Raw genomic sequence first — 112,964 nt, forward strand, 5'->3', positions numbered from 1 at the left:
GGGTGTTGGGGCGCTGGTGCGGGCGGGGCGGATTCAAAATGGCTGAGATCCGGCGTGATCACAGGCATCGCCAAAATATTGTGCTCTGCCTTGAATGACTGGGAAAAGGTTTTTGCGTTTATGCGCTCCACCTCTGCCACAGGCTGGAACGCGGCGTTGAGTTCCTGCACCGCAAAGGCTCCGTCTGGAAGCTCCCAGACGAAGTAGTGCGTTTTGCTGCGGCTCTCTGTCCAGTCGGCAGAGAATGAGAAGACGCCAGAAAATTTTGAGCGACGCATGAACAAAATGTACATTATTTGCGCCGAATAGCAAGATTCGCTTCTGGCCTTTACGGGGCCGGGTGTTTGGGCTAGCATGACCCCATGCACGAAATGTCCATAGCACAAAGCCTGTTGCAGATGGCTGAGGATGAAATAGCCCGTCAGGGCTGCACTCGTCTGGAAGTTGTGAACGTCACGTACGGCTCGCTTTCAGGTGTTGTGCCCGAGTCGCTGCAATTCTGTTTTGAAGTCATGGTGCAGGGTACCCCGCACGAAGGCGCGCGCCTGGAGCTTACCGAGCTTCCGCTACGGCTGCGCTGCTCCGCCTGCGGTAAAGTTTTTGGCGGGGAGGGGCAGGATGCACTCTGGCTGCCGTGCCCCGATTGCGGCGAGCAGTTCGGGCATGTGGTTGAGCAGGGCAGGGAGCTGTATCTCAACCGTCTGGAAGCCAGCTAACCCCTTTGCCCCTCTGATTCTTCAGGGGGGCTGGTTTGCTCCTTTCACTGCCGTCTTCGCCTTTGTCTTATCTTTCTGGCTCATGACCACGCCGCACCGGCGGCAAGCAAGGAGAATTGAATGCAAATTCCTGTGGTTCGCAATGTATTGGAAGCCAACGAAAAAATGGCCGATAACGTGCGTCGGCTGCTTACAGAAAAGGGAATATTGTCGCTGAATCTCATCAGCTCGCCCGGCGCGGGCAAAACCACCCTGCTGGAACGCACCCTGAGTGATCTGGCCGGAGAATTCCGCATGGCGGTGGTGGAAGGCGACCTACAGACAGATAACGATGCCCGCCGCGTTGCCGCCACAGGCGCGCAGGCCGTGCAGATCAATACAGACGGCGGCTGCCACCTCGACAGCAACATGATCCTTACCTCGCTGGAAAGCCTTGACCTCACCGGCGTGGATATTCTTTTTATTGAAAACGTGGGCAACCTGGTGTGCCCAGTGGAATTTGACTGCGGCGAAGACGCCAAGGTCGCCCTGTTGAGCGTTGCCGAAGGTGACGACAAGCCGGAAAAGTACCCCCTGCTGTTCAACCTTGCCAAGGCAATGGTGCTCAACAAGGTCGACCTGCTGCCCTACGTGGATTTTGACCTTGCGCGCGCCCGCAATTTTGCCACAAAGCTCAATAAGGATCTGGATATCTTTGAGGTTTCCTGCCGCAAAGGCGATGGCCTTGAAGGCTGGTACAACTGGCTGCGGAGCATGCGCGCCGCCAAGAAGGAAGGCAGGCTTTAAACAGCCCCGGCCTGATCGAAAATTCAAGAAGGCATCCCCGGCTTTTGGCTGAGGATGCCTTCTTACGTTCAGGCCGTCCAGCGGACAGGCACTGGAATATTATACCGATAATTTATCTTGATTCTTCGTTTTCCTGATAGGCGGCAACATCCACCACAAGATTTTTTGAAGCCGGGCGCAGGGTGATGGTGAATAGCTGCACGTCGCTGCTCGGGGCATCGGCATCCGCAAGCTTGGGCAGCATTTCTGTAGGCGCGAGCATGATGGTTGCTTCGCCCTTGCTGGCAGACATGAAGTACTCAAGCACCTGCCGCAGCATGTCCTTCTGCTTGTTCAGATCCATGGACGGCATTTGGGTAAAGTTGATATCCAGCCCCGGCAATTCGGCCTGCCAGGGGCTGTATTTTTGCTCGTAAAGGGCGTTCAGCAGTTTGTCCAGGGTTTCCTGGTCCAGCTTGCGGCGCAGTTCCATGTGGTCAAGCACAAGGGGCGTCTTGCTTGAAGGCTTTTCCCCGCGCTGGGCAGGCTCAAGCCGCGCGGCCCAGACCATGCCCGCAAAGCCAAGGCTGGCAAGCACTGCATCGTTATCGTCACGTTGCGGCGTGGCGCTCAGCAGGGTGCAAACGTCCTTCATGGGCATGCCGGGGCGAAAACGGTCAAGCGCGCAGACCGGCCCGGCATCCGGCCCCGGCAGCAGGCTTTGCACTTCGCCCGTCAGGCGTTGCTGCTCGCCCTTGGAAAAAGCGAGTTCCAGCAATGGCTTTTCGCCCATGCGCAGGGTCACGCTTTGCGCCTTGGCCAGCGGCACATCCTTGAAAATCCACAGGGCAAGGCCTGTGTCCACACGCAGGTTGGCGACCGAGCCGGGGTTTTCAATGTCGTCCCGACTAGCGGGGGGCATGTCGAACCGCACAAAATGCATACTGCGGCCGGTCTGAAAGCCCATGCTCAGAATATCCTCGCCTGTGGCGTTAACGATGGTGAGGATTTGCGGTTCAGGGCCGGGTTTTGCTATATGGGCGGCAGAGGCCGCGCCAGCAACGATCGCTCCGGCCAGCACAAGACAGATGGCCGCGTATATGCGAAGAAACCATACATCCTTGATCATGGCGTACTCCATGTTTGCAACTTGTGTCAGCATGATAGCAGAGCGCAGGGCAGGCCCGCAAGCGGCCACGGCAGCTCTGGTTGCAAAAGGCTATATAGATCAATGTTTGCGGTGATCTGTCGTGCGGATTACTGGCGTACTTTACGCCAGCGCCATGCATTGATATGGTTGCCCGCGCCAACGTTCTTTCTGTCCCTCTCTGCGCATGATTATCGCAGCAAACCCCAACATCCGGAGATTCCATGCCTCCTGCTACCCGTCAGCCTTCATCGGACCAGGCAAATGATAAAAAATGCCTGTGCCTGCGCCCTTCATCCTTGCTGGCGGTGGGCTTTCTGGTGGTGGCGGCAGTGGTGCTGGCATACCTTGGCGGGGTTATGAGCGGCAGGGCCTACTGGAAGGCGCACCCGCAACCCATTGCGGTCAGGTCGGGCACGTCTGGGGCAAGCGCCCCTTCATCCGCAACCACGCCGGACGATGATTCGCATGTCGTGGGCGGCGATCAAGGCTCCGGCGCAGATGATGGAGCAAGCGAACCCAAGCAAAAAGTGCTGGCCGCCGAGGAATTGCGTTTTGCCAGAGTGCTGCGCAACGATGCCGCCACGGGCGATGCCCCGCTCAAACCCTTGCCGCCCATGACGCCGGTGCAGCCCAAACCTGCCGGCGTGGCTCAGGCCGGGGTTGCGCCAGCACCGCAAGGGGGCGCACAGGGCGGCGCGGCAGGGCAGCAGGCGGCCCCGGGCGGCATTGCAAGGCCGCAGACATCTGGAATGTACGATTATGTGTTTCAGGTGGGGGCATTCAAGGATGCGGACGCTGTGGACTCTTTGCGTCAGCGTCTGGAGGGCAGGGGAATGCGTACAAAGATGGAGCGCTCGGGCAAACTCTATGTGGTGCTGGTGCTGTTGCGCGGCGATGAGGCCAGGGCCGCAGAGGTGCTGCGTTCCACAGAAGGCATGGGACTGGGCAAGCCCATTCAGCGCAGCCGCAAGCCAGTGCTGCAACAGTAATCTTTTGTCTTTTCCCCCGCCTGTCCGTTGCCGTTTATTGTGCAGCGGGCAGAAAACGGGGTTCAATACTGCCGCGTACGGCATGCCGCAGGGGCAGCATGGCGGGGTTTGATCCTCCGCGCAGCGCGGCCAGCAGGTCTTCTGCGCGGTCAACTTCTCCACTGCACAGCACGGCCATGTATATGCCCGCCTGCGGATCCGCGCCCACAATGCAGGCCGTGTCCACTCCCATTGCGTCTTTTCCTCTGAAAACATACTGGGCATCAGCCCTGCGCACAGGCTCCCGCACTCCGGCGGCGGCGCGCAGCAATCCTGCCACATCCGCCGCATCCGGCGGCCCTGCGGTTTTGCCCACCATGATGCGCACGTGGACGGCTTCTTCCGGCCCGGTGAGCGCAAGCACCCAGGCTCCCGCCAGGGTTGACGGGGCTTCGGCCTGCCAGCCCTGGGGCGCTTCCAGTGAAAACCAGCCGTAGTTCTCGGCCCTTGCGGTCTGCGCTGCTGCCATCAGGGCCAGCCAGATGGCAGCATGCATGACCGCCCAGATTGCAGGGCGCGCTGTGAAATGAAACGTCATATGATCCTTTTGCGCTTCGTGCTTAGTCGTTTAATTCCACCTTGGGGGGCTGCCAGGTTCCTTTGCCCAGCGGCAGCACGGAGAGCCCTTCGGTTTCAGGCCAGTACAGGCGCATTACAAGAAAAATCGGGCCGTCCGGCGCGGGCAGCCAGTTACTCTCGTGCTCTTTGCCAGGGGTATCGCGCTGGATCAGGATGGTAAGCGAGCCATCGGGATTCTTTTTCATGTCCGGCAGCATGGGCGAATTGATCAGGTAGCGGTCAATGGGATTTTTTATGAGCAACTGGGTATTGCCGTCATACATGGTCACAGACCAGAAAGCCTTGGCCGGAGGGTACTGCCCGGCGGGAATGGTCATGCGGTACTTGTGCTTGCTGCCATCCAGCGGGCTGCCGTCTGCCAGGGTTTTGGTCATGGGATATACTGCTTCTTCGGCATCATTGCCGTAAATGCCCGCCTTGGCCCCGGCTGCCCGCAACAGCCAGTCCCCGTTAAAGAACTCCCTGTTGCCGAAGGGAGAACTCATCTTCCAGCCGTTCACGCGAAGCCCCGGCCTTGTGACGGAGGCATCGACCATGCCAGCGCCTTTTTGCAGACCGCGCAGCACTGCTGCCTGTGTATCCTTGGGCAGGGCATCAAATGCAAAGGGTTTGCCTGCAACCACGCCAATACTGGCAAGCTGGGTGCGGATGGAGACTTCTTCCGGCCCGGCTGGCGCAAATTGCAGCGCAAAGGCCAGATAATCAAAAAATTCCGGCTTTACAAAATCCTGCCCGATGTTGGGGAAGGGCGGCATGGGAAGCGCCGGGGGCGGCGTCTGCCCCAAAAAGGCCGAGAGGGGTTTTACGGCGTAGCCTGTCTGGAATTTCAGCACATTTTCAATATCTGCGGGGCTGAACAACTGGGTGCGGAACAGTGCCATGGCAAACTGCGCGTTGGAGCGGAACACGCGCATGCCCGCGGGCGCTGTGCCCTTCCATTCCGGCCCTGCGACAAGATAGCTGCCCCCGCCGTTGCCCGTTGTTCTGCTGCCGATGTAGCCAAAGTTGAAAGTATTGGCGTCTACAAGCTGCACGCTGAAATACCGCCCGTCCGTATCCTTCGGCACGGTAATGACCACCGGTTCGGCCCGCAGATCAAGGCAGGCAAAGGAGTAGGGCGTGTCGCTGTTGGGCGTGATGACCACGGTATCCTTGTAGGTGAACACCCGCGCCCCATTGCGCAGGGCGTTGAAGGGCGCTTTGTACTGCGGGGATTTGGTGTCAACGGAGTATTCATAGGTAACTGCGTAGTGCATCACTATGGGCAGGCCGTAAACAAAACCTTGCGCAGCGATGCTTTCTACCGTAGCGGCATCGGGAAATTCTTTCGGCTGTTGCGCGGCGGGGCTGACCGGGGCGTACAGGATCAAGGTGAGTGCAAGCATCGCTGTAACCCTCATAACCCTGGCGATGCTGAAAACAGGCGAATGGTTTGTCATGATGTCCCCGGTATAGTTAAAGGTCTGAGCGCTGCATTGCAGTTCCGCTCTTTTTGCTTGCACCACAAACCCGCTGAAATCAACTATTCTATTGCATGTGCTGCGCAGCATGGACAAGGCCCCCTCCACTGGCTATTCTGGGTGACAGCGGGGCGCATGGCCCCGGCATAAAACTGTCTGGCGCGGCAACCGCTTGCGGCGATTGCGAGCAGGGAGGAATATGGCTGTCCCCCGTAAGGTTTTGGGCCTTGGCGCGGCTTTGGTTGTGCTGCTGGCTGTTTTTCTGTTGTGGCACTGGCTGCGGCACGATGGCGATCAGCTTGTGCTGTACGGCAATGTGGACATACGGCAGGTTGACCTGAGCTTTCGCGTTAACGGGCGCATTGCAAGTGTGCTTGTTGACGAAGGCGATGCCGTTGCCCCCGGTCAGGCTCTGGCCCGGATTGACGATGATCTGCTGACTCAGCAGCGCGATCAGGCCGCCGCAGAACTTGAAAGGCAGCAGGCCTCCCTGTTGCGTCTTGAGCGCGGCTACCGCGTGGAAGAAATTGCTCAGGCCCGCGCTGCGGTGAGCGGCTCTGCCGCCCTGGCTGAAAACGCGCAGATCAACCTGAACCGCGTGGCGGCCATGCGCGTTTCCAACGCCATTTCGCAAAAAGACCTGGACAACGCCCGCGCCCAGTACAGCGAGGCCAGCGCCAAGCTGCGTTCCAATCAGGACCAGCTGGACATGCTGCTTTCCGGCTACCGGGAAGAGGAAGTGCTGGCGCAAAAAGCGGCTGTGGCCGCTGCCGCCGCAGCCCTCAATCATGCGGAAATCCAGTTGCGCGATGCCGTGCTTGCCGCTCCGCAAAAGGGCATTGTACTCACCCGCGCCCGCGAGGCCGGGGCCATAGTGCAGGCCGGGCAGACCGTGTACACCCTCACCCTTACCGACCCCCTGTGGCTGCGGGCCTATGTGGACGAACCCAATCTGGGGCGCGTCAAACCCGGCATGCCTGTGAAGATTCTGGTGGACGCGGCGCCTGGCAAAAGCTTTTCCGGCACGGTGGGCTTTATTTCGCCCACGGCGGAATTTACCCCCAAGACCGTTGAAACGCGCGAGGTGCGCACGGCTCTGGTCTATCGGCTGCGCGTGCAGGCGCAGGATCCGGAAAACGTCATGCGGCAGGGCATGCCCGTGACCATCATTTTGCAGGATACGCCCGCGCCATGAGCGGCCGCGCCCCCGATGCTCAGGCCGTCTGTCTGGAGGGGCTGGTCATGCGCTTCGGCAAGGGGCGCGAGGCCGTCACCGCTCTGGACGGCGTGAACGCGGTCATCCCCGCCGGGCGCATCACCGGGCTGGTGGGGCCTGACGCGGCGGGCAAAACCACGCTCATGCGCATCATGGCGGGTCTTATGCCGCCAAGCGAGGGGCGCGCAAACCTCTTTGGGCAAAGCCCGGCAGAGCTTATGCGCAGCCAGCCCAACAGCATTGGCTACATGCCGCAGCGCTTTGGCCTGTATGAGGATATTTCCGTCATGGCCAACATGCGGCTGCATGCCAGTCTGCGCGGGCTTGAAGGGGCGGAGCGCGACCGCGTGTTTGAAAAACTGCTGGGATTCACCAGCCTGGCCCCTTTTACCGAGCGCCTTGCGGGCAGATTGTCTGGCGGCATGAAGCAGAAACTGGGCATTGCCTGCGCCTTGCTGGGTTCGCCACGCCTGCTGCTGCTTGACGAACCCGGCGTGGGCGTTGACCCGCAATCGCGCCGCGAACTCTGGCGCATGGTGCAGGATCTGAGTCAGGACGGCATGACGGTTGTGTGGTCCACCGCCTATCTGGACGAGGCCGAGCGCTGCCCCGGCGTGATTATGCTGGACAGCGGACGCGTACTGTTTGCCGGGCCGCCGGAGGAACTCACCGCTCGGGCTGAAGGGCGGGTTTTTCTGCTGCGGGCCGATGTGGGGATGCATAAAAAGGAGCTGGCCCTCTGGACCATGCGCCCCGGCATTGAAGATGCCCTTATCCAGGGCAGCCGCATCCGGCTGGTGCTGGCGGCAAATGCCCCTGACGATCTGCGGCGCGAGGTGTTGGCCCGTGGCGGCGAGGCCGTGTCCCCACGGCTGGAAGACGCCTACATGAGCGCCGTGGGCGGCATCAACCAGAGCCCTTCGCCCTACGGCAAGCTGCACGTGGCCCACAACGGCGGCAACCACTCCGGCATTCAGGGCAGTGATGATGGTAGTATTGGTCTTGCGTCCTCGGCTGCTGCTTCGCCAGATGTAGTTTTGCCTGCTGCTCCCGCTGATTCAGGCCCGACTTTTTCCATCTCGGCCCGCAACCTCACCAAACGCTTTGGCGCATTTGTGGCCGCACGCGATATTTCCTTTGATGTGCGCCCCGGCGAGATTTTTGGTCTGCTCGGGCCCAATGGGGCGGGCAAGTCCACCACCTTCCGCATGCTCTGCGGGCTTTCGCGTCCCACATCCGGCAGTTGCGCCGTAGATGGGGTAGACCTGCTGAGCGCGGGCAGCGAGGCCCGCTCGCGTCTGGGCTACATGGCGCAGAAGTTTTCGCTGTATCCGGATATTCCCGTGCGTGAAAACATCACCATTTTTGCCGAGCTGTACGGCCTGTCCAGGGAGCGGCGCAACGCCCTTTTGCCCGAACTGGCCGAGGCGCTGGAATTGCAGCCCTATCTGCGCAGCCGCACAGGCTCATTGCCGCTGGGGCAAAAGCAGCGGCTGGCTCTACTGTGCGCTACCCTGCATGAGCCGCCCGTGCTGTTTCTTGACGAGCCGACCTCTGGCGTGGACGCGCGCACCCGTAGGGATTTCTGGAAGCACATTTCCGCCATGACCACAGCCGGGGCAGCCGTGCTGGTGACGACCCACTTCATGGAAGAAGCCGAATACTGCGACCGCATCGCGCTGATCTATCGCGGAGCAATGATCAGCATGGGAACGCCGGACGAACTCAAGGCATCCTGTACCGAGGTGGAAGACCCCACGCTGGAAGAAGCCTTTATCGCCAGCATTGAAAAATACGACAGGGAGCATCCGCAGTAGCCGCCTTGCGCGAGTTTTTTGCAAGCCACTGCTGCCGGGATATACAACCAAGAATCAGGCCCTATGCTACGCAACATCTGGTTACGACAGTTATCTGCCCTTGTGGGCAAGGAATTTCAGCAGATCGTGCGCGATCCTTCGTCCTATCTTGTGGCCGGGGTTTTGCCGTTCATTTTTCTGCTGCTCTTTGGCTACGGCATCACGCTGGATGCGGGCGTGCTGCGGCTGGGCGTACTGAATCAGAGCGGGGGGCGGCATTCGCTGAGCCTTGCGGCGGATTTTGCCCATTCCCCGTGGTTTGCCACGCGGCCAGTGGGCAATATGGCCGATGCCGGGCGCATGATGCGCGATTCTGTGGTGCAGGGCATACTGGTGATCCAGCAGGATTTTGACGAGCAGCTTGAGCGGGGCAGCGCCGGGGCCGTACAGGTGCTTGTGGACGGGTCAGAGCCCAATACTGCCCAATACATCCAGAATTACAGCCAGGGGCTGATTATGTCCTGGCAGCGCACGGCCTTACCTGATGGCGTTGCAGCAGCGCTGCCCATCAATATTCAGCCGCGCTTCTGGTACAATCCTGCCGCCAAGAGCGTGCAGTTTCTTGTGCCGGGGGCCATCACGGTCATCATGACCCTTATCGGCACACTGCTGACCTCCCTGGTATTTGCGCGCGAGTGGGAGCGCGGCACCATGGAGGCCATGTTCGCCACGCCCGTGAGCCGCATGCAACTGCTGCTGGGCAAGCTGATTCCGTATTTCTGCATGGGCATGTTCAGTATGGCCCTGTGCGCGGTGGCGGCGGTGACGCTTTTTGCCGTGCCCTTTCGTGGCTCCCTGTGGGTGCTTGTGTTATTGTCGTCCGTATTCATGCTGAGCGCGCTGGGGCAGGGGCTGCTGATTTCCGTAACCCTGCGCGGGCAACTGGTGGCTGCTGAAGCGGGATTGTTCTCCGGCTTTTTGCCCGCATTGCTTCTCTCGGGCTTCGTATTTGACATCAACAGCATGCCGCCCGTGCTTCAGGCCCTGACGCGGCTTTTGCCCGCCAGCTACTTCAATACCTGTTTGCGTACCATCTTTCTGACCGGGGACGTGTGGGGCGTGTTTGGCCCCAGCCTGCTGTTCATGGGGCTGCTGGCCTCGGTATTGCTGGGGCTGGTGTACCGCAATCTTGTCAAAAGGCTGGATGCGTGATGGCAAGAATAACGCTGCCCCGTTTGAACCTGCGGCGCATGGCGACCATTGTGCGCAAGGAACTGCTGGTTCTGCTGTGCAACAAGGTTTCGCGCATGCTTATTATCGTGCCGCCGCTCATGCAGATTGTGGTGTTTGGCTGGGCGGCCACCATGGAAGTGCGCAACGTGGACGTGGCCGTGCTTAATCAGGACAGCGGCAACTGGAGCCGTGAGATCGTGCGCAGGCTACAGGGGTCGCACACCTTCCGCAGCGTGACATTTCTGGATGGCGAGGCGGATATCCGTCCGACTATCGAGCGGCAAAAGGCCCTGTTTGTCATGGTGTTTGATGATGAATTTTCCCGCAGGGTCGATGCGGGGACGCCAGCGCAGATGCAGGTGATACTTGACGGCAGGCGCTCCAATGCGGCGCAGATTGCCTCCTACTATCTTGAAACCATTGTGCGCGGCATTGGGGAATCCACTCCACGGGGGAAAATGGCGCTCGGCGCTGCAACTGACGCAGGCGGCGCACCCAAGCTGGACGTGCGCGTACGCTGCTGGTTCAACCCCAATCTGGAATTTCAGTGGTTCTTTTTGCCCAACCTTATAGGCATGCTGGGCTTTATGCTGGGGCTGGTGGTGACGGGGCTTTCCGTGGCGCGGGAGCGAGAGGTGGGCACCTTTGACCAGTTGCTGGTTTCCCCGGCCACGCCCACGGAGATCGCCCTTGCCAAGCTGGTGCCGGGCTGTCTGGTGGGGCTGGTGCACGGCACAATTTTTCTGCTTATATCCGTATTTGGTTTCGGGGTGCCGTTTACCGGTTCGCTGGTGCTGCTCTATGTGGCCATGCTGGTTTTTGCCATGGCTTCGGGCGGTGTGGGGCTGATGGTCTCGTCGCTTTCGGCCACGCAGCAGCAGGCGTTTCTGGGGGCCTTTACCGTTGGGGTGCCGTGCATTCTTATTTCCGGCGCGGTCACGCCCGTCATCAACATGCCGCCATTTTTGCAATACGCCAGCCAGTTGAACCCCATGCGGCATTTTACCACCATTGTGCAGGGTGTTTTTCTCAAGGATATTACCGTGGCTGCGGCAGCGGTGAGCCTTGGCAAGATTGCCTGCATCAGCGCGGTGGCGGTGGGCGTTGCCGTGTGGATGTTCAAGCGCAAGGCCTGAGCGGGCGGCCTGATGCCCCTCATAGGGGTACGAATCAGGCTGGCCCTGTGCTGATGGCCTCTGGCGTGAAGCTGTTGCGGAATCAGGCGAAGGGTCAGGCTTCCGGCGGTTTCTTGGCGGAAGATGATTGCGGAGAGCGCGCAGGCAGCGGGGCAGGCTTTTTTGTGGGGGCAACGGCGTTACGGGGCGTGCGGTGGGCCCTGCCCACGATAAGGGCAATAACCACAATGGAATAGAGGTAGCCTGTAAATCCCACAAGCACTGTGGCATTTTTGGCAATCCAGGTTTTTGGCGTTATGTCGCCGTAGCCGATGGTGAGGATGGTCACGTAGCTGAAATAAAACAGATCGTTAATGGCCTGATCGCCCGGCCCCAGCCCGGAAAAAGAACCCGGCTGGTGGAATTCAATGGTCAGGAACACGAAATAGCCGCAATAGCCAATGAGCAGCAAACCGCACACCGCAGCATACACAATCTTGGTAGTAACCATCTGCGCATGGGATATTTGCCGGAAGACTTCAAACATTATGCTGCCGAAAAAACACAGATAGAGCATCAGGGTTTCTTCTTTCAGGCTATCGATAAAGAACAGATCCAGGGCGCGGCCCACAATGAGCAGCGCGCCGAAAAACAGAGCAAGGCGCATAATGCGCGGCCTGAATTCAAAAAGCACAAGGGCCGCAAGCAGCTGGATTGGCAGATAGATTGCCTGCGCAATGCCACGGTAGATGTTGTCCGGAAACAGGATGTTCAGGATAAACACGCACCACAGCGAGAGCATGAGCAACTCAAAGCGGATTCCATAAAGTCGGGCGCGCATGGCTCGTAGTTTCAGCATACTATCCTCATCGCGCGCATACTACAGGTATGAATCTTCCCCGGCAAGAGGGCGCGCGCTCCTATCGCGCAGATATCCGCCAGGTATCCGCAGCATAGCGTGTGGACAGGCGGGAAGGAGAGCCGTACACTCCGGCATCCTGGAATGTAACGGAGATTGCCATGCCCCAGAATTTTATCCGGCTTGTTATGCGGGGCTTGCCCCTGATTGTGCTGACGGTTCTGCTTGCAGTGCAGGCGCAGGCCGCGCCCCTGACAACGAAATATTACAGCCTTGATCTGCCTGCGGACTGGGTAGTGGTGAACGGCCCCACCAAGGTGCAGGAAGCCGTGCAGGTCGTGATGGGGCAGAAGGAGCACAAAAGTTCTGCGCTCATCATTGTGGGGCCTGCCAACTCTGGCGAGGCCGAGCAGGCCGCCAGGGGCAATGCCAAACGCTTGCAGGGCTCGACGCCTGTTCTTCGCAGCAATGGCCAGTGGGAATTTACCTTTGAGCAAAAGGGCGTGAAGGGCTACGGCATTGTGCGTGAGGATGCGCAGTCCAAACTTTTGCTCATGCTTGTGATCAGCGGCGATGCGCGCATGGCAAACTTTGTGTACAGCATGCGCGGCCCATACCGGGCCTTGATGCCGCAACCGCCGCAGCTTCCCTGATGTGCAATTTTTATGATTTCGGGCCGTCCGTATGGGCGGCTTTTTTTATCTGAAATCCCAGTCAAGCGGGGATGCAAAAAAAGGACTTGCGGATTACTCCGTAAGTCCTTTGATGTTTTGTGGAGCCCTTGAGCAGGATTGAACTGCTGACCTCATCCTTACCAAGGATGCACTCTACCGACTGAGCTACAAGGGCGTAGCAACGAAGAAAGCTTCTATCCTAACCGTAGGTGATCGTCAAGTATTCCTGCGCAATTTTTTTATTTTTATGAAAAAGCACAGGGTTGGGAGGTAAAATCACCGGGATTACGCTTTCAGCATTCCGTGGATGGCGCGAAAAAGCGCGCGCCGGGCCTGCGGGGAGGTGTTCTCCGCAGCTTCCTTGCGGGCGGCGAGGGTCATGGTCAGGAGTTCATCCTGACCTGGCAGAGCTCCCTTGCCCGATGCCTGCGCTTCTTCTGCGTCCTGCTCCGGCAGTGCCCTTGCGGTCAGCAGGGTTTCCACCAGGCCCGCAAGTTCGCCCTGGTCAGCTGTCAGCAGGCGGTCGCGCCACTGCTCCGCCTGATGCAGGGCTGCGGTGGCGGCGGCGGAAACCTCGCGGCGGGCATCCAGCATGGCGCGGATGGGCGCGGGGTCAATCTCGCGCATGACGCGGCCAATAAACTGCATCTGGCGGCGGCGGCCTTCGTGGTCGCCTATGCGGGCGTAAAGTTGCAGCGCTTCCCTGAGGTCTGCGGGCAGGTCAAGGTTTTTGACTTCCTGCGGGCCAAGGCGCGTCAGCTCTTCGCCCATGTTTTGCAGGGCAAGGCTCTGGCGTTTTTTTTCAGAGCGGCTGGGCGGCAAGTCAAAGCCTTCCGCCTCATCGCTGGATTTCCATTGGTACTGTTTTTTGCGCGGCATTGCCTCTCCGTCAGATATAGATGCCCAGCAACACGCCAGCCAGTACGACCGGCGAAATGATGCCGTTAATGGTAAAAAAGGCCGTGTTCACGTGGCGCAGATCCTGCGGCTTCATGAGCCTGTGCTCCACAAGCAGCATGACGCTGATGCCGAACCACACCACGTACCAGGGCCAGGAAAGCCCGGCGGCAAAGCCCGCCAGCAGCAGAAAGATGGACGTCATGGCGTGCGAAAACGCGGCCAGCGTCAGGGCTGTATTCGGCCCGAAAGAAGCAGGCACGGAATGCAGCTCAAAGGCCACGTCAAAATCCATGTCCTGAAACGCATAATAGATGTCAAATGCCGCTACCCAGAAAGTGACGGCCCAGAACAGCAGCACAGGCGCAAGGCCAAGGCTCGCGGGATTGACCGAGAGCCAGCCAGCAAGCGGGGCAAGACCCAGGGTCGCGCCCAGCCAGAAGTGGCACAGGGCCGTAAAGCGCTTGAGCAGACTGTAGATGGCCGCAAACAGCAGCGCAGGCACGGAAAGCCACAGGCAGACAGTGTTCAGCGCTGCGCAGGAGGCAATAAAGATAACTGCCATGAGCGCGCAGAAGGCCCATGTCTGCCCTTTGCTGATGACGCCCGTGACCAGGGGGCGGCCCTGCGTGCGCGGGTTGTCGCGGTCAAAGGGCAGATCTGCCAGCCGGTTGAAGGCCATGGCGAATGAGCGCGCCGCGATCATGCCGATGGTCAGAAAAATCAGGCTGCGCGCAGAGGGCAGGCCGCGTGCGGCCAATACCGCCCCTGCCCATGCGTAGGGCAGCGCAAAAATGGAATGCTCAATCTTGATCATCCGGCAAATGTCGCCAAACTGGCCAAAAGGCGTGGAAAGCCTCATGCCGGAACGCGGGAAAAAGCCCATGTTTTCTCCTTAACCGCCGCAGTCGGCGGGGTCGCCCTGCAATTTGGCAAGGGCGTGGGGCAGGGCGGGCAGTACGGCGGCAAGGTTTTCCACAACGGCCTTGCGGCTGCCCGGCAGGTTGATGATGATGCTTTGCCCCAGCGCGCCCGCAGCCGCGCGCGAAATAACCGCGTGGGGCGTTTTGGCAAGGCTGGCGGCCAGCATGGCCTGAGTAAAGCCCGGCAAGGGCGTATCGAGCAGGGCGGCAGTGGTTTGCGGCGTAATATCGCGCGCCGAAAGCCCGGTGCCGCCGGTGGTGCATATAAGGTCAAAACCCTGGCTCAGGGCAAGCTCCGTCAGCAGGGCGCGCAGTTGCGCGGCTTCATCCGGCAGCAAAAATCCCTGGCTGTGGCTCAGCGGCATGGCGGAGCCGACCATTTCAGCAATGGCGGGGCCGCTCAAATCCAGCCGCTGGCCGCGCGCGCCTTTGTCCGACAGGGTTATCCATGCAAGGCTGTAGCCGGTTTTTCTGGCGGTTACTTCCAGCGGGCCTTCGGGCAGATCAGTCAGGGCGGTCAACAGCAGGCACTGCACCGCGTGGCTTGCCTGCCACGGTTCCTCACCATTGCCGCCGGGGTTTGCCGTGTTGGGCGGCAGGGGCATCCAGGCGCGCCCCGTAACCTTGAGCAGGGCTGTGCCGCAGGCCCCGCAAAAGCATGTGCCCACCCGCAGGTGGGGCATTGCCCACGGCTCGGGCGTCATGAGGCCGTGACTGCGGCAAAAATCGGTATCCGTGGCGGCAACAGGCAGCAGGGGCAGACATTGGCCCCGCTTGCAGGCGTGTACGTGCAGCAGGATATTCATACGTTGCTCCGGGGAACTGGCCGATGGATGGTATCGGATTGGAGTGGGCAATAGATTATTGTAGCCGCAAGCGCAATGGGTTACAAGTCCGATACGCGCCTGCGTTTGCGCAGCCAGCGAGGCCTTTCGCCCGCGCATGCCGCGTCCGCCGCTTAGGCGGCCCCCCAACGCTGCACGGCAGCGTCATTCCCGTGTATTTTAAGGAGTATCCCCATGAGTACCCGCAGCCAGGATCAGACCCAGGACCTGAAGGTTCTTGGCACAGGCCGCCTTCAGTCCCCGGAGGGCGGCCCCAGCGTAGCCCTGCTGGAGGCCTTTCCCAACTGCTTTCCCCAGCGCCCGTATGTGATCAGCATCAGCTTTCCCGAATTTACCTCGCTCTGCCCGGTGACCGGCCAGCCCGACTGCGGCACCATCACGGTGGAGTACATTCCCGATGAGCTGTGCGTGGAATCCAAGAGCTTCAAGCTCTATATGTTCGCCTTCCGCAATCACCAGTCGTTTATGGAAACCATCACCAACAACGTGCTGGAAGACCTGCGCACCCTGCTCAATCCCTGCTGGTGCCGGGTCAAGGGGCTGTTTGCGCCGCGCGGCGGCACGCGTATCCACGTGTTTGCCGAAACTTTCAAGGATACCATGCCCGAAGAGCAGAATCGCCTTGTGCGCGAAGCCGTGGCCGCGTGGAAGTCCGAACCCGATCCGCACCGCCCGTAGTTGCGACTCGTTTGCTCCCGGCGGCACCAAGGGCTGTTAAAAGCCCAGTGCCGCCGGGAGCGGAAATTTTTGTTGCAGGCAGCTTGCTTTCACGTGTTTTGACAAGCGCCCCCAGAACTGCCCAGCGGTGCGCTGCCCTGCCCTGATTTTTTGCAAGGCTGAAACGAGGAATAATGAGCGCTTCTGAAAGCGGCTGCGCGCACGGCAAAGGTGGTGAATCCCCTTCGTCTTGCGCTTCCGGCCCTGCCGAGCACGGCCCCGGGTATTCTGGCGGCATCGCGCGCACGGCGGCTCTTTTGGGCGGCTTTGCCCTTGTTTCGCGTGTGCTCGGCCTTTTGCGCGATATGAGCATGGCCTGGCTTGTGGGCGGCGGCGCTGCCGCCGATGCGCTGGTGGCTGCCATGCGGCTGCCCCATGTGCTGCGCCGCATGCTGGGCGAAGGCTCGCTTTCCATGACGCTGACGGCAAGCCTTGTGCATCTGGAGCGTATGGGCGCATCACCCGGTCATGCCGTGGCGGCGGAGCGCAGCCGCAGCATGCGCCTGCTGGCCCGCGCCCTGGCTGTGAGGCTTGGCCTTGTGCTGACCCTGCTCACAGTGCTTGGGCTGGTGGCCACCCCGTGGCTTACGGATATTCTGGCTCCCGGTTTTTGTGGGCCGGAACGGCAGGAGGCCATATACCTGCTGCGTATCTGCCTGCCCTATACGCTGGCGGCTGGTATGGCGGCTATGGGCATGGCTCTTTTGCACAGCCTTGGCGTGTTCTGGCTGCCCGCTGTTTCTCCTGCCCTGTTCAATATTGTCATTCTGTGTTTTGCAGGGGCGGCTGCCCTGGGCCTGCTGCCTGCGGCTCCGGCTCTGGCCGTGGGCATGCTTTGCGGTGGAGTCGCACAGTGGCTGGCGCAGTGGCTGGCCGTGCGGCGTTTGTTGCCGCTGCATAATGCCGGGCCTGCCGATGGGCCGGATGCAGCGCCGGGCAGTGAGAGCAGGGATGCATCCACGCTGCACAGCCGCGCGGCATCCCTCGCCTGGAACTGCATTGGCCGTCTGCCCGCGGGCCTGCTTGGGGCATCCGCACCGCAGCTTGCCATGCTGGCCGCCATGTCTCTGGCGTCCAGCCTTGGCCGGGGGCAGGTGGCTGCCCTTTACTATGCCGAACGGCTGCTTGAACTGCCCCTTGGACTGGTGGGCGTGTGTCTGGGCATGGCAAGCCTGCCCACTTTGAGCCGCCTTGCCGCTGCCAGAGAATTTTCGCTCTTTTCAGATCAGTTGCGTACGGCCCTGCGTTTGACCCTGCTGTTGAGCCTGCCCGCCGCCGCAGGATTGTGGGCTGTGGGGCCGCGCTTGGTGGAAGGCCTGCTGCGGCACGGAGCCTTTGGCGACAATGCCGCCTACGAAACTGGCCTTGCTCTGTGGGCCTACTTGCCGGGGCTGCCGGCCTTTGCCGTCAACCGTTCCCTGCTGGCAGCCTGCAACGCGCTGGGCGAGGTGCGGCGTACGGCAGTCAGCGCCGTATGGGCCGTGGTTGCTACGCTTGCGGTCGGGGGCGCACTGGTCCATAGTCTTTCGGGCAGTCTTGGCGTCATGGCTCCAGCACTGGCCGTGAGCCTTGGCCTGTGGCTGCAATGCGGCCTGTTGCTGTGCATTATGGGCAGGGCGTTGAAAAAAAGTTCCGCTGGCGCGGCATCTGCCAGCGTTTGCCTGCCCCCGGCGGGGGCGGTGCTGCGGCAATGCGCCGCTGCTGCGGCCACGGCCCTTGCCGCATGGCAATTGCTGAATCAGTTGGACGGGCGCGGCATATGGCTGGGGATTGCCCTTGCCATCATTGGCGGCGCAACGGCCTGGGCTTTTTGTCTGTTTGTTCTGCGCGATGCTGACGCCCTTGCGGCTGCCCGCGCACTGGCGCACCGTCTGCATGGCAGGCCACACTAACAGTAAGGAGCGCGGGAGCGTGTTTCTCGCGGCAAAGCATATGCCCAATATCTCACACGTTCTGCGCCGCAGGCTTGCCCTGGCTGTTTGGGTGGCGGCATTGCTGCTGTTCCTGCTGCTTGGCGTCTGGAACGTCAACGAGGACAGGCAGGAGGCGGAAAACCGCCTTGGCAGCGAGGCCGGACGTACCGCAGCGCAACTGGCGGCCCTGCTTTCCCTGCCAGCCTGGGAGCTGGACGAACTGACCGCCCGCACAATCGTTATGGCGGCCATGACCGATGAATCCATTTACGCCATCAAGGTGCAGACGCCGCGTGGCATGCTGGAAGGGCAGCGGCGCAACTACCAGTGGGAACCCATTCCCTGGGACGATGAAATTGCGGAAAACAGCGTGCAGGGCATGAATCCGCTCAAGATGGAAGGCCGCCCCGTGGGCTCGGTGGAAGTGTACCTTTCGCCCCGCATCACTGATGAAGATCTGGCCCAGAAGGCCCGGCGGGAAGTGGCACGCTTTTGTCTTTCCGCCCTGTTTTCAACCCTGGTCTTGCTGGCCCTGCTCTGGCACTGGGGCGATCTGGCGCGCCTGAAAGCCTTGTTGCTGGAGCGTACTGCGCCGCGCGGCACTGCGGCGTCCGGCGAACCTGCTGCTGATTCCACCCCTGCGGCATCAATGGAACCCGGCCTTGCAGATATTTTTGAATCAGGCTCCGCTTGCGACAGCGCCGCCCCCGGTCATGCGCCCTCACCGCAGCCAGCCGCCGAAGCGCAGGGCAGGAGCATCGCGCCCCTGAGCGAAGATATCGCAGCCGGGGCAGTTGTGAGCGCCGAGCTTGGGCGGGCTTTTTTGTTGCGCCGCCCGGAAGCCTGGCGCGTTACGGCGGGCATGTTCGGCAGAACGTTTGCCCCTGCCCCTGATTTGCTGCTGCGCCTCTATGCGCTGGAAGACGCGGACAACCTGTGCCGCCTGGGGCGGATTCTTGAAAAAGCAGCGCCCTGCGTGGGCGCGGAGCGGCTGGCCTCTGCCGCGCATGCGATGCAGTGGGCCGTAAATGATTCGGACGCAGCCTCTGCGGCTCAGGCCGTGGAAGAATGCGTGCTGGCGCTGCGCGAAGTACTGGGCGCGCTGGAAGGGCAAACGGCCCGCAAGGAAAGCAAGCCCTCGGTGCAAGAGGGCGGAAGATAAGGAGATCATATGGGTTTTTTCTCTGCCATAAAAAAGATGTTCGGCGGCGCGGAAGATGCGGCCAATGCGGCGCAGGAAGTGCCCGCAGAAATTGACGCAGCCGCACCTAAATCCCTTGCAGAACCTGCTGCGAAACCAGCGGCAGAATCCGCTGCCCGGCCTTTTGCGGCATCTGCCGCTGATGAGGCTCTTACCCTGCGCCTGCGCGAGGCTGAGCCACGGCTTTCCGTATGGCTTGGTATTGTGCTTGAGGGCGTGGATGAAGCGGGCGACCTGCTGTGGCAGCGTCTGTTCTTCTTGCTGCGCGCCCTTGATGCCCCGGAGGCCGAAGCGCAGAACTTTGTGCGCGATTTTCAGGAATGGCTCACCCGCATGGATTATCGGCAGGTGGAGGAATTCCGCTCTGAATTACAGTACCGTCTGGCTCTCGCCCTTGATATGGAAGACGAAGAGGACGAGCGCAACCGCCTGTTTCTCAAGATCAGTCAGGGCCTTTCGCGCACCCGCGAGCAGTTTTCCAAGGGGCTGGACGCTCTCTTTGCCGGGCATGGCGAACTGGACGACGCCTTCTGGGAAGAGCTGGAAGAACTTTTTATCATGGCCGATCTTGGCTACGAGCCTTCCATTGAACTGGTGGAACGCCTGAAAGAGCGCGCCCGCAAGGAAAAGGTGACGGAATCCGCCATGGTGCGCCAGTTGCTCATGGCTGAAGTGGAAGAAATCTTTCGCGCGCCGCGCCGCATTGCAGCCGTTAACCAGCCCGAAGTTGTGCTGATGATCGGCGTCAACGGCGTGGGCAAAACCACCACCATTGCCAAGCTGGCCCACCGCGACCGCATGCAGGGCAAAAAGGTCATGATTGCCGCCGCAGATACCTTCCGCGCTGCCGCCATTGAGCAGTTGCAGGTTTGGGCTGGGCGCGTGGGCGCGCTGTTCCATGCGCGCACCGCCGGTTCCGACCCTGCCGCCGTGGCTTACGAGGCTATGGATCGCGCGCTTCAGGAAGGTGTGGACGTGCTCTATGTGGATACGGCTGGCCGCTTGCAGACCAAGGTCAACCTGATGGAAGAATTGAGCAAGATCCGTCAGGTACTGGGCAAAAAACATGCGGGCGCGCCGCACCGCACCATTCTGGTGATTGACGCCACCACCGGGCAGAACGCCCTTTCGCAAACCAAACTGTTCAAGGAAGCTGCGGGCATTGATGAACTCATCATCACCAAGCTCGACGGCACGGCCAAGGGCGGCGTAGCCATAGCCGTTGCCATGCAGCACCACCTGCCCATCACCTATGTGGGCCTTGGCGAAAAAATGGAAGACCTGCGCCCCTTTAGCGGCGAGGATTATGCCCGCGCCCTGCTGGGCGTGAAGGAAGACGCGTAGGCCCGGTCAGGATTCAAACCTGCAATGCCGGCCCGATTGCCGGAAGCGGAGCATGCCATGAGAAGAGCGTTTATCTGTCCGTCCAAGTATGTGCAGGGCGAGAACGAACTGCTCAACCTTGGGTATTTTGTGCGGCAGTACGGCACAAAGGCCTTGCTGGTAGCCACGGAAAGCAGCGTGAACAGGGTGCGCCAGACTCTGGACGCCACAGCGGCCAAGTTTGGCGTGACCTTTGTGGAAACGGAATTTCAGGGCGAATGCTCGCGCGTTGAAATCGCCCGCCTTGGCGAGCTGGCGCGCCAGCATTCCTGCAACTGCACCGTGGGGCTTGGCGGCGGCAAGGCGCTGGATACGGCGCGCTGCGTGGCGGCGGGGCAGGGAGTCATTGTGGTGCCCACCACAGCGGCAACGGACGCGCCCACGAGCCACTCCGCAGTGATCTACACGCCAGACGGCGAAATGGAAGACTACGCCTATTTTCCCCGCAATCCCGATGTGGTGTTGATGGACGTTTCCATCATTGCCGCCTCGCCGGTGCGCTATCTGGTATCGGGCATGGGCGATGCCCTTTCCACCTATTTTGAGGCGCGGGCCAACGTGCGTTCGTGCGCTCCCGTCAACGCGGGGTTGCCCTGCGGCGCGCGCACGGGCGACTGCCCCCCGGCCAGAGGCACCCTTGCAGCGCAAGCCCTTGCCGCCACCTGCTACCGCACCCTGCTGGATGACGGCTACAAGGCTGTGCTGGCCTGTCAGGCCAAGATGGCGACGCCTGCGCTGGAAAACATCATTGAAGCCAACTCCCTGCTTTCCGGTCTGGGCTTTGAGAGCGGCGGTCTGGCGGCAGCCCATGCCGTCCACGATGGCCTGACCGCACTGGAAGAAACCCATACCTATCTGCACGGCGAAAAGGTCGCCTTTGGCACGCTGGTGCAACTGGTGCTGGAAAACGCCCCCACGGAAGAACTGGACGAAGTGCTGGGCTTCTGCACCTCGGTGGGCCTGCCCGTGTGCCTGAGCGACATCGGTATTACGGATATCAGCCCCGAAGCCCTGCGCAAGGTGGCCCGCAAGGCCTGCCTGCCCGAAGAATCCATCCACGCCATGCCCTTTCCCATTACGGAAGAGAACGTAGCCGCGGCCATTATGGCGGCGGATGCTCTGGGCAACGCATTCAGAAGCTGAACGCATTTGCGGATCAAACCTGCAAGACGATAGTGTGTTCAAAAAAAGGGGGATTCCTGTTCGGAATCCCCCTTGTATCTGGGTTGGGTGTCAGCCTTGCGCCGTTTACTCGGCCCGGAAGGTCAGCTTGTCGTCTGTGGCGTCCACAGTGACGCACTGACCATCGCGGATTTTGCCGCCCACCAGCTCCTTGGCGAGCGGGGTTTCCACAGCCTGCTGCACGTAGCGCTTGAGGGGCCGCGCGCCGTACACAGGGTCATAACCTGCATCGCCAATGAATTTGCGGGCCGCATCTGTAAGCTCAAGCCTGATCTTGCGGTCTTCAAGCCGCTTGCGCAGCCGGTTGACCTGAAGATCCACAATGCGGGCAATCTGGTCGCGCCGCAGGGGCAAAAAGACCACGGTTTCGTCCACACGGTTGAGGAATTCGGGGCGGAAGTGCGCCCGCAAATCCTCCATGACCCTTTCCCTCGCGCCTTCCTTCAGCGAGCCGTCGGCGGAGATGCCGTCCAGCAGGTGCATGGAGCCGATATTGGAGGTCATGATGACTATGCAGTTGCGAAAGTCCACCGTGCGTCCCTGGCTGTCCGTTAGGCGTCCATCATCCAGCAGTTGCAGCAGGGTGTTGAACACATCGGGATGCGCCTTTTCAATCTCGTCAAACAGGATGACGGAGTAGGGCTTGCGGCGCACGGCTTCGGTAAGCTGACCGCCTTCGTCATAGCCCACGTATCCTGGAGGCGCGCCGATGAGCCGCGACACGGAGTGCTTCTCCATGTATTCGCTCATGTCGAGCCGCACCATGTTGTCTTCCGTATCAAAGAGCGCCTCGGCCAAAGCCTTGGAAAGCTCGGTCTTGCCTACGCCCGTGGGGCCAAGGAAGATGAACGAACCTGTGGGCCGCGCCGGGTCGGAAAGCCCCGCGCGGGCGCGTAGCACGGCATCTGCTACGGCTGTAACGGCCTCGTCCTGACCCACCACGCGCTCGTGCAGCTGGTCGCCCAGGCGCAGCAGTTTTTCGCGTTCGGATTCAAGCAGGCGCGTTACCGGAATGCCCGTCCACTTGCCCACAATCTCGGCCACATCGTCGGGGCGCACTTCTTCCTTGAGCAAACGCGGGCCTTCGTGTTCCGAACCAGCGCCGGATGCTGCGGCCAGCTTCTTTTCCAACTCAAGCAGTTTGGAGTACTTGAGCTCGGCGGCCTTGTTGAGGTCGTAGGCGCGCTCGGCCTGCTCAATGGCAAGCTTGGTCTGCTCGATCTGCTCCTTGATTTCACGTACGTGGTCGATGGAGCCCTTTTCGCTCTCCCACTGTTTGCGCATGTTGGCCTGCTGGGCGCGCAGGTCAGCCAGTTCGTTCTCAAGCTTTTCAAGGCGTTCGCGCGAGGCGGCGTCTGTTTCGCGGCGCAGGGCTTCACGCTCGATTTCGAGCTGCATGACCTTGCGGTTCACTTCGTCCAGATCAGCGGGCAGCGAGTCGATCTCTGTGCGGATCATGGCCGCGGCCTCGTCAATGAGGTCAATGGCCTTGTCCGGCAGCTGACGGTCGGTGATGTAGCGGTGCGAAAGCACCACCGCTTCAACAATGGCCGAGTCGCTGATGCGCACGCCGTGGTGCACCTCGAAACGTTCTTTCAGCCCGCGCAGGATGGAAATGGCGTCTTCCACCGTGGGTTCTTCAACCATGACGGGCTGGAAGCGGCGTTCCAGGGCCGGGTCTTTCTCAATATATTTGCGGTACTCGTCCACAGTGGTTGCGCCGATGCAGTGCAGCTCGCCGCGCGCCAGCATGGGCTTGAGCAGGTTGCCCGCGTCCATTGCGCCTTCTGTTTTGCCTGCGCCCACGATGGTGTGCAGTTCGTCGATGAACAGAATGATCTGCCCCTCGCTCTTTTCCACTTCGTTGAGCACGGCCTTGAGGCGTTCTTCAAATTCCCCGCGGTATTTTGCGCCAGCGATGAGCGCGCCCATATCAAGGGCAAAGAGCTTGCGGCCCTTGAGGCCCTCCGGCACGTCGCCCTTGACGATGCGGAAGGCCAGACCTTCCACGATGGCGGTTTTGCCCACGCCCGCCTCGCCTATGAGCACCGGGTTGTTTTTGGTGCGGCGCGAGAGAATGCGAATAACGCGGCGGATTTCGGAATCTCGGCCAATGACCGGGTCCATCTTGCCCTGGCGGGCTGCTTCCACGAGATCGCGGGCATACTTGGTCAGCGCTTCAAAGGTGTCTTCGGGGGTGGCGCTGGTCACGCGCGCGCCGCCGCGCAACTCTTCCATGGCTGCCACAAAACGGGCGCGGGCGATCTTGTATTCCTTGAAAACTTCGCCAAGCGGCGAGGAGGGCGTAACATCGGTAAGCGCGGCAAACAGGTGGTCAACGCTTACGTATTCGTCCTTCATGCGGTTGGCTTCGTTCTGCGCATCGCCCAGAATTTTAGCCAGCCGTTGGGTAATCATGATCTTGTTGGGGTCCATGCCGCCGCCGGAAACAGACGGCCGCTTGCGCAGCGCGCCCTCGATGGCAACGCTGAGGGCCTTGGGCTGCACGCCCATCTGTTCCAGAATGCGCGGCACGATGCCGTTTTCCTGCTGTACAAGGGCCAGGGCCAGATGCTCGGCATCCGTCTCCTGATGGCCCATGCCTGCGGCAATGCTCTGGGCCTGCCCCACAGCCTCGCGGGCTTTATCCGTAAATTTGTTGATGTCCATAAGCTTCCTCCACACGCGCCCGCGCTGCGGCGGGCAAAATTTTGTTATTTCTGGCCGGGAGGCTGCATGCGCTCAAACCGGCTATTCGTCTTCAAAATGCTGCAGGCGTTGCACCCTGCGTTCCAGAGAATCTATGCGCTCCAGAAGATCCACAATAATAGTGCCGCCGAGCACGGGCAGCTCAAAGTCGCAACAGATGCGCTCAAGCTTGCGTACACGGTAGATGTCTACATCGCGAAAAAGGAAATCCTGCGCCGCGCTGGTGCGGGCTTCAATCCAGCCAAGGCCCATCAGTTCCTGAAGCCGCTCCGGCGCAATGCCTGTGGCTTCAATGAATTCCTGCCAGACCATGACCGTTGAAGGCACGGGCAGTGAAGGTTTTTTCGGGGTCATGCTCATTTGTGTCCTCCACCAGTAACCGTATCGGTTGCCGCCTGCGGCGGCGCCGCTGGAATATGCATGCAAACCCTGCGCAGCCGCCGGGGGTGTCCGCTGGCGGCTGCCTGATTGTTCCCTACGCGCGGGCCTTGAATGTTGATATCTCGGCCAGCTTGCTCCACAGGTCGCGCTCTTCGTCCGTGATCTGGGCGGGAACCCTAATCATGATCTTTGCCAGCAGGTCGCCCCGCTTGTCGCCAGCGCCCAGACCCTTGCCGCGCAGGCGGAACTTGCGCCCGGAGCTGGAGCCTGCGGGAATCTGCATTTCTACGCTGCCTTCAAGGGTAGGCACTTCAACCCGCGCTCCAAGAGCTGCCTCCCAGGGAGCCAGGGCCAGATCGCATTGCAGGTTGTCTCCGTCCACCTTGAAAACATGGTGGGGCAGATAGCGCACCCGCAAAAAAAGGTCGCCCGGCGTGCCGCCCGGCGCAGGGTCGCCCTGCCCGGCGAGGCGCAGTTTTGCCCCTTCGCGGATGCCTGCGGGCACGTTGACCTCAAGAGTCTTTGAACCTGCGGGCATGTTGATGGACACGGAGCGCGGGCCGCCGCGCAGCACTTCTTCAAGGCTCAGGGCCAGCTCTGCTTCTACATCGCGGCCACGCCGCTGACGGGACGAAAATCCACCGAAGGGATCAGGGCCGAAATTGGCCCCGCGTCCGCCACCTTGTCCGCCCATCTGGCCGCCAAAGGGGCCGCCGAACTGAGCGCCGCCGCCAAACTGGCCACCGCCGCCAAACAGGGTTTCAAAAAAGTCTGAAAAGCCCGAACCGTCAAAATTTTTGCCGTTGAACGTGAAATGCACATTCTCAAAGCCCGGTTCGCCTTGAAACTGCTGGCCGTGCTGCCAGTTGGGGCCAAGCTGGTCGTACAGTTTGCGCTTTTCCGGGTCTTTGAGCACTTCATAGGCTTCGTTGATTTCCTTAAACTTCTCCTCTGCCTGCTTGTCGCCGGGATTGAGGTCAGGGTGGTATTTGCGGGCCAGCTTTTTGTAAGCCTTGGAGACCTCCTCGGCTGACGCTGCGCGCTCTACTCCCAGAAGTTTGTAATAATCCTTGTACGATACTGCCATGATGCGTGCTCCCCGTCGGGTCGTTTCCTTGACGTGCGTCCAGAATACACCTGTTCGCCACGCCTGCCCATAAAAAGTAATATCGGGCCGCGCATCGTCAATAGGCAAATGCCGTGTTTTTGTCTGGCATTACGCGGGGCTTTCCATAAATAACAGCAAAAGCCCCCGGCCGCCCGAACTGGGACGGCAGGGGGGTAAAGTCATGGCAGTGACAGGGAGGCCCTACGGCAGCAGCGGGCCGCGTGAGCCGATGGTGTAAAAGTTGCGGCCCACGCGGGAGGCTCCGTTGAGCAGGGTGCTGCTCAGGCCCAGATAGTCCGTTTCGGCGCGGGAGCCAGCAAAATCGGCGTTGGATGCAGACTCCGCCGCCTGGTTGCGCAGGCTCCAGGCCCGCATGTCTTGGGCGTGTGCTCTGCTTTGCCCCTGCTGCTCGGCAGAGAGGGCGTCCAGTTCGCCTCTTTCTGCGGTGTCCAGGGTTTTATCCAGCGTGGAGCCTGCATCGGTCTGTGCTCCTGATGCCCCGGCCTGAGCGCGTTGCGCACCGATGATGCGGGCCGCCTCCTGCCGTTTGGCCTGCGCCGCTTCGTAGCCTGCGCGGCGTTCCTGCCGGGCGGCCTCGTCTGCCGCCTGTGCGCTCAGTTCCGCCTGCTGGGCGTTGCGGGCCGCAAGGTCTGACTGGTATTCCGTCTGCTGTCGGCGGGTTGCTGCCTGCTGCACGGCGCTCACGGTTCCGGCTGCGGCCCCGGCAAGGGCCACGGCGGCGCTGATCATGGCGGCGGTGCTGGTTGCTATGGCCATTAGCTGTCCTCCTCAATTGTTCCTGCTGCCATGGCTGGCGCTGGCGGCAGGGTTTTGTGCCAGATAGTTTCCGTGGGCCGCGCCCCAAGGCGGCGGTAGAGGGCATGGCAGGGGCGGGACGCTGGCGAGCTGTACTGCACAAGGCTTACGCCGCGCACGGCAAGGGCCGCCTCAGCATGGCGCAGCAGGCGCAGGGCAAACAGGCCGCCGCGCGCCCAGGGGGCAAGATAGAGGCCGTCCAAAGCCGCCAGCAGGGTTTGCGGGCAATGTGGGCAGGCCACCAGGGTAAAGGCGGCGTAGCCCGCCAGTGGAGCGCTGGAGGTAGCGGAGGCTGCGCCTTGGTCGGCCTCGGGCAGTCCGCGCGCGGCGCTGATGTGCAGCATGCCCAGCCGTTCAAGGCTGGCATAGCGCTCATGGTCAAGGCGGTAACGCTGTGCGCCATGCAGGGCGGCTTCCACCTCATCCCAGTGGGCGGCGGCGAGTTGTTCCGCTTCTGCGGATACCTGAGAAAATATTTCTGTTGTTAGGGTCAGCATGGATTGCTCCTCCTGCCGCATCAGGCAAAGGTTATGTCCAGCGTGAGAGCAAGAACGCGGAAGGGCAGGGGCCTCTGCTGCACCAGCCAGATGCTCGTCTGGTTGTCCCAACCGCCGCTGGGAGCGCACGTGATATCGCCAGAAAAGGGCTGCACGGCCTCGCCCCAGTGTTCCGGCATAAAGGGCAGGTCGTAAAGTTCGTTGCGGCTGGGGCCGTATTGCCCGCCTACGCTGCGGTACAGGCGGAGCGAGCAGGAACCGTAGGCCCGCCCTTGCGCCAGTGTTGTGCCGGAATTGAAGTCTCCTTCCACCGGCAGGGGGGAGAGCACGGATGCATACGGCAGGCCTGCCTGCACCACAGAGGCCGCGTAGGGCAGCTCTATGCGTCCACCACGCACCACGCAGCCCTCCACAGGGCTGCCGTCCGCCAGTACGGAAAGCGCGCAGCCTTCCAGATGGCCCAGCCCTTCCACGGTCGAAGTTGGCGTATCCGTGCGGATGCCAAGGCCGCAATCCACAAAACAGGCTTCGGCAATGGGCTGGCTATCCGCCCAGACCGGGGCCAGCCGTTCGAGAAAATAGCGCGTCCGGCCCGCAATGGTGCGGCGCACCACAAGAGCCAGCGCGTCGCCGTCCTGATCAGCCACTGTTGCGGCAGAAATAACCTCGCCGTCTGTCACATGGCGCGACCAGCCCCAGATGTCGTGCTCCTTCATGTAGGTAAAACCCAGCAGCAGGCCATCATCGCGCACGCACCAGATGGTTGAGCCGGGGGTCTGCTGATAGGCCCACTGTTTGATGGTGTGCCCCTCAAACAGGTGCGGCGCAAGAATGGAAAGGTCGTTGCCCGAATAGCCGTCTTTTTCCAGCGAATAGAAAAGATCGCGCACACGCGAGCCGTGGCGCTGCACATGCAGCACCGAGTTGCCGATGATGATGGGCGCAAGCCCCGCGCTGCCCCAGTACGACTGGGCGGTGATGCTGACCTTCTGGGGCGTGATGGCCGATCCATCGCCGCCGCTGGCCTTGTATTCGCTGCCGGAGGTGCCCACCAGAAGATCGCCGAAGCTGGCAACCCAGGTTACGGAGTCTATGGAGCCGGAGGCGATGAGGTATTCCACCGGATCGTCATCCTGCAAGGGACGCGACTTGCGGAAGGATTCAAAATCGCCTGTGCGCGACATGTAAAATGCCTGCGGCGTGCCGGGGGTGGCCGCAAGCACCATGCGCTGCTGGTGAAAGGCCACCACGCCGGGATTGTTGTTGTCGACAAAAGGATTCCAGTCTTCGCGAGGAGTGTCTGTGGTGTCGGCCTTGTAGTTCTGGTCGCTGAAGCTGGTGCCGGAGGCAACGCCGATAAAGCCGAAGTAGCCCGCTTCCTCGCGGTAAACATTGTACTCAGCAGCGCCCTGAACGGCAGGCCAGCTTATGGTTGTGCTGTTGCCCACCACCCAGTCGGAGGGGTGTCGCGCCCCTGTGCACTCCCCGGCAGGCGAGGCGAGGGACTGCCTGCCGTTGGCATCCACCGCAGCCACCTTGTACCGCAGGGTGTAGGAACCGCCGCTGCCAGTAAAGGCCAGCGTGGGCGCGGCGGGGGCGGGCAGGGATGTGTTCAGTTTTACCTGTTCCAGGCTCCAGGTATAGTTTCCACCCGGTGCGTCGCGCCGCACTATTTTGTGCAGCGGATATTTCTGGTGGGCCAGATAGACCACATCGCCCACCTGCGCGTGGCAGAGCGAAAGCAGATCTTCCGCCGCATAGGGGGTCGCCATGACAGGTGCCGTGGTGAATCCGGCAACTGTAGCAACGCGCAGGGTTTTCTCGCCAAAAACCAGAAGGAAATTCTGGCTCGGATGCGCGCTGAAGGTGAAGGGGAGCAACACGGAATACTCCCCAAGCTCAGCCAGAAAGCGGGTGCCGGGCCGCCGGGCCACATCCCCGTGCAGGCCGGGGAGCATGTTTTCCATGCAGGCAACGCAGTTGCGGTAACGGGAAAGGTCATACCGGGCCGAGAGCGTGGGCGATATCTCGCCGCCGGTAAAGTTTTGCAGGGCTATGCGCATGACTGTTCCGTCTGCAAAATGTCAGGAGTATCCGGCCAGGGGGTAGCTTCTCCGCCGCCATCCCACGGCGCACCGGGCTGTTCGGGCAGGGCGCGCAGGGTGGCCCTGTACGCCTTGACCTGTGCCAGATATCCCTCGCTGATGGGGTAGTCGGCCAGCATATACTTGTCCGTAGCTGCAAGTCGCACGTCACGGGAGGCGCGCAGAACTTCAAAGATGGCTTCAGCAGGCCGTGTCGGTTCTTCACCAGCCTTGTAGAGCCTGCCGTCCCAGCCGCGCACTACCTCATAATCAACCTCGACACTGCCGGGGAATGGTTGCGCGTCCCACATGTCAATTTCACCAGCGGCATTGAGCAGCACATGGCAAGACATCAGTTGCCTCCTTCTGCAAAAACAAAGCTCAGATATAAATTCGTGGGGGCCGTATATTCTACGCGAGCTGCGTCGCCTTTGCGCGCCGGAATTATTAGGCTTAGTACTTGTCCCACGGCAGAAGACCAACTAAGTTCATCCAAAACAAAGTTGTTTGTGGACAAGCGTAGGTATTGATTTATTGCTGAAGAAGTACCGGTAAACTTGAACCAGCCAGGGGCAGGAGCAGGGGCCGTATAAGTCGTAGACGCTGGAACGGCCACCGCCACTACCCTTTGACTGGGCATGGCGTAGTTCGCCACCTTGGCGGAGCCTGCTGCCGTCAGGTTATCCATGTCCAGATTTGCCTTGCCCGCCAGACCTGCCATGTAATTCGACCAGTCGAACACGCTGGCGCTGTTCTGCGCGGATGCCAGAACCACAAAATGCCGCCAGCGTACCTGCTCATCGGAGACCGTGGTGGAGTTGCCATAGATAGGATTGGACGCTGCGGCATTGAACTGGAGTTCTGTGCAGCCAATCCCACCTGTACCGACTGCAACGCCGTGCGCTGCGGTTGTTCTTACCAACGCACCAGTAGACCCTTCTGAAATCCCACCAAGGATTGACGTGTACCCACCAGTTGTGCCTGTAATGTTCGGCAGTCCGGCCTTATAACTTTTGCCCAGCTCCGAGGCACTTGCGGCATGCGTGATGGAATCGCCGTTTTTCAGCAGCGGAACCTTGAACTTCTGGGCTGCGGTGTCCAATGCGAATTTGGCGCAGTTGCCTGTCAGGGCCACCTGGGCGGCAAAGGCGGCATAGGTGCAGGTGAGCAGTTTGCCGCCCACAAGATACGTGTCGTAAAACTCCCTGAATTGTTCACGCGTGTATTCCGCAGCGTCAGCCGGAACAGTGCCGTTGGGAACGTAGCCGTCTGCCGCCATCACGCTCATAACGCTACCGATCAGAGTCGTGCCTATGGCTGTAATGCCAAGCTCCGCTGTGGTCAGGCGCGCATCCTGCTGGGAGTTTTTTGCTTCCGCATCGGCCATACGGCTGAGCAAATTGTCCGGCACGGCCTGCTGCGCCGCGTGGGCGGCAGTTTGGGCAGTCTGGGCGCTTGCCGCTGCTATATCTGCCTGCGCAGTGGCGGCGCTTACGCTTGCTTCTGCCGCTTCAGCCACCGTTTGTGCTGCTGTGGCTGCGCTGGCCGCTGCAGCAGCGGCAGAATGCGCGGCGGCGGTGGCGTTTTGAGCTGCTGCATCACGGCTGGCATAGATGGAAGCAACCACTTCTTCCGGCGACTTGTCGCTGGTGGCGGGCATGATGACGGCGCGCGCGAGTTTTTCGTTCAGTTGTTGAAGTTCCGCGGTGGCCTGATCCAGACCGTCTTCTATGACCTGCGGATCAAAGCGCGAGGCGGATATGAGGTCTATGCCCTGCGCAAAGGGCATGTTGCGCACTATGGCAAGCCGCCAGCCTGCGGGCAGGGGCGCTCCATCGTGCAGATAGGTTACAGTGCCGCCGCTCTCGCCGATACTGGCTGTCCAGCCCTGAGCAGGAGAGGTCTCTCCCTTGGGTGATGTGATGCTGATATTAAGCTGGTCTGTGCTCCAGACCTTGAAGGCAAAGGGAAAGGCCGTTGCTGCGCCATTGCCTTCATACACGGCGCGGCTGGGGCTGTAGGGCAGGGTCATGCCTCGCTCCTTGCTGGTTTGACAGTGATTGCGGGTGCACTCAGCGCACGGCAAGCCAGGGGTCTTCAACCGGACGGTCGCTGCGTTCGGACGCGGCGGCGCTACGGGCCGGGGGCAGGCTGGCGGCATAGAGCTGCTCCAGCTCGGTTGCCTTCTGGCTGCTGCCCTTAAGCAAGGGGGCGGCTATGAGGGCGGCCAGCTTGCGGGCCAGCATGTGCGCAAAGAGGTCATCAAAAAGGCGGCTGTTGCGCACATCTTCCGTGTACAGGGCAAGGGCGCGCGCCGCATCGGTGAGCAGCAGCGAGCCATCGCCCGCAGCGTTCTGCGCAAGGCAGAAGGGGCGGGCCGTAATGCCTTCGTGGCGCACCTCGTGCACCTTGAGGCAGTCATCGGGCAGTGCATAGGCAAAACGGAATTCCGGCGCGTAGCCTTCAGGCAGCGGCACAAGGGCCATCCATGTTCTGCGCTGGGCAAAGCTCCAGGGAAAATCGCGCAGCACCTGCCGCCGGGCGGAATCCCAATACAGGCGGCATTGCAGGGCCTCTGGCGTATTTTCCTGCTCCGAGGCAACACTGCGCGTCCCCAGAAAGCCCAGCGCGCGGTTCCACACGCTTATCTGGCTGATGGTCATGGCAGTTCCTGTGATGAAGTGGAGAAAAAGCCTCCGGCCTGCCCCGCAGGGGGCCGGAGGCTGTAGACTGACGGGCTGAGTTTTAACCAGCCATGATGGCAGGTTCGTAGGGCAGGTCTTCCTCCCGCGTGAGGGCGGCAAAGATGCGTCCTTTGCTCACGGTTTTGCCGTCAACGGGTGTGACGGCGAAGGCCAGACGCAGCCAGCTCTTGCGCACGCCCTGGGGCAAAAATCGCAGGTAAGGGCGCGCGCCAAGGCCGAGGCCGGGAGCTTCCACCGGGTTGGGCACCGTTACCGAAGCACCGGGAACGGCAGCCCATGGGCCGTCGGCGTGATCCGCCTCCTCCATGCAGATGGTGAGGCTCTGCGTTTCATCCGGGGCAAAGGCCTCGGTAACAGAAAACCGCAAGGGCATGGGCTCCATGCGTCCCGGAAGCTTCAGGCCGGTAAGGGCCACCGGTTGTCCCGTGGCGTTGGCAGTAAGGGGGCCTTCAAAAAAAACGGAGTTGCGGTCGATAATAGCCATGAAAACTCCTTTGGCAGAATATTGGAAGAACAGCGAAAAAACAGGCGGGTTGCGGCGTGGAAGCCCCGGCAAGGGCTTCCACACGTTACAAAGGATTGTGCCTTAGGCCACCACTCCTTCGCTGGAGAGCACGGCATCACACTGGCGCACAGGGCGACCATGCAGCACCGGCACGGCCTTGGAGTCAAAGAACTCGCCGTACTGCAACTGCACGTTGCCCGCATCGGAATTCTGCAATTCAAGGGCGGTGAGCACATCGGCATTGGCGTACCACACGGCTTTCTGGCGCAGGTGCTGGGGCATAAGGTTCTTGGCCTCGATGGTCAGCTTCTGCATATCCACAAAGCCGCTCTGCCCCTTGCGCTTGCCAAGCGAGGCCACAGGCAGGTTGGCGATGCGAACGATGCCGCGCCAGTCGCGCACGGCAAGGCCGCAGCGCCAATTGTACTTGTCGCCCACCACCTGATATTTGCGGCCGTCCGGATCCTGAGCCATGTAGGTTTTGAGGTCTTCGTGCGAGAGGCCGCCGTTGCTCTCCTTGGGGTAGACGCCGTGCACGGACTGCGCGCCCCACGAAACAAGCCACAGGGAGGTGCAGCCGCCCTCGTCGCGCCCGCCCGCATCGAGCACGTTTTTGGCGTCCAGCGCGGGGTAGCGCATGGCAAGGCCGTTAAACTCGTCGGGGTTCAGATTGCTGTTGCCGTAAAAAAGGGTTGCAGCCACCTTCTGGCGCATGGCTTCGGCAAAGGCCACGCCTTCGCTCATGCGAAAGGCTTTGTCGCGGCTGCCGTAGAGGCGCAGTTCTTCCACGTCCAGCTCCATGATGGCTTCAAGGATGCCGCAGCCTTCCTTTACCTGGCTCCACTGTGATTTGGAGGGCGGCGTGCCCTGATACAGCCTGCGCCAGTAAACTTCGGGCAGTCCTGTACGGATGCGGGTGAGGTGGCCGTCGCTCTGGTTGGATTCCATCCAGAGCACATCGTCCATGATGTCGTTGGTTTTGTTCATCAGTTCGATGATCTGCCCGGCCTTGTCGCCACGGTAGAACTGTTCCATTTCGGCCAGGGACACCACCAAACCCATGGAATTAGCCATAATACCCTCGTCTGTTTGCAGGTTGCTCAAGAAATTTTGTTGCTGTGCAATGCAATTTGCAGGGGCGCAAATCAGATGCTTCCGCTACGCGAACTCCAGCCCGCGTACATGCGCTCTTCAAGCGGCGGCATGGAACCTCCCGCCTGTCCCTGCACCAGCCCGTCCTCCATGAGGGCATCGGCAAGGCGGTTGAAAAAGCGCAGCACGTCAGGGTTGTTGCCGTAGCCGGTCTGTTCCAGCAGTTGGCCGATGCGCTTGCTTTCATCAAACCGGTCAAGGGCAAGCTGGGCGCGCGCAACAGTGGCAGGCAGGTTTGCGCCGCCGATCTGCGGGTCTTCCGTGGCCTCCTTGCGCCATTTGTTGACCTGCTCCTGCCACTGGAGGCGCTGGCCTGCCTCATGCTCGCGCAGGCGCTGGGCGAAGGGGTCAGCCTGCGGATGGGCCTGTGACTTGGCCTGTTCATTTGCCTGGGCGGGATTTTCTGCGCCAGTGGCAGCCTGTGGCGCTGCGGCGGCAGGGGCGCCACTGTCGGTTCCTCCGTTGCTCTGGTCTGCGCCGGAAAAACCGGTCGCGGAGGAAAAGGCGTTTTCGGCAGTGGAGGAAGCCTCAGAAGGTGTCGAGATCATGAACGTCGTTCTCCTTGGTTTGCAGCAACCGGGGCAAATGTCCGGGGTTTGCCTGTTGCATGAGGCGCATAAGGCGCATGCCGATCATGCGTTGCCCCTCGGCATAAAAAAGGCGAGAGCTTTGGCAGGATTCGGGCGCATTGCCCACATCCTCGGCGCTGAAGTTGCGGCACAGATGCAGCAGCCAGCGCAGCAATACGCGGCCCTGAGGCTGTGCCATCAGCCCGTCCACTGCGGCCCGCATGGCCGCATCGAACGTCTGGGCGCGGTTGGCGGTATGCTGCTGCGCCTTTTGTTTTGTTTGGTCCTGCTGCTCCGCCTGTTCGTATGGGGCAAAAACATCCATCAACGATATTCCTCCGGCTTTGCGCCCTTGGGTTCGTCACGTTGCTCCGCCTGTCCTGTTGCCTGTGCCTTTTTCGTATGTTCAGCGCGGGCCAGGCCGCCCGGCAGGGCGTTGCGCAGCAGACGCGTGATGCCGTCCAGCACGCGGCCCTGTTTGCCGTCCGGGCCGGAAAGCGGGCTTTGCGAGAGCTGACGCACCATATCCACCCCTTTGCCAAGGGCCTCTGTGAGAGCTTGCGTCTGGGCGGCATCAGCCCTGGCGGCCCGCAACTGCTGACGTTCCTCCGGCGAGCGCGTGAGGCTCACGGGCAGGCCCAGACTTTCCGCATAATTATCAAGCAGGTGATCCACATTGAGGGTGTCCAGGGCTTCGGGCCACGCGCTGGAAGCCTTGAGGGTCAGGGCCATGTACTGGTCTGCCGCATTGATGCCCACCAGCTTCTGGGCTTGCGCCAGCAGGGAGACAAACTCCACGCGCAGGCGGCGGCCAGCCAGCTCGGGCGGGCAGGGGGGCAGCATGTCCAGCTCGCGCATGCACTCGAAGGTGCGATCCATGAGCGGAATGAACAGTTCATCGTGCAGGCGCTCCAGCACAGGGCCAACAAGCACCAGTTTTTCCTCCTCCCGCGCCGCGATTTCGCTGGCTGTCACGCCGCTGCGGCCGTCAAGGATGAGCTTGAACAGATCGTTGTAGAGTCCTTTGCGTATTTGATCCTGAACCGACTCCATAGCCTTGCGCGCCGTGGCGAGGTCGGGGTTTATCTGCAACAGGGGCGTTGCCGCCTGTGGGCTTTGACCCGGCGCGCTGTCCACGTAGTTGACGCCGCCGGGGGTGAGATCAAGCCCAACGGAGCGCAGGCCCGCAGCCACGCTCATGGGCGGGTCAACCGCCTTGTGGATGGCCTTGAGCGTGGTGACGCCCATCTGTTGCAGCATGCGGCAGTCGGGCAGGGCGTCCATGGCGGGCGAGCGCCCGTACACATCGTTGCCCGCCACATCCCAGCGCGGGCCAAAGCCCGGGAAGGAACGAAAGCCCGAAACCTTGAGTGCATGGCGGTTGCCGTCGCGCCCTTCCAGCCAGTAGACGGAAGCTACGGGCATGCGGCTTGCGTCTGCCAGCCCGTGCTGCGTGTTTTCACGCGGGTACACAGCCTGAATGACGTTGCGCCGCTCCTCGGGATTGCGGCGCGCCGCCTCGCGCAGGGTTTCGGGCAGGGCCGAAGGGCCGAAAGCCTGAACGATCTGGCGCAGGGTCATGGCGCTGCGGCGGAACACCGTGTCCACCCGTCGCGTTGCATCGCAGTCCAGCGCATATTCCCCCGCGCAAAGGGGGATAAAACGGAACCCGTGCTGTGGATCAGCAAGCTCAAACACAAAGGCCGTGCCAAAAGTGCCCAGTTCGCCATACATGGTGTGCATGGCATTGTAGAAGTTTGACCGCTGGAACACGGTGCGCATCCGGTTGGCGACTTCGTCCAGCCATGCCTGACCGGGGCGGCTGCGGGCCAGGTCGGCATCGTCAAGGCTTAGCCGGAACCAGGGCCTTGCCGGACTGGTGAGCCCGCCCTGAAGGCCAGCCGCCAGCGTACGCATGGCCAGAATGCCGGTGGCGTCCACAAGCCCCCGGTTGAGCATGGGGCCTTCTTCCGCCGCGTCTACCTGCGGATTCAGGCGGCAGTGCGTGGGCAAAAAATGATCAGCCAGGCTTTGCCATGCCGCGTCCCAGGGGGCACGACGCCGCAACAGGGCATCATGCCGCCGGGAAAGGGCCTGTACGTCCACAGCATATTGCGCATGGCTCTGCATGGTATTCTGGGGGGCGGGCTGCCCTGCAGGCGCAACGCTGTTCTGGATGTGTGCGGTCACGCTACTGCCCCAGCAGGGTTTTGCGCGTTGCATCGACGCGGTTGAGCGGGCTGGTGTACACTGAACCGTTGATGCCTGCCGCCTTGGCGGCTTTGTCTTTCTGGTTCTGGCGCGCTGCGGTGGCGGCCTCGGTTACGGGTTTTTCCACTTCCTGCTTGGGAACGGGCGCAACTGCGGGTACATCAGGCGTGCCGCCTCCTCCAAATCCCATGACGTTCTCCTCATGTTGAATGGTTGCTGTTGGTTGCTGCTGTATGATTGCCAACAAGTCCTGCGGTGCGCAGAGCACCAGTACGCCGTCCACCCATGTCTTTTTGCGGGTATGCAGGCATGCGCCGGGCAAGCGTCCAAGCACACGGAATCCGCAGGCTTCGGCCAGCCTCCATGCATGGCGGTTGGGGGTTGGGCAAATCCCCATAACTGCGGAGCAGTCGAGGTTTGCAAAAGCCCAGTTCAAGCCCCCGTGCGCCATGGACACCGCCAGCCGCGTCCATTGACGAAAGGTGGTGAAATCAAACTCCCACACCCGCCCCCTGCGGGGACTGAACATGGCGCAGGCCAGCAATGGGGCCGGGCTGGACAGGCAAACAGAGGCGGACTCCGGCGGCGGGCCGTAACAGCCCAGCAAGACGCCCCTGTCCGGCGCGGTGATTGATTGCCACTGGGCCAGCGTGGGCTTATGCAGGGAACTCATGGCGCTGGCTGTCAGGCCTTCGGCTTCCATGCGTTCAAAAACGGCGTCGCGGGCGTGTTGATCCACAATGGGGGCGTAGGTAAAGCGCATCAGTGGCCTCCAAAAAAGTCGTAGTCAGTGCGGGCGCGGCGCGCGCCAGAGGCTGTTTCCTGCTGCGGGCGAAAGCCCGTGACGGCGTAGCGCAGGGCGTCTGCCGCGTGGCTTGCCCAGTCGTGCAAGGGGCCGGATCCTGCCTGCGGGGCCTGCAAGCCTTGCGCGGAGCCAGCCTTCCAGCGCCGCCTGTAGGCCCGCAGGGCCTTTACGCCATGGGCGCAGGCTGCCGCATCAAACCAGAAGCGCGGCAACTGGCGGCGCAGGGCATCTATGCCGTCAGCCAGCGACAGAGCCGGGGCCAGGGTAAAACGTATGCCCAGTTGGGCGGCGCTTTCCCAGCGGCTCAACCCGGTGCCCAGTTCGCGCACGCGGATGTCGTGCGGGGCAATGTGGGTGCCGTAAACAAATCCGCGTCCGCCAATGGTTCCATCTGGGAGATTGGGGGCCGTGGCTTCCGCTGTTTCAGCAGGGCGGGCCTTGGCGGCCAGCACCTGCGCATAGTGCGCCAGTCCCTCGCCGGAAGCTTCGTAGTAGTCGAGGATGCGCCAGCAGCCCGATGGCTCCACCTGAAAAAACCAGATGGCCGTGGCGTCATCCATGCCCAGATCCCAGGCTGTATGCACGGGAAGCTCCGGCGCGTGGGGCAGGGGGCGGATGCGCCCCTCGCGCTCTGCAGCATCCAGCAGAGGCGCGTAATAAGCACCGCGCACCGCCGCTGCAAACGAGCATTCAAACTCTTGAAGATACTCGGCCTCGTCCATGCCCCGGCGCGCCGCAGCCAACTCCTGCTGCGGCAGGTAGCCGGTTTCTGAGGCGGGAAAGCGGAAGCGCGACCAGATGCCTTCTTCGTCCGCGCCTGCCTGCTGCCATACGTCATAGAGCAGGTTGTCCGTACCTTGAGGCGTGCCGCAGAACAGCGCGCGGCCCTGACGGTCAGCCAGCATGGGGCGCAGCACCTGCGTCCATACCTCGCGGGGCATGTCTGCCGGTTCGTCCAGCACCAGATCATCCAGATACAGGCCGCGCAGGGCTTGCGCGTTTTCCGTTCCCAGCAGACGGATGCGGCCCCCGGTGGGCAGCACGCAGACAAGCTCGCTTTCCAGAAATCGCGTGCCGGGCACGGCCCCGGCAAACTGTTTGCAGTAGTCCCAGGCGACCGCCTTGGCCTGCCCCAGAAAGGGCGCGGCATAGGCCGCCCGCCAGTCGTGCCTGCCCACGCGCAAGGCCTGACGCACCAGATCATTGACCGCCGCCACCGTTTTGCCGAAGCGCCTGTGGCAGAGCAGCACGCAGAAGCGGGTGCGCTCCTCGTGAAAGCGCCACTGCAAAGGGCGAGGGCAGTATGGGATGACGTGGGGTGCAGGCTGGGACATGGAAAATATCCTTGTTTTTCAGGAGAAAATATTAGTTGCTTGAGCCGTAGTGCGGCAAAATGTTCTGCACGGGCGGTTTGCCGGATGCACATGACGCCTTGGATGATGTCCGGGGCGATGCTTCGGATAGATTTGCGGGCAGCCTGCCGGATGCCGCGCTTGGGGGGCCGCCCCACACAACCACCATTCTGGGGGGGGCATCGGGCGAGGCTTCATCGCGCAGGGAGCGCAGGATTGCGTGCAGTTCCTTTATTTCTTTGACAATATCGATACTTTTCTCCGCAATATCAGCTGCGCTGAGGGTGCGGGTGAGCAGGTCGAGCCGCTGCTCTAGGCTGTCGAGCAAGGGGGAGTTGCGGCAAGCACTTTTGCGTTTTGCAGGGGGCATCAGTTGCAGCCCCCCGCAGTATCGGCGCCTGTGCGGCACGCGAAGGCCGCACCACCCTGAGGCACAAGGCGAAGGCGGTCTTCCTGACGCTCAAAGCTGTGCTCAAGCCGCTCAAGCAACCTGTCCAGACCAGAAATGCGTACATTGAGCGCCTGAATTTCACCGCGCAGGGCCGCCAGTTCGTTGTGCAGGCCTGCTAAGTCTGCGGTATCGGGGGCGAGCCGCAGGTTTTCCTCTATGGCGCTGAGCCTGCGGGTGGTTGCGACCTCCCGCCGGGTATCGCGCTGTACGTGCAGCAGGTAGTCCTCCTGCCGCACAAAGGCCCGGCGCAGGCTCCACAAGGCCCAGGCAAACAGCCCCTGCACAAGCAGAACAAGCAGGCTTGCCCCTGTGGAAGAAAAAATGTCCATCATCACAGCATCCTTCAGACCAGTTGGCCTGCTCAAAAGTAAATTGGCCCAGTGTGTTGCCAGATCGCTGCAACTATTGACTGGCCTAAAATCCCAGCCCCAGCATGCCCAGCAGCAGGGTCATGATCTGGTTCAGGGCCGAGGGCGGCAGGTGGTCGCTCCAGCCCGGAAAAAGCAGGGGAATAATGATGAGCCTCCCCGCAACCTCCCAGCAGAACAACAGGGAGAGCATCCAACCGAGGAAGGAGCGCCACAGCCGCAACATGCTTGCGGGCGCGCCGCCCACCTCAGCCTCATTGATGCGGCTTTGCGCATCGTTCTGCCGGTTGCGGTCGGGCAGAATTTTGCCCACAGCGCCGGTGATGCCGCCCAGCAGATTCCCTAGCAGTGCCCACATGTCAGTTTGCCTCCCGCTCAAGTTCCGCAAGATACTGGGCCAGGGCCTTTACCCTGTTGCGCCAGCCTTCAAGAAACACTTTGAGGGATGGACGGCGGGCAGCCAGATCACGGTAAAAGGCATCGCGCAGGCGCAGTATCTGCCGGGCGGCAAACCACTGGAGGTTGGATGATTCCAGCGCTTCAGCCAGCTCTGCAGTGCGGGGGCCGGAGATTCCGTCCTCGGCAATGGGCCGGTAGTGGTCGAGCTGGGCTTCTCCAACGGAATTCATGCCCTGCTGCAACTGGCGCACGGATCTGGCTGGCCCCATGTTGACCGCGCCATCATACAGGGCCACGGCCAGTGGCAGGGGCAGAGCGGCGCAGCCAAGGGCATCCCAGAAGTGCTTTTTGAAAAGCGCGGCGGCCTGCTGCCGGGTGCAGGCGCGGATATCGTCAGCGTCCACATCGCCGTCCATATCCAGATCAAGTCCGTTGTACGTGCAATTGGGGGTACGAGCAGCAGAGCAGCCATCGCAGCTTTTGTGCTGGCGCAGGCATTCCTGCCGGGCCTGCAGGGCAAGATCCTGCACCCATCGCAGGGAAACCCCGTACTTGGTCAGACCGCCCGGATCAGCGGGATGGTCCGTGAGGCCGCCTTCCCATCTGGCGGTGAAGGCATGGGCAGTATCAAACAGATTGGGCATGATGAGACTCCTTGGCATGATGTGGCCGCAGTCAGCGGCGTGAGGAGAACATGCCAAAAAGCCGGGCGCGCGTAAGACTGAAAGGATTCAGCAGCGTCAAAGGCGCAGGATGCGTTGTTTTTGCAGTATCTGGGAGGAAAATGAGGAGTTGGTGGCAAAAAAAGCCAGCATAAACGCTGGCTTAAATTTTTTAAGGGCAGGTAGTCTGCTGTTTTCGGCTTAATTTACAGTGCATTATCGTGCTTTTGGGCCGAAATTTGCGCGGAATCGCCAAGCATTAGCAGCAGCCTGGCCTGTGAGGGGACGGAACTTTCTTTTTTCAGAATCTGCCATACGCGGCGGTCAGATATGCCGTGGCGGCGGGCCAGGCTGGACACCGCAGCCGTGCTGCTTGAACCGCGCCCTGTGCTGCGTGAAAAACCTTTGACGATCTCATGCTGCCTGAGGCGGGTCATAAGCGCCGTGCAGCGGGGCACATAAAGGCTTGTGCCGCCAAAGGTCGCCATGAGTTTGCGCAGGCATCGCAGGCCAAGGGTTTTGCGCAGCGGATGCGTTCTGTCCTTGGGCACATTGCGCGGTACGCGTATGCATTGCCCTCCAAACGCGTGTAACACCCCCCAGAATTGTTTCATGTCGTTCAGGGCCCTCCATATCAGACGCGCATTGTCGGGCAAATGGTTGATAAGTTCGCGCCATTGTTCTTCTGTTTCGGCCATACGCAAGGAATTGCCCCATGCGGGATTATTTTTGCGGCGTATACGCGGATCACCCTCTGGGGTAGAGGCTTTCGCCGACGATTCGGTAAGTTCTGGTTGACTGTTGTCGGGCTTTGTCGGGTCAATGGGCCTATTGGTCATGGCGCGTCTCCACAGTTTGGCAGGCGCGCGCGGATATGTCGGTTGCGGGCGATTCTGGCGTTGAGGGTGATGTTTGTGAGCGGATGCAAAACTGCGCGGAAAATTCCTGATCCATCTGGCAGGCCAGAAGACGCAGGTGTTCGATGACGAGACGCAGTATGGGCTGCTGGATGGCGCGCTCGCCAGAATGTAAGGAATCCAGCACAGCGCTCAGGTTACGGATGTCGTCAGGAAATGCGGACATGCTATGCTCCAAAAATAGGAAATTAAATTTACCGGGCCGTAAAATAGAAAAATCACTATTTGTGGGGATAGTCAAGGAAAAGTTTTATTTATAAGAAAAGTTTTAACAATATGAATTTATTTACATAAATTTTAAAATATGCAGAAAATTGCACCTCTTTGCATCATAGGTTTAAAAGTTTTCTTTGAAGTTCAAGGAAAACTTGAAATTACCTAAAAACAAATATAGATGTGTACAAACGGCTCGTTTTTTTTATGAAAAAATATGGTCTGTGCTGGTTGCCCATCTATGGCTCCGGCACTTCAGGGCAGCAAACAACAAGGGAAAAACATGAAGAAAACACAAGCGCCCCTGGTATCAGCTTTTGGAGCGCGTATGCGTCAGCGCAGGGAAAACTTGGGTTTGCACAAGCAGGTACTGGCAGACACGGTGGGTCTGAGCCTGACGACAATTCAGCAGTATGAGAACGGGCAGATGCCCAAGGGCAGCCATGCCGTGCGGCTTGCCGATGCTCTTGAGTGTTCACTGGATTGGCTGTTGGCAGGGCGCGGTGATTGCGGCAATAGTATGGTGCACACGCCTGAAGCGCGGCTTATGATGGTTCCCATGGCCGAGGCCCGGCTCTCTGCCGGGACAGGAAGTTTTGAAGCTGGCGGCGAGGTGCTGCGGCACTATGCGTTCAGGTGGGATTTTTTGCAGCGTAAGGGTAACCCTGCGCAGATGGTGCTGCTGCGCGTTTCTGGCGACAGCATGCAGCCCCGTATTGTGAACAATGACGTGGTGCTGATAGACCAGAGCCAGCGTGAACCGGTGCCGGGGCGCATATACGCTGTGGGCGTGGAGGATATGGTCTATCTCAAGGTGCTGGATGCCATGCCGGGCAAGCTCATACTGACCAGCATCAACCCGGATTTCGCCCCCATAGAGGCTGATACCAGCGAGCAACTGGGGGGTCTGGTGCGTATCATCGGCAGGGCCGTATGGGTAGGGCGGGAGCTGGACTGAGCCAATCAGCCCGCATGCGGCTACGGCTGGCGCACGCATGGCTTTGATCTCGGCTGGCGTGCAGCATCAGCCCTGCGGGGCAGATATCTGCCCCACCAAGGCGGTCTGGCAAAAAACGCCTGTGCCTTATAGGGGCGGGGCAGCCACGGGGCCGCCTGCTATCAGTTCTTGAGAGCTACGCCTGGGGCGGCGATTTTATCTATGTCGTGTTCGCTGGCAAGGTTGCGGTTCCATGCGCGGATGGCCGCCCCTTGCGACACCGACCACTGCTGCGAGGTTTGCCCGCAAGAACAGACAACGCGCCATACCTCCTGCCTGCGGCCAGGGGGAAGCATGGATTCCAGATGGACATTGGTGCCGCCGCATGCAAGGCAGGGGCGGATGGTGTGCGGATCAAGCTCTTTCATATAAGCAACCATACCAGTTTTGAACCGGTATCACAAGGACTGCGTCTGTTAATAAAGAGCACCAATGTGAAAGACGCAGCAGAGAAATATTTTTTTTACAGGCTGGGGCATTCTTAACGTTTTGCTGACGTGAATATTTGCAATGTAAGTCCGCACGCGACATGTGGCGCGTTGCAAAATTTTTTAAGCACCTTTCTGGAGGAAATATGCGTTATCTGCTCGTTATGATCATGTCCCTCATGCTTGCCGCCCCGGCCTTTGCTGCCAACACCGCCGATGCCCCGGCTGCTCCTCACTCTGCCCGCAAGGCCAAGAGCGTGACAAAAGTCGCTCCGGTCGATACGGTAGCCAAAGCTTTGGCCGCTGCCAACAAAACCCCTGTGTCCGTTACCGGCACCATCGTGGAACCTGTGCAGGGCAAGAAAAACCGCTACGTCTTTGAAGACGGTACTGGCCGCATGACCGTGGCCCTTGGCAAAAAGGCCGCCGCTGCCGCGCACATTGAAGCGCAGAGCAAGGTTCATCTGACCGGCGTCATGGTGGTCAAGGCTGGCAAGGAAAGCGTGATGGCCGTACGTAAGGCTGAAATGCAGCAGTAGCCCGCGGAATTGCGGCAATTTCCCGATGTCCGCAGGCTGCGCCACAGTGCGCGGGCATCGGGAACTGCTTTTAAAATATATTCCACGCCTGCCTTTACTCCCCTCAGTACATTAATCCATCCGGCGGCGCAGCCCGGCCTTTCTGGAGAACAGCATGCAAACAGTGCGCCCCGCCCCGTATCTTTTTATTCTGCTCCTTGCGTTCAGTCTCGTGCTTTCCATAGAATCAGCCCCGGTCGCAGCGGGTTTTGAAGGGCCTGGCGTTGCTGTCACAGTAACGCGGGCCGTTGACGTGCTGGGCGCGCAGGATGATGCGCCATGCGTTCTTGAGGGGCATTTGGTGGAAAAACTGCCCCGTCGCAAGCACCGCTATCTGTTTGAGGATCACAGTGGTCAGGTCGTTGTGGAAATCGACAACAAGGTTTTCGAGCAACTGACGATCACGCCCAAGGACAAGGTGCGTCTGCAAGGACATGTGGACTGGAACCGCAAGCGCCCCAACGAGGTGGAAGTGGATTCCATATCCGTCATGGGCCCCATATCGCCAAAGGATCTGCCTGAAACAGCGGCTCCGACGCAAAAAACTGGCCCCGCAAGGCGCTGACAATGGCCGTTGCCCTTTTGCTTGTGGAGGACAACGAGGATATTCTCGCCAACCTCTATGCCTTTCTGGAACCGCTGGGCTATGAGCTTGACTGCGCGCGCAACGGCAGAACGGGCCTTGCCATGGCGATTGACCAGCACTTTGACTGCATCGTGCTGGACATAATGCTGCCCGGCATTGACGGCATAAGCCTGTGCCGCGAATTGCGCGACAAGCACCACAAACTCACTCCCATCATCATGCTCACAGCCAGGGATGCCGTGGCAGACCGGGTACAGGGGCTTGAAGCCGGGGCTGATGATTACCTCGTCAAACCCTTTGCGCTTAAGGAACTTGAGGCCCGCATACGCGCCCTGCTGCGGCGTGGGCGCATGTCTTCCGGCAATAGCGCCGATGGCGGGGCTGTGTGGACATATGCGGATCTGACATTTAATTCGGGCGAGCACTGGGCCGAGCGGCAGGGCCGCCGCCTGCGCCTGAGCCCCACGGGTTTTCGCATTCTTGATGAACTGATGCGCGTTGCGCCCGGCCTTGTGCGGCGCGAAGACCTGGAGCACGCCCTCTGGGGGGACGACCCGCCGGAAGGCAGCGCCCTGCGCACCCATATTCATGAGCTACGGCGCGAACTGGATAAACCCTTTGCCGAGTCCCTGCTGCACACCGTGCCGCATGTGGGCTATCGTCTGAGTACCGACCCCGGAGACAACGATTGATGCCCCGGCCAGACCCCCCGCTCGCAGGCAGCTACGTAGCCGCACCCCGCCGCAGAACCAGCATCCGCCGTCGTCTGCTGGCGGCTTTTGTGTTTCTGGCCCTGATCATGAGCGCGGCCCTGGGCATAGTGGGGCGGCTTTCCTTTGATTCGCTGGCAACCTATCTTGTGGGCTGGCACGCAAGGCCAGTGATGGAAGCCTTTATTGAGGCAGAAAAACGCGCCTGGGAAGCCGAAGACAACGGCGGCGGCAACCTCTATTACGGCGAAGACCTTGCCGTGGTCATGCACTGGCGTTTTCTTGTGGGCAAGCAGGTTCCGCAGCAGTGGCAGGAGATGCCAGACGGCCTGCACTTCATCAACCACATGGAAGAATTTATTCTTATTGAGCGCAGGGATGACGTCATCTATGTGCTCACTGGCGGAACGGGTGCCTTTCTGGCCCTGAAACAGCGTCTGAACCGTATTTTGCTGCTCTGCGCCGTCAGCGGTCTTGCGCTGGCTGTGGGGCTGGCGGTTGTGCTGAGCCGCCGCCTTACCGGGCCTCTCAGCAGGCTCACCACTGCGGTGGAAAGCCGACCCCCGGAGCGCATGCAGGCCAATGCGCAGGAAACGCCGGACGGCTTGGCTCCTATTCCGCTGACCGGTCTTGATGACGAGGTGGGCGTATTGGCGCGGGCCATTGCTGCGCGCGAAGAAGCCCTGCAACGGTTTGTTCTGCGCGAAAGCAACTTCACGGGTGATGTGAGCCACGAGCTGCGTACGCCGCTAACCGTCATGCAGGGCGGCCTTGAAATTCTTGAACTGCAACTGCAAAAGCTGCCGCAGGCTGAAAGCCTCGCCCCTGTGGTGCAGCGGCTGTTGCGCACCACGGCACGTATGTCCAATACCGTGCGCACCTTGCTGATGCTGGCCCGCCGCCCTGAAGAAATAGAATTTCAAACGCTGGATTGCAGCGCTTTGCTGTGGGGAATAGTGCGGGAAATGGAAGGGGATGGCCTGTTGCATTGCTCTTCTGCATCTGACCGCTTGCCCGATGCCGCTCTTGATATTATTTCTGACTTGCCCTCTGAATTTGCCTCGGGCCTTGCTGATACACCGTCTCAACCGTCTTTTTCAGGTGGTGATGCCCCCTCCCTTGAAACTGCCACGGTGGCCGCGCCACGCATCGCTGGCAAAAAAGCGCATGGGCGAGGCCCGGAACAGCGCCAGCCTGTAGCTTTGCAGGCTGATATCGCCCCCACTGTACTGGCCCGTGGGCAAAAAGAACTGGCGGCGATCGTGTTCAACAATCTGCTGGACAATGCCTGCCAGTATACTGAAAATGGGCGCGCCAGTGTTTCCCTTTGTCAGGGAGAACTGCTTGTTCGCAATCGCGGGTGTATCCCCCCCGGTGTTGATATTTTTGCCAGGGGTGTGCGCTGTACCCAAAAGGCAGTCAGCGGCAGTGGCCTTGGTCTTTCGCTGGCGCTCAGAGCCTGCGAAAGGCTTGGCTGGCGGCTTGATATGGTTTCAGATCCGGCAGACGGCGAAGCTGTCTTTCGTGTGATCTTTCCTCAGATATCTCATGGAGTTGACATATAATGCCCGGTCTTCAATCTCGGCAGAGCATGGTTTCTGCTTCCGGTTTGTTTTCAGGCAAGCGCCGATGGGTGCTGCTGTTGCTGCTGGCATTGGTTGCGCTGCTGTGCTGGCGTTTATTTTTCAGCGGCAATCAGGCGCGCCGCGGCATGGGTATGGATACGCCGCCCGTGCGGGTTGCCGCCGCTCTTGCTCAGGATGTTCCCCATTTTCTCAATGGCTTGGGCACGGTGCTGCCCTCCAGTGACGTGCTTGTGACCAGCCGTGTGGACGGCCAGTTGCAACGCCTGCATTTCAAGGAAGGCCAGCGGGTCAAGGCTGGCGACCTGCTGGCGGAGATCGACCCCAGGCCCTTTCAGGCCACGCTGGATCAGGCGCGCGGAACTCTTGCCAAGGATCAGGCCCAGCTGGACAATGCCCGCAAGGATCTGGCCCGCTATGCCAAGCTTGCGGAGGGCAATTTTATTGCGACACAGCAGTTTGAAACCCAGCGCGCCCTTGTGCGCCAGTATGAGGGCACGGTAGAGGCCGACAAGGCCGCTGTGGATTCCGCCGCCCTTCAGTTGAGCTACAGCCGCATCACGGCCCCCACATCGGGCCGCCTGGGCCTGCGCAATGTGGACGAAGGCAACATGATAAAAGCCTCGGACACATCCGGCATTGTACGCATTACCGAGGTCAGCCCCTGTGATGTCGTGTTCACCTTGCCGGAAAGTCAGGTGCCGCTGGTCGTGCAGGCTCTGCGTGCTCACGAAGATGACGTTGACCGCCGCCCCTTGCCTGTTCAGGCCTGGGATAGAGAGCAGAAACATCTGCTTGATGTGGGCGGGCTGCTTTCGCTGGACAACCAGATTGATCTTTCCACCGGCACGGTAAAGCTCAAGGCGCGTTTTCCCAACACTGAAGGGGCATTGTACCCCAACCAGTTCGTTAACGCCCGTTTGCAGGTGCGCGTCATTAAAAATGCCGTCACAGTACCCACCTCGGCGGTGCAGCTGGGGTCGCGCGGGGCTTACGTCTATGTGGCGGCCAAGAATGGCAAGGGGCAGGATGCCGTAACGGTGCGGCCTGTAACCCCCGGCATTGCCACGGACGCCCTGACGGTTATTGATAAGGGCCTTGAACCGGGCGAACAGGTGGTGGTAGACGGTCTTGACCGCCTGCGGGATGGTATTGAAGTGAAAATTACGGCCACCGCAGAAACTCCCAAGGCACAGCCTGCGGAATAGCATCCCGGCTTTGCCGGAGTGCCCTCCGTGTCTTCCACCCCTTCCCGCAAGGGGGAGCATCCTCCATATGAACCTATCGCGCATATTCATTTTACGGCCCATCGCCACCTCGCTGCTCATGGTGGCCCTGTTTCTTTCAGGGCTGCTGGGTTACCGCTATTTGCCCGTGGCGGCCCTGCCGCAGATAGATTACCCCACCATTCAGGTCCAGACGCTCTATCCCGGCGCATCGCCTGATGTTATGGCCTCTGTCATCACGGCCCCCCTTGAGCGCCAGTTTGGCCTCATGCCCGGCCTTGTGCAGATGAGTTCCCTTTCCTCCGCCGGCGCCTCGGTGGTGACCCTGCAATTCGACCTCACCTTGCCCCTGGATGTGGCCGAGCAGGAAGTGCAGGCGGCTATCAACGCCGCAAATAACCTGCTGCCCAGCGATCTGCCTTCGCCGCCCATTTACAACAAGGTCAATCCGGCTGATCCCCCGGTTATCACCCTTGCCGTCACCAGCGACGCCATGCCCCTCACCCGGTTGGAAGACCTGGTAGACACACGCATGGCTCAGAAAATTTCGCAACTGCCCGGCGTGGGCCTTGTGACTCTTTCTGGCGGGCAGCGCCCCGCTGTGCGGGTACAGGTGAACCCCAAGGCGCTGGCCAACGCGGGCCTTACCCTGGCGGATGTGCGCACGGCCATTTCCAAGGCCAACGTCAACAACGCCAAGGGCAGCTTTGACGGCCCGGAACGGGCCAGCACCATTGATGCCAACGACCAGCTTGCTTCTGCCGATGCCTATGCCGAAGCCATCATCGGTTACAAGGACGGCGGCCCACTGCGCCTGCGCGATGTGGCCGAAGTGGTGGAGGGTGCCGAGAACGCCCGCCTTGCAGCCTATGTGGCAGGGGAGGGCATGAGCTTTCGGCCTGCTATAGTGCTCTCGGTGCAGCGCCAGCCAGGAGCCAACGTCATAGACGTTGCGGACAGGGTTTTGCGGCTTCTGCCCGTTCTCAAACAGACCTTGCCCGGCAATGTGGACGTGCGCGTGGTTACGGACCGCACCACAACCATCCGCGCCACAGTACACGATGTGCAGCTTGAACTGCTGCTGGCTGTGGCGCTGGTGATCTGGGTCATCTGGCTGTTTTTGCGCAATGCCAGAGCCACCATTATTCCTGCTCTGGCTGTGCCTCTTTCGCTGGTGGGCACCCTTGGCGTCATGCATCTTGCCGGGTACTCGCTGAACAACCTCACGCTCATGGCTCTGGTTATCGCCACCGGCTTTGTGGTGGATGACGCCATTGTGGTGATTGAAAATATCTCGCGCTATCTGGAGCAGGGGCAAAAACCCGTGCAGGCCGCTCTGACCGGGGCAGGGCAGATAGGCTTTACCATTATTTCGCTGACCATTTCGCTGGTGGCGGTGCTTATTCCCCTGTTGTTCATGGGAGATGTGGTGGGGCGGCTGTTCCGCGAATTTGCGGTAACCCTGGCCGTGACCATTCTTATTTCTGCGGTTATTTCGCTCACGCTCACACCCATGCTCTGCGCCGTCATGCTGCGGCCCGAGCAACATGACGGTAACCACTCGCAGCAAGGAGACGGCAGCTTTTTTACTCGTCTGCTCGCCTGGTATGAAGAAAAACTCGACTGGGTACTGCAACACCAGAGCCTGACCCTGGCAGTGGCAGTGGGTACGCTGGTACTCACGGTTCTGCTGTATATTGGCGTACCCAAAGGATTTTTCCCCGTGCAGGATACGGGCGTCATTCAGGGGATGGCCGAAGCGCCGCAGGATACGTCCTTTGAGGCCATGGCAGGGCGGCAACGCCAACTGGCCGACCTCATACTGCAAGACCCGGCGGTGGAGAGCGTGGTGTTTTTTGTGGGTGTGGACGGCGTCAACCAGAGCATGGGCACCTCGCGCCTTTCGGTGGAACTGAAGCCGCTGGAAGACCGCGATGCCCGCGCGCCAGCCATAGCGCGCCGCATTATGGAAAAATCCACCGCCCTGCCCGGCATGACCCTGTATTTGCAGCCTGTGCAGGACCTGACCATTGAAGACCGTATTTCGCGCACCCAGTACCAGTTTTCAATAGAAGCGCTGGACAGGGATCAGCTGGATCACTGGTTGCCGCGCATTGTGAATGCTCTTTCCCAGCGGCCAGAGCTTGAAATGGTCACCAGCGACTACCAGAATCCGGGTCGCATGGCATGGCTGAACATTAACCGTGACGCCGCTGGCCGCCTTGGCATAAGCATGTCGACCATTGACAACGCCCTGTACGACGCCCTTGGGCAGCGGCTGATTTCAACCATTTTCACGCAGACCAACCAGTACAAGGTCGTGCTTGAAACCGCCCCACGTTTCCGCCTGGGGCCGCAGTCCATTGAAAATATCTATGTTACGGGCGGCGACGGCAAACCCGTGCCGCTCACAAGCCTGGCAACGCTTGAGGAGCGCCCTGTGCGGCTCTCCATTGCGCGTCAGGGGCAGTTCCCTGTGGCGACCATTTCTTTCAACGTGGCGCGCGGCTCTTCGCTGGGCGCGGCGGTCAAAGCTGTGGAAGAAACCGAAAAAGAACTGGAGCTGCCCACGGCCCTGCGCACCCAGTTGCAGGGCGCGGCCAAGGCCTTCACCACATCTACGGACAATCAGGTCTGGCTTATTCTGGCCGCGATTATCACCATGTATATCGTGCTGGGCGTGCTCTACGAAAGTTACGTTCACCCCGTCACCATTCTTTCCACCCTGCCGTCTGCGGGCGTGGGGGCGCTGCTGGCCCTGATACTGGCAGATATGGATCTTGGCGTGGTGGGCATCATCGGCATCATCCTGCTCATCGGCATCGTCAAGAAAAACGCCATCATGATGATCGACTTTGCGCTGGATGCAGAACGCAACGAAGGCAAGGAGCCGCTTGCCGCCATTCGTCAGGCCTGCCTGCTGCGTCTGCGGCCCATCCTCATGACCACAATGGCGGCCCTGCTGGGCGCACTGCCCCTCATGGTCGGCTGGGGCATGGGCGCGGAACTGCGGCGTCCACTGGGCGTGACCATGGTGGGCGGGCTTATTTTCAGCCAGGCGCTCACCCTGTTCACAACGCCTGTCATCTATCTGTGGTTTGACCGCGTGAGCCGTCGCTTCAAGGGCCATAAGGCAGCCAGCGGGGCAGGGCAGGAAGGAACCGGAGCCCGGAGCAAGTCACCGCAAGAGGCCCGGCCATGAGTACAGACCGGCAAGACGCGGAAAATCCGCCTCTGCAAGGCCGTTCTGCTGAACAGGCCGACAATGCCGCCACCCCGGTCAGGCCGGAGGGACATGCCCGCCCTGGCCGTGCGAGCAGGCTCAAAGCCCTGCTGGAACAGGGCCGCAGGCACCGTTTTGGCCCTGAGGCGCTGCCAGCCAATCTTTCCGCTCCTTTCATCCGGCGGCCTGTAGCCACAGCCTTGCTGACATTTGCCATTGCCCTTGCGGGCATAGTGGCTTTTGGCCTGTTGCCCGTGGCTCCCTTGCCGCAGGTGGATTTTCCCGTGGTGATCGTGCGCGCCAAGCTGCCCGGCGCAGGGCCGGAAACCATGGCCGCCACGGTGGCCACCCCCCTTGAACGTTCGCTTGGGCGCATTGCCGGGGTCACGGAAATGACCTCCAGTAGCACATTGTCCAATACGGAAGTCATCCTTCAGTTCGACCTTGACAGAAACATTGATGGCGCGGCCAGAGACGTGCAGTCGTCCATCAACGCCGCCCGCTCCAATCTGCCTACCATGCCCTCCAACCCTACCTACCGTAAGGTGAATCCGGCGGGCGCGCCCATCATGATTCTGGCCATTACCTCTGACGTGCTGACCCGCACCCAGTTGTACGATGCGGCCTCCACCGTGCTTGCGCAGAAAATTTCGCAACTGCCGGGCGTTGGCGAGGTCATTGTGGGCGGCGGCGCGCTGCCCGCCGTGCGGGTGGACGTGATCCCCGATGCGCTCAACCGCGCTGGCCTGACCATGAGCGATGTGCGCACCGCCCTGGCGGCTGCCAACGCCTTCATGCCCAAGGGGCAGGTGGAGAGCGGCGGTCAGTTCTGGCTGATCGGGGCCAGCGACCAGTTGCGCAAGTCTGAAGACTACAAATCTCTCATTGTTGCCCGCAGGGGGGATAAAACCGTACGGCTTTCCGATGTCGCCGAGGTCAAGGACGGGCCGGAAGACGTGCGCGCCATGGCAGTATCTGACGGCAAACCGGCGGTGCTGCTGATTGTGTTCCGTTCGCCCGGGGCCAACATTATTGAGACAGTTGATCAGGTAAAAGAAATGCTGCCGCAGTTGCGCTCATGGCTGCCGGAGAGTGCTGATCTGGGGCAGAGGCTTGACCGCTCGCTGACCATCCGCGCCTCGCTGCGCGAAGTGGAAAAAAGCCTGGCGCTTTCCATGGCCCTGGTGGTGCTGGTGACGTTTCTGTTTTTACGCAACGGCAGGGCCACGGCCATTCCGGCGGTGGCGGCTCCCGTGTCCTTGCTGGCGACCTTTGGCGTCATGTACTTGTGCGGGTATAGTCTGGATAATCTTTCCCTCATGGCCCTGACGGTTTCCACTGGCTTTGTGGTGGACGACGCCATCGTGGTGCTTGAAAATATCGTGCGGCGGCTGGAAATGGGCGAAACACCCCTGCGCGCCGCCCTGCGCGGCGCTCGCGAGGTGGGTTTTACCGTCGTTTCCATCTCCATTTCGCTGGTGGCGGTATTCACGCCCATTCTGTTCATGGGTGGGTTGGTGGGACGGCTGTTCCGAGAATTTTCTGTGGTTCTCACCACTGCCGTGCTGGTTTCCATGGTTGTTTCGCTGACCACAACGCCCATGATGAGCGCCCGCCTGCTGCGCTCCAAGGCCCATGAGGAGGCCGCAGCGGATCAGGCTGCCCGGATGGGCGCTGGCGGGGTTGTGGGCTGGTGGAGGCGGTTGCTTGCCCGCGTGGGCGATTTCTGGGGGCGCATGCTCTCCGGCATGCAACAGGGGTATGCCGCAACCCTGCCCGTGGTGCTGCGCCACCCGCGCCTGACCATCTGCTCGCTGTTGGTGGTCATTGCTGCCAATGTGTGGATGTACGTGGTTGTGCCAAAAGGATTTTTCCCGCAGCAGGATACAGGCGTCATCATGGGCGGCATACGTGCCGACCAGAGCGCTTCGTTCCAGGCCATGCAGGAAAAGCTGCGCAAGCTCATCGGCGTTATCAAAGCCGATCCAGCCGTGCAGCACGTTTCGGGCCATATCAACGGCGGGCGCGGCGGCGGTGGGGTGTTCATAGCCCTCAAGCCCTTGCCGGAGCGCAAGATAGACGCCATGGGCGTCATCGGGCGGCTGCGCGCCAAGCTGGCTGCGGAGCCGGGCTTGCAGATTTTTTTGCAACCGGCTCAGGATATCATGATGGGCGGGCGCGGCTCGCGCTCGCAGTACCAGTATACCTTGCAGGCCGATAATCTGGATGATCTGCGCTCATGGGGGCGCAAGTTGCAAAGGGCTATGGCCGCCAACCCCCTGTTCAAGGATGTGGACAGCGATATTGAGGAGCGCGGCCTTGAAACGCTGGTCAAGGTGGATCGTGACGCCCTGGCCCGCTACGGCCTGAGCATGAAGGATGTGGACGCCGCCCTTGGCAATGCCTTTGGGCAAAGTCAGGCATCGACTATCTATCAGGATAAAAACCAGTATCATGTGGTGCTGGAATACGGGCCGGACTGGCTGGCCGGGGCCGATGCCCTTGGCAAGGTGCGCCTGCCGGGCGCCAACGGTCTTGTGCCGCTGCTCAGCGTCGCCACTGTGGTTCCCGCTTTTGCGCCTCTTTCTGTGGCGCATCAGGGGCAGTTTGCCGCAGTGACCATCTCTTTCAACCTTGCGCCCGGCGTGTCGCTTTCTCAGGCGCAAGAGGCCCTGGCTGCCATCAAGGCGGAGCTTGCCATGCCGTCTTCTGTGGTGAGCGGCTTTCAGGGCACGGCAAAAATGTTCAGCGATACCGCGGGCAATCAGGTTGTGCTGGTGCTGGCGGCTCTGGCCGCGCTGTATATCGTGCTGGGTATGCTTTACGAAAGCCTCATCCATCCGCTGACCATTCTTTCAACCCTGCCTTCGGCGGGCGGCGGGGCCTTGCTGGCCTTGATGGCCTGCGGCATGGAGTTCAGCGTTATTGCGCTTATCGGCGTGTTGCTGCTCTGCGGCATTGTCAAAAAGAACGCCATCATGATGATCGACTTTGCTCTGGAGGCTTCGCGCACGCGCAATCTGCCGCCGGACAAAGCCATTTTTGAGGCCTGCATGCTGCGCTTCCGGCCCATTATGATGACCACGGCTGCGGCCATTCTTGGCGCTGTGCCTCTGGCCCTTGGGCATGGCGACGGCGCGGAAATCCGTCAGCCTCTGGGCGTCACCATTGTGGGCGGCCTGCTGGTCAGCCAGTTGCTGACGCTCTACACGACCCCGGTGGTCTATCTGTGCCTTGATCGACTGAGCCGCCGCTTCAACCTCTGGCGCAAAACACGGCGTCGGGCAGTGGCGCGGCAGAGTAAGGAAATCATAGTTAAACTGTAAGTTTTCTGCGTAGCCCCATTGTCCTTTGCCTGCATTTGGGAAAGGATATGGTCATTCCCCCACCTGATGATCCAGCGAGGAATGCCATGTACCACCACACGCTGCACATCCTGCTGTTCAGTTCCGATCCTTTGCTGGAGGCTTTGTTGCGCGCTGCCGCGCCACGTCCCGGCTTTGCCCACATATTCAGTACCGGGCAAAATCCCGAGTCTGACACGCTGGCCCAATGCGCCGGGGCCGATATTGTGTTGCTGGACGCGTCCCGGCTTGGGCATCTGCCCGCCATGCGCCGCGCTGCCAGACCTGACGCCCTTTTCATCTTTGCGGGCGATGCCCAGCCGGAGGCAGAATCTCTGCCGCTGCTCGATGATGTATGGCTTGGCCCCGCAAGCGCCAGCCTGTACGACTTTCACGTGGCGCGCCTGCTGGATGCGGTGCGCCAGCGCCGGGATCATGACCTCACAAACCTGCACCTGAACACGGTCATTGATTTGACCACGGACCTTGTGTGGTTCAAGGATGCCAAGGGCGCGCACGTTAAGGTGAACGAAGCTTTTTGCCGTCTTGTGGGCAAGAGCCGTGAGGTTGTTGAAGGGCGCGGGCATTACTTTATATGGGATATTGAGCCGGAGGAATATGCGCAGGGCGAATTTGTCTGTCTTGAGACGGATCAGATCGTTATGAACTCGCGCGAGGTCGGGGTGTTTGACGAAGTGGTCAAGGCTCCGCAGGGCATGCGCCAGTTCAGGACGCGCAAGGCCCCCCTGTTCAATGCCGATGGCAGGGTTATGGGAACCGTGGGTATTGCCCGCGATGTGACCGATATTGCCAACATGACTGCGGAGCTTGACCTTGTTTTGCAAAGTATCCCGTATGCTGTCATGCTTCTGGACGCGGACAGGCGTATTGTCAATTTTAACGACCGGTTTAGAAAGCTCTTTGGCATCACGGATACGGATTACATCATCGGCGAAAAGCGCGAGGTTTTCCGCAAAAAGGCCATTGAGCGATTGGGCTTTGCCCGTAAGGGAAAGCACGTCAAAATGCGGTCAGCCGTGGACGGACATGAGCGCTTTATTGATATGTATGAGGAGAATATCCTCGACATATTCAACAATGTGATCGGCATGATCTGCATCTATCGGGATGTTACCCGGCAGCGGCAGATTGAAAAGAGGCTCAAGGAGCGGGCCAATACGGATGAACTGACGGGTCTTTTCAACCGCCATTATTTTTTCAGGCAGATACCTGTTGCCTTGCCTCTTGGCGCGGGGCTTGCCTATGTGGATCTGGACAACTTCAAGTACGTCAACGACAAGTTCGGCCACGACACCGGCGACAAAGCCCTGATGCTGACAGCCAAGTTGTTGCGCAAGCACCTGCGGGGCGCTGTGATCGCGCGCCTGGGCGGGGATGAGTTTGCCGCTTACCTGCCCGAAGGGTGTACGGAAGAAAGCCTGCGCACTTGCGCAAGCGATCTGCTGGCCGCCATGATTGACGCGTATGACGCGCACGAGGCATATCAGGGGCTTTCGGCCAGCATTGGCGTTGCGCTGGTTGAGGATCAGGGGCTTTCGCGCGAAGATCTGGTGCGGCGGGGCGATCTGGCCATGTACACGGCAAAGCGCCTTGGCAAGAGAGGTTACTGTTTTTACACAACCAGCCTTGAGTAGCGGGCAGGGCGTTCCCTGTGGAAACGCCCCCTGTCACAGGGCAGACACGGGCCGGGTACGGGCCGGATTCGGGTGCAGACCATGCGTATTCCAGCATTTGAGCTTGAAGTATTTTTTGGCAAATACGAATTTTCCACGCCATATCTTCTGGCGCAGTCAGACTGCGAGGCCTTGAGTATAGATGCCCTGCTGGGGTTGGAGCCGGATGCGGCCTCAGCCCGGCAGGATTTTTTGAATACCAGCCTCGGCTATGGCGAAAACAACGGCAGGCCCGATCTTCGCCGCGCGGTGGCGGGCCTGTACGCAAACATGCCCGAAGAAAATGTGGTGCTGTTTACCGGCGCGCAGGAGGGCATTTTTGCCTGCATGAATTCCCTGCTTGAGCCGGGCGACCACGTGGTGTGTATGTTCCCGGCCTATCAGTCCTTGTATGAGGTGGCCCGAAGCATGGGCTGCCAAGTGGACTTCTGGCATCTGCGACAGACGGAGCAGGGCTGGCAGGGTGATATGGACGAACTGGCCGCACTGCTGCGGCCCGACACCAAGGCCATTGTGCTCAATACGCCGAACAATCCCACGGGCTTTACCCTGAACCGGGAACAGACCGGCAGGTTGTGCGAGCTGGCCCGCCAGCGTGGAGCCTGGATTTTCTGCGATGAAGTCTACCGGGGATTGGGCTGGAACCCGGAAAGTGCAAAGTCAGGGGCCACCGCAGGTGCGCAGCGGGCAGGAGACAATGCGCCCTGGATTGCAGATGCGTATGAAAAGGGTATTTCACTCGGCGTGCTCAGCAAGGCCTATGGCCTGCCGGGTTTGCGCGTGGGGTGGCTGGCCTGCCGGGACACCGCGTTGATGGAAGACGTGGCGCGCTACAAAAACTATCTGAGCATTTGCGGGGCAACGCCTTCAGAGGCACTGGCCCTTGTGGCTCTGCGGCATGGGGAGCATCTGCTGGCAAAAAACCGGGGCATTATCAGCGAGAACCTCAAGACGGCAGACGCTTTTTTTGCCCGCCATGCCCACCTCTTTACCTATAACCGCCCTCAGGCTGGCCCCATTGGCTTTCCTCGCATACGGCTCAGCGAGCCTGTGGCGGATTTTTGCGAAAGGCTGGCTCATGAAGCAGGGGTTTTGTTGTTGCCGGGTTCAGTATACGGCATCAAGGAACCGTATTTCCGCATTGGCTATGGCCGTAAAAGTTTTGCGGCCCACCTCGCCCGGTTTGAAGAATGGCTGGTGGAAAAGGGAATTGCGTAAAAATGGCTTAAAATGTTTGGGGCTCGCCCCACCATGTGCAACAAACCCCGCAAGGCTAAGCCCTTGCGGGGTTTGTTTTCAGAATTGAGGAATGGCGCTGTCTTTGCCTGCGTTGACGGCATCAAGATACCGCGCCCAGGCTTCGCCAATGGCAAAAAGCTTTTCGCGGGGGATTGCCACGCTGTCATACGTAATCAGTATGGAGCCGCTGACGCTGTTGCCCTCCACCGCATGAACACCGCTGATGGCGCTCATTTTTTCGCGGGCCAGCCGCAGCACGTTTTCGTGCCGCAGGGCGGGATGGCGTATGCGCACCCTGCCGTCTACAAAACTGCGCACATACCTAAGCAGATGGATGGCGTTCATAATGGAACTCCTCGCCGGGCAGGCTTTTCGGCAGGTGGGGGCGCATGGCGTTAAGGGCAACGCCAAGGGTGGTCAGGTTGTGCAGCAGGGCGGAAACTCCCGGCCCAAGCACCATGAACAGGCCTCCCATCAGGAACAGGCTGTTAAGGGTCATTGTGGCCACAAAATTTCCGTGAATGCGGCGCAGGGTGTGGTTGCCCAGCAGGCGGGCGCTGATCAGCCCCTCAAGGCTGGGATGGGTCAGCAGTACGTTGGCAACTTCGCGGGCCAGATCTGTGCCGTCGCTCATGGCAACGCCCACATGCGCTGCTGACAGGGCAGGGGCATCGTTGATGCCGTCGCCCACCATAAGCACCTTGCAGCCTTCTGCCGCCAGTTCCTGCACAATGCGGGCTTTGTCCGTGGGCAGCACCTGAGCCCGAAATTCCGTAATGCCCACCTGTGCAGCTACGGCTCTGGCCGTGCGCTCGTCATCGCCCGTCAGCATGAGCACCCGGCGCATGCCAAGGCCGCGCATGGCTTCAACCACACGTGCCGCCTCGGGCCGCAGGGGATCTTCAATGGACACCAGCCCGGCGGCCTGCCCGTCCTCGCTCATGAACAGCAGGGAACGGCCAAGCTCGGTCTGCTGGCCGATAGCTTCAGCAAGGGGCGAAAGGTCAACGCCTTCGTCGTGCTCAATGTAGTGGCGGCTTCCCACCCGCATTTTTTTACCGTGCAGGGTGGAGGCAACGCCGTGCGCCACCACGTATTCCACGTGGGCGTGTTCCTCTGCGTGTTGCAGGCCTTCTTCCTCAGCCTTGCGCACAACGGCGCGGGCCACAGGGTGGGGAAAATGTTCTTCAAGGCAGGCCATGATGCGCAGCACTTCGTCACGCTCAAAGCCAGGGGCCGGGATGACCTCCACAACCTTGGGGCTGGCCTGGGTGAGGGTGCCAGTTTTATCAAAGACCAGCGTATCAGCTTCGCTCAGGGCCTCAAGGTAACGGCCGCCCTTGATGGCAATGCCGTGGCGCGCGCCTTCGCGCATGGAGGCCAGCACCGCCAGCGGCGTGGCGAGCTTGAGGGCGCACGAGTAATCCACCAGCAGCACGGAAGATGCGCGGCGGAAATCGCGGGTGATCAGCCACACCAGCCCGGCAAGGCCAAAGGTAAAGGGCACGGCCAGATCAGCCAGCCGTTCAAATTTGCCCTGCACACCCGCCTTGAGCGATTCGGATTCTTCAATAAATTTCACAACCTGCCGCAGGCGTGTGCCATCACCCACATGGCGGGCGCGGATCACAAGCCGCCCTTCTTCAAGGGCTGTGCCGGCGTATACAGAAGCACCCTCAGTGCGGCGCACGCCAAGGGGTTCACCAGTCATGGACGACTGGTTCACAAGGCCGCAGCCTTCGGCAACCTCGCCGTCCACCGGGATGGAGCCGCCAGCATGCACAACCACAAGGTCGCCCTCGCGCACCTGCGCCAGGGGAACGGAAACTTCTGTGCCGTCTACCAGCAGCCAGACATTTTCCACATTCAGGGCAAGGCTTTCGGTCAGCGAAGCCATGGAGCGGCGTCTTGTCCAGTCTTCAAGGGTTTCGCCCAGTCCCAGCAGCAGGGTAAGCATGCTGACCGTGCGGAAGTCGCCCATGATGAGTGACGCGCCAATGGCGGCAGCGTCCAGAACGTCAACGCTCAGGGTGCCGCGCAAAAGCGCGCCCAGACCTTTGAACAAAAAGGGCAGCGCGCCCATAACGCTGTTGAATACGCGCAGTGCCAGCGGCAAAAAGGGGCGCACAAAAACATAGCGCACCAGAGGCATAAACCCCTGACCGGGCGAAAGAGCACTCTCGTAGTGCTGCCCCTGGATATCAAACTGACCGCCAGCATCGGCCGCGCCCACCAGTAGGGTGAGAGCGGTAACGCGCGTTTCTTCGTTGTCATAAAAAATCAGCAGGCTGCCGATCAGGGCGTTGGCCCGTACTTCGGTGATGCCCTCAAGCGAGGTCAGTGCTCCGGCCAACGCCTCAATGCGTCCCTCGCCAAGGCAGCTTGATGCGCGCACGCGCATTCTGCCGGATTCTGGCGTCGTGATGCCACGCAATTCATGAACAATAAAAAAACGCATGCGCGCTCCTTGAAGCGAGGCGGCCTGAGCCGCACTGTCCTGAACGATCCTCTGCATGCGCGGAGGATGGAGAGTTTGCGTGCCGCCCGAATGTTCGGGCGGCACTGGCAGCTTCAGCACCGGAAAAGGCGGTGCAAACAACTGCGGGATTAGGCCTCGGCGGCATCCTTGGTGGTCTTGCGTTTTTCCGCAGCAAGGCGTGCCTCGGCGGTGAGGTCTTCCACATCTTCCTTGATGGCTTCAACCTTGCTCAGCAGGACGTCTTTTACGTCCATGCCGCGGCTCAAAAGGTCAGTGGCCAAGGGCTTGAAATCCAGCTTGCCCTTGCTAACGGCCACCGCGCCGAGCACACCAAGGGCAACGCCGCCCAAAAACCACAATCCGCACTTCATGCCTTCGTTCATTTTCCTTCTCCTTGCTCGTGTGTGTCCAGATTCGGTCAGCGATTCCAGCATGCGGCAGATGGCCGAATCGAGATAATAGTCCAGCCTCCGTCCGGTCGCTCACTTGCGACCGGACGGTAAAACTGGCAAATTTTCAGGGTAGGATGCTTAGATAAAAGCTAGCTGGACGCGCCGGAAAGGTCAACTTTGATGAAGTCGGCTTCGCTGTTGCGCAAGGAGATGGTTACGCCTGAAAGGCGCAAGGCGACAGGATCCTTAAGAGGCGCGCGGCCTACAATGGATACCGTGGTGCCGGGGATAAGACCCATGTCGCGGATGCGGCGGTTCATTTCGCCAAGGGCTTCAACGGCTGCAATCTTTCCCTGCTGTCCTACTTGCATCTGACGCAGATTGACAATCTGGCTCATGCGTGCACTCTCTATGTTTGATGCTGGTGGCAAATTTGTTCAATGGCTTTTAACCGTTCTGGATGAGCAGGCCGGGTGTGTAACCCTTGCTGTAATCCACGGATCAACCTTGCCTTCATTACGGTTCTGTGTCAAGAGAAAAGAAAGTCGTTTTCAAATTTGATAGCAGATCAGGGCTTTAGCCCTGGAACAAGGAGAGGCCATGTTTCCTCAATATGTAGCACATAGTATGGAAGGCCGGGCGCGTTTGCGCCATCCTGCTCTGGGTGAGGTTGCCGTGCGCAGCGCTGTACAGAAAACGCTTGGCAAAGAGAAGGACGTGCTTGAGGTGCGCCCCGGCTCTGAATCCATGCTGCTGATTCTCAAACCGGGTGTGGACGTTGCCAGCCTGTGCCAGCGGCTAGAGCAGAGCGTGCCGGTTCTGGCCCGTCCTCAGGCTGAGGTGGCTGCTGAGCTGCGCGCCGAGGCACGCGCCCGTCGGGGTGAGCAGTGGCGCAGCCAGCGCGGTGACAGCAGCGCTGCAACCAGGGGATTTTCCTCGGGCAGCAGGGGCGACAAAAGAAATATCCTGGGCATTTCGCAGCGAAAACTCGAAGTTCGGGCCATGCTGGGCGTGGCAGGGGTGTGCCTTGCTTCCGGCCTGTCCGGACCCAAGCCGCTGCATCTGCTGGCGGGCCTTGCCTGGGCTTTGATGGCCAGCCGCCACGTGTGGGTTCGGCGCAAGGCTGTTTAATGAAAGCTTCCCTTGACAGTGTACGCGCTGCCTGTACGCGCTGCGCCGCATTTACAGGCAAGTGGCTGCTGACGATATTTGTAGCTGTGGCAGCCTTTGCCCTTGCGGCGCAGGCCCTGGCTCTGGTGCTGGCGGCTCTTGCTCTTTTGGTAATTGCCTTGTGCCTTGCCTCCATGTGCATGCCTGAAGAAAGCCGGGCTGTGTGGGCGTGGATGCGCGACACGCTGGGGCGCTGGAGCGCTGTGGCTGGAACAGATAAGACGGATGAGGCGCAATCGCCCGATGAACCTGTGCAGAACGAATCGGCGCAAAATGAATCGGTGCAGGCGGCAGATACTGCCCCGCATGACCCGCAGAAAGGCGACTCCCGGCGGGAACAACCAGCAAAGTAATCAGAGCCTCTCAGGGAAATCTGTAAATCCGCAGTCAGCCACGGGCACTGGTCTGGCGGTAATATGGCGCGCAGATAATTTTTTTGCAGGCCAGCCCCGGAACATACCTCAATACCCTGCGTGATCATGCGGCCATGCTCATTTTACCAGTCTGGCTTTGCTGTACATCAGACAGCAGCACACCCCCGCGATGGCACAATCTGCGGGGGTGTGCTGTTTTGCCGGGACGTTGAGGGTGCGCCCCGGTTAGAGTGCAAAGCCGCTCCGGGCAGCCCTGCACCTGAAGTATCAGACCTGCGCGGTCTCGGCAGCGCCTTCGGGGGCGCTTTCCGTTTCGTGCCTGCCTGCAACAAGGTTGCGGTGTCCTTCAATTATTTTGCCGATGACTTCCGGTTCTGCCAGCGAAGTGGTGTCGCCGATGTCTTCATAGCTGTCGCCAGCGATCTTGCGCAGCATGCGGCGGATGATCTTGCCCGAGGTGGTCTTGGGCATGGCGTCCACAAACTGGATGAATTCCGGGCTGGCAAGCGCGCCGATGTCGCGGCGCACGGCATCGCGCAGTTTTACGCGCAGTTGCGCGCTCCACGGCACTTCATCCCGCGTGACCACATAGGCGTAGATGCCTTCGCCCTTGAGGGCGTGGGGCATGGGCACCACGGCGGCTTCGCCAACTTCGGGGCAGGCCGCCAGCACGGCTTCAATTTCTGCCGTGGAGAGCCGATGCCCCGACACGTTGATGGAGTCGTCCACGCGTCCCAGAATCCAGAAGTAGCCGTCCTGATCAACTTCTGCCGCATCGCCTGACGAATAACAGCCGAAGCGTGAGAAGTAGGACTGGTACTTTTCTTCATCATTATATACGCCCTGCATCATGCCGGGCCAGGGGCGTCGGATGACCAGATGCCCGGCCTTGCTGCCCGCTTCGGCTTCGTCGCCGTCACGCGAGGCCGTGCCAATAACGGCAGCGTCAATGCCGGGCAGGGGCTTGGAGGCCGAACCCGGTTTGAGCTTGGTGGCATAGGGCATGGGGGCAATCATGGCGCCGCCGGTTTCGGTCTGCCACCATGTGTCCACGATGGGCAGCTCGCCGCCGCCGATGTTCTTGTGGTACCAATGCCACGCCTCGGGGTTGATGGGTTCGCCCACGCTGCCAAGAATGCGCAGGCTGCGGAGGTCATAGCGTTCTGTCCAGGCCTCGTTCATACGCATGAGCGAGCGGATGACCGTGGGCGCGGTATAGAAGATGTTGACCCGGAAGTTCTCCACAATGCGCCAGTAGCGGTCAGGGTATGGCCATGTGGGCACGCCTTCAAACATGAGCGTGGTGGCCCCAAGTGAAAGCGGGCCGTACACGCCATAGGTGTGACCTGTGATCCAGCCTGCATCCGCCGTGCACCAGTACACATCGTCGTCGCGCATGTCGAAGCACCACTGCGTGGAGTGCGCCGCGTATGTGAGGTAGCCGCCAGTAGAATGCATGACGCCCGTGGGCTTGCCCGTACTGCCGCTTGTGTGCAGCAGAAAGAGCGTATCGTTGGCATCCATGGGCTCGCAGGGAAAGTCCGGGTTAAGGGTAAAGTCATCGATCAGGTCATGCCACCACACATCGCGGTTGCGCTGCATGTTCACGCCGTCAATGCCGGCATGCTTGACCACAACCACGTGCGCCACCGAGGGGCACTTTTCAAGGATGGGGTCAAGATTGGCCTTGAGGGGCTTGAACTTGCCGCCGCGCACCGCTGCGTCCGCCGTGATGACAACGCGCGCCTTGCAACCCTGAATACGGCTGCGCACGCCGCCCTCCGCATAGCCGGAAAAGATGGCCGTGTGGATGGCGCCAATGCGGGCGCAGGCCAGCATGGCGATAAAAAGTTCCGGGATCATGGGCATGTACAAAGCCACATGATCGCCCTTGCGGATGCGCAGCGAACTCAAAGCATGCGCAACGCGGCACACCTCGGTATAGAGCATCTGGTAGGTGTAGCAGCGAACGTCTGTTTCCTTCTCGCCCTGCCAGATAAGCGCGGCCTTGTTGCGCCGCCCAGAGATGAGATGCCTGTCGATACAGTTAAAGGAGGCATTAAGTTTGCCGCCTGTAAACCACTTGTATTTATGGTTTACCTCATCTGCTTCCAGCACTTTGTCCCAGCGTTTGAACCAATGGATCAACTGCGATGCTCGCGCACCCCAAAAGTCGTTGGGGTCTTCCAGTGCGCGGCTGCAGAGAGCGTCATATTCTTCTGGCCCACATACCCATGCAGAAGTTTTGCCGTGCTCAGGTGGAAGATAGCTGCGGTTCTCATTTAACAGCGTTGTGATCCTTTCCTGGGACATGATTAAATCCTCCCTCCTGTGTGTTGCATAGAATTTCTAGAGGTGAAATAATTCCATGGTACAGCACTAAAAATATTTTAGAGAGGCGTCAAGAGCCCGGAATTGATTGATCTTTCAGTCATGCCTGTACATAGTTTCACAAAGTGACATAAATGGCAACCTAGGATACCAGTATATGCGGATTGGAACGCCATACCAATTGAAGAAATAATTCACAATTGGCGGCAAACTTTTTTTCATTTTTTTTTTGATTCTTTCAGTACCATCTTGGAAAGGGCAAAAAAAGCGCTCCTGCCTGCCAAAACGGCTTGGCTGAGGCACAGAAACCATCGCTAGGCGTTTGCGGTAATCCGGCGCGCAGTGGAAAAAAGGGACATGGCCACGACGAGGGCAGCGGGGCAGCAGAGAATCTCTTGGCAGGACAGGGCAGGGATAGCAGAAGCATGGGCGCATATTTCCATGCTTTCGTGGCGCAAGGACGACTGATTGTGGGCCGTTGGGGAAGGGAAAGCAGTCATGACACAGCCCGGAGGGCAGCTGTGTCATGGCGAAAAGGGAGTATCTGTCAGGCGCAGGGCAGCATGAGGCCCCTGTCCAGCATGACCTGGGCAAGCTGGGTGACGGGCAGGCCCACTACGGTGCTCCATGAGCCGTCAACGCGCTCAACCAGCACGGCTCCCTGCCCCTGGATGGCATATGCGCCCGCTTTGTCGTGCGGCTCACCGGTGTCCAGATAGGCTTGCAGCACAGGCTGAGGCCAGTGGTGGAAGATAACACGGCTGGTGTCGCTGAATGACAGCATGCGGTACGAATCGATACAGCATTCGTCTACATTGAGGCCAGTATTGGTGCCAGCAGATGCGGCGGCTGCTTGCACAGAGCCAATGGCTGCATCGGCAGGCAGGAGCAGGCACACGGCGCTGATAACTTCATGCCCGCGACCGTTGAGGCGCTCCAGCATGCGCAAGGCGTGAGCCGGGTTTTCCGGCTTGCCAAGAATATCGCCGTCCACGGCCACAACGGTATCTGCGGCCAGAATCACGGGCTGCAATTCATGGTTGGCTGCGCCTTGCTGGCGAACTGCATGGCCTGATGCCAGCGCCTTGGCAGCGGCCGCGCGGCGGGTATACGCCTCCGGGGATTCGCCCTGTTCCGGGCGTGGTTCATCAGCATTGGTGAGGGCCAGACGGAAGGGGATTCCCCATTCATTCAAAAACTGCCGTCTGCGGGGCGAGGCCGAAGCCAGCAGCAATTCAAGGCCTGAGGCCATGCGGAACAGCGGGCGCATCTGCGCGGACGTATCGGCAGGGGCCGGGCACGGGGCAAGATTGTAGGACATGGTAAAACCTGATTAGCGCGGTGCGGGGGCGTGGCGCAAGATTTCGCCGCCCTGCATGTCCAGCACGCAAAAGACGCCGTTTTCTATAAGGCCGTAGGTGCGGGGCGAGCCGCTCTTGGGCAGGGAAAGGGAGCCGGGGTTCCAGAAGTGCAGGCCATCAATGGTTTCGCCGCGCGGCACATGGGTATGCCCGCGCAAGAGCACCGTTCCGGCTTTGATGCCGGGGCACGGCGGGCGCTCTGGCAGGTGGTGCCCGTGGCTGGCAAAAATGCTCAGGCCGTCTGCTTCAATCCAGGTGGATTCTGTGACTGCAAAGGGCAAAAGGCACAGATCAACCTCGGCATCGCAGTTGCCGCGCACTGCCATCACCGGGCAGGGCAAGGCCGAAAGATCGGGCATGGTTTGCAGTACAGAGCGGGTGTCGTAGCCCTGCGGCAGGGGATTGCGCGGGCCGTGGTAAACCAGATCGCCCAGCAGCACCAGTGCGTCAGGGGTAAGCTCACGCGCTTTTTCCAGCAAAAAAAGCAGACTTTCAACAGACCCGTGAAGGTCGGAGGCAACAAGCAGACGCATCAGGCGCATTCCTTGGCAGCAGGGTGTTCCCTGTTCCAGTCTTCAAGGGGAATCGCTTCTTCCACAAGCATGATGGGAATATTGTCGCGCACTGGATAGACCACGCCGCAGGCCTTGCAGGCAAAGGCGGCGACTGAACCGTTGTCTTCCAGCGCCACAAGGTTGCCCAGGCATTTGGGGCAAGCCAGAATTTGCAGTAACTCGCGGGTTTCCATAGGCATAAAGAATCCTTCTGTTAATCGTGAGGGGGTAGTCTATCTCCAAGCGTCTTCCAGTTCAAGGCTTGCCCCATATTGTCATTTTGCGGTATAATAATTATCCCATGAAAGATAGTATGAAGTTTATCGATCTGCACACGCATTCCACCGCTTCTGACGGTACGGACACACCGGCCCAGCTTGTGGGCAAGGCCCATGCCGCAGGCCTTGCCGCAGTGGCAATTACTGACCACGATACCCTGTCTGGCCTTGATGAGGGGCAGCGGACCGGGCGCGAGCTTGGTATTGAGGTTGTGCGCGGCTGCGAAATTTCGACAGGCACGGAACTGGGCGAACTGCACATTCTTGGCTTGTGGCTACCGGAAAATCCCCAGCCTTTGCTGGAAAAACTGCGCTGGCTGCGCGAAATGCGGGCAGAGCGCAATGTAGGCATAGTAAAAAAGTTGCAGGATCTCGGCTACGACATCAGCATGGAAGAAGTGCTGGCGGCGGCCAGGGGCGAAAGCGTGGGGCGACCGCACATCGCGGCTGTGATGCTTCGCAAGGGATTCGCCAAGGATCCCCGGCAGGTTTTCAAGGAATTTCTGGGCAGCCGGGGCAAGGCATATTTACCCAAAACCGTGCTGGAGCCTGATGAAAGCGTCCGGTTGCTGGCCTCCATGGGGGCGACGGTATGCCTGGCGCATCCGCTGCTCTGGAAGGCCCCCGCCGGGTGGCTGGATTCCATGGTGGCCCGCCTCAAGGAATACGGGCTCAGCGCCATTGAGGCCTACCACAGCGAGCATTCCGAGGCCGATATACGCACCTGCCTGGCCCTGGCCAAGCGTTTTGACCTTGGCGTTTCCGGCGGATCGGACTATCACGGATCAAACAAGCCCACTATCCGTCTGGGACAGGGCTACGGGGGCTTGCGAGTCAGCTCGGCTGTGCTTGAAGGCTTGAAAGAACGCCGCGACGCTGCCGGCCTTCATATCTGATCAGCCCCCCAACCGTCCGTTTGCGGCGGCCAAGTCAAGCCTCTTGCGCAATCGGGTCACCCGATGTACAGCGGTTTTCCACACTTATCTGGAAGGCATTGCATGCGTATTCTTCATAAACAGCAACATCTTCCCCCTCTTGAGGGGCCACGGCTTGAGCCGCATCCTTTTCGTGGCGCAGGGGTTCCCCCTGACGAACGCGATGGCGCGCCGCTTGTTCCCGTTGCCCGACCCGAGCGCGGGTCAGCCGCGCAGGGCACTGCCGCCCCCCACAGAGAAGCCCCTTCGGGCAAGGACGTAGGCACAGAAGCCTTTGAATTGCGCCAGCTTGGCGAAGAAGATTTTGAGGAGTTTGAGGCCCTGCTGCGCTACGCTTTTCAGGTCAGCACATCTGAAATGGCCCGCATCGGCTGGTCTGACATGGAGATGAAGCAGTCCAAGATGCCCATATTTGAGGCATCGCACGTCATGGGCTGGTTCTACAAGGGGCACCTTGCCTCGCAGATCGTCATCTACCCGATGGAAGTGAATATCCAGGGCGAAATCTGCAAAATGGGCGGCATCACCGGCGTGGCAACGTATCCCGAATACACGGGGCGGGGGCTGATCCATTCGCTCATCGGCAAAAGCCTTGAATACATGCGCTCGCAGCAGCAGATAGTTTCCTATCTCTGCCCCTATTCCATCCCCCTGTACCGCAAGCACGGTTGGGAAATTGTTTCGGACAAGATGACCTTTGCCATCAAGGACACCCAGCTTCCCAAGCGCCACCCGGTGGACGGGCAGATCGAGCGCGTGGACATCGAGTGCGAAGACCTGCACCGCGTTTACAAGTATTTTGCCCTTCAGGAACACGGCGCGCTTATTCGCGGCAAGCTGGAGTGGGAGGAATACTGGCGATGGGATTCGGACGACGTCATGGCGGCGGTGTACTACAGCGCCGACGGCAAGCCCCTGGGCTATGTTATCTACTACATTGAGAACGAAGTTTTCAGCATCAAGGAAATGGTCTACCTGAACCAGGAGGCCAAATACGGCATCTGGAACTACATCAGCGCCCATTTTTCCATGATCACCAAGGTGGAAGGCGCCAACTACACTGGCGAACCCATTGCCTTCCAGTTTGAAGACAGCGAAATTGACGAGAGCATTCAGCCCTACGCCATGGCCCGCATTGTGGATGTACAGCGCTTTATCGAACAGTATTCCTTCCAGTTTGAAGACCCCAAATTGACGCTTGAACTGGAAGTGAGCGATGTCATGGCCCCGTGGAACAACGGGATATTCCATGTAAGCTGGCGTGATGGGCGCACGTTTTGCGAAAAGGTAAGCACCTGGAGCACAGGGCATCGCCTTTCGCTGGATATCAAAACGCTCACGACCATGCTCATGGGCTACAAGCGCCCCACCTATCTGTACAATAATGACCGCATCGACATGGACTATCATCTGCTGAAAACGCTGGAGACGCTGATCCCGCCGGACAAGCCGTATTTTTCGGATTATTTCTGATTTTCGGGATCAGGCTTCGCGGGTTGACACATCTGTGGGCAGATGGCAGTTGTACGCCGTTCCGTGGATGCATTGTTCTGTTCTTTTGGGTTTCCGCAGGCCGTGCCTTTTTATCCGAGCCCACGCAAAGGAGTATTGGATATGGCATGGTTTGCATTGAGTTTGGCAGTGGTTACCGAGATTTTGTGGGCGCTCAGCCTCAAGTGGGCTTCTTCGTTGGGCAACTGGCAGGCTGCGGCAGTGCCCATTGCGCTGAGCTTTGTGAATATGGGCCTGCTGGCGCTGGCCATGCGCGGGCTCCCGGCGGGTATGACCTATGCCCTCTGGACAGGTGCTGGCACGGTGGGCGTGGTCCTGGGCGGGGCGCTTTTTTTCGGCGACAAGGTTTCGCTGCCCCAGCTGTTTTTCATTGCCCTGATTATCATTGGCAGCGTCGGGACAAAGTTTTTTTCATCCCAGGCATAGGACGTCTTGTCTGCCGCGCCGCGTGATCGGCGCGCGCGAGTATAGTTGCAGCATACGCACAGAGCATGGAACATAAAAAGGCGGGGTTGTCCCCGCCTTTTGTATTTCTAGGTATCGCGCTTGTGGCGCAATATAAACAGTTATTTATCCTGCCCGCAGCACTTTTTGTACTTTTTGCCGCTGCCGCAGGGGCAAAGGTCGTTGCGGCCAATACGCGGCGCGGCCTTGGCGGGCTTCTTGGGGTCTTCCGAAATGCTGCCGCCGCTGGAGTAAGAAAGCTGCGAGCTGCTTTCCTTATGACGGTATTCCCGCGACACGGGAGAATGCTGCGGCTCTTCGATCGGCGCTTCCACCTCCTGCTGTTCCGGCTCGGCGGCGATAGGCTCAATCTGCACCCGGATACGCGTAAGGGCGCGGAACACGCTCTCTCGAATCTGGAACAGCATGGCCTGGAACATTTCAAAGCCTTCGCGCTTGTACTCCAGCTTGGGATCGCGCTGACCGTAGCCGCGCAGACCTATGCCGTCGCGCAGGGCGTCCATGTTGCGCAAATGTTCTTTCCAGCAGCGGTCAAGCTCTTCCAGCAGGAAGTAACGAAGGATGTCGGCATAGGTGGGGCCGGTTTCTGCCTTGAGCTTGTCAAGAATGCCCTGTGCCATAACCTCGGTTTCTTCGCGCTCGGGCAGGCGCGCGCCTTCTTCAAGCACCCTGTCAAGGTTGAAAACCTCGCGCAGACGCGCCAGAGCTGCGGCGCGGGCTTCGTCCTGGCTGTCCACAGGCAGGGATGCCAGCGGGCTGTACACGTCGTCCAGCACATCGCTCATGAATTCCTGCAAAACAGGCTCAAGGTCTTCTTCAACCATGAGCTCGCGGCGCAGGGTGTAGATAACTTCGCGCTGCTGGTTCATGACGTTGTCATAATCGAGCAGTGTTTTGCGTATTTCAAAGTGGTGGGCTTCCACACGTTTTTGAGCGCCTTCCACAGCGCGGGTAACCATGGCGTTCTCAATGGCCTCGCCATCGCGCAGACCCAGCTTTTCCATGAGGCCCTTGATGCGGTCAGAGCCAAAGAGACGCATGAGGTCGTCTTCCAGCGAAAGGTAGAAGCGCGAAGAGCCGGGGTCGCCCTGACGGCCCGAGCGGCCACGCAGCTGGTTGTCGATGCGGCGGCTTTCGTGGCGTTCTGTGCCGAGAATGTGCAGGCCGCCCAGATCCACAACGCCTTCGCCCAGCATGATGTCCGTGCCGCGGCCAGCCATGTTGGTGGCAATGGTGACGCGGCCTTTCTGGCCTGCCAGCGCCACGATTTCGGCTTCTTTTTCATGCTGCTTGGCATTGAGCACGCTGTGCGGAATACCGAGCTTGCTCAGTCGATGCGAAAGCATTTCGGACGTTTCAATGGAAATTGTGCCCACAAGCACGGGCTGCTCTTTTTTGTGCAATTCGGCAATGGCTTCAACAATGGCGTCAAACTTTTCCTGCCGCGACCGGTAGATAAGGTCAGGATAATCCTTGCGAACCATGGGCCTGTTGGGCGGAATGGAGATAACCTCGAGGCTGTAGATCTGATGGAATTCCACAGCTTCGGTATCCGCAGTACCCGTCATGCCCGAAAGTTTGTCGTACAGGCGGAAGTAGTTCTGGAAGGTGATGGAGGCAAGGGTCTGGTTTTCAGCGGCAATGGTGACGTGTTCCTTGGCTTCCAGAGCCTGATGCAGGCCATCCGAATAGCGGCGGCCAGCCATAAGGCGGCCAGTGAATTCGTCAACAATAATCACCTGATCTTCTTGAACAATATAATCCACATCGCGCTTGAAAATCTGATGCGCCTTGAGCGACTGCATCACATGGTGCTGGGCCGTAATGTTTGCGGGATCAAAAAGGTTGTCCAGCTTGAGCAGTTCCTCACACCGGGCTACGCCTTCATCGGTGAGCATGGCGGTGCGGGCCTTTTCGTCAACCGTGTAGTGCTCAGGGGTGAGCTGACGGACAATGTCGTCCACAGTGCGGTACATGCCCACCGATTCATCAGATGCGCCGGAAATGATGAGCGGCGTTCTGGCTTCGTCGATGAGGATGGAGTCCACTTCGTCCACAATGGCAAAATTGTGCCCGCGTTGCACCAGCTGGTTGGCGTAGAACTTCATGTTGTCGCGCAGATAGTCAAAGCCGAATTCATTATTGGTGCCGTAGGTGATATCCTTGGCGTATTCGGCTTTGCGCTCTTCGTCATCAAGGCCATGCACAATAACGCCCGTGCTCAGGCCGAGGAATTCATACAACTGGCCCATCCAGGCCGAGTCGCGCTTGGCGAGGTAGTCGTTGACCGTGACCACATGCACGCCCTTGCCTGACAGGGCGTTGAGCACCACGGGCAGGGTAGCTACAAGGGTTTTGCCTTCACCGGTCTTCATTTCGGCAATCTTGCCCTTGTGCAGCACCATGCCGCCGATGAGCTGCACGTCATAGTGACGCATACCCAGTCTGCGGCTTGAGGCCTCGCGCACCAGAGCAAAAACTTCGGGCAGCAGAGCTTCCAGAGTTCTGGTGCCGTCCTGCACTTCCTGACGGTATTGCGCTATGCGTACAGGAAAATCGGCATCGGCCAGTTGCTGCATTTCAGGCTCGAACGCATTGATGCGCTGCACCATGGGGCGGAGCTTGCGCAAGTAGCGGTCGTTGGTGCTGCCGAAGATTTTTTTGAAAAGAAAACCAAACATGAAGTCTCCTTACTAGAGCATTTTCACTTTGAAATGCTCGCTTACCGACTAAGTATATCTACTGTCTCGTCCGTAACGGAAAAGCAACCGTGGCGAGGATTTTTCAGTATCCGCGCTGTGCAGACAAACATTTTCGGTCTGATCTGTCTAGCACAATGGCCAGTCGCTTGCGCAGCGCAAACACCAATGTTGGGTGCGCTGCGGAATGTGCTGAATGCGCAGTGTCTTACCCCAAGGGGACAATACACGGCATCCCTTAAAAATAAGACATAACATTGAGGTTGGCAATGTGACGATCCAAAAATATTATTGGTCAAAGAACAGGTGGGGAGGTGCAAGTGCGCCTATAACCGTGCCAGCAGACAACCTCGCAGAATCACTTTTTTGCGCGCTCCAAGCCTTGAAGGGCAAGTTGCATGCCGGGCTTGAGGGCAAGGGCCAACTGAAAAAACTGTACCGACCTGTCACGGTCGCCTGACTGAAGAAAGACCGCTCCAAAGTTACAGGCGATGGAAGCGCTGCTCTTGACCATTTCCGGATCCAGATCCAGAGCTTTTACCAGATTTGCCTTGGCCTGGATAAAATCCGCGCCTTCGGCAAAGGCCATGCCTACATTATAATAGAGCGTTGGATCGTCAGGGGCGATTTTGATGGCGCGCTTGTATTCAGTGATGGCGTCCTGCCAGCGGCCCTGCCTGCGCAGGCTGATGCCAAGCTGGTTGAACAGGGCCAAATCTTCCCGGCCAAGGCGCTTGCCCTTGGCTTCAAGACTGTTGCGCAGAAATTTTTCTGCCTTTTCCGGGTCGCGCTCGCCATAAATGCCGGCAATACGGCTTGAAAGCGCGCTGAGGCCATCGGCAGCTTCCCGGTTCATCTGCACCACAGCTTTTTCAAAAAAGGCCTCGGCCTTTTCCACATCGCCGTTTGCCAGGTGGGCCTCGCCAAGGCTCACTTTGCGGTTCACGTTGAGGGGCGAGATCGAATCCAGTTTTTCGAGGTAACGCACCTGCTGGGGCACATCCCCTATTTCCGCGTACATTTCTGCAAGGCGCTGAAGCGGAGCGAGGTAGAGATCGGCAGATTTTGCGGCGGATTCGTAGGCAATACGGGCTTTGTCGTATTGCTGGGTGGCGCGGAAAATATCGCCCATGAGCAGAAACGCCGCAGCGCTGCCCGGCTTGAGTTGCAAAACCTTCTGGCAGGCTGTCAGTGCCATGTCGTATTTTTTTTGCGCCAACAGTTTCTTCGCCACGTCAATGACCTGCCCCAGCTTGCTTTGCGGCCTGAGGGTAAAAGCCATTTTTTCAATAAGCGTATTGGCAGAAACAGGCTTGGCAATAAAGTTGTCCGCCCCGACTTCGTGAAGCAGCATGAGGCGGTCGCGCTGCACATCGCCCGTAAGCACAATAATCTTAAGCGCGGTAAAGGCCTGCTTGATCTGGCCAACTAGGAAGCTCAGATCCTGTCCGCCTATACTGCGCTCCATGAAGATAAGAGGGGCAGGGTGCCGGGCCAGAATGTCTCGCAGCTCGCGAAGCATCATGCGGGGGTCCGCAATGGCGGTAAAAATGCTCTGAGCCGTAAGGCCCATCTCTTTGGCAAGGGTAAGGCGCAACTGCGTACAAAAGGCCTGGTCATCGCTCACTGCCAGGATATGCCCATTCTCTTTAGTAATGTAATTAATGACAGTGTCTTGGTATGAATTGAGTTTTGCCCTGTTGGAGGCTTCAATCATGGACATGGGATCTCCTGAAAATATTGACAGCTAAGATGACAAGTTAGCGCAAAATAGTGAAGACTGTGCGACAAAAGGGAGTCATCTTGGCAAATTGCCGGAAGGGTGCGCTCTTTTAATTTTTTGCAGGGGTAAGCGTCAAGGAGTAAGATTGGCGCGGCAAAAAACCTGGATGACGTGATAAAAATAATGCAAAAATGGCTTGACGTTCAAGGGGAACTTGGATAGAAAAAATCTCCGCGCGATAAGAAGCGATTTTTATCGGCGTCCCTGGACGGCAGGGAAGGGTGGGTTGAGCCCATTCTGATGCACCCCAAAGTGACCACAATATCTGGTTGCAGAGGGTTTTGACATGTGCAGGCGTTACCGAATGCCGGACAATGTCGAGCCGTTCCAGCCCAAAGACGGATCCCACCGCAGCCCCCAGGCCGCGCGTGACCCGGGGCTGTAAGGTAGGGGGATAGCCCCCATTTGGTGACCCTGCGGGACCGCTTAGCTGCTCTTTCTATGAGTGGCTTAGCCTGGGCGACGCTGGGGAGCATCACGCGGATGATGCAGGCGCGTTCAGGCGTCCAATCTTCCGAATTCTTCCTGAAATTTCAGGCGTGATGCGCGCATTAGCGCAACCCCTTACGTTGCTCCGTTTTCCGTTCCTTGCCAGGGTGAGGTCGGCCCTTCGGGCCATGCTTCATGGCCCGCGTATGCTGTGAAGGAGCCCGCGCTCGTAGCCCAAAAGGCCGCGCGGGATGTTTTTGCAAACGGAGTAGGCACAATGACGACAGTTAGCAGCGATCGCATTCGGATCAAGCTCAAAGCCTACGATTACCGCATTCTGGATAAAGCCGTTGCGGAAATCGTGGATACGGCGCGCAATACCGGTGCCGGTGTGGCGGGACCAATTCCCCTGCCCACCAACATTCACAAGTACACCGTGCAGCGTTCCGTGCATGTGGACAAAAAGTCCCGTGAGCAGTTTGAAATGCGCATTCACAAGCGGCTCATGGATATCCTGGAACCCACGCAGCAGACCGTCGACGCGCTGGGCAAGCTTTCGTTGCCCGCCGGTGTGGACGTGGAAATCAAGCTCTAGCGAGAGGCAGTCATGGCTGAGAAAATGGGAATTTTGGGTCGCAAACTTGGTATGACCCGCATATTTGACGGCGCTGGCGCTGCCGTGCCCGTCACGGTGATTGAGGCCGGTCCGTGCCCCGTCACCCAGGTCAAAACTGCGGAGACGGACGGCTACAACGCCGTTCAGATCGCGCTGACCCCCGCTAAGGAAAAGCACAGCACCAAGGCTATGCAGGGACACTTTGCCAAGGCTGGCAAGGGTCTTTTCCGCCATCTGCGCGAAATCCGCCTTGCGGGTGCGCCGGAGCAGGAGCTGGGTCAGGAACTGACCGTTGAAATTTTCGCCGCAGGCGATACGGTCAAGGTGACCGGCACAAGCATGGGTAAAGGCTACCAGGGGCGTATGCGCCGCTGGAATTTTGCCGGTTCCAAAGATACCCACGGCTGCGAAAAGGTGCACCGCAACAATGGTTCCATTGGTAACAACACCTTTCCTGGCCACGTTTTTAAGGGTCGGAAAATGGCGGGCCATTGGGGCAATGAAACCGTTACGGAAATGGGCCTGACCATCGTTGATGTGCGTCCTGAGGACAACGTCATTCTGGTCAAAGGTTCCGTGCCCGGCCCCAAGAACGGGCTGGTGCTGATCCGCAAGCAGTAGAGGAAGCAGCAATGGCTACCGTGAAAGTATATGACCAGAACAAGCAGGAAAGCGGCGAAATTACGCTGGCTTCCGACGTGTTCGAAATCGAGGTGAGGCCCGAAATCCTCAATCTCGTGGCGCGCGCCCAGATGGCGGCCAAACGCGCCGGCACGCATATGGTAAAGACCCGTGCGCTGGTTTCCGGCGGCGGTGCTAAGCCCTGGAAGCAGAAGGGTACGGGCCGCGCCCGTTCCGGCTCCAACCGTTCGCCCATTTGGCGCGGTGGCGCCATCATCTTCGGACCCAGCCCCCGCGATTACAGCTTCAAGGTTAACAGCAAGGTGCGCGCCCTGGCCATGAAGATGGCCCTGTCGAGCCGCCTGGCTGCCGCGACCCTGATGGTGGTCAAGGGTATTGAACTGCCCGAAGCCAAGACCAAGCATTTCGCCAAGGTTGCCGACACGCTGGGCCTTTCCAAGGCTCTCATCGTGGCTCCCGCCGAAGACAGCGCGCTGACCCGTTCCGCTCGCAACATTCCGGGCCTCACCATGACCACTGTCGATCGCCTGAGCGTGCTTGAAATCCTCAAGCACAAGCAGCTCGTTCTGCTTGAAGGCGCCATCGAACCTGTTCAGGCGCGTTTCGCAAAGAAGGGGGCGTAAGATGGAAACCACTTCTGTTCTGCTCAAGCCCCTGCTGACCGAAAAGACGACCTTGATCAAGGACGAAGCCCAGCAGGTGGCCTTTATGGTCCACACCCTGGCCAACAAGCTTGAAATCAAGCAGGCCGTGGAAAAGGCTTTTGATGTTAAAGTGGAAGCCGTCAACGTAGTGCGCCGCGCCCCCATGAACAGGGAGCGCCAGGGTCGCGTTGTTGGCCGTAAGCCCGGCTGGAAGAAAGCGTATGTTACGCTGCGCCAGGGCGATAAAATTGAGTTCTTCGAGGGAGTGTAATCATGGCTGTCCGCAAGCTGAAACCGACCTCCGCGGGGCGTCGCTTCCAGACGGTTTCCGACTTTGAGGAAATCACCCGGACGCGCCCTGAGAAGTCGCTCACTGAAGGCCTCACCAAAAAGGCCGGTCGCAACAATCTGGGTCGAGTCACCAGCCGCCGTCGCGGTGGTGGTGTCAAGCGTCTGTACCGCATCATCGATTTCAAGCGCGACAAGACCGGCGTTGAAGCCACTGTTGCGCACATTGAATACGATCCCAACCGTACCGCCCGTATCGCGCTGCTGCACTATTCGGACGGCGAAAAGCGCTACATCCTCGCTCCGGTTGGCTTGAAGCAGGGTGACAAGATCATGTCCGGCATCAACGAACGCAATGGCGTCGTGGCCGACATCAAACCTGGCAATGCTTTGCAGATGGCCCGCATCCCTGTGGGTACCGTTGTGCACAACATTGAGCTTTACCCCGGCAAGGGCGGTCAGATGTGCCGTGCCGCCGGTACCTACGCCCAGCTGGTCGCCAAAGAAGGCAACTACGCCCTGCTGCGTTTGCCCTCGGGCGAAGTGCGCAAGGTGCTTGCTACCTGCGTGGCTACCGTGGGTCAGGTGGGCAACGTGCATCACGAAACCATCTCTCTGGGCAAAGCTGGCCGCAACCGCTGGCTGGGTCGTCGTCCCAAGGTTCGCGGCGTTGCCATGAACCCCATCGACCACCCCCTGGGCGGTGGCGAAGGCAGAAGCTCTGGTGGCCGTCATCCTGTGTCGCCTTGGGGTATGCCTGCCAAGGGTTACAAGACCCGCGACAAGAAGAAGGCCTCTTCCCGGCTGATCATCAAACGCCGCGGCCAGAAGTAGGAGTAGCTCATGCCGAGATCGTTGAAAAAAGGGCCGTTTGTTGACGGCCATCTGATGAAAAAGGTCGACAGCACCGTGGCCAACAGCGACCGCCGTGTAGTCAAGACCTGGTCGCGCCGCTCGACCATCCTGCCCGAAATGGTGGGACTGACCTTTGCGGTGCACAATGGCAAGAAGTTCGTGCCGGTGTTCGTTACCGAAAACATGGTTGGTCACAAGCTGGGTGAATTCTCGCCCACTCGTACCTTCCATGGGCATGCCGCCGACAAAAAGGCCAAGGCCGGCAAGAAGTAGGGTAGGCATATGGAATCTAAAGCTATTGCAAAATTCCAGCGCGTTTCGCCGCGCAAGACCCGTCTTGTGGCCAAGAACGTGCAGGGTCTTGGAGTGGAGGAGGCTATGAACCTTCTGCGCTTCACGCCCAACAAGCCCGCTGGCGTGCTTTTCGGCGTGCTCAAGAGCGCGTTGGCCAATGCCTCGCAGCTGGGCGGCGTTGATGTGGATGCCATGGTGGTGAAGGAAATCGTGGTGAACGAAGGCCCCACCTGGAAGCGCTTTATGCCCCGGGCCCAAGGCCGGGCGACCAAGATTCACAAGCGCACCAGCCACATCACCGTTATACTCGCAGAAGGGCAGGAATAGGCTATGGGTCAGAAAGTACATCCGTTCGGGTTCCGGCTTGGGTACAACAAGAATTGGCAGTCCCGCTGGTTCAGCAAGAAGGAATACCCTGCCTTTGTCTATGAAGACAGCAAAATCCGCGCGTTCGTGAAGAAGCTCCTGTTTCATGCCGGGGTTTCCAAGATCGAGATCGAACGTGCCGGCGGCAAGGTACGGCTTATCCTTTCCACCGCTCGCCCCGGTATTGTTATCGGCCGCAAGGGTGTGGAAATCGAAAAGCTTCGCAACGATCTTCGTCAGAAGTTCGGCCGCGAGTTCTCTCTTGAAGTGAACGAAATCCGTCGCCCCGAAGTGGACGCCCAGCTGGTGGCCGAGAACATCGCCCAGCAGCTTGAGCGCCGCGTGGCCTTCCGGCGCGCCATGAAGCGTACCGTGTCCATGGCCCGCAAGTTTGGCGGCGAAGGCATCAAGGTAACCTGCGCCGGACGTCTGGCCGGTGCAGAAATCGCCCGTACCGAATGGTACCGCGATGGCCGAGTGCCCTTGCAGACCCTGCGTGCCGACATTGACTACGGTTTTGCCGAAGCGCACACCACCTACGGCATCATTGGTGTCAAGGTGTGGATCTATAAGGGTGAAATCCTTGACAAAGAGGTTGATCAGTAATGCTTGCGCCCAAAAGAGTTAAATTCCGCAAGTGGCAGAAAGGCCGCCTGCGTGGCCTGGCCACCCGCGGCGCCACCATTGCGTTTGGTGATATCGGCCTTAAAACCGTGCAGCATGGCCAGCTTTCCAGCCAGCAGATTGAAGCTGCTCGTATCGCCATGATGCGTCACATCAAGCGTGGCGGCAAAGTGTGGATCCGTGTGTTCCCCGACCGCCCCGTAACGGCCAAGCCTCTGGAAACCCGTCAAGGTTCCGGTAAGGGCGCACCCGTGGGTTGGTGCGCTCCGGTCAAGCCCGGCCGCGTGCTGTATGAAATCAAGGGCGTGAGCCTTGACCTCGCGCGTGAGGCGCTGACCCGCGCCGCTCACAAGCTGCCCGTTAAGACCATCATTGTGGTGAGGGAGGGCATCTAAATGGCTGCCAAGAAAAAGACCGAAACCGCCGCCCGGCCCGCCGCGCAGGATCTTCGCTCCATGAGCGTGGAACAGCTGCGCACGGCTCTTACCGAGCAGCGCCAGGAACTGATGAACGCCCGCTTCAAGCATGCCGCTGCGCAGCTTGAAAAGACTTCCGAACTGAAAGTCATGCGCAAGCAGGTGGCGCGCATCGAGACCGTATTGAACGAAAAGGAACAGAGGGCCTGAACATGCAAGCTCTGGAAGATCGCAAGGGCAGAATGCTGACCGGCATTGTGGTGAGCGACAAGAACGACAAAACCATTGTCGTGCGCGTCGAGACCCTGGTCAAGCATCCTCTGCTTAAGAAGTATGTGAGGCGCCGCAAGAAGTTCACGGCTCATGATCCCATGAACGAATGCGGTATGGGCGACAAGGTTAAAATTGTGGAGTTCCGTCCGCTTTCGCGCAACAAGCGCTGGCATCTGGTCTCCATCATTGAAAAAGCCGTGTAGGGTAGTGCCATGATCCAGGTAGAATCGACGCTTCAGGTGGCCGATAATTCCGGCGCCAAAAAGGTTGCCTGCATCAAGGTGCTGGGCGGTTCACACCGCCGCTACGCCTCGGTGGGCGACATTATCGTGGTTTCCGTTAAGGAAGCAATGCCCCACAGCAAGGTTAAGAAGGGCGATGTTATGAAGGCTGTTATCGTGCGTACCGCTAAAGAAGTGCGTCGCATGGACGGCAGCTACATCAAGTTCGACGGCAACGCCGCTGTGCTGCTCTCCAACCAGGGTGAGCCGGTGGGTACGCGTATCTTTGGCCCCGTGGCCCGTGAGCTGCGCGCCCAGAACTTTATGAAAATTATTTCGCTGGCCCCGGAAGTGCTGTAGGAGACCGTCATGAAAATGTATCGCATCCGCAAGGACGACAAGGTGATGGTAATCGCCGGCAAGGACGCGGGCAAAATCGGCAAGGTGCTGAAGATCCTGCGCAAGAAGGATCGCGTGCTTGTGGAAAAGACCAACATGGTCAAGCGCCACATGCGCCCCAACCCCTATGCCCAGCAGCCTGGCGGTATCGTGGAAAAGGAAATGCCTATCCACGTGTCCAACCTTATGGTTGTCTGCTCTGCCTGCGGCAAGGCCACTCGAGTGGGTTACAAGACCATCGAGTCCGAGGGCAAGGAAAAGAAAGTGCGCTTCTGCAAAAAGTGCAACGAAGTAATGGAATAAGGTGATACGATGACACGCCTTGAAAAGATATATAGAGAGAAGGTGGTTCCGGTACTGCAGAAGGAGTTCAGTTACTCCTCTTCGATGCAACTGCCCGGTATCGAAAAGATCTCTCTGAACATCGGCCTTGGCGCCGCTAGCTCGAACAACAAGCTGATGGAAGAAGCCATGGCGGAACTTACCGCGATTGCTGGCCAGAAGGCTGTAGTTACCCGGGCTAAAAAGTCCATCGCCGCATTTAAGCTGCGCGAAGGCATGCCCATTGGTGTGCGCGTCACCCTGCGCAAGGAACGCATGTGGGACTTTCTGGACAAGCTCATGAACTTTGCCCTGCCCCGAGTGCGTGACTTCCGTGGTATCCCTGACCGCGGTTTCGATGGACGCGGCAATTTCACCCTGGGCATCAAAGAACACACCATCTTCCCTGAACTGGAAGCTGACCGTGTTGAAAACCCCAAGGGCATGAACATCACCATCGTCACCACGGCGGCCACGGACAAAGAAGGCAAGTTCCTTCTCGACCAGCTTGGCATGCCGTTCCGCAAGTAGGAGTTAAGCCATGTCCCGTACTTCTCTGGAAGTAAAGGCCAAGCGCAAGCCTAAGTTCAGCGCCCGCGCCTACAATCGCTGCCCGCTTTGCGGTCGCCCCAGGGCTTTCCTGCGTCAGTTCGGCATCTGCCGTATCTGCTTCCGCAACATGGCCCTTCGTGGTGAACTGCCCGGCGTGCGCAAGTCGAGCTGGTAAGATTTCCGGGCGTGCAAACGCCCGGGAGGCGCGCCTCGCGCGCCAGCGGGAAGTGGCGGCATAGTGCCGTCAACCCCGCCCCCAAACTCTCAGGAGCATTCGATGTTGACAGATCCCATTGCGGATATGCTCACCCGCATCCGCAACGCGCATTTGGCCCTGCACAAGGAAGTAAATGTGCCGAGCTCGAAGATGAAGGAATCTTTAGCCGCCATCCTCAAGCAGGAAGGTTACGTCGAAGACGTGGCCGTGGCCGAAAAAAACATTGTTATTACCCTTAAGTACCAGAAGGGAAAGCCCGTCATCAGCGGGCTGAAGCGTGTGAGCACGCCCGGTCGCCGGGTTTATGTTGGCGCGCATAACATCCCCAGGGTGCAGAACGGCCTCGGCATCTGCATTTTGTCCACGTCCAGCGGCGTGCTGGACGGCATGACCGCCCATGAGAAGAAGGTGGGCGGCGAACTTCTGTGCGAAATCTGGTAGGCGGTGCACCATGTCGAGAATAGGTAGACTGCCCGTTGCCGTTCCCAATGGCGTTGAAGTCAAGATCGGAACGGATGTTGTGGAAGTTAAAGGGCCCAAGGGCTCGCTGAGCACCCCTGTCTGCTCTCTGCTCACTTACGAGCAGGCCGATGGTCATGTGACCCTTGGCCGTATAGAAGATACCCGCCAGAGCCGTTCGCAGCACGGCCTGCGCCGCACCCTTCTTGCCAACTGCATTGAAGGCGTTACCAAGGGCTTCTCCAAGGGCCTGGAAGTTATCGGCGTCGGTTACCGCGTGGCGGTCAAGGGCAACATTATCGAGCTTTCTGTGGGCTATTCCCACCCTGTGCTCGTTGAACTGCCCGACGGCATCAAGGCCGTGGTTGAAGGTCAGGTTCTGACCCTCTCCGGCATCGACAAGGAACTTGTGGGCGAAATGGCCGCCAAGATTCGCCGCATTCGTAAGCCTGAACCCTACAAGGGCAAGGGCATCAAGTACGTTACCGAGACTATCCGCCGCAAGGTTGGTAAGTCCGGCGGCAAGAAGTAGGGGGGCGCGTCATGAAATACAGCAAGAACGAATCCCGGCAGCGCCGCAAGATCCGTATCCGCAAGAAAGTCAACGGCACCTTCGAGCGCCCGCGTCTGGTTGTGTTCAGGTCCAACCTGCACATCTACGCCCAGATCATCAACGATCTGGACGGCGTGACCCTGGCTGCCGCCTCTACCCTTACGCTTTCCAAGACCGAAGCCGGCATGCACTGCAACAAGAGCGGCGCCGAAATGGTGGGCAAGGAAATTGCCCGGATGGCCAAGGAGAAGAATATCAATCAGGTGGTATTCGATCGCAACGGGTACATTTATCACGGTCGCGTCAAGGCCGTAGCCGACGGCGCCCGCGAAGGCGGCTTGGAGTTCTAATATGCGTCAGGAAAATACTGAAACTCAGCAGAACGAGTTGGGCGAAATCGAAAAGATCGTTTCCCTCAACCGCGTGGCCAAGGTCGTCAAGGGCGGTCGCCGTTTCAGCTTCAGCGCCCTCGTTGTTGTGGGCGATGGCAAGGGCGGCGTGGGCTTCGGTCTGGGCAAGGCCCAGGAAGTGCCTGAAGCACTGCGCAAAGCCACTGAACGCGCTCGCAAGAACCGCGTCCAGGTTGCCCTTGTTGAAGGCACCCTTCCTTATGAAGTGCTCGGTCGTTTCGGCGCCGGTCGCGTCATGCTGAAGCCCGCCTCTGAAGGTACCGGCATCATTGCCGGCGGTGCCGTGCGCGCCGTCATGGAAGCCGTAGGCATCCGCGACGTCCTCGCAAAGGCTATTGGTACCAACAATCCGCACAACGTGCTTCGTGCCACCATGCAGGGCCTCGTTTCCCTGCGCAGCGCCGAAGATGTTTCGGCTTTGCGCGGCAAGAAGCTGGAAGCCCCGAGGAAGTAACCATGGCAGAAATCAAGGTAAAACTCGTGCGTTCGCGCATCGGCTCCACGCCTGCGCAGCGCAAGCTGCTGGACTCCCTTGGCCTCAAGCGCCGCGAGATGGTCAAGACGTTCAAGGATACCCCGGCTATCCGGGGCATTATCGCCAAAGTTCCGCATATGGTTGCCGTTGTTGAGTAACGGCCAAAGGATATACCATGCAACTGCACAATCTGTTTCCTTTTCCGGAAGAGCGTAAGACCCGCCGTCGCGTGGGCCGTGGCTCTGGCTCCGGTCTGGGCTGCACTGCGGGCAAGGGCCACAAAGGGCAGAACGCTCGCGCCGGTGGCGGTGTCCGCCCTGGTTTTGAAGGCGGCCAGATGCCCCTGCAACGCCGTTTGCCCAAGCACGGTTTTAAGAACGCCCCCTTTAAGGTCACCTACGACATCGTCAATCTTGATGCGCTCGTGTCGGCCTTTCCGGGCAAAACCACCATCACCCTTGACGACATGTACGCTCGCGGTATTGTCCGCATGGGCGCGCCCGTGAAAATTCTTTCGCGCGGCGAAGTCTCAGGCGCTCTGTCGGTGGAGGCTCACAAGTTCAGCCAGGCTGCTGCGGAAAAGATCCGCCAGGCTGGCGGCAACGTCACTGAGCTGGAAGCGGTTTCTGCCGCTGAATAATTCAGGTGGCCGCGCGCAAGCGCGGCCTCACGGCTTTCACTGGCGTCATTGCCCGCCTCACGGCGGGCAATGACGTTGCGCACATACTGCGCCACAGGCGCACAAACGCAACGAGTGTTTCATGGCAGTAGGATCGGCAAACAATATGGCGGGCCAGGCTTCGCTGACCAAACGCATCGGCTGGACCTTCCTGATTTTGTGCTGCTACCGCATTGGCGTTCATGTGCCCATTCCGGGCGTTGACGCTTCTGCGCTGGCGTCGTTTTTTCAAAGCATGTCCGGCACGCTTTTCAGCCTGTTCGACATGTTTTCCGGCGGCGGCCTGTCCAACGTCTCGGTGTTCGCTCTGGGCGTCATGCCTTACATTTCGGCAAGCATTATCATCCAGCTTTTGCAGGTGGTCAGCCCCGACATCAAGCGCATGGCCAAGGAAGAAGGGCAGGCGGGGCGGCGTAAAATTACGCAGTACACCCGTTACCTCACAGTGCTTATCACCCTGGTGCAGGGCCTCGGCATTGCCGTTGGTCTGGAAAATATGACCAGCCCCGCTGGCGCGCCCGTGGTTCTGGCACCCGGCTGGCATTTCCGTCTTGTGACCATGGCGACCTTTACGGCTGGTTCCGTGCTGGTCATGTGGCTTGGCGAGCAGATCACTGAGCGTGGTATCGGCAACGGTATCTCGCTGATCATTTTCTGCGGTATTGTGGTGGGCATTCCCCGCGGCATCATCCAGTCTGTGGCTCTTATACAGGCTGGCGACATGAGCATTTTCATGGCGATTGTTATCGTGGTCCTGATGGCCGCGGTTACGGTAGCCATTGTGTTCGTTGAACGTTCGCAGAGAAGAATCCCCATCAGTTACGCCAAGCGTCAGGTTGGACGTAAAATGTACGGTGGTCAGAACTCGCACCTGCCTTTGCGTCTGAACACGGCGGGCGTTATTCCGCCTATTTTCGCATCATCGCTTTTGCTGTTCCCTGCTACTATTGGTCAGTTTTCGACCAACCATTATGTAAAGCAGGCAGCCGATTTCTTCTCGCCGCACGGCGTTGCTTACAACGTCCTGTATGTGGCCTTGATGTTCTTCTTCTGCTATTTTTACACGGCCATCATTTTTGATCCCAAGGATATGGCTGAGAATCTTAAGAAGAACGGCGGGTTCATCCCCGGGATTCGTCCTGGTGAAAAGACCCAGGAATACGTGGACACGGTGCTTTCGCGGCTGACCCTTTCGGGGGCCACCTATATTTCAATAGTCTGCCTGCTGCCCATGCTGCTCATCAGCAACTTCAACGTGCCTTTCTATTTTGGCGGCACGAGCTTGCTGATCCTTGTGGGCGTGGCCATGGACTTCATGAATCAGGTGGAATCACACATGATTTCCAGCCAGTATCAGGGCCTCATGGCCAAGGCGCGGAAGAGCGGCAGGCTCTAGAAAGTCGGGGCAGGCCTCTGGCTTGCCCTTCGCTTTCGCAAGCGCGGATGGTGATTGTATAATGAAAAAGTATCACGGCGCATTCATCAAGAATGAAAGGGAAGTGGCCTGCCTGCGGGAAGCAAACCGCATGGTGGCCAACATACTGGATGCCGTGGGCGATGTGGTGGAGCCGGGCCTGCCTACCATGCGTCTTGAAGAGTTGGCGCGCGACATGTGCTCCGACTATAAGGTAAAGCCGGCGTTTCTGGGCTACTGCGGTTATCCTTTCGCCCTGTGCTGCTCGGTCAACGAGCAGGTGGTGCATGGTTTTCCTTCTGCGCGGCTGCTTAAGGAAGGCGATATCGTCAGCATCGACATGGGCGTTGTGTATGAAGGTTTTGTGGGCGATGCCGCTCGTACCTTTCCGGTTGGCAAGGTCAGCGATGAAGCACGCAAACTCATGCGGATAACGGAAGAAAGCCTGTACGTTGGCATTGAACAGGCCCGGGCTGGCAATGATGTCTACGACATCGGCGCGGCTGTTCAGGATTATGTTGAGGCCGCCGGTTTCAACGTTGTGCGACGTTTTGTTGGGCATGGCGTGGGCGCGAAAATGCATGAAAAACCCGAAGTTCCGAACTTCAGGCCTGGCATGCGTGGGTTGACCTTGCAAAACGGCATGGTCATTGCCATCGAACCCATGGTAACTGTTGGCACCTACGAAGTGGACATTCTGGACGACCAGTGGACCGCCGTGACTCGCGACGGTTTGTGGGCCGCTCACTTTGAACACAGTGTTGCCATAACCCCAAATGGCCCCCAGATTCTCAGCATTTCGGACCGTGGTTTGAACCGGCACACAATTGAAGGTTGACATCAGCGTTAAAGCTGGATAAAGATTTCCGTTCCCGTCCTTAATTTTGAGGACTGCGGCCTGTTGTTCTATCGTGGCGAAGCCGCAAGCCGGATCTTTATTTGGTCAATGCAATGGTTTCTTATTGGAGATGAGGTATGAAAGTAAGACCTTCCGTCAAGAAAATATGCCCCAAGTGTAAGGTTATCCGGCGCAAGGGAGTGCTTCGAGTTATCTGCGAAAACCCCCGGCACAAGCAGCGCCAGGGCTAGGGCAGGAGACTAATTGTGGCGAGAATAGCAGGTGTTGATTTGCCTCGCGGCAAACGGGTGGACATTGCGCTCACCTACATTTATGGCATTGGCCGTACCACGGCCATGAAAATTCTGGATACCACCGGCGTTAACTGGGAGCGTAGCATTGACGACCTCTCCGCTGACGAAGTTAACGAGATCCGTAAGGAACTCGAACAGAACTACAAGGTGGAAGGCGACCTGCGTCGCGAAATCTCCAGCAACATTAAGCGCCTTATGGACATTGGTTGTTTCCGTGGTCTGCGTCACCGTCGCGGTTTGCCCGTGCATGGTCAGCGCACCCATACCAATGCCCGCACCCGTAAGGGACCCCGCCGCGGCGCCGTAGGCAAGAAGAAGTAGCGGTGCGGCTGCGCTTGTCGCAGTTTGTAAAGCGGATGCAGCAATAGTGCTGCCGTGAGGACGAACGGATTTTTCCGCCATTGGCGGAAAAGAATCTGACAAGCTTCCAATTTGAGGTTAGTTATGGCCAGACCCAAGAAAGTGGTCAAGAAAAAGGAAAAGAAGAACGTGCCGGTGGGCATCGCCCACATCCAGGCTTCGTTCAACAACACCATCATTACTTTTACGGATACGCGCGGCAATGCTGTCTCCTGGGCCTCCTCTGGCCAGAGCGGCTTTAAGGGTTCGCGTAAGTCCACCCCCTTTGCTGCGCAGGTTGCCGCTGAAACGGCTGCCCGCAAGGCTCAGGACAACGGCATGCGTACCGTGGGCATCTATGTGAAAGGCCCCGGTTCCGGTCGTGAAGCCGCCATGCGCGCTATTTCGGCTATCGGCTTCAAGGTGGCGTTCATCCGCGACGTTACGCCCATTCCGCACAATGGCTGCCGGCCGCCCAAGCGCCGCCGCGTCTAGTTTGCGCCTAGCGTAAACCGCGCCTAAACCGTAAGAGGTAAAGATAGATGGCTAAATATACTGAAGCCAAGTGCCGCATGTGCCGTCGCGAAGGCTGCAAGCTTTTTCTGAAGGGCGACCGTTGCTTCACTGACAAGTGTGCATACGACCGTCGTCCTTATGCCCCCGGTCAGCATGGCCGTGCGCGCAAGAAGGTCAGCGAATACGCAGTGCAGCTGCGTGAGAAGCAGAAGACCCGCCGCGCTTACGGCATTCTCGAACGCCAGTTCCATGGCTACTTCGAGAAGGCCGAAATGCAGAAGGGCGTTACTGGTACCAACCTGCTCGTTATTCTTGAACGCCGCCTCGACAACGTGGTGTACCGCCTTGGGTTTGCCAACTCGCGCAACCAGGCTCGTCAGCTCGTGCGGCACGGCATTTTCACCCTTAACGGCCGCAAGGTGAACATTCCTTCCTTGCAGGTTCGCGTGGGTGACAGCATTGAAGTGCCCGAAAAGAACCGCAAGATTCCCGTGCTTGCAGAAGCTCAGGAAGTCATTGCGCGTCGTGGTTGCCCCGCCTGGCTTGAGGCCGACGGCGCAGCTTTCAAAGGCTCTGTCAAGGCGCTGCCGCAGCGTGACGATATCCAGTTCCCCGTCAACGAGCAGCTGATTGTCGAACTTTACTCGAAATAAGCGGGGGTTCGCATGCTTATAAAACAGGGCGAACGCCTTATAAATGCACGCAACTGGTCAGAGCTTGTAAAGCCCGATCAGATCATGCGCGAAGAAGAAACCGCCAGCATCACGCATGGCAAATTCATTTGCGAACCGTTGGAACGGGGCTACGGCACCACCATCGGCAATGCAATGCGCCGGGTTCTTTTGTCGTCCCTTCAGGGTGCGGCCTTTGTGTCGGTGAAAATCATCGGCGTGCAGCATGAATTCACCACTGTGCACGGTGTTCTTGAAGACATCACTGATGTCATTCTGAACATCAAGCAGGTTCGCCTGCGCATGGACACCGATGAACCACAGCGCATTACCCTGCGCGTTGACCAGAAGGGTCCGGTGACCGCCGGGCACATCATGGGCAACCAGCATGTTGAAGTGCTCAATCCTGATCAGCACATTGCCACCCTCACCGAGGATGTCGTGCTTGAAATGGAATTTGAGGCTCGCATGGGCAAGGGCTATGTGCCTGCGGACATGCACGAGGGACTGAACGAGGAAATCGGCGTTATCAAGCTGGATTCCAGTTTCTCCCCTGTGCGCAAGGTGGCCTACACCGTGGAACAGGCTCGTGTTGGCCAGATGACCAACTATGACCGCCTGTTGCTGGAAGTATGGACCGACGGCTCCCTCACACCCGAGGATGCCATTGCCTACAGTGCCAAGATCATCAAGGACCAGATTTCTGTGTTCATCAACTTTGATGAACGCGTGTCTGGCGACATGCGGCACGGCAGCGGCGAGAGCGGCGAAATCAATGAGCATCTGTACAAGAGCATTGACGATCTTGAATTGTCGGTGCGTGCTACAAACTGCCTGCGCGGCGCCAACATTGCCCTTGTGGGCGAACTGGTGCAGCGTTCGGAAGGCGAGATGCTCAAGACCAAGAATTTTGGTCGCAAGTCGTTGGATGAAATCAAGGGCGTTCTTTTGGACATGGGCCTTGACTTCGGCATGAAGGTCGATTCCTTCGACAAGAAATATCAGGAATGGAAAAGGAAGCAGCAAAATGAGGCATAGCAATTCCGGCAGGAAACTCTCGCGTACGCCTGCGCACCGTAAGGCCCTGTTGCAAAATCTCGCTAAGGCCCTGCTGATCCACGGCAAAATCCGCACCACGGAAATTAAGGCCAAGGAGCTGCGCCGGGTGGTGGAACCCCTGATCACCCTTGCCAAGCGCAACGACCTGCACGCCCGCCGTCAGGCATACCGTGTGTTGAACGATCACGCTCTGGTTAAGCGCCTTTTTGACGAGATCGGCCCTGTTTTCGCCGGTGTTCCCGGCGGTTACACCCGTATCCTTAAGCTGGCCATGCCCCGTAAGGGCGACAACGCCCCCATGGCCATTATTGAGCTTTCTCGCGCTCTTGAAGCTGCTCCCGCTACGGAAGCCGCCGCTGAAGAAGCGCCTGCCAAGCCCAAGCGTACCCGCAAGCCCAAGGCTGAAGAAACCGCCGAAGCGTAAGAGCTTTGCTGGTTTGATGAATACTGACAAAGGGGCGCTATGCGCCCCTTTGTCGTTTTGCTTGGCAATCATTCCGGACAGAAAGCCATCTGCTCCGGTGCGGCATCCCATGCGCACACAGATGCATGCACCGGCCCCGATCCAAAACATTTTTTTTAAACAGCAGGCCCACTCTCCCATCCTTTGCGGATTACGGCGCACCAAACTCTGCCCTATTCTTTCTCCTTCGCTGTTGAGTAATTTTCTAAGAAATCTATTCCTTAGCCCCTGCGAGTGCCCCAATTAATCTCTCGTGTTTGATTCGAGGCTGTCCTTTTGTTGGGCAATGATCTTAGATTGACCGGATCTTTTGACGGTAGTCCCGAGCCTGGGTGCTAAAGCAGGCCTTCCCAAAAAGCTGTTAGTTAGCTGAGTTCCGTGAACTTTCCTGAAGTTCAAGATGATGCAGGCAGCATTGGTAGTGGGATATCATCTAGTGGCGTTCAGTCCCAGACAGTTTTATGCTCATCCCAAATATCAAAGCGTAAGCTTTCAAAAACACGCTCTCTGATTCACGCAGCTCAAAGCGGTGTAGTTATTCCTCAAATTTTTTTTATAACTTACTAATTATACGTAGTTATAACTTTTTTAATTGTTGAATGCGTCTTGTTATAAAAGGCACAATCTCCTGAAATCACGGGATCAGCCCAATTTATTCCAAATCCTCCATAACTTTTGTTATGGAGGATTTTTTATTGCGTGATGATAAAAATAAAAAAATTATATATATCAAATTATTACATAGAGGTATTCACTCTGGCATCAAACCTGCTTTCTCCCCCGTTATCTGTCACGCGCTGCATGTAAGGCGGTAGTTCCAAAGCACTATCGTGCAGTTCAGCCATGTGTGGCTGAGCGGTCATATCATGAAACAAAATAACGAAAATGGGAGATTTCATGCTGACACTGCAACTTTGTGTCATTCTGGCCTGTCTGCTGTTGGGTACACGATACGGCGGCATGGGGCTGGGCCTCATCAGCGGCATTGGTTTGTTCATTCTCTGTTTTGTTTTCAACGTGCAGCCGGGCAAGCCGCCCGTCGATGTCATTCTTACGATTCTGGCCGTTATAGGTTGCGCGGCCACGCTGCAAACGGCTGGTGGGCTCGATGTGCTCATGCGTGTGGCGGAACGCCTGCTTCGCAAACACCCGGAACACATCACCCTGCTGGCTCCCATTACCACTTGGTTTCTTACGCTGCTGTGCGGTACCGGCCATGTGGCGTACACCATGTTCCCCATTATCTATGATATTGCCATCAACAAGGGCATCCGTCCTGAAAGACCTATGGCTGTCGCTTCTGTTTCGGCGCAAATAGGTATCTGCGCATCGCCCGTTTCTGTGGCTGTTGTTTCGATGGTTTCCATGCTCGGGCAAGCCCACGGCGTTGGAACAGCCATAAGCATTGTCACCTTGTTGGCCATTTCCATTCCGTCCACCTTTGTGGGTGTACTGTGCGCTGGTTTGTGGTCCATGCACCGTGGCAAAGACCTGGACAAGGATCCGGAATTCCAGAAGCGCCTGGCCGACCCGGAAACCAAGGCATACATATACGGCGGTGGCAGCACATTGATGGACAAGGTGTTTCCCCCGGAAGCCTTCCGCGCCGTGTGGTTCTTTTTTGCAGCAATAGCCGCCGTGGTGGTGCTGGGCGCCTTTGAAGGATTGCGCCCCTCTTTCGGCCCGGCCAACAAGCTCGTGCCCCTTTCCATGAACATTGTCATTCAGATGATCATGCTCATTGCTGGCGCGTGCATCCTTATGTTCTGCAAGGTCAAGCAGCAGGCCATATCGAGCAGTGCGGTCTTCAAGGCCGGCATGGTCGCCATCTTTTCCGTTTTTGGCGTGGCCTGGATGACTGACAGCTTCTTCCATGCCCACCTTGCATTCATCAAAACGGAACTGGCAAGCGTGGTGACGGCTTATCCCTGGACGTACGCTCTGGTGCTTGTGTTTGTCTCCAAGCTTGTGAACAGCCAGGCGGCCGCACTGGCGGCGGTTGTTCCCCTTGGCCTCAGCCTCGGTCTTGAGCCCAAGCTGCTTCTGGCCTTCATGCCCATGTGCTACGGCTACTTTATCCTGCCCACCTATCCCAGCGATCTGGCCTGCATCAATTTTGACAGATCGGGCACCACGTGCATCGGCAAGTTCATCATCAATCACAGTTTCATTATCCCTGGTGCCATAGGCATTACCGTGGGCACGCTTGTAAGCTACGCCCTGGTCATGACTTTTCTGTAACCAGCATGCACGACAGGGATATCGGGAGAAATTATGAGTCAGGTTTTGTACAATGCCGGGGAATCCCCGCACATCAGATCTGAATCGCGGCTGGATTTTTTCCAGGCGATATCAGGCGTGCTGCTCATCGCCTTTCTTTGGGCACATCTGCTCATGGTGGGCAGTGTTATCATTAGCCCTTCTGCCATGAATGCTCTTGGCTGGTTTCTTGAAACCACCTACATGGCCCAGATCGGCGGGCCAATCATCTTCGTGCTCATGGTGGCGCATTTTCTAATCGCCGCTCGCAAGATGCCTTTTGCAGCCGGGGAATGGGGCCTTTTCTGGAACCATGCAGTGCGCCTGCGGCACAAGGATACCTGGATGTGGATTGTGCAGGTTGCGACTGCTCTGGTCATTCTGATTATGGGCAGCATCCACATGTACACCATCCTCACCCATTTGCCCATTGACGCGGCCACGAGCGCAGCACGGGTGCGCGGCGGCTGGCTGCCGTTTTATCTGGTGCTGCTGCCTCTGGCCGAGCTGCATGTGGGCATCGGTTTTTACCGCCTTGGCGTGAAGTACGGTTTTATAACAAGAAGCACGCGCTCCCGCTGGCAGCGTGGCGAGTATATGATGATGGGCGGTTTTGTGGCCATTGGCCTTATGACCCTGCTGCGCCTCTGGCTGCTGGCCGGATAGGAGGACTTACGTGCGAGTTTTTCAGACTGATCTGCTCTGCATAGGTGCCGGACTCGCCGGCGAGCGCGTTGCCGTGGAAGCGGCCCAGGCCGGGTTTGACGTTATCTGCCTGTCTCTTGTTCCTCCACGCCGTTCGCATTCATCGGCGGCGCAGGGGGGGATGCAGGCGGCCCTCGGCAACTCCATCATGGGCGAAGGCGACAGCCCCGACGTGCATTTTATGGATACCGTTAAAGGTTCCGACTGGGGCTGCGACCAGGAAGTGGCCCGCATTTTTGCAGACACTGCGCCCATAGCCATGCGCGAGATGGCCTATCTTGGCGTGCCCTGGAACCGCGTGGAACCTGGCGAACATACCTACTTTAAGGGAGGCAAGCCCTTTCAGGCAAAGGAAAAAGCCGAAAACGCTGGCCTCATTCACGCCCGCGCCTTTGGCGGAACAGCCAAATGGCGCACCTGCTATACAGCGGACGGCACAGGACATTCCGTGCTCTTCACCCTGGATAACCGCCTGCTGCAACTGGGTGTGGACGTGCACGACCGCATGCAGGCCGAAGCGCTCATTCATGACGGGCAGACCTGCCAGGGCTGCGTTGCACGCTGTTTGCGCACTGGCGAACTGGTGGCCTATCTGGCGCGCGCAACGCTTATTGCCACAGGCGGTTACGGGCGCATTTATCGCGCCACAACCAACGCCGTCATTTGTGATGGTGGAGGGCAGATAGCCGCTCTGGAAACCGGCCTGGTACCCATGGGCAACATGGAGGCCGTGCAGTTTCACCCCACGGGTACAGTGCCCACCGACATCCTTGTTACCGAAGGCTGCCGGGGTGACGGCGGAACCCTGCTTGACGTCAACGGCTATCGTTTCATGCCCGACTACGAACCGGAAAAAGCAGAGCTGGCCTCCCGCGATGTGGTTTCCCGGCGCATGACCGAGCACATGCGCAAGGGGTTTGGCGTAAAAAGCCCGTATGGCGACCACCTGTGGCTGGATATCCGCCATCTGGGTGAAAAGCACATCACCACTAATCTGCGTGAAGTATATGAAATAGCCACAAATTTTCTTGGCGTTGATCCCATTCACCAGCCCATTCCCGTGCGCCCGACCCAACACTACAGCATGGGCGGCGTACGCACCGACAAGGACGGTGCGGCCTACGGTCTGAAAGGCCTGTATGCCGCAGGCGAGGCCGCCTGCTGGGACATGCACGGTTTTAACCGCCTGGGGGGCAACTCCTTGTCCGAGACAATTGTCGCTGGCCGTGTAGTGGGTGCCAAAATTGTGGAATTTCTTCAGGGGCACGACTCTGTGTTTTCCACAGCCGCCATGCGTGATGCGGAAAACCTGGTCAAAAGCCGCATAGCGGCCTTGTGCCGTGGCGGAAGTGAAAACTGCTTTACGCTGCGCAACGCCATGCAGGACGTCATGATGGAGCATGTGGGCATTTTCCGTAACGGCCAGGACCTGGAAGAAGGCGTGGAAAAACTTCAGGATCTGCTTGAGCGCTGTAAAAATATCGGGCTCAGCGGCACATCCGGCAGCGCGTTCAGTCCTGAAATTTCCACTGCCCTGCGCATGCCCGGCATGATCAAGCTTGCACTGTGCACTGCCTATGGAGCGCTCATGCGCACCGAAAGCCGTGGAGCGCACACGCGTGAAGACTTCCCCGAGCGCAATGACCAGCAGTGGCTCAACCGCACTCTGGCGCACTGGAAAGAAGGTGATAGCTTGCCGACACTCAGCTACGAGCCGGCAACTCCGTGGTATGAAATTCCCCCGGGTGAACGAGGCTACGGCGGTGGCAAAATCATTGCCGCCGAGATTTCTCCCGGCATGATCAAGAAGCAAGGAGCATAGGCATGGCACGCACTCTTCATCTGGAGATATTCCGGCATAATCCCTCTGACCCGGAATCAAAACCGCGCATGCAGCACTTTGAGATGGAAGAAACCGCGAGCATGACGCTCTTTCTGGTGCTTTCGCAGATCCGCGAAACCATGGACGCTACGCTCCAGTTTGATTTCTGCTGCCGCGCGGGCATCTGCGGTTCATGCGCCATGGTCATTAATGGCCGCCCCGGTCTTGCCTGCCACACGCGCACTTCCGACCTGCCCGATCACATCAGCCTGCATCCTCTGCCGGTGTTCAAACTGCTGGGGGACCTTTCAGTGGACACGGGCACATGGTTCAGACAGGTAGGGCAGAAAATCGAGTCATGGGTTCATACCAGCAAACCCTTTGAACCCCATGCCCCGGAAGAGCGCATGACCAACACGCTTGCCAACGAAATCTTTGAACTTGACCGCTGCGTTGAATGCGGCTGCTGCGTGGCGGCGTGCGGCACGGCCCTTATGCGCAACGACTTCATCGGGGCTACAAGTATCAACCGTCTGGCGCGGTTTTATATAGACCCTCGTGATGAACGCACAAGCGATAGCTTTTATGAACTGATCGGAGACGATTCCGGCGTTTTTGGTTGCATGGGCCTGCTGGCCTGCGAAGATGTCTGCCCCAAGAGAATACCGCTTCAGGATCAGCTGGGCATCATGCGGCGCATGGCCACGCTGGAATCCGTACGCGGCATCTTGCCCAGCGCAATCCGCAAAAAGTTTCTAGGCTGCAAAGAAAGTTGCAGTTGCTGAAATTGTATTGGTTATGAAAACTGTTGAAATGCACCATTGGAGGCCAAGAACAAAACTATTGCCTGTTTTGTTGTAGCCCTTGCAGAAGGGGGCAAGCCATACTGCCCCCTTCTGCAAAATAGCTTTTTCCAGCGGCTATACGCGTGGTTCCACACTGCGCGCATGTAGCGATCTGTATTCTGTGCCATGCATATAACATAAAATATATGTTAATGAGTTGACGCTTTAGAAAAAACACGGCAGGAATAACCATGGTTACACTATTGGTACGCATGCTTCTGGCGCTCCTGCTTCTTTCTACTGCCGTTTCCTACTCCGCAGCAGTGGAATATAGTGAAAATGATACATCCGCAGAGCCCCCTGGGGTTCTGCGCTCCTTGCTTGTTGGCGGTGACCGTGACTACCCGCCTTATGAATTCCTCGACAAAAACGGCAAGCCTGCCGGATTCAATGTTGATCTGACCCGTGCTGTCGCAGAAACAATGGGTATGCAGGTTGAGTTCCGCCTTGGCGGCTGGTCTTCTGAACTGGCAGCTCTCAAACGGGGAGATCTGGACATGCTTCAGGGGATGACCTCTTCCGAAGATCGTTCCAGGTATTTGGATTTCGTACCGCATACCATTGTCAATCATGCCATTTTTGCACGCAGGGATACTCCTCCTGTTTCTTCACTTGATGAGCTTGAGGGAAAAAAAGTTATAGTCCATCGAGCTGGCTACATGAATGAAGTGCTGGCCTCCAAAGGGTTTGCGCAGGATCTGATTCTTACCGACACCCCTGCCGACGGGCTGCGCCTGTTGGCCTCAGGCCAGGGCGAATATGCCGTGGTGGCTGTTTTGCCAGGCAACTACATTATCCGGGAGAACAAACTGCACAATCTTTACGTTGTGGTCAGTTCTGTGGCCTCGGTGCGCTATGGGTACGCGGCGCTCAAGGGCAATGAAATGCTCATGTCCCGGCTGAGCGAAGGATTGGCCATCCTGCGGGAAACCGGGCGCTATCAGGCTATCCACGACAAATGGCTGGGCGTGCTGGAAACCGGGAAAGTTCGGTGGGAAACCGTGGCCCTGTACGCCGGGGCGATTATTGTGCCCCTGCTGATAGTGCTTGGTGGCGTAGTGCTGTGGACGCATATTCTGCGCAAGCAGGTGGCGCAACGCACCCGCTCGCTGAGCATGGCGCTTGATGAACTTTCGCGCAACCAGCGCCAGCTGGTGCAGGCCGATAAAATGGCGGCATTGGGCATACTTGTGTCTGGTGTTGCCCATGAGATTAACAATCCCAATGGCCTGATTCTTCTTAATATTCCAATTCTTCGCAGAGTGTTGGCCGATGTGACGCGCATGCTCGATGAACTGCGTGAGCGCGAAGGATCGTTTACACTGGGCGGCATTTCCTATGAACGCATGCGTAGCGAACTGCCCATGATGCTCGACGAAATGCAGGAAGGCGCGTTGCGGATAAAGCGTATTGTTAATGATCTTAAGGATTTTGCACGGCGTGAAGAGGGCGTGGGAAAGTCCCTCATCGACATAAACGATGCCTCGCGCAAGGCCGTGCGCCTTGTTGAATCCACCATCCGCAAGCACACCGACCATTTTTCCGCCAACTACGAGGACGATTTGCCCTTTGTGTGGGGCAGCTCCCAACGCATCGAACAGGTTGTGGTCAATCTGGTGCTCAATGCCTGTCAGGCTTTGCCGGACAAGTCTCGAGCGATTGTCATAACCACACATTACGACCCGGAAAAGGCAGTTGTTGATTTGTGTGTGCGGGATGAGGGGACGGGCATCAATCCCGAGCAGTTGCAGCATCTGACTGACCCCTTTTTTACCACCAAGCGTGAAACAGGGGGCACAGGGCTGGGGCTGTCCGTCTCCGCGGGCATTCTGAAAGAGCACGGTGGTACGCTGACTTTTGAATCATGCCCAGGGTGCTGGACAAAAGCCACACTGACAATCCCTGTGCCCAAGGAGAACTGCGACCAATGAACCCCGCCCTCAATCCAGATTTCGGTATTCTCATAGTGGATGACGAGCCCGCCTGGCTGCGGGCCCTTTCGCTCACGCTGGAGTCATCAGCAGGCATCACAAATGTCTTTTTGTGTGAGGACAGCCGCAAGGCTTTGCCGCTATTGAGCAAGGGCAATATAGGCCTTGTGATTCTTGACCTGACCATGCCCCATATTTCCGGCGAGGAGATTTTGGCCTCAATTGCCGAGCAGTTTCCTGAAACGGCCTGTATCATCATCAGCGGGGTCAGCCAGCTGGATACTGCCGTGCGCTGTATGAAGCTGGGCGCTTTTGACTATTACATCAAGACTGATGAGGAAGACCGCATTGTGGGCGGGGTGCAGCGCGCCATACGGATGCTGGAACTGCGCAGGGAAAATCTTGAAGTAAAAAACAGGCTTGTAGCGGGAGGGGCACAGCACCCTGAAGCCTTTGCTTCCATTATCACCCGTTCATGGACTATGCATGGCGTTTTTGCCTACATTGAGGCTGTTGCCAAAAGCCCCCAGCCTCTGCTTGTGACCGGTGAGTCCGGCGTAGGGAAGGAAAATCTGGTTGCGGCAGCCCATGCGATCAGTGGGCGTGACGGCCCATTGGTGGCTGTGAATGTTGCCGGGCTTGATGATGCCGTTTTTGCCGATACGCTTTTTGGACATGTGCGCGGCGCATACACCGGAGCTGCTACACCGCGTAAGGGCATGATAGAAGAGGCCGCCGGGGGGACGCTTTTTCTTGACGAAATCGGCGACCTTTCCCTGTCCTCGCAGGTCAAGCTTCTGCGGTTGCTTCAGGAAGGCGAATATTATCCCTTGGGCGCAGACCAGCCTAAACGTCTGCACGCCCGCATCATTGTGGCCACGCATCGTGATCTGGCTGTAGACGAGGCAGAAGGACGTTTTCGGCGTGATCTGTATTTTCGCCTGCGCACCCACCATGTGCATATCCCGCCACTGCGTGAACGCGCTGAAGACATCGGCCTTTTGATGCGGCATTTTCTTGCCGAAGCTGCCAGTACCATGGGCAAAACTGCGCCTGCCATTCCTTCTGGTCTGGAAGAATATCTGTCGGTTTATGCCTTCCCCGGAAACGTACGCGAGCTGCGGGCCATGATTTATGATGCTGTGAGCCTCAGTAACGGCCCTGAATTGTCTACTATGGGCATTCAGGCCATTGTGGGATGCAACGCTTCACACCTGACATCCCTTGAGGCCACAGGCAATCCCTTTGCTGTGTGCGAGCATTTGCCCAGCCTTGCCGAGGCGGACAAACTGCTGATTTCCGAGGCTATGCTCAGGGCAGGGGGAAATCAGACCATGGCCGCACGATTGTTGGGCATTTCTCAGCCTGCGCTTTCCAAAAGGCTCAAATCATCCCGGGAAGTTGCTGACCAGAACTGACAATTCGCAGTTTTTGGGGGCGTGGCGTATAACTTTTATAATGCTCCAATACCGTTTGTTATAAAAGACACAAGCAAGAAAGGCTGCGATTTCTCCCTTGATATTCCATCTCCGCCATAACTTTTGTTATGGCGGAGATTTTTTTATAGGGACGGAGTATTTGAAAAAATATTATACTTAAGGGTGTTATGAAAAAAATGAGAGATGGCATCAAACATGCTTTTCCACATTATAAACCCACTCTGCAAAGGGCGGTAATGCTGGGGCCTTTGCGTCATTCGCCGTACATGATTGGGTTGCTGCACAGTATGGATGAGCAGCAAAAACAACTGCTCGAAATAAAGAGCTTCGGCGAGTTCAGCAGGACACATGATTTCCCCAATGTGATTTTAAGTATGCCTGCAGCTACCTTTTGCTGATAACCTTTTGCAACCTTAACGGAGCGCGAAAACAGTATGCGAACCATACCAAGACAAACGATAGTGGATACAGTGGCTTCCATGTGTATGGCGGCTGGTCGCTATTTGCCAGATGACGTTCTGGAAGCACTGGCAACGGTCGAAAAGGGCGAATCACTGGAATCCGCCAGGGGAATTCTGGCGCAGTTGGTGGACAATGCGGCCCTTTCCTCCAAAACAGGTTTGCCCCTCTGCCAGGACTGCGGCCTTGGCGTGTTTTTTGTTGAAGCAGGGGAGGATGTGCGCGTGGAGGGCGGCACCCTGCGCGAAGCAATCAACGCGGGCATGGTGAAGGGCTACAAGGATGGCTTTTTGCGCAAATCCACGTGCGACCCCTTTACCCGTCAGAACGTGGGCGACAATTCTCCCGCTATTATCCATTTTGACATTGTTCCCGGTGACAAAATCAAGATTACCATGATGGCCAAGGGGGGCGGTTCCGAGAATATGTCGCGCGTCACCATGCTGGCTCCGGCGCAAGGGTGGAAAGGTATACGCGAATTTGTCATCCGGCGCGTTGCGGAATCTGGTTCCAACCCATGTCCGCCTATTCTGGTGGGCGTGGGCATTGGTGGAAACTTTGAGCTGGCCGCCATCAACGCCAAAAGAGCTCTCATGCGAGAAGTAGACGATGTTCACCCTGATCCCAAGGTCGCCGGAATGGAAGCCGATTTACTGCAATCCATAAACCGCCTGGGCATTGGCCCCATGGGGCTTGGCGGCGATACCACTTGCCTTGGGGTAAAAATATCTGTCGTTCCCTGTCATCTGGCCAGCCTGCCTCTTGCCGTAAACATTCAGTGCCACAGCTCTCGCCACAAGGAGGTTACGCTCTAATGTCTGAACATTATTTGACCACCCCGCTTCCTGATGAAGCTGTGGAGCAACTGCGTATTGGTGATACGGTGTATTTGACAGGTGTTATCTATACGGGACGCGATGCCGCGCACAAGCGTCTTGTGGATGCCTTGGACGCGGGGCAACCCTTGCCTTTTGATCCCAAGGGTGCAGTTATCTATTATGTTGGGCCGTCTCCGGCCATCCCCGGTTATGCCATCGGCGCAGCCGGGCCAACCACCAGCTACCGTATGGATTCCTATGCGCCGCGTCTGATGGAACAAGGCCTCAAGGGAATGATAGGCAAGGGTATGCGCTCGGTCGACGTGAAAAAGTCCATGGTCGAGCACAAGGCCGTGTATCTGGGTGCAACGGGCGGGGCTGGCGCGCTGTTGAGTGTGCGCATCAAGGAAGCCAGGGTTATCGCCTATGATGATCTGGGGCCTGAAGCCATCCGAGAACTTGTGGTGGAGAATTTCCCGGTCATTGTCATAAATGACTGTCGCGGCGGCGATCAGTACGCGGTTCCGAAACTGGAAGAGGCGCTGGGACAAGCGTAGAGGCGTTGCACCAAGGCTGCAATATCCCCGAATGTATATTTTGCGGCATCGGTGGGTCGGTCATCGATGCCGCTCCTGCTCCATCCAAAGCCCCATAGCAAACCTTGAACCACCCTGAAATGTCAGATGTCCAGCATGGTCTATAGGCATCACAAAAATTTGTATAATATTCGATAATTCCGTCGGTGTTTGGCAATTGCGCCCGCGGCACATGTTGGGCATGCAAAAAGGGGAAATGGATTCCTTTGCGCTGAGTAGCAAAAGCACGAGGTAGCGCTTTACGCCGGGCAGTGCGCCGCGAGCCGCCGCGTAGGCGGGAGGTGTCCGCGTGGCATAAAAACTACTCCACCTCAAAGTTACTGCCGCGTAGCTGGTTCAAAAACACGCGGGGCAAACTCCCGTTTTGCCTCCATGGGTTGGATCCCACGTAGGTGAGATTCATATGCCTTGCCCCCCCCATGAATTTGTTGAGCTATTTGTAAAAAGTCACATCCAAAATTCCCTCCTGACAGTGCAACTCGATATCTCCCCCCGCATCCTCAGCTTGCCGCAATATCCCCCTAATCTGCCAGATTAAACCTGCTTTATTTTTATACCACCGTCTCTGAGGTGTGAGCAGTGCCGGGCGCATCCGGCATTTGGCACAGGCTGTGCGTATGTGAACACTGTTGGCTGGAGATTGTTGCACCAAATAACTGATCATTTTTTTTATGAAATCGTAGAGGCTATTATGTGATGTTTTTTTGCAATGCGATGCCTGCTTTTTGTGTAATTTTGCACAAAGCTTGTGGGCATATTTATGCTAATACACTATAATAAAACAATAAGTATATTATGCGCCTGCGTTGTTTTTTTGCAACATTCTAATTGTGTTGTGTAAACTTGCAAAGAGAAACCATTACTAAAATATTATAATATCCTGTTTATAAATGGGATATTTGAGAAGCTAAGTTTGGATGTAGGCTAGAAAGAAAGTTGTACTTAGTATTTTGGGTCGGCTTAGTTATTTGTTAAAATAAGCACAATATTAAATTTTTATATAACATGCTAAAATTAATTATATTTTTTTATCATACCCTAATTTAAAACAAAAATTTCGCTTTTTTGTAAAAAAAATCACAAATGGCCTGTTTTTTGCTGTTTCAAAAGTACGGCCTGATTTTAGGTACTCCAATATACGTATTGCACTTTTTGCCACCGTTTTTACTGGAGATTCTATGCAGCTTGCAGGTTTGTTTGACCTTTCGGGCAAAACGGCACTTGTTACTGGTGGAAATTCGGGGTTGGGTCTGGCAATGGCCCGTGCCCTTGGGCTTGCTGGAGCAAAACTCATCCTTCTGGCAAGGCGGCCCGATGCCCTGCAAAGTGCTGCCGAGGATCTGCATTCAGAGGGTGTCCGCGTGCAGACTTATTCTGCCGATCTTTCTGATCCAGAACTCGCGCTTGAGTGCGGCAGGGCAATTGTAAGCCAGTTTGGCCCTGTTGATATTCTGGTCAATGCTGCTGGCATAAACCTTCGCCAACCTTTCGGTCAGGTAACGCCCGAATCGTGGAGCGCGCAGCTCAACCTTCATCTATCCGCACCATTTTTTCTTTCTCAGGTTCTGGCTCCCCAGATGTCCCTCCGGGGATGGGGCCGTATAATCAATGTCGCATCCCTTCAGTCCTTCCGCGCTTTTGCTGACAGTGCCCCCTACGGGGCTGGCAAAGGGGGTCTTATTCAGCTCACCCGCGCCATTGCCAGAGAATGGTCGCCCTACGGCATAACCTGCAATGCCATTGGCCCCGGTTTTTTCCCTACAGAACTGACGCGCCCGGTTTTTGACAATCCTGATCTGGCCGAAAAGAACGCCTCTCAGACATGCTTGGGGCGCAACGGCAGGCTCGAGGATATCTACGGCTGTACCGTGTTTCTGGCCAGCGATGCCTCCGAATACATAACCGGCCAGGTAATTATGGTTGATGGTGGTTTCAGCGCCCGTTGAGAGGGCTTGGTTGCAAATATGATTGGCCTTTTGTGTCTGAGAAAAAGGAGTTCGTAGATGAAAAATTTTTGTGCTGCCTTACTGTTGCTGGCAGGTCTGGCCGGAGGATTGTTGCCTGAGGCCGCTGTTGCCGAAGAAAAACCCGTGGTTCGTACCAGCGCCCAACCTTGCCTGCATGGTTTCCCCATGTGGTATGCCGAAAAACAGGGCTGGCTCAAGGACGCCCCCTTTACCGTAAAGTTTATGCTTTTTGCTTCTGGCGCACCTCAGACAGAAGCCTTGGCCGCTGACCAGTGGGATATCGGAACCATGGGCACAGTGCCCACCATGATGGCCAGCATGCGCTATGGCTACAAACTCATTGGCGTATCCAACGAAGAAGGCGCCACAAACGATTTGTGGGTGCGGCCCGATTCGCCCCTGCTCAAGCACAAGGCTGCGCTGCCCGGTTTCCCGGAAATCATAGGCTATACAGAAGACTGGAAGGGCAAGAAAATTCTGGCAACCACCGTTTCCACCGGCCACTACGCCCTGACCGCCACGCTTAAGGCCCTGGGCCTTAACGACAGCGACGTGGCCATCGTGCACATGGAACAGGGCCAGGCCATGACTGCCTTCAGTGCTGGTCAGGGCGATATCCTTCAGTTGTGGGCCCCGCTCAGCTATGTGGCAGAAGCCAAGGGCTGGACCAAGGTTTCATCGGGCATGGCGGCCAAGGTTCGCATTGCCGGTGGCATTGGCGCGCGTAAGGACTTTGCGGAAAAGCACCCGGATCTGGTGGTTGCCTGGCTTGGCATCTATATGCGTATCATTGAAGGCATGAAGGCCAATCCCGAACAGTATGTGAAGCCCTTGCTTGAATACTTTAACGGTTACTGCGGTCTTGAGCTCACCGAAGAACAGGTGCGTATGGAATTCAAGTACCGCCCGCTCTATAGCGTGAGCGAACAGGTCAACGCCCTTGAAGACCCGGCCAAGCTGGCCACATGGATGAGCGGCGTTGCCAACTTTATGTTCGACCAGGGCCGCATCACCAAGAAAGAATTTGACCGCTACGTCAAGGCCAACTTCTTCATTGATCCCAGTTTCATGAAAAAGCTTGCCGCAGAAACTTCCAAATAACATTGGGACATCTGCTGTATTGATAATCGCCTCATGCGCCTTTCCGGGGCTGCCAGACGCGAGTCTGCGGCCCCGGAAATCGAGGAGTAACAATGACATCTATCCGTGAACAGAAAAACGATGGAGGCCAAGAGTTGAGCCTGGAAATACAGAAGGCCAACTACTTTGCAACCGCGGCCAAAGAAAACTGGATATCAATGGTGAGCTTTGCGGTTTTTATTCTGGCGTGGGAACTAATCTGTCAGTATGAGATTATAGGTCCCTACCAACTTGTACCGCCATCAGAAGTCATCACCGTCTTTTTTGACAAATTCACCCAGGTTAATCCTGACGGAGGCCTGCTACAGCAGCACGCCGCAGCCAGTCTGCTGTTGGCGCTCACTGGTTTTGTGGTTGCCGTGCTTGTAGGGGTTCCGCTGGGGCTTTTTATGGGCTGGTACCCCAAGGTCAACATGCTTGTGCGACCAATATTTGATGCAATCAGGCCCATTCCGCCCATTGCCTGGATTCCCATTGCCATTCTGTGGCTGGGAATTGGCATGCCGGCAAAGGCTTTTATCATTTTTTTGGCGGCCTTTGTGCCCTGCGTAATCAATTCCTACACCGGGATACGTCTTACCAATCCCGTGCTTATCCGTGTGGCGGAAATTTATGGTGCTTCCAATTTTGAAACATTCCGCAAAATAGGCGTACCCTCGGCGATCCCCATGATTTTTACGGGCATGAAGCTATCCCTCAATGCGGCGTGGACAACGCTTGTGGCCGCAGAATTGTTGGCGGCTTCAGTCGGCTTGGGTTTCATGATTCAGCAGGGCAGACGCCTTGCCCGGCCCGACGTCATCATTGTCGGCATGCTGACCATCGGCCTTCTGGGTGCGCTGATGTCCTGGATCCTCACAAGGATAGAAGCACGCTTTGCCTCGTCAAGGAGGCTCTCATGAATGGTTTTATCAAAGCCAATTCCGCCTGGCTTGCGCCTATGGCATCCATCGGCGCTTTTGTGGTGCTGTGGGGGATTGTGTCACTCAAGGTCAATCCGGAGTTTTTGCCCTCGCCAGCCATGGTGTGGCATGAATTTATCCGGCTTTGTCATGTGCCTGTTGGCGGCACCAGCCTTGCCGGGCATGTGGGCTACAGCCTGCAACGGGTATTGATAGCCTTTGGCCTTGCAGTGCTCATGGGGTTGCCGCTGGGCCTGCTGATGGGGTGGAGCAGGGTTTGCGAAAAAATTGTGTCTCCCATTTTTGAGCTGCTGCGCCCCATCCCCCCCATTGCATGGATACCCATTGCCATTCTTTGGCTTGGCGTTGCGGAAGGTTCAAAGGTTTTCATCTGCTTTGTAGGCGCCTTTGTTATCATGATTCTCAACTCATATACCGGCATGCGCTATGTAGACCCACTGCTTATTGACGCGGCGCGCTCGTTTGGTGCCAGTCGGTCACAGCAGTTCTTCAACGTGGCTGTGCCTGCCTGCATGCCGTCCATATTTGCGGGTGTGCAAAATTCCCTGTCTATGGCCTGGATGTGCGTGCTCGCGGCAGAGATGGTTGGGGCGCGTGAGGGTGTCGGCTTTATCATCATTCAGGGTATGGATCTTAACAAGTCCTCCATGATTCTTGTGGGAATGATACTCATCGGTGTGGTGGGCTCTCTTCTTGCGGCGGCTTTGCGCTGGGTTGAACGTGTGCTCTGCCCCTGGAGGAGGGAAATGGTATGAATACTGATAAAAAGGTCAAAATTGCTTGCAATGAGGTTTCCAAGACCTTTTATGTGCCGGGTCAGAAACAGCTTTTGCATGTGCTGAACAAGGTTTCGTTAAAGGTATACGAAAACGAGTTTATGGTCATTCTTGGGCCGGGGCAAAGCGGCAAAACCGTGTTGCTCAACTGCGTAGCAGGTCTTCTGGAACCTACTGCGGGCTCAATCTGCATCAATGATGTGCCCATCTCAGGGCCTGGTACTGACCGGGGCATGGTATTTCAGCGTTACGCGCTCTTTCCGTGGAAAACAGTAGAACACAACGTGGCCTTTGGCCTTGCTGTACGCGGTGTTTCCTTAAAAGAACGGCTTAAAATTGCGCACAAGTATATCGAACTCGTGGGCCTTGCAGGTTTTGAAAAAGCCTACCCGGCGCAGCTTTCTGGCGGCATGAAGCAGCGTGTGGGTATTGCCCGTGCCTATGCCAATGACCCGGATATACTGCTTATGGACGAACCCTTTGGGGCGCTGGATGCCCAAACACGTTACGCAATGGAGCAGGAATTGCGCAGCATATGGGAAAAGGAAAAACGCACGGTCTGCTTTGTCACAAATAATATTGAAGAAGCCATCTACCTTGGCGACAGGGTTGTCGTCATGTCTGCTATGCCGGGCAAGGTAAAAACAGAGTACAACATAGATATTCCGTCACCCCGTGAGTACACGCATCCCTCGTTTCTCGCCCTGCGCAAACAGATTTCAGAAGACACCGATTTGGTGCTGTAGGAGATCAGTATGTTATTTGGAGACAAAGCCGCCTACGCCGCAAACCGGGAAGTAAAGGTTTCGGTGTCCAATCTGACCAAGCAATATGACGACCTGCTGGTGCTCAATGATATCAACTTTGATATCTATAAGGGTGAAATGCTGTGCATTGTGGGGCCGACAGGTTGCGGCAAGACAACGTTTCTGAATTGTCTTTCACGTTTTATTCCCATAACGCACGGTTCCATAAACGTCTACGGGGAATCCGCTGACCCCAGGAAACACAATATTGCCTTTGTTTTTCAGGAAGTGTCTGCCATTCCCTGGCTTACGGTAGAAGACAACATTCGCTTTGGGCTGCGCATCAAGCGGTTGCCTGAAGATGAAATTGAAAAACGCGTTGAGCGCATGCTTGATGTGGTTGGGCTCATGAAATACCGCACCTACTTTCCCCAGCAGCTTTCGGCCAGCATGGAGCAGCGGGTGGTCATAGCCAGAAACTTCGCCATCAATCCAGACCTGCTGCTTATGGACGAACCCTATGGGCAGCTTGACGTAAAACTGCGCTATTACCTTGAAGACGAGCTTATGCGCATCTGGAAGGAACTTGGAAGCACCGTTGCTTTTATTACCCACAACATTGAAGAAGCCGTGTACCTCGCGGAGCGTATCCTGATCCTTTCTCCAAAGCCCTCCACCATCAAGGAAGAGGTTATTGTGGATCTGCCCCGCCCACGCCAGTTTGATGATCCAAAGTTTGTTGCCATCCGCGACTATGTAACAGAAAGAATCAAATGGTGGTGACCCCCACTGGACACTCTTGTGCCCGGCTACTTGTGGCAGGCCGAAACATGGGCATGACGGGCAGTTGAACTCTCAAAACGTGCAGCATACTGGGGAGCGCACATGCAAAAACCAACAGTGCTTGCCGAGTATATGGAACAACTGTGCGATACGTTTCGAGACGCCATATGCGTTACCGATCACGAAGGGCAGGTGGTTCTGGTTAATGCCCGCCATTCAGAACTAACTGGAATTCCAAAGGAAATGATGATCGGTAAACATATTCAGGACATGGTGCAAAACGGTGTCTTTGATGTGGTGCTCAACCCGCGCATTGTGGAGTCTGGCAGGCCGTTTTCAAGTGTGCAAAACCTTTATAATGGGCGCACTCTGCTGCTGGACGGCCACCCAGTCAAAGATGAAAAAGGCAACGTCATCTACGTTGTTACTGTTATACGCGATGTTACGGCTCTGGCTGAAATGCGAGAGGAAATAGCATCGCAAAAGGAACTGCTGGAAACGTTTCAATCCATGAGCCATGAGGGAATCTCCGGCAGTCAGTATCCACGTGTTGTAAAAAGTCCTGTCATGCAGCGTTTGTATGCCGATGTGGCTGGCATTGCGGCAACTGATGCAACGGTTCTGCTTCAGGGCGAAACTGGCGTTGGCAAAGACATGGTGGCCCGGCATATCCACCAGCAAAGTCAGAGGGCCGATGCGTCGTTTATCAAGGTTGATTGCGGCAGTATCCCAGAAAATCTTATAGAATCAGAGCTGGTTGGTTATATGCCTGGCAGTTTTTCCGGCGCGAGCCGTAGCGGTAAGGCCGGGCTGGTGGAGGTGGCCTCTGGGGGCACGCTGTTTTTGGATGAAGTGGGGGAGCTGCCCCTGCCCATGCAGTCCCGCCTGCTGCGTCTGATTCAGGACAAGGAAATTCAGCGGGTCGGTGCTACGGCCTCCAAAGCTGTAGACGTGCGCATTGTGGCAGCCTCAAACAAGGATCTGGAGCGCGAGGTTGACCGGGGCCTGTTTCGGGCCGACTTGTACTACAGGCTCAAGGTTGCGGTCATTACCGTGCCGCCGCTAAGGGAGCGCAAGGCCGAAATTCTGCCCTTGGCACAGGGGTTTCTGGCCTACTATTCCAGAAAGTACCGCAAAAATGCGTGGTTTTCAGAGTCAGCAGAAAAGATACTCCAAGAGCACCACTGGCCCGGTAATGTGCGTGAGCTTGAAAATCTTGTGCAGGGGCTGGTTGTGATCTGCAAAAGGGGTGTCATTGACGCTGCTGACCTTGCTGGAATCAGCCCGGAACCTGACCAGATGGCAACAGGTGAAAACATCTGGTATCCCAAAATGGAAGGCCGATCACTCAAAAGCATTATGCGCGATGTGGAAAATGCTGTCATTGAACAGGGATTGAAACGTTATGGATCCCTACGTGAGCTTTCTCGCCATTTGCAATTGGACCGCAGCACTCTTTTCAGGAAGGTCAAGGGCATGGAAGCTGCCAGGCAGGATGACGGATTATCGCGAAAAAATTGCCATAATGGTGGCGAGCATTGATCTACAGAAGTATGAACATCCCCACCACCATGATCGTGAATGCCTTTTAGATACGGTATACAAGGAGCGACGCATAGTACTGCATGCAATATTGAGCAGTAAAATGAAATTATGTTTCCGTGGTGCGTATTAAATTATTAACTTCTGGATATGATCTATGCATTTTTCAGATTAGGGAGTCTTGTTTTGCGTAGAGACAAGGCGGCTTTTCTGGCAGGGATGCATTTTCAGATGGTAGTAATAACCGGCACGTAGGAGGTTTTTCGGCGAACAGGTTATACATCTACAGCATTGCATGCTCTGCCGTAGCGACAATATCGTTTCGCATGCCTGCGAAAGAGCTGCAAAACAAGCGCTGCAGCCGATGACTCTTGTAATGACATTTTGGTATTTTGTGTGTTTTTATGTGTAGTTAATAAAGTGTCCCTGTCTATGAGCCAATTATCCCCCCACCCCCAAAAAAAGTGATGGGGTATGTCAAAAGGCGTACCTGACATGGTTGGATGCTTACAAAGCAGAAAGCCCGCCAAGCTGTTAGCTTAGCGGGCTTCTTTGAACTCTCTTGGAGTTCAAGAAGGAGCAGGAGGAGATGATATATGCCATTTGATATATGGATTTTCAGTGAACTTAACTCATAGCAATTTATTTTTTGTCTGCGAAGGCTTGTGACACCTCTTGTGACCCCCACGGTATCTGCCCCTATGTGAAAATACTGTGGTACTCGCGTTGAACTGTCACAAGAAAAAATTTGCTTTAGTGCAAACTATTCTCCAATTTCAACAGATGGTTCAGAAACGCAGACTCTGTTTCTTCCACAGTTTTTTGCCTTATACAAGGCGTTATCAGCCTGCTTAATAGCCCATTGTTGCAGGGTGTTGCTGTTTTGATCTGCTGCGTTTTTTGCCAGCAGGCCTGCAACGCCCATGCTCACAGTCAACGGAATTTTCCTGCCATCTTGTAGCTGGCAGGGTGTATTTTCCACTGCTAAACGAATTCTCTCCGCCGCCGCAAGCCCCTGATCGAAATCTGCATCAGAAAAGAAAAAGATAAACTCCTCACCGCCATAACGCCCCATGATGTCAGCCCGGCGCAGGCTTTTCTGTGCATGTTCCACAATGTGCTTCAATGCCCAATCGCCTTCAACATGACCGTATGTATCATTAAATTTTTTGAAGTGATCTACATCAAGGAGGCAGTAGCAGCAGTTTTTTCGCATTGCAAAGCACCGTTCCATTTGCTCCATTGCAGAGAAGAAGAAAAACCTGCGATTAAACACTCCAGTCAGCGGATCATGCTGCGCCATATATTTAAATTTGGCTTCACTTTGTTCCAGCTGCCTCATGGCCTCATTGCGTTGCCTGGCTTCTTCCTGAAGGGAGGCTTCTTTTTGCTGCAACGCTTCTATCGTGCTGGCAAGCTGCACTACCATACTGTTGAATGAGGACGAAAAGTCTCCCATAAAGTCCATGCGCTGCGAATAGTCTCCATTTTCGACCTGCTGCACTTTCCATGTCATATGCCGCAGGTTTGCTTGCAAGGCCTTGCATGAGCCTGCGACAACTCCGCTCATTGTGATCTGGGGGGAAAGGTCGCCGGAGGCAAACGATGTAATAATGTCGCGCAACAATATAATTTTTTCATGCAGTCGAACAAAGTCTTCATTCTTTGTAAATGCAGAAGGAATGTCCGGCGGGGTTGCAGCATCAAGCAATTTCTCAACATGGTGCAGAACGTTATGCACCATGTTTTTCTGTTTGTCGCAATCAACAAAGAGATCCATTTTCATTAATCACCGTGCGCTTGATCTATAGCATTGGCGTTGAAACGGCAGGTGCGGGCGCCCGTGCACCAACAGTCAATCTCACGGACCTTGAATTTTGTCCCCGTGTAGGATTCGAGGATGCCCTGGATAAAACCTTCATCATAAACGCAAATTTGGTCGTTGCTGTCAGGCAGGCCAGAGCAGTCAAGGTCTTCTTCAACATTCAGGGTGAAGCTTAGCGTGTCGAGATCAATGCTCTCTACGCGAAAGATGCCTATTCCCAGTTCCATGAACTTGTCTTCTATGATTTTCACCAAACCGGAAATGTCACTAACTTCAGTAATGTATTTTTTATAAAATTCTTTGCCTGCAAGTGCACCGGCTCTACGGAAAATTTCGTCCGTTTTTGCATGTCCAAAGTCATCTTCAAGAATATCTCTCAAAGTATATTGCAGAAGTCTGTACACTTCAATGCGGGTATATGCACCAAGGCTTGGACGTGCAACTGCCATGTTATCCCCAATGGTGCTCCATGAAAAAATATACTTCCGTTCCGTACTCATGAGTTTCTCTCGTTTTGCTGTAATTTTATTCAACTTTTGGAATTACATGCAGGATAATCGTGTCATTTAAAGTTGAAAATTATCCATTAATACATGTATCGTGCTGTAATCTTTTGTGGGTAACGACCCATGATGTTCCGGTTAAAATTTTAATGATTTTTTGCATGATATGAGAAATGCGGCAGTGGTCAATGTAAAATCGTGTGAAATCTTAAAATTCAATTTTTACAATTCAATATATTATCTTGCTGTAAAATTGCTACTGGCTGGTATTCATAGTTTGTGCGTAAAAATGTGAATGCATATTTTTTTATAATGATAGAAGTAAGCTGTGTGCTGGATGCTATAGATGACGCCTCTTTATTCTGTATATTTAAAAAGCGTATGCTGGTTTGCAAATCTCTCCATCCGCACCAAGCTGGTTATTTCGCTTATTCCCACCGGCTTAGCGCTGATAACTATTTTTGCGCTTGCAGCTAGGGGAAGTGAGAGCGTCGATTCTTTATATGCAGATATTTTAGATAAAAAAATTAAAGCTGTTATTGCAGTGATAAACTCAAATAAAGAAAATTTTTCTGCATATCAGCAAGTGTATGATCTTGCTCTTCAGGATTTTGAAGAAAAGCATGTGTGGGTTAGAGCGGATCTTGAAAAAAATATTAATGCCTACTTTTCGCTTATTGGGGTAGCCAAAAATAAATCACCAGAGCATGCCAAGAGTCTTGATGCGCTGAAGCGACAATTTGAAGAACTGATAGTTGAGCTTGATAAAGTCCGAGAGGTGGCGAAGGTCCATACTCGAACGTATGTCCTTGATTATATGCATGATAACGTTTTGCCGCTGCTGAACACGCTCCGGCACGAAACCTCTTGCCTTGCAGAATCAATGCGCAATGGATTGATACGGGAGCGGAACAACGTCATGGCAAACACCCGGAAAGCCATTTCCATGTTTGCGCTGGTAGTCGCAATAGCTGTGGTCATGTCGCTGTGTATTGTGTTGGCAATATTCAAAGTCAGCGTGGTTCAACCATTGCGCGGTTTAAGCAGGGCAATTGAAGACGTAACTTGTGGGCGGTATGAACAGGAAATACCCTATAAAAGTTGGAATAATGAGATAGGGCAGCTTGCCAATAATCTGGACAAGCTGAGGATCTGTGCGGCTGAGCACAGCAAGTTTTTGCGTGTCAAAACTGAAGTTGGGAATATTGCCGAAGGCCTACTGGCTGCAACAACCTTCTCGGAATTTTCTTTTGCCTTGCTTTCTAGGTTGCGTGGGCGGTGCGGCATTACGCACTGCGACCTTTATTTTGCAGATAAATCACAGGAAAAATTTGCAAATATAAATGGTGTTGCATTTTGCGATTGGAATTATTCAGATTCCTATCCATCGAATTTCTCCGATGCAAAATTTATTTTCAGCGATGATGAAGAGGATATGCAGATTGCCGCACCCATGGGAAAGCGCAACGTGGTTGGCGGCAGGTGGTTTTTATTGCCAGTAATCAGGCAAGATAAAAAACTTGCTGTACTTGAACTTGTTCTGTCAAAGCCGCAAGGCGAACCTGTCGCTTTTTTTATGGAAGAGTTGCTCCCGGTTGTGGGGCAAAATCTGGAGATTTTATCCAGCAGTCTTCAGGTAAAAGAACTGCTTGATAAGACGTGTGCCCAGGCAAATTCCCTGGTTGTGTCCCAGGCGCAACTTATGGCGCACAAAAACGACATTCTGGCAGCTCTAAAGAGTGTAAAGCGGTCTCAAACTCAATTGGTAGATATGGCTGAATCCCTTTCTGTAGGGGTTTTTCAGCTATGCTTTTTTGAGGATGGGAGCCGGTTGTTTACGTTTACCAGCCAGCGGATGAGTGAACTGCTTGGAATTAGTGTCAATGATATAATTGATAGCCCTGACTCTTTGTGGCGCAATATCGATCCGCAAGATGCGGCAAGGGCAAGGGGTGGTGTCAATAAAGTGCTGGCACGCATGTTTGGCGGTCAGGATCATGAACAGACAGAGGTGCAATTGCGTGTTATTTCCGGAGAATGCGATTGCTACCTGAATCTTAGCTGCCACTATAAGCGATTGCCTGATGGGATTGTTCAACTTACGGGATACATTGAGGACGTTTCAGAAAAACGTCGTGCAGCACTTGCTCTTGCCGAACAAGAGCGCCGGTTGCGCGACATTATGGATAATTTGCCCTGTCTGGTAACCCTCAAAGATGCCGAGGGGCGTTACCTCATGGGCAATCGTTTTTTTGAAAACGTGTACGCCCTAAAAACAGAAAATATCCTGGGTAAGACGCAGGCGGAAGTGTTTCCCGACGAGATCGTCAGTAAAAGTATGGAGAAGGATCTCCAGGAGGGAGAATCCGGGACGGCTCAGACTTTTGATAGTACTCATATTTTTGCCGATGGCACCGAGCACCTGCTGCGGACAACGGAAATTCCATTGATGGATGGCCGCAATCGCATAACTGGAGTTGTTTCTTTATCCTTGGATATCACGGAGCAACATGCTGCGGCCCGTTATCTTGAGCATGCAAAATTTGTTGCAGAGGAAGCAAACAAGGCAAAAAGTGAATTCCTGGCTAGAATGAGTCATGAAATAAGAACACCCATACATGCCATTTTGGGTCTCGCCTACCTCACCCTGCATTCTGAACTCACAGACAAACAGCGAGAACACGTCAAGAATATCCAGATTTCTGGTAATATCCTTTTGCGCATCATTGATGATATCCTGGACTTTTCAAAAATTGAAGCCGGGAAGATGGTTATTGATGAAGTCAGTTTTAACCTGACTGAGCTTATCGACAGAATATACAGTGTTATTTCTGTTAAAGCAGATGAGCGCGATCTTGAAATCATTTTCGACATAGATGCAACAATTCCTCATAACTTGCTGGGAGACCCCCTGCGTCTTTCACAAGTCCTTATAAATTATGCTTCCAATGCCATAAAATTTACGGAAAAGGGGCACATCCTTCTTTCTGTGAAGGCGGTTGAGCGTTGCATTGACCGCATGCTGCTTCATTTTGCAGTGA

The 112,964-nt window shown here is 57.7% G+C and carries 116 protein-coding genes and 1 tRNA gene (2 of these 117 cut by a window edge); 73 read left to right on the plus strand and 44 right to left on the minus strand.

Features of this window, described 5'->3' with window-relative positions:
* Positions 1-293, minus strand: partial view of a tetratricopeptide repeat protein gene (locus tag NE637_RS09225; protein WP_227118652.1) — the beginning only. It extends 691 nt beyond the left edge of the window; the window shows 293 of its 984 coding nt (coding positions 1-293); the start codon lies at positions 291-293; the stop codon falls past the left edge of the window.
* A gap of 69 nt (positions 294-362) precedes the next feature.
* Between NE637_RS09225 and NE637_RS09230 the strand changes: the two genes are divergently transcribed.
* On the plus strand, positions 363-716 hold the full coding sequence (locus NE637_RS09230; protein ID WP_022658078.1) for a hydrogenase maturation nickel metallochaperone HypA/HybF: 354 nt from the start codon (positions 363-365) through the stop codon (positions 714-716).
* Positions 717-836: 120 nt separating this feature from the next.
* Positions 837-1,502, plus strand: a complete 666-nt coding sequence (gene hypB, locus NE637_RS09235; protein WP_192113905.1) for a hydrogenase nickel incorporation protein HypB — start codon at positions 837-839, stop codon at positions 1,500-1,502.
* A gap of 112 nt (positions 1,503-1,614) precedes the next feature.
* Here the strand turns inward: hypB and NE637_RS09240 are convergent, their stop codons facing one another.
* On the minus strand, positions 1,615-2,610 hold the full coding sequence (locus NE637_RS09240; protein WP_256267697.1) for a peptidoglycan glycosyltransferase: 996 nt from the start codon (positions 2,608-2,610) through the stop codon (positions 1,615-1,617).
* Positions 2,611-2,852: 242 nt separating this feature from the next.
* On the opposite strand from NE637_RS09240, the gene NE637_RS09245 reads away from it, so the two are divergent.
* A complete protein-coding gene (locus NE637_RS09245) occupies positions 2,853-3,620 on the plus strand; it encodes an SPOR domain-containing protein (protein ID WP_227118653.1) in 768 nt (255 codons plus the stop codon).
* A 34-nt stretch (positions 3,621-3,654) separates the two neighbouring features.
* On the opposite strand, the gene NE637_RS09250 is transcribed toward NE637_RS09245, so the two are convergent.
* Together NE637_RS09250 and NE637_RS09255 are read right to left on the minus strand one after the other, a co-directional pair.
* Entirely contained in the window at positions 3,655-4,197 is a 543-nt protein-coding gene (locus tag NE637_RS09250) for a hypothetical protein (protein WP_192113908.1), read from the minus strand.
* 22 nt (positions 4,198-4,219) lie between these two features.
* Positions 4,220-5,677: a DUF1254 domain-containing protein gene (locus NE637_RS09255; RefSeq protein ID WP_227118654.1), complete on the minus strand. Its 1,458-nt coding sequence runs from the start codon at positions 5,675-5,677 to the stop codon at positions 4,220-4,222.
* Between the two features lie 220 nt (positions 5,678-5,897).
* Between NE637_RS09255 and hlyD the strand changes: the two genes are divergently transcribed.
* The 4 genes from hlyD (at position 5,898) to NE637_RS09275 (ending at position 11,079) form a co-directional block, all read left to right on the plus strand.
* Positions 5,898-6,893: a secretion protein HlyD gene (gene hlyD / locus NE637_RS09260; RefSeq protein WP_215647179.1), complete on the plus strand. Its 996-nt coding sequence runs from the start codon at positions 5,898-5,900 to the stop codon at positions 6,891-6,893.
* Positions 6,890-8,731: an ATP-binding cassette domain-containing protein gene (locus NE637_RS09265; RefSeq protein WP_227118655.1), complete on the plus strand. Its 1,842-nt coding sequence runs from the start codon at positions 6,890-6,892 to the stop codon at positions 8,729-8,731. Before hlyD ends, NE637_RS09265 begins: the two co-directional genes overlap by 4 nt.
* A 63-nt stretch (positions 8,732-8,794) precedes the next feature.
* Positions 8,795-9,922: an ABC transporter permease gene (locus NE637_RS09270; protein ID WP_227118656.1), complete on the plus strand. Its 1,128-nt coding sequence runs from the start codon at positions 8,795-8,797 to the stop codon at positions 9,920-9,922.
* Positions 9,922-11,079 (plus strand): ABC transporter permease, encoded by a 1,158-nt coding sequence (locus NE637_RS09275; RefSeq protein ID WP_227118657.1) that lies wholly within the window; start codon positions 9,922-9,924, stop codon positions 11,077-11,079. The genes NE637_RS09270 and NE637_RS09275 overlap by 1 nt, the downstream gene beginning before the upstream one ends.
* Before the next feature lie 94 nt (positions 11,080-11,173).
* Here the strand turns inward: NE637_RS09275 and NE637_RS09280 are convergent, their stop codons facing one another.
* On the minus strand, positions 11,174-11,917 hold the full coding sequence (locus NE637_RS09280) for a potassium channel family protein (protein WP_227118658.1): 744 nt from the start codon (positions 11,915-11,917) through the stop codon (positions 11,174-11,176).
* Positions 11,918-12,078: 161 nt separating this feature from the next.
* Here NE637_RS09280 and NE637_RS09285 point away from each other — a divergent pair, with 161 nt between their 5' ends.
* A complete protein-coding gene (locus NE637_RS09285) occupies positions 12,079-12,570 on the plus strand; it encodes a hypothetical protein (protein ID WP_225530104.1) in 492 nt (163 codons plus the stop codon).
* A gap of 120 nt (positions 12,571-12,690) precedes the next feature.
* On the opposite strand, the gene NE637_RS09290 is transcribed toward NE637_RS09285, so the two are convergent.
* The 4 genes from NE637_RS09290 to NE637_RS09305 form a co-directional block, all read right to left on the minus strand.
* Positions 12,691-12,766 (minus strand) — tRNA-Thr (locus tag NE637_RS09290).
* 110 nt (positions 12,767-12,876) lie between these two features.
* Positions 12,877-13,470 carry a ribosome biogenesis factor YjgA gene (gene yjgA, locus NE637_RS09295; protein ID WP_192113674.1) on the minus strand — a complete coding sequence of 198 codons (594 nt, stop codon included), beginning with the start codon at positions 13,468-13,470 and terminating at the stop codon, positions 12,877-12,879.
* 10 nt (positions 13,471-13,480) lie between these two features.
* Positions 13,481-14,374 (minus strand): 4-hydroxybenzoate octaprenyltransferase, encoded by an 894-nt coding sequence (locus tag NE637_RS09300; protein ID WP_227118721.1) that lies wholly within the window; start codon positions 14,372-14,374, stop codon positions 13,481-13,483.
* 9 nt (positions 14,375-14,383) lie between these two features.
* Positions 14,384-15,217, minus strand: coding sequence for a MogA/MoaB family molybdenum cofactor biosynthesis protein (locus NE637_RS09305; RefSeq protein ID WP_192113673.1), 834 nt, complete (start codon positions 15,215-15,217; stop codon positions 14,384-14,386).
* A gap of 213 nt (positions 15,218-15,430) precedes the next feature.
* On the opposite strand from NE637_RS09305, the gene queF reads away from it, so the two are divergent.
* The 5 genes from queF to NE637_RS09330 all read left to right on the plus strand — a co-directional run bounded on the left by queF (position 15,431) and on the right by NE637_RS09330 (position 21,613).
* A complete protein-coding gene (queF, locus tag NE637_RS09310) occupies positions 15,431-15,934 on the plus strand; it encodes a preQ(1) synthase (RefSeq protein WP_192113672.1) in 504 nt (167 codons plus the stop codon).
* A 173-nt stretch (positions 15,935-16,107) separates the two neighbouring features.
* Positions 16,108-17,865 (plus strand): lipid II flippase MurJ, encoded by a 1,758-nt coding sequence (locus NE637_RS09315; RefSeq protein WP_227118722.1) that lies wholly within the window; start codon positions 16,108-16,110, stop codon positions 17,863-17,865.
* A gap of 40 nt (positions 17,866-17,905) precedes the next feature.
* A complete protein-coding gene (locus NE637_RS09320) occupies positions 17,906-19,048 on the plus strand; it encodes a hypothetical protein (protein WP_227118723.1) in 1,143 nt (380 codons plus the stop codon).
* A 9-nt stretch (positions 19,049-19,057) separates the two neighbouring features.
* Positions 19,058-20,431, plus strand: a complete 1,374-nt coding sequence (ftsY, locus tag NE637_RS09325; RefSeq protein ID WP_227118724.1) for a signal recognition particle-docking protein FtsY — start codon at positions 19,058-19,060, stop codon at positions 20,429-20,431.
* 57 nt (positions 20,432-20,488) lie between these two features.
* Positions 20,489-21,613 carry a glycerol dehydrogenase gene (locus NE637_RS09330; protein ID WP_227118725.1) on the plus strand — a complete coding sequence of 375 codons (1,125 nt, stop codon included), beginning with the start codon at positions 20,489-20,491 and terminating at the stop codon, positions 21,611-21,613.
* A gap of 105 nt (positions 21,614-21,718) precedes the next feature.
* Here NE637_RS09330 and clpB read toward each other — a convergent pair whose 3' ends face one another.
* The 22 genes from clpB to NE637_RS09440 form a co-directional block, all read right to left on the minus strand.
* Positions 21,719-24,322: an ATP-dependent chaperone ClpB gene (gene clpB, locus NE637_RS09335; RefSeq protein WP_215647170.1), complete on the minus strand. Its 2,604-nt coding sequence runs from the start codon at positions 24,320-24,322 to the stop codon at positions 21,719-21,721.
* An 81-nt stretch (positions 24,323-24,403) separates the two neighbouring features.
* Positions 24,404-24,721, minus strand: coding sequence for a chaperone modulator CbpM (locus NE637_RS09340; protein WP_192113666.1), 318 nt, complete (start codon positions 24,719-24,721; stop codon positions 24,404-24,406).
* 115 nt (positions 24,722-24,836) lie between these two features.
* Positions 24,837-25,829 carry a DnaJ C-terminal domain-containing protein gene (locus NE637_RS09345; protein WP_227118726.1) on the minus strand — a complete coding sequence of 331 codons (993 nt, stop codon included), beginning with the start codon at positions 25,827-25,829 and terminating at the stop codon, positions 24,837-24,839.
* A 222-nt stretch (positions 25,830-26,051) separates the two neighbouring features.
* Entirely contained in the window at positions 26,052-26,627 is a 576-nt protein-coding gene (locus NE637_RS09350; protein ID WP_227118727.1) for a hypothetical protein, read from the minus strand.
* Positions 26,627-27,163, minus strand: coding sequence for a GNAT family N-acetyltransferase (locus NE637_RS09355; protein WP_227118728.1), 537 nt, complete (start codon positions 27,161-27,163; stop codon positions 26,627-26,629). Before NE637_RS09355 ends, NE637_RS09350 begins: the two co-directional genes overlap by 1 nt.
* A 20-nt stretch (positions 27,164-27,183) precedes the next feature.
* Positions 27,184-29,226 (minus strand): phage tail protein, encoded by a 2,043-nt coding sequence (locus tag NE637_RS09360; RefSeq protein WP_227118729.1) that lies wholly within the window; start codon positions 29,224-29,226, stop codon positions 27,184-27,186.
* Positions 29,217-29,600 carry a phage tail assembly chaperone gene (locus NE637_RS09365; RefSeq protein ID WP_227118730.1) on the minus strand — a complete coding sequence of 128 codons (384 nt, stop codon included), beginning with the start codon at positions 29,598-29,600 and terminating at the stop codon, positions 29,217-29,219. Before NE637_RS09365 ends, NE637_RS09360 begins: the two co-directional genes overlap by 10 nt.
* Positions 29,600-31,279, minus strand: a complete 1,680-nt coding sequence (locus NE637_RS09370) for a hypothetical protein (RefSeq protein ID WP_227118731.1) — start codon at positions 31,277-31,279, stop codon at positions 29,600-29,602. The genes NE637_RS09365 and NE637_RS09370 overlap by 1 nt, the downstream gene beginning before the upstream one ends.
* A 40-nt stretch (positions 31,280-31,319) precedes the next feature.
* On the minus strand, positions 31,320-31,910 hold the full coding sequence (locus tag NE637_RS09375) for a phage connector family protein (RefSeq protein WP_227118732.1): 591 nt from the start codon (positions 31,908-31,910) through the stop codon (positions 31,320-31,322).
* A gap of 82 nt (positions 31,911-31,992) precedes the next feature.
* Positions 31,993-32,436, minus strand: coding sequence for a hypothetical protein (locus NE637_RS09380; RefSeq protein WP_227118733.1), 444 nt, complete (start codon positions 32,434-32,436; stop codon positions 31,993-31,995).
* Between the two features lie 102 nt (positions 32,437-32,538).
* Positions 32,539-33,531 (minus strand): major capsid protein, encoded by a 993-nt coding sequence (locus tag NE637_RS09385; RefSeq protein WP_227118734.1) that lies wholly within the window; start codon positions 33,529-33,531, stop codon positions 32,539-32,541.
* Between the two features lie 71 nt (positions 33,532-33,602).
* On the minus strand, positions 33,603-34,157 hold the full coding sequence (locus tag NE637_RS09390; protein WP_227118735.1) for a hypothetical protein: 555 nt from the start codon (positions 34,155-34,157) through the stop codon (positions 33,603-33,605).
* A complete protein-coding gene (locus NE637_RS09395) occupies positions 34,138-34,503 on the minus strand; it encodes a hypothetical protein (RefSeq protein ID WP_227118736.1) in 366 nt (121 codons plus the stop codon). The genes NE637_RS09390 and NE637_RS09395 overlap by 20 nt, the downstream gene beginning before the upstream one ends.
* On the minus strand, positions 34,503-36,368 hold the full coding sequence (locus NE637_RS09400) for a portal protein (RefSeq protein ID WP_256267698.1): 1,866 nt from the start codon (positions 36,366-36,368) through the stop codon (positions 34,503-34,505). The genes NE637_RS09395 and NE637_RS09400 overlap by 1 nt, the downstream gene beginning before the upstream one ends.
* 1 nt (position 36,369) lies before the next feature.
* Complete coding sequence (locus NE637_RS09405) at positions 36,370-37,152, minus strand: GNAT family N-acetyltransferase (protein ID WP_192113654.1); 783 nt, start codon at positions 37,150-37,152, stop codon at positions 36,370-36,372.
* On the minus strand, positions 37,152-38,528 hold the full coding sequence (locus tag NE637_RS09410) for a terminase large subunit domain-containing protein (RefSeq protein ID WP_227118738.1): 1,377 nt from the start codon (positions 38,526-38,528) through the stop codon (positions 37,152-37,154). Before NE637_RS09410 ends, NE637_RS09405 begins: the two co-directional genes overlap by 1 nt.
* Before the next feature lie 31 nt (positions 38,529-38,559).
* Positions 38,560-38,916, minus strand: a complete 357-nt coding sequence (locus NE637_RS09415) for a hypothetical protein (RefSeq protein ID WP_227118739.1) — start codon at positions 38,914-38,916, stop codon at positions 38,560-38,562.
* Positions 38,916-39,329 (minus strand): DUF2730 family protein, encoded by a 414-nt coding sequence (locus NE637_RS09420; protein WP_192113651.1) that lies wholly within the window; start codon positions 39,327-39,329, stop codon positions 38,916-38,918. The genes NE637_RS09415 and NE637_RS09420 overlap by 1 nt, the downstream gene beginning before the upstream one ends.
* 82 nt (positions 39,330-39,411) lie before the next feature.
* Entirely contained in the window at positions 39,412-39,723 is a 312-nt protein-coding gene (locus NE637_RS09425) for a hypothetical protein (RefSeq protein ID WP_192113650.1), read from the minus strand.
* A gap of 1 nt (position 39,724) precedes the next feature.
* Positions 39,725-40,408 carry a glycoside hydrolase family 108 protein gene (locus NE637_RS09430; RefSeq protein WP_192113649.1) on the minus strand — a complete coding sequence of 228 codons (684 nt, stop codon included), beginning with the start codon at positions 40,406-40,408 and terminating at the stop codon, positions 39,725-39,727.
* 224 nt (positions 40,409-40,632) lie between these two features.
* On the minus strand, positions 40,633-41,265 hold the full coding sequence (locus NE637_RS09435) for a Mor transcription activator family protein (protein WP_227118740.1): 633 nt from the start codon (positions 41,263-41,265) through the stop codon (positions 40,633-40,635).
* Positions 41,255-41,509, minus strand: a complete 255-nt coding sequence (locus NE637_RS09440; protein ID WP_192113647.1) for a hypothetical protein — start codon at positions 41,507-41,509, stop codon at positions 41,255-41,257. The genes NE637_RS09435 and NE637_RS09440 overlap by 11 nt, the downstream gene beginning before the upstream one ends.
* A gap of 330 nt (positions 41,510-41,839) precedes the next feature.
* Between NE637_RS09440 and NE637_RS09445 the strand changes: the two genes are divergently transcribed.
* Positions 41,840-42,514 (plus strand): XRE family transcriptional regulator, encoded by a 675-nt coding sequence (locus tag NE637_RS09445; RefSeq protein ID WP_227118741.1) that lies wholly within the window; start codon positions 41,840-41,842, stop codon positions 42,512-42,514.
* 161 nt (positions 42,515-42,675) lie between these two features.
* On the opposite strand, the gene NE637_RS09450 is transcribed toward NE637_RS09445, so the two are convergent.
* Positions 42,676-42,921 carry a hypothetical protein gene (locus NE637_RS09450; protein WP_192113645.1) on the minus strand — a complete coding sequence of 82 codons (246 nt, stop codon included), beginning with the start codon at positions 42,919-42,921 and terminating at the stop codon, positions 42,676-42,678.
* Between the two features lie 206 nt (positions 42,922-43,127).
* Between NE637_RS09450 and NE637_RS09455 the strand changes: the two genes are divergently transcribed.
* The 9 genes from NE637_RS09455 (at position 43,128) to NE637_RS09495 (ending at position 57,143) form a co-directional block, all read left to right on the plus strand.
* On the plus strand, positions 43,128-43,520 hold the full coding sequence (locus NE637_RS09455) for a NirD/YgiW/YdeI family stress tolerance protein (RefSeq protein WP_192113644.1): 393 nt from the start codon (positions 43,128-43,130) through the stop codon (positions 43,518-43,520).
* 154 nt (positions 43,521-43,674) lie between these two features.
* Positions 43,675-44,124: a NirD/YgiW/YdeI family stress tolerance protein gene (locus NE637_RS09460; RefSeq protein ID WP_215647152.1), complete on the plus strand. Its 450-nt coding sequence runs from the start codon at positions 43,675-43,677 to the stop codon at positions 44,122-44,124.
* A 2-nt stretch (positions 44,125-44,126) separates the two neighbouring features.
* Positions 44,127-44,837 carry a response regulator transcription factor gene (locus NE637_RS09465; protein ID WP_192113642.1) on the plus strand — a complete coding sequence of 237 codons (711 nt, stop codon included), beginning with the start codon at positions 44,127-44,129 and terminating at the stop codon, positions 44,835-44,837.
* Positions 44,837-46,420 (plus strand): sensor histidine kinase, encoded by a 1,584-nt coding sequence (locus NE637_RS09470; RefSeq protein WP_227118742.1) that lies wholly within the window; start codon positions 44,837-44,839, stop codon positions 46,418-46,420. Before NE637_RS09465 ends, NE637_RS09470 begins: the two co-directional genes overlap by 1 nt.
* Entirely contained in the window at positions 46,420-47,646 is a 1,227-nt protein-coding gene (locus NE637_RS09475; RefSeq protein WP_275161611.1) for an MdtA/MuxA family multidrug efflux RND transporter periplasmic adaptor subunit, read from the plus strand. The genes NE637_RS09470 and NE637_RS09475 overlap by 1 nt, the downstream gene beginning before the upstream one ends.
* A 67-nt stretch (positions 47,647-47,713) precedes the next feature.
* Positions 47,714-50,866 (plus strand): MdtB/MuxB family multidrug efflux RND transporter permease subunit, encoded by a 3,153-nt coding sequence (locus tag NE637_RS09480; protein WP_227118743.1) that lies wholly within the window; start codon positions 47,714-47,716, stop codon positions 50,864-50,866.
* Positions 50,863-54,213, plus strand: a complete 3,351-nt coding sequence (locus NE637_RS09485; protein ID WP_227118744.1) for an efflux RND transporter permease subunit — start codon at positions 50,863-50,865, stop codon at positions 54,211-54,213. The genes NE637_RS09480 and NE637_RS09485 overlap by 4 nt, the downstream gene beginning before the upstream one ends.
* Positions 54,214-54,260: 47 nt before the next feature.
* Positions 54,261-55,886 (plus strand): diguanylate cyclase, encoded by a 1,626-nt coding sequence (locus NE637_RS09490; protein ID WP_192113639.1) that lies wholly within the window; start codon positions 54,261-54,263, stop codon positions 55,884-55,886.
* Between the two features lie 81 nt (positions 55,887-55,967).
* Positions 55,968-57,143, plus strand: coding sequence for an aminotransferase class I/II-fold pyridoxal phosphate-dependent enzyme (locus NE637_RS09495; RefSeq protein ID WP_192113638.1), 1,176 nt, complete (start codon positions 55,968-55,970; stop codon positions 57,141-57,143).
* A gap of 78 nt (positions 57,144-57,221) precedes the next feature.
* Here the strand turns inward: NE637_RS09495 and NE637_RS09500 are convergent, their stop codons facing one another.
* The 4 genes from NE637_RS09500 to NE637_RS09515 all read right to left on the minus strand — a co-directional run bounded on the left by NE637_RS09500 (position 57,222) and on the right by NE637_RS09515 (position 60,433).
* Complete coding sequence (locus NE637_RS09500; protein ID WP_192113637.1) at positions 57,222-57,509, minus strand: HMA2 domain-containing protein; 288 nt, start codon at positions 57,507-57,509, stop codon at positions 57,222-57,224.
* Positions 57,487-59,622, minus strand: coding sequence for a heavy metal translocating P-type ATPase (locus tag NE637_RS09505; protein WP_215647148.1), 2,136 nt, complete (start codon positions 59,620-59,622; stop codon positions 57,487-57,489). Before NE637_RS09505 ends, NE637_RS09500 begins: the two co-directional genes overlap by 23 nt.
* A gap of 149 nt (positions 59,623-59,771) precedes the next feature.
* Positions 59,772-60,026 (minus strand): hypothetical protein, encoded by a 255-nt coding sequence (locus tag NE637_RS09510; protein WP_227118745.1) that lies wholly within the window; start codon positions 60,024-60,026, stop codon positions 59,772-59,774.
* Positions 60,027-60,184: 158 nt separating this feature from the next.
* Entirely contained in the window at positions 60,185-60,433 is a 249-nt protein-coding gene (locus NE637_RS09515) for a FeoA family protein (RefSeq protein WP_022658134.1), read from the minus strand.
* A 202-nt stretch (positions 60,434-60,635) separates the two neighbouring features.
* Between NE637_RS09515 and NE637_RS09520 the strand changes: the two genes are divergently transcribed.
* Both NE637_RS09520 and NE637_RS09525 read left to right on the plus strand, forming a co-directional pair.
* Positions 60,636-61,166, plus strand: coding sequence for a hypothetical protein (locus NE637_RS09520; protein ID WP_227118746.1), 531 nt, complete (start codon positions 60,636-60,638; stop codon positions 61,164-61,166).
* Positions 61,166-61,558 (plus strand): hypothetical protein, encoded by a 393-nt coding sequence (locus NE637_RS09525; protein WP_227118747.1) that lies wholly within the window; start codon positions 61,166-61,168, stop codon positions 61,556-61,558. The genes NE637_RS09520 and NE637_RS09525 overlap by 1 nt, the downstream gene beginning before the upstream one ends.
* A gap of 288 nt (positions 61,559-61,846) precedes the next feature.
* Here the strand turns inward: NE637_RS09525 and acs are convergent, their stop codons facing one another.
* The 4 genes from acs to NE637_RS09545 form a co-directional block, all read right to left on the minus strand.
* Positions 61,847-63,892 carry an acetate--CoA ligase gene (gene acs / locus NE637_RS09530; RefSeq protein WP_192113632.1) on the minus strand — a complete coding sequence of 682 codons (2,046 nt, stop codon included), beginning with the start codon at positions 63,890-63,892 and terminating at the stop codon, positions 61,847-61,849.
* Positions 63,893-64,457: 565 nt separating this feature from the next.
* A complete protein-coding gene (locus tag NE637_RS09535) occupies positions 64,458-65,231 on the minus strand; it encodes a Maf family protein (RefSeq protein WP_227118748.1) in 774 nt (257 codons plus the stop codon).
* 12 nt (positions 65,232-65,243) lie between these two features.
* Entirely contained in the window at positions 65,244-65,804 is a 561-nt protein-coding gene (gene yfcE, locus NE637_RS09540; RefSeq protein WP_192113630.1) for a phosphodiesterase, read from the minus strand.
* On the minus strand, positions 65,804-66,025 hold the full coding sequence (locus NE637_RS09545) for a Trm112 family protein (RefSeq protein WP_022658140.1): 222 nt from the start codon (positions 66,023-66,025) through the stop codon (positions 65,804-65,806). Before NE637_RS09545 ends, yfcE begins: the two co-directional genes overlap by 1 nt.
* 113 nt (positions 66,026-66,138) lie before the next feature.
* Here NE637_RS09545 and NE637_RS09550 point away from each other — a divergent pair, with 113 nt between their 5' ends.
* The 3 genes from NE637_RS09550 (at position 66,139) to NE637_RS09560 (ending at position 68,976) form a co-directional block, all read left to right on the plus strand.
* Positions 66,139-66,999, plus strand: a complete 861-nt coding sequence (locus NE637_RS09550) for a PHP domain-containing protein (protein ID WP_192113629.1) — start codon at positions 66,139-66,141, stop codon at positions 66,997-66,999.
* Positions 67,000-67,101: 102 nt separating this feature from the next.
* Positions 67,102-68,511 (plus strand): GNAT family N-acetyltransferase, encoded by a 1,410-nt coding sequence (locus NE637_RS09555; RefSeq protein WP_225530076.1) that lies wholly within the window; start codon positions 67,102-67,104, stop codon positions 68,509-68,511.
* A 141-nt stretch (positions 68,512-68,652) separates the two neighbouring features.
* On the plus strand, positions 68,653-68,976 hold the full coding sequence (locus NE637_RS09560) for a DMT family transporter (RefSeq protein WP_192113628.1): 324 nt from the start codon (positions 68,653-68,655) through the stop codon (positions 68,974-68,976).
* Positions 68,977-69,116: 140 nt separating this feature from the next.
* Here NE637_RS09560 and secA read toward each other — a convergent pair whose 3' ends face one another.
* Both secA and NE637_RS09570 read right to left on the minus strand, forming a co-directional pair.
* Positions 69,117-71,696 carry a preprotein translocase subunit SecA gene (secA, locus tag NE637_RS09565; RefSeq protein WP_192113627.1) on the minus strand — a complete coding sequence of 860 codons (2,580 nt, stop codon included), beginning with the start codon at positions 71,694-71,696 and terminating at the stop codon, positions 69,117-69,119.
* Positions 71,697-72,072: 376 nt separating this feature from the next.
* Positions 72,073-73,437 carry a tetratricopeptide repeat protein gene (locus tag NE637_RS09570; RefSeq protein WP_227118749.1) on the minus strand — a complete coding sequence of 455 codons (1,365 nt, stop codon included), beginning with the start codon at positions 73,435-73,437 and terminating at the stop codon, positions 72,073-72,075.
* Positions 73,438-74,203: 766 nt separating this feature from the next.
* Here NE637_RS09570 and rpsJ point away from each other — a divergent pair.
* The 44 genes from rpsJ (at position 74,204) to NE637_RS09790 (ending at position 107,595) form a co-directional block, all read left to right on the plus strand.
* Positions 74,204-74,521: a 30S ribosomal protein S10 gene (rpsJ, locus tag NE637_RS09575; protein ID WP_022658146.1), complete on the plus strand. Its 318-nt coding sequence runs from the start codon at positions 74,204-74,206 to the stop codon at positions 74,519-74,521.
* 12 nt (positions 74,522-74,533) lie between these two features.
* The gene (gene rplC / locus NE637_RS09580; RefSeq protein WP_192113626.1) at positions 74,534-75,163 is read left to right on the plus strand and encodes a 50S ribosomal protein L3; all 630 of its coding nucleotides are present in this window, start codon (positions 74,534-74,536) and stop codon (positions 75,161-75,163) included.
* A gap of 11 nt (positions 75,164-75,174) precedes the next feature.
* A complete protein-coding gene (rplD, locus tag NE637_RS09585; RefSeq protein ID WP_192113625.1) occupies positions 75,175-75,807 on the plus strand; it encodes a 50S ribosomal protein L4 in 633 nt (210 codons plus the stop codon).
* Position 75,808: 1 nt separating this feature from the next.
* A complete protein-coding gene (gene rplW / locus NE637_RS09590; RefSeq protein WP_192113624.1) occupies positions 75,809-76,099 on the plus strand; it encodes a 50S ribosomal protein L23 in 291 nt (96 codons plus the stop codon).
* A 2-nt stretch (positions 76,100-76,101) separates the two neighbouring features.
* A complete protein-coding gene (gene rplB / locus NE637_RS09595) occupies positions 76,102-76,950 on the plus strand; it encodes a 50S ribosomal protein L2 (protein ID WP_192113623.1) in 849 nt (282 codons plus the stop codon).
* Between the two features lie 9 nt (positions 76,951-76,959).
* Entirely contained in the window at positions 76,960-77,244 is a 285-nt protein-coding gene (rpsS, locus tag NE637_RS09600) for a 30S ribosomal protein S19 (RefSeq protein WP_022658151.1), read from the plus strand.
* A 9-nt stretch (positions 77,245-77,253) separates the two neighbouring features.
* Positions 77,254-77,592 carry a 50S ribosomal protein L22 gene (rplV, locus tag NE637_RS09605; RefSeq protein WP_022658152.1) on the plus strand — a complete coding sequence of 113 codons (339 nt, stop codon included), beginning with the start codon at positions 77,254-77,256 and terminating at the stop codon, positions 77,590-77,592.
* A gap of 3 nt (positions 77,593-77,595) precedes the next feature.
* Complete coding sequence (gene rpsC, locus NE637_RS09610) at positions 77,596-78,237, plus strand: 30S ribosomal protein S3 (protein ID WP_192113622.1); 642 nt, start codon at positions 77,596-77,598, stop codon at positions 78,235-78,237.
* Positions 78,237-78,650, plus strand: coding sequence for a 50S ribosomal protein L16 (rplP, locus tag NE637_RS09615; protein ID WP_022658154.1), 414 nt, complete (start codon positions 78,237-78,239; stop codon positions 78,648-78,650). Before rpsC ends, rplP begins: the two co-directional genes overlap by 1 nt.
* Positions 78,651-78,881: a 50S ribosomal protein L29 gene (rpmC, locus tag NE637_RS09620; RefSeq protein ID WP_192113621.1), complete on the plus strand. Its 231-nt coding sequence runs from the start codon at positions 78,651-78,653 to the stop codon at positions 78,879-78,881.
* 2 nt (positions 78,882-78,883) lie between these two features.
* On the plus strand, positions 78,884-79,147 hold the full coding sequence (gene rpsQ / locus NE637_RS09625) for a 30S ribosomal protein S17 (RefSeq protein ID WP_022658156.1): 264 nt from the start codon (positions 78,884-78,886) through the stop codon (positions 79,145-79,147).
* Positions 79,148-79,156: 9 nt separating this feature from the next.
* Positions 79,157-79,525, plus strand: a complete 369-nt coding sequence (gene rplN, locus NE637_RS09630; RefSeq protein WP_022658157.1) for a 50S ribosomal protein L14 — start codon at positions 79,157-79,159, stop codon at positions 79,523-79,525.
* Positions 79,526-79,534: 9 nt separating this feature from the next.
* A complete protein-coding gene (gene rplX / locus NE637_RS09635) occupies positions 79,535-79,867 on the plus strand; it encodes a 50S ribosomal protein L24 (RefSeq protein WP_022658158.1) in 333 nt (110 codons plus the stop codon).
* A 9-nt stretch (positions 79,868-79,876) separates the two neighbouring features.
* Entirely contained in the window at positions 79,877-80,416 is a 540-nt protein-coding gene (gene rplE / locus NE637_RS09640) for a 50S ribosomal protein L5 (protein WP_022658159.1), read from the plus strand.
* Between the two features lie 10 nt (positions 80,417-80,426).
* Entirely contained in the window at positions 80,427-80,612 is a 186-nt protein-coding gene (locus NE637_RS09645; protein ID WP_012624307.1) for a type Z 30S ribosomal protein S14, read from the plus strand.
* Between the two features lie 102 nt (positions 80,613-80,714).
* Positions 80,715-81,095 (plus strand): 30S ribosomal protein S8, encoded by a 381-nt coding sequence (rpsH, locus tag NE637_RS09650; protein ID WP_022658160.1) that lies wholly within the window; start codon positions 80,715-80,717, stop codon positions 81,093-81,095.
* Positions 81,096-81,105: 10 nt separating this feature from the next.
* Complete coding sequence (gene rplF, locus NE637_RS09655; RefSeq protein ID WP_022658161.1) at positions 81,106-81,645, plus strand: 50S ribosomal protein L6; 540 nt, start codon at positions 81,106-81,108, stop codon at positions 81,643-81,645.
* An 11-nt stretch (positions 81,646-81,656) separates the two neighbouring features.
* Complete coding sequence (gene rplR / locus NE637_RS09660) at positions 81,657-82,016, plus strand: 50S ribosomal protein L18 (RefSeq protein ID WP_192113620.1); 360 nt, start codon at positions 81,657-81,659, stop codon at positions 82,014-82,016.
* A 1-nt stretch (position 82,017) separates the two neighbouring features.
* Entirely contained in the window at positions 82,018-82,530 is a 513-nt protein-coding gene (gene rpsE / locus NE637_RS09665) for a 30S ribosomal protein S5 (RefSeq protein ID WP_022658163.1), read from the plus strand.
* 2 nt (positions 82,531-82,532) lie between these two features.
* Positions 82,533-82,709, plus strand: a complete 177-nt coding sequence (gene rpmD, locus NE637_RS09670) for a 50S ribosomal protein L30 (protein WP_022658164.1) — start codon at positions 82,533-82,535, stop codon at positions 82,707-82,709.
* A 17-nt stretch (positions 82,710-82,726) separates the two neighbouring features.
* A complete protein-coding gene (rplO, locus tag NE637_RS09675; RefSeq protein ID WP_022658165.1) occupies positions 82,727-83,191 on the plus strand; it encodes a 50S ribosomal protein L15 in 465 nt (154 codons plus the stop codon).
* Between the two features lie 121 nt (positions 83,192-83,312).
* Entirely contained in the window at positions 83,313-84,626 is a 1,314-nt protein-coding gene (gene secY, locus NE637_RS09680) for a preprotein translocase subunit SecY (protein ID WP_192113619.1), read from the plus strand.
* Positions 84,627-84,687: 61 nt separating this feature from the next.
* Positions 84,688-85,482: a type I methionyl aminopeptidase gene (gene map / locus NE637_RS09685; RefSeq protein WP_192113618.1), complete on the plus strand. Its 795-nt coding sequence runs from the start codon at positions 84,688-84,690 to the stop codon at positions 85,480-85,482.
* Positions 85,483-85,619: 137 nt separating this feature from the next.
* Positions 85,620-85,733 (plus strand): 50S ribosomal protein L36, encoded by a 114-nt coding sequence (gene rpmJ / locus NE637_RS09690; protein WP_005027799.1) that lies wholly within the window; start codon positions 85,620-85,622, stop codon positions 85,731-85,733.
* A 15-nt stretch (positions 85,734-85,748) separates the two neighbouring features.
* Complete coding sequence (gene rpsM, locus NE637_RS09695; RefSeq protein ID WP_022658169.1) at positions 85,749-86,117, plus strand: 30S ribosomal protein S13; 369 nt, start codon at positions 85,749-85,751, stop codon at positions 86,115-86,117.
* 123 nt (positions 86,118-86,240) lie between these two features.
* Complete coding sequence (gene rpsK / locus NE637_RS09700; RefSeq protein WP_136399285.1) at positions 86,241-86,630, plus strand: 30S ribosomal protein S11; 390 nt, start codon at positions 86,241-86,243, stop codon at positions 86,628-86,630.
* 47 nt (positions 86,631-86,677) lie between these two features.
* Positions 86,678-87,304 (plus strand): 30S ribosomal protein S4, encoded by a 627-nt coding sequence (gene rpsD / locus NE637_RS09705; RefSeq protein WP_022658171.1) that lies wholly within the window; start codon positions 86,678-86,680, stop codon positions 87,302-87,304.
* 12 nt (positions 87,305-87,316) lie between these two features.
* The gene (locus NE637_RS09710; RefSeq protein ID WP_022658172.1) at positions 87,317-88,360 is read left to right on the plus strand and encodes a DNA-directed RNA polymerase subunit alpha; all 1,044 of its coding nucleotides are present in this window, start codon (positions 87,317-87,319) and stop codon (positions 88,358-88,360) included.
* Positions 88,350-88,805, plus strand: a complete 456-nt coding sequence (gene rplQ / locus NE637_RS09715; protein WP_192113617.1) for a 50S ribosomal protein L17 — start codon at positions 88,350-88,352, stop codon at positions 88,803-88,805. Before NE637_RS09710 ends, rplQ begins: the two co-directional genes overlap by 11 nt.
* 936 nt (positions 88,806-89,741) lie before the next feature.
* Positions 89,742-91,085: an anaerobic C4-dicarboxylate transporter gene (locus NE637_RS09720; protein WP_227118750.1), complete on the plus strand. Its 1,344-nt coding sequence runs from the start codon at positions 89,742-89,744 to the stop codon at positions 91,083-91,085.
* Positions 91,086-91,118: 33 nt separating this feature from the next.
* A complete protein-coding gene (locus tag NE637_RS09725; protein WP_215647140.1) occupies positions 91,119-91,769 on the plus strand; it encodes a succinate dehydrogenase/fumarate reductase transmembrane subunit in 651 nt (216 codons plus the stop codon).
* 10 nt (positions 91,770-91,779) lie between these two features.
* Complete coding sequence (locus NE637_RS09730; protein ID WP_192113614.1) at positions 91,780-93,630, plus strand: fumarate reductase flavoprotein subunit; 1,851 nt, start codon at positions 91,780-91,782, stop codon at positions 93,628-93,630.
* A gap of 2 nt (positions 93,631-93,632) precedes the next feature.
* Positions 93,633-94,415, plus strand: coding sequence for a fumarate reductase iron-sulfur subunit (locus tag NE637_RS09735; protein WP_227118751.1), 783 nt, complete (start codon positions 93,633-93,635; stop codon positions 94,413-94,415).
* Between the two features lie 251 nt (positions 94,416-94,666).
* A complete protein-coding gene (locus NE637_RS09740; protein WP_227118752.1) occupies positions 94,667-96,406 on the plus strand; it encodes a transporter substrate-binding domain-containing protein in 1,740 nt (579 codons plus the stop codon).
* Positions 96,403-97,824, plus strand: coding sequence for a sigma-54-dependent transcriptional regulator (locus tag NE637_RS09745; protein ID WP_192113611.1), 1,422 nt, complete (start codon positions 96,403-96,405; stop codon positions 97,822-97,824). The genes NE637_RS09740 and NE637_RS09745 overlap by 4 nt, the downstream gene beginning before the upstream one ends.
* Positions 97,825-98,279: 455 nt before the next feature.
* Positions 98,280-99,119, plus strand: coding sequence for a fumarate hydratase (locus tag NE637_RS09750; RefSeq protein ID WP_227118754.1), 840 nt, complete (start codon positions 98,280-98,282; stop codon positions 99,117-99,119).
* Positions 99,119-99,679 (plus strand): Fe-S-containing hydro-lyase, encoded by a 561-nt coding sequence (locus NE637_RS09755; protein ID WP_227118755.1) that lies wholly within the window; start codon positions 99,119-99,121, stop codon positions 99,677-99,679. Before NE637_RS09750 ends, NE637_RS09755 begins: the two co-directional genes overlap by 1 nt.
* Before the next feature lie 1,217 nt (positions 99,680-100,896).
* Positions 100,897-101,664, plus strand: a complete 768-nt coding sequence (locus tag NE637_RS09760; RefSeq protein WP_227118756.1) for an SDR family NAD(P)-dependent oxidoreductase — start codon at positions 100,897-100,899, stop codon at positions 101,662-101,664.
* A 57-nt stretch (positions 101,665-101,721) separates the two neighbouring features.
* Positions 101,722-102,786: an ABC transporter substrate-binding protein gene (locus NE637_RS09765; protein ID WP_227118757.1), complete on the plus strand. Its 1,065-nt coding sequence runs from the start codon at positions 101,722-101,724 to the stop codon at positions 102,784-102,786.
* A gap of 92 nt (positions 102,787-102,878) precedes the next feature.
* Positions 102,879-103,727: an ABC transporter permease gene (locus NE637_RS09770; protein ID WP_227118758.1), complete on the plus strand. Its 849-nt coding sequence runs from the start codon at positions 102,879-102,881 to the stop codon at positions 103,725-103,727.
* A complete protein-coding gene (locus NE637_RS09775; RefSeq protein ID WP_192113604.1) occupies positions 103,724-104,503 on the plus strand; it encodes an ABC transporter permease in 780 nt (259 codons plus the stop codon). Before NE637_RS09770 ends, NE637_RS09775 begins: the two co-directional genes overlap by 4 nt.
* Positions 104,500-105,270, plus strand: coding sequence for an ABC transporter ATP-binding protein (locus NE637_RS09780; RefSeq protein ID WP_227118759.1), 771 nt, complete (start codon positions 104,500-104,502; stop codon positions 105,268-105,270). Before NE637_RS09775 ends, NE637_RS09780 begins: the two co-directional genes overlap by 4 nt.
* Before the next feature lie 9 nt (positions 105,271-105,279).
* On the plus strand, positions 105,280-106,053 hold the full coding sequence (locus NE637_RS09785; protein ID WP_227118760.1) for an ABC transporter ATP-binding protein: 774 nt from the start codon (positions 105,280-105,282) through the stop codon (positions 106,051-106,053).
* 102 nt (positions 106,054-106,155) lie between these two features.
* Positions 106,156-107,595, plus strand: a complete 1,440-nt coding sequence (locus NE637_RS09790) for a sigma-54 interaction domain-containing protein (protein ID WP_227118761.1) — start codon at positions 106,156-106,158, stop codon at positions 107,593-107,595.
* A 763-nt stretch (positions 107,596-108,358) separates the two neighbouring features.
* On the opposite strand, the gene NE637_RS09795 is transcribed toward NE637_RS09790, so the two are convergent.
* Complete coding sequence (locus NE637_RS09795) at positions 108,359-109,381, minus strand: sensor domain-containing diguanylate cyclase (protein ID WP_215647134.1); 1,023 nt, start codon at positions 109,379-109,381, stop codon at positions 108,359-108,361.
* Positions 109,381-109,920, minus strand: a complete 540-nt coding sequence (locus NE637_RS09800) for a V4R domain-containing protein (RefSeq protein ID WP_192113600.1) — start codon at positions 109,918-109,920, stop codon at positions 109,381-109,383. The genes NE637_RS09795 and NE637_RS09800 overlap by 1 nt, the downstream gene beginning before the upstream one ends.
* A 349-nt stretch (positions 109,921-110,269) precedes the next feature.
* Between NE637_RS09800 and NE637_RS09805 the strand changes: the two genes are divergently transcribed.
* Positions 110,270-112,964 carry the 5' portion of a response regulator gene (locus tag NE637_RS09805; protein ID WP_227117836.1) on the plus strand. It continues 1,730 nt past the right edge of the window, so 2,695 of the gene's 4,425 nt are visible here — the first part of the coding sequence; the start codon lies at positions 110,270-110,272; the stop codon falls past the right edge of the window.

Origin of the sequence: Desulfovibrio desulfuricans (assembly GCF_024460775.1) — a bacterium.
In the GTDB taxonomy this organism is placed as follows: domain Bacteria; phylum Desulfobacterota; class Desulfovibrionia; order Desulfovibrionales; family Desulfovibrionaceae; genus Desulfovibrio; species Desulfovibrio desulfuricans_E.

Coding starts and splice junctions, on each gene's coding strand:
- NE637_RS09755 (WP_227118755.1), top strand. CDS start 99,119: ATGTCTGAACATTATTTGACCACCCCGCTTCCTGATGAAGCTGTGGAG.
- secY (WP_192113619.1), top strand. CDS start 83,313: ATGGCAGTAGGATCGGCAAACAATATGGCGGGCCAGGCTTCGCTGACC.
- NE637_RS09505 (WP_215647148.1), bottom strand. CDS start 59,622: ATGCGTTTTTTTATTGTTCATGAATTGCGTGGCATCACGACGCCAGAA.
- NE637_RS09410 (WP_227118738.1), bottom strand. CDS start 38,528: ATGTCCCAGCCTGCACCCCACGTCATCCCATACTGCCCTCGCCCTTTG.
- rpmC (WP_192113621.1), top strand. CDS start 78,651: ATGGCTGCCAAGAAAAAGACCGAAACCGCCGCCCGGCCCGCCGCGCAG.
- NE637_RS09570 (WP_227118749.1), bottom strand. CDS start 73,437: ATGTCCATGATTGAAGCCTCCAACAGGGCAAAACTCAATTCATACCAA.
- NE637_RS09265 (WP_227118655.1), top strand. CDS start 6,890: ATGAGCGGCCGCGCCCCCGATGCTCAGGCCGTCTGTCTGGAGGGGCTG.
- NE637_RS09790 (WP_227118761.1), top strand. CDS start 106,156: ATGCAAAAACCAACAGTGCTTGCCGAGTATATGGAACAACTGTGCGAT.
- NE637_RS09560 (WP_192113628.1), top strand. CDS start 68,653: ATGGCATGGTTTGCATTGAGTTTGGCAGTGGTTACCGAGATTTTGTGG.
- rplD (WP_192113625.1), top strand. CDS start 75,175: ATGGCTACCGTGAAAGTATATGACCAGAACAAGCAGGAAAGCGGCGAA.
- NE637_RS09425 (WP_192113650.1), bottom strand. CDS start 39,723: ATGTGGGCACTGCTAGGGAATCTGCTGGGCGGCATCACCGGCGCTGTG.
- NE637_RS09480 (WP_227118743.1), top strand. CDS start 47,714: ATGAACCTATCGCGCATATTCATTTTACGGCCCATCGCCACCTCGCTG.
- NE637_RS09280 (WP_227118658.1), bottom strand. CDS start 11,917: ATGCTGAAACTACGAGCCATGCGCGCCCGACTTTATGGAATCCGCTTT.
- NE637_RS09320 (WP_227118723.1), top strand. CDS start 17,906: ATGCCCAATATCTCACACGTTCTGCGCCGCAGGCTTGCCCTGGCTGTT.
- NE637_RS09340 (WP_192113666.1), bottom strand. CDS start 24,721: ATGAGCATGACCCCGAAAAAACCTTCACTGCCCGTGCCTTCAACGGTC.
- hypB (WP_192113905.1), top strand. CDS start 837: ATGCAAATTCCTGTGGTTCGCAATGTATTGGAAGCCAACGAAAAAATG.
- NE637_RS09415 (WP_227118739.1), bottom strand. CDS start 38,916: ATGCCCCCTGCAAAACGCAAAAGTGCTTGCCGCAACTCCCCCTTGCTC.
- NE637_RS09735 (WP_227118751.1), top strand. CDS start 93,633: ATGGCACGCACTCTTCATCTGGAGATATTCCGGCATAATCCCTCTGAC.
- NE637_RS09230 (WP_022658078.1), top strand. CDS start 363: ATGCACGAAATGTCCATAGCACAAAGCCTGTTGCAGATGGCTGAGGAT.
- rpsK (WP_136399285.1), top strand. CDS start 86,241: ATGGCCAGACCCAAGAAAGTGGTCAAGAAAAAGGAAAAGAAGAACGTG.
- NE637_RS09380 (WP_227118733.1), bottom strand. CDS start 32,436: ATGGCTATTATCGACCGCAACTCCGTTTTTTTTGAAGGCCCCCTTACT.
- rplF (WP_022658161.1), top strand. CDS start 81,106: ATGTCGAGAATAGGTAGACTGCCCGTTGCCGTTCCCAATGGCGTTGAA.
- NE637_RS09550 (WP_192113629.1), top strand. CDS start 66,139: ATGAAGTTTATCGATCTGCACACGCATTCCACCGCTTCTGACGGTACG.
- rplC (WP_192113626.1), top strand. CDS start 74,534: ATGGCTGAGAAAATGGGAATTTTGGGTCGCAAACTTGGTATGACCCGC.
- secA (WP_192113627.1), bottom strand. CDS start 71,696: ATGTTTGGTTTTCTTTTCAAAAAAATCTTCGGCAGCACCAACGACCGC.
- NE637_RS09255 (WP_227118654.1), bottom strand. CDS start 5,677: ATGACAAACCATTCGCCTGTTTTCAGCATCGCCAGGGTTATGAGGGTT.
- NE637_RS09490 (WP_192113639.1), top strand. CDS start 54,261: ATGGTCATTCCCCCACCTGATGATCCAGCGAGGAATGCCATGTACCAC.
- NE637_RS09515 (WP_022658134.1), bottom strand. CDS start 60,433: ATGAGCCAGATTGTCAATCTGCGTCAGATGCAAGTAGGACAGCAGGGA.
- NE637_RS09750 (WP_227118754.1), top strand. CDS start 98,280: ATGCGAACCATACCAAGACAAACGATAGTGGATACAGTGGCTTCCATG.
- rpsH (WP_022658160.1), top strand. CDS start 80,715: ATGTTGACAGATCCCATTGCGGATATGCTCACCCGCATCCGCAACGCG.
- map (WP_192113618.1), top strand. CDS start 84,688: ATGAAAAAGTATCACGGCGCATTCATCAAGAATGAAAGGGAAGTGGCC.
- NE637_RS09770 (WP_227118758.1), top strand. CDS start 102,879: ATGACATCTATCCGTGAACAGAAAAACGATGGAGGCCAAGAGTTGAGC.
- NE637_RS09765 (WP_227118757.1), top strand. CDS start 101,722: ATGAAAAATTTTTGTGCTGCCTTACTGTTGCTGGCAGGTCTGGCCGGA.
- NE637_RS09360 (WP_227118729.1), bottom strand. CDS start 29,226: ATGCGCATAGCCCTGCAAAACTTTACCGGCGGCGAGATATCGCCCACG.
- NE637_RS09345 (WP_227118726.1), bottom strand. CDS start 25,829: ATGGCAGTATCGTACAAGGATTATTACAAACTTCTGGGAGTAGAGCGC.
- NE637_RS09315 (WP_227118722.1), top strand. CDS start 16,108: ATGAGCGCTTCTGAAAGCGGCTGCGCGCACGGCAAAGGTGGTGAATCC.
- NE637_RS09475 (WP_275161611.1), top strand. CDS start 46,420: ATGCCCGGTCTTCAATCTCGGCAGAGCATGGTTTCTGCTTCCGGTTTG.
- NE637_RS09645 (WP_012624307.1), top strand. CDS start 80,427: ATGTCCCGTACTTCTCTGGAAGTAAAGGCCAAGCGCAAGCCTAAGTTC.
- NE637_RS09775 (WP_192113604.1), top strand. CDS start 103,724: ATGAATGGTTTTATCAAAGCCAATTCCGCCTGGCTTGCGCCTATGGCA.
- queF (WP_192113672.1), top strand. CDS start 15,431: ATGAGTACCCGCAGCCAGGATCAGACCCAGGACCTGAAGGTTCTTGGC.
- NE637_RS09435 (WP_227118740.1), bottom strand. CDS start 41,265: ATGACCAATAGGCCCATTGACCCGACAAAGCCCGACAACAGTCAACCA.
- NE637_RS09405 (WP_192113654.1), bottom strand. CDS start 37,152: ATGCGCTTTACCTACGCCCCCATTGTGGATCAACACGCCCGCGACGCC.
- NE637_RS09350 (WP_227118727.1), bottom strand. CDS start 26,627: ATGGCCATAGCAACCAGCACCGCCGCCATGATCAGCGCCGCCGTGGCC.
- NE637_RS09470 (WP_227118742.1), top strand. CDS start 44,837: ATGCCCCGGCCAGACCCCCCGCTCGCAGGCAGCTACGTAGCCGCACCC.
- NE637_RS09390 (WP_227118735.1), bottom strand. CDS start 34,157: ATGATCTCGACACCTTCTGAGGCTTCCTCCACTGCCGAAAACGCCTTT.
- rpmJ (WP_005027799.1), top strand. CDS start 85,620: ATGAAAGTAAGACCTTCCGTCAAGAAAATATGCCCCAAGTGTAAGGTT.
- NE637_RS09440 (WP_192113647.1), bottom strand. CDS start 41,509: ATGTCCGCATTTCCTGACGACATCCGTAACCTGAGCGCTGTGCTGGAT.
- rpsC (WP_192113622.1), top strand. CDS start 77,596: ATGGGTCAGAAAGTACATCCGTTCGGGTTCCGGCTTGGGTACAACAAG.
- NE637_RS09330 (WP_227118725.1), top strand. CDS start 20,489: ATGAGAAGAGCGTTTATCTGTCCGTCCAAGTATGTGCAGGGCGAGAAC.
- NE637_RS09795 (WP_215647134.1), bottom strand. CDS start 109,381: ATGAAAATGGATCTCTTTGTTGATTGCGACAAACAGAAAAACATGGTG.
- rpsE (WP_022658163.1), top strand. CDS start 82,018: ATGCGTCAGGAAAATACTGAAACTCAGCAGAACGAGTTGGGCGAAATC.
- NE637_RS09240 (WP_256267697.1), bottom strand. CDS start 2,610: ATGATCAAGGATGTATGGTTTCTTCGCATATACGCGGCCATCTGTCTT.
- rplR (WP_192113620.1), top strand. CDS start 81,657: ATGAAATACAGCAAGAACGAATCCCGGCAGCGCCGCAAGATCCGTATC.
- rplX (WP_022658158.1), top strand. CDS start 79,535: ATGAAAATGTATCGCATCCGCAAGGACGACAAGGTGATGGTAATCGCC.
- NE637_RS09245 (WP_227118653.1), top strand. CDS start 2,853: ATGCCTCCTGCTACCCGTCAGCCTTCATCGGACCAGGCAAATGATAAA.
- NE637_RS09450 (WP_192113645.1), bottom strand. CDS start 42,921: ATGAAAGAGCTTGATCCGCACACCATCCGCCCCTGCCTTGCATGCGGC.
- NE637_RS09420 (WP_192113651.1), bottom strand. CDS start 39,329: ATGATGGACATTTTTTCTTCCACAGGGGCAAGCCTGCTTGTTCTGCTT.
- rplV (WP_022658152.1), top strand. CDS start 77,254: ATGGAATCTAAAGCTATTGCAAAATTCCAGCGCGTTTCGCCGCGCAAG.
- NE637_RS09385 (WP_227118734.1), bottom strand. CDS start 33,531: ATGGCTAATTCCATGGGTTTGGTGGTGTCCCTGGCCGAAATGGAACAG.
- acs (WP_192113632.1), bottom strand. CDS start 63,892: ATGTCCCAGGAAAGGATCACAACGCTGTTAAATGAGAACCGCAGCTAT.
- NE637_RS09430 (WP_192113649.1), bottom strand. CDS start 40,408: ATGCCCAATCTGTTTGATACTGCCCATGCCTTCACCGCCAGATGGGAA.
- NE637_RS09520 (WP_227118746.1), top strand. CDS start 60,636: ATGTTTCCTCAATATGTAGCACATAGTATGGAAGGCCGGGCGCGTTTG.
- NE637_RS09395 (WP_227118736.1), bottom strand. CDS start 34,503: ATGGATGTTTTTGCCCCATACGAACAGGCGGAGCAGCAGGACCAAACA.
- NE637_RS09725 (WP_215647140.1), top strand. CDS start 91,119: ATGAGTCAGGTTTTGTACAATGCCGGGGAATCCCCGCACATCAGATCT.
- NE637_RS09785 (WP_227118760.1), top strand. CDS start 105,280: ATGTTATTTGGAGACAAAGCCGCCTACGCCGCAAACCGGGAAGTAAAG.
- NE637_RS09460 (WP_215647152.1), top strand. CDS start 43,675: ATGCAAACAGTGCGCCCCGCCCCGTATCTTTTTATTCTGCTCCTTGCG.
- NE637_RS09495 (WP_192113638.1), top strand. CDS start 55,968: ATGCGTATTCCAGCATTTGAGCTTGAAGTATTTTTTGGCAAATACGAA.
- yjgA (WP_192113674.1), bottom strand. CDS start 13,470: ATGCCGCGCAAAAAACAGTACCAATGGAAATCCAGCGATGAGGCGGAA.
- rpmD (WP_022658164.1), top strand. CDS start 82,533: ATGGCAGAAATCAAGGTAAAACTCGTGCGTTCGCGCATCGGCTCCACG.
- rpsD (WP_022658171.1), top strand. CDS start 86,678: ATGGCTAAATATACTGAAGCCAAGTGCCGCATGTGCCGTCGCGAAGGC.
- NE637_RS09545 (WP_022658140.1), bottom strand. CDS start 66,025: ATGCCTATGGAAACCCGCGAGTTACTGCAAATTCTGGCTTGCCCCAAA.
- NE637_RS09365 (WP_227118730.1), bottom strand. CDS start 29,600: ATGTCTTGCCATGTGCTGCTCAATGCCGCTGGTGAAATTGACATGTGG.
- rpsJ (WP_022658146.1), top strand. CDS start 74,204: ATGACGACAGTTAGCAGCGATCGCATTCGGATCAAGCTCAAAGCCTAC.
- NE637_RS09305 (WP_192113673.1), bottom strand. CDS start 15,217: ATGAATATCCTGCTGCACGTACACGCCTGCAAGCGGGGCCAATGTCTG.
- NE637_RS09355 (WP_227118728.1), bottom strand. CDS start 27,163: ATGCTGACCCTAACAACAGAAATATTTTCTCAGGTATCCGCAGAAGCG.
- NE637_RS09745 (WP_192113611.1), top strand. CDS start 96,403: ATGAACCCCGCCCTCAATCCAGATTTCGGTATTCTCATAGTGGATGAC.
- rplO (WP_022658165.1), top strand. CDS start 82,727: ATGCAACTGCACAATCTGTTTCCTTTTCCGGAAGAGCGTAAGACCCGC.
- NE637_RS09535 (WP_227118748.1), bottom strand. CDS start 65,231: ATGTCCTACAATCTTGCCCCGTGCCCGGCCCCTGCCGATACGTCCGCG.
- NE637_RS09275 (WP_227118657.1), top strand. CDS start 9,922: ATGGCAAGAATAACGCTGCCCCGTTTGAACCTGCGGCGCATGGCGACC.
- rplW (WP_192113624.1), top strand. CDS start 75,809: ATGGAAACCACTTCTGTTCTGCTCAAGCCCCTGCTGACCGAAAAGACG.
- rplQ (WP_192113617.1), top strand. CDS start 88,350: ATGAGGCATAGCAATTCCGGCAGGAAACTCTCGCGTACGCCTGCGCAC.
- NE637_RS09800 (WP_192113600.1), bottom strand. CDS start 109,920: ATGAGTACGGAACGGAAGTATATTTTTTCATGGAGCACCATTGGGGAT.
- rpsQ (WP_022658156.1), top strand. CDS start 78,884: ATGCAAGCTCTGGAAGATCGCAAGGGCAGAATGCTGACCGGCATTGTG.
- NE637_RS09370 (WP_227118731.1), bottom strand. CDS start 31,279: ATGACCCTGCCCTACAGCCCCAGCCGCGCCGTGTATGAAGGCAATGGC.
- NE637_RS09555 (WP_225530076.1), top strand. CDS start 67,102: ATGCGTATTCTTCATAAACAGCAACATCTTCCCCCTCTTGAGGGGCCA.
- NE637_RS09445 (WP_227118741.1), top strand. CDS start 41,840: ATGAAGAAAACACAAGCGCCCCTGGTATCAGCTTTTGGAGCGCGTATG.
- NE637_RS09760 (WP_227118756.1), top strand. CDS start 100,897: ATGCAGCTTGCAGGTTTGTTTGACCTTTCGGGCAAAACGGCACTTGTT.
- NE637_RS09270 (WP_227118656.1), top strand. CDS start 8,795: ATGCTACGCAACATCTGGTTACGACAGTTATCTGCCCTTGTGGGCAAG.
- NE637_RS09780 (WP_227118759.1), top strand. CDS start 104,500: ATGAATACTGATAAAAAGGTCAAAATTGCTTGCAATGAGGTTTCCAAG.
- rplB (WP_192113623.1), top strand. CDS start 76,102: ATGGCTGTCCGCAAGCTGAAACCGACCTCCGCGGGGCGTCGCTTCCAG.
- NE637_RS09465 (WP_192113642.1), top strand. CDS start 44,127: ATGGCCGTTGCCCTTTTGCTTGTGGAGGACAACGAGGATATTCTCGCC.
- hlyD (WP_215647179.1), top strand. CDS start 5,898: ATGGCTGTCCCCCGTAAGGTTTTGGGCCTTGGCGCGGCTTTGGTTGTG.
- NE637_RS09375 (WP_227118732.1), bottom strand. CDS start 31,910: ATGACCATCAGCCAGATAAGCGTGTGGAACCGCGCGCTGGGCTTTCTG.
- NE637_RS09300 (WP_227118721.1), bottom strand. CDS start 14,374: ATGGGCTTTTTCCCGCGTTCCGGCATGAGGCTTTCCACGCCTTTTGGC.
- NE637_RS09720 (WP_227118750.1), top strand. CDS start 89,742: ATGCTGACACTGCAACTTTGTGTCATTCTGGCCTGTCTGCTGTTGGGT.
- rplN (WP_022658157.1), top strand. CDS start 79,157: ATGATCCAGGTAGAATCGACGCTTCAGGTGGCCGATAATTCCGGCGCC.
- NE637_RS09285 (WP_225530104.1), top strand. CDS start 12,079: ATGCCCCAGAATTTTATCCGGCTTGTTATGCGGGGCTTGCCCCTGATT.
- NE637_RS09710 (WP_022658172.1), top strand. CDS start 87,317: ATGCTTATAAAACAGGGCGAACGCCTTATAAATGCACGCAACTGGTCA.
- ftsY (WP_227118724.1), top strand. CDS start 19,058: ATGGGTTTTTTCTCTGCCATAAAAAAGATGTTCGGCGGCGCGGAAGAT.
- NE637_RS09500 (WP_192113637.1), bottom strand. CDS start 57,509: ATGAACGCCATCCATCTGCTTAGGTATGTGCGCAGTTTTGTAGACGGC.
- NE637_RS09485 (WP_227118744.1), top strand. CDS start 50,863: ATGAGTACAGACCGGCAAGACGCGGAAAATCCGCCTCTGCAAGGCCGT.
- NE637_RS09510 (WP_227118745.1), bottom strand. CDS start 60,026: ATGAACGAAGGCATGAAGTGCGGATTGTGGTTTTTGGGCGGCGTTGCC.
- rpsS (WP_022658151.1), top strand. CDS start 76,960: ATGCCGAGATCGTTGAAAAAAGGGCCGTTTGTTGACGGCCATCTGATG.
- NE637_RS09455 (WP_192113644.1), top strand. CDS start 43,128: ATGCGTTATCTGCTCGTTATGATCATGTCCCTCATGCTTGCCGCCCCG.
- NE637_RS09740 (WP_227118752.1), top strand. CDS start 94,667: ATGGTTACACTATTGGTACGCATGCTTCTGGCGCTCCTGCTTCTTTCT.
- clpB (WP_215647170.1), bottom strand. CDS start 24,322: ATGGACATCAACAAATTTACGGATAAAGCCCGCGAGGCTGTGGGGCAG.
- NE637_RS09525 (WP_227118747.1), top strand. CDS start 61,166: ATGAAAGCTTCCCTTGACAGTGTACGCGCTGCCTGTACGCGCTGCGCC.
- rplP (WP_022658154.1), top strand. CDS start 78,237: ATGCTTGCGCCCAAAAGAGTTAAATTCCGCAAGTGGCAGAAAGGCCGC.
- rplE (WP_022658159.1), top strand. CDS start 79,877: ATGACACGCCTTGAAAAGATATATAGAGAGAAGGTGGTTCCGGTACTG.
- yfcE (WP_192113630.1), bottom strand. CDS start 65,804: ATGCGTCTGCTTGTTGCCTCCGACCTTCACGGGTCTGTTGAAAGTCTG.
- NE637_RS09250 (WP_192113908.1), bottom strand. CDS start 4,197: ATGACGTTTCATTTCACAGCGCGCCCTGCAATCTGGGCGGTCATGCAT.